Here is a 112,552-nt window from a genome sequence, read left to right on the forward strand (position 1 = left end):
CTCGCCGATCATCTATGCGCTGCCGATCCAGATGCTGGCCTATTTCGCCGCCGTGTTCATGGGCACCGACGTCGACCAGCCGCGCAATCTGGCGAAATCCGTGACGGTGGAATAGGGCGCACTAACAGGCGCTCTTTAAAAACTTCGCAGTTCCAAACGGCCTTCCGGTTCACTAATGTTGCGCTGCAACCCGCGCCCCGGTGAACCATGTCCGATGCTCCCAAGACCTCCGGCATGACCCGGCTGAGGAACTATTTCCTCACGGGCTTCGTCGTCTGCGCGCCGCTGGCGATCACCGCCTATATCGCCTGGTCGTTCATCGGCTGGGTCGATTCCTGGGTAAAGCCCTATATTCCGGCGCGTTACAGCCCCGACACCTATCTGTCGTTTCCGGTTCCGGGGTTCGGGCTGATCGTCGCGCTGATACTGATCACGCTGATCGGTTTCCTCACCGCCAACATTGTCGGCCGCGCCATTGTCGGTTTCGGCGAGCGCCTGCTTGGCCGCATGCCGCTGGTGCGCGGCATCTATGGCTCGCTGAAGCAGATATTCGAGACGGTGCTGTCGAACAAGGGCGACATGTTCCGTCAGGTCGGCCTGGTCGAATATCCGCGCAAGGGCGTGTGGTCGCTGGTGTTCGTCGCCAGCGAAAAGGAAACCGAGATCAACGAGAAGCTCGACCAGGACGGCGATCCGCTGATCGCCGTGTTCATGCCCTGCACACCGAACCCGACGACCGGGTTCCTGATGTATGTGCTGAAGTCGGACATCGTGCTGCTCGACATGACGATCGAGGACGGCGCCAAGCTGATCGTTTCCGCCGGGCTGGTGGCGCCGGAGGTGAAAAGCAAGATGGTGACGCTGAATGGCGAGCCGATAAATGGGACGGTCGCCAATCCGCCGCTGGGGCCTCATCCGGCGCGCAAGAGCCGCACGGCCTCGTCGCGGCCGAACAAATAGAGCAGCAGGCGCAGCGCCTCGCCGCGGTCGGATTGCAGTTCCGGGTCGCGTGACAGGATAAGCCTTGCATCGTCGCGGGCTGCCTCCAGAAGATCGGCATGCGCCTCGATGCGCGCCACCTGGAAGCCCGGTGTGCCGGACTGGCGGGTGCCCAACAACTCGCCTTCACCGCGCAGCTTGAGGTCTTCCTCGGCGATCAAAAAACCGTCCTCGGTCTCGCGCATCACCGACAGCCGGCGCTTTGCGGTCTCGCCGAGCGGGTCCTTGTAGAGCAGCACGCAAGAAGAGGGCTTGTCGCCGCGCCCGACCCGGCCACGCAGCTGGTGCAGCTGTGCGAGGCCGAAACGCTCAGCATGCTCGATGACCATGACGGTGGCGTCGGGCACGTCGACGCCGACCTCGACGACCGTGGTGGCGATCAGGATGCGCGTCTCGCCCTCCTTGAAGGCACGCATCGCCTCGTCCTTCTCGGCGCCCTTCATGCGGCCATGGACAAGGCCGATGCGGTCGCCGAACAGCGGTTTCAGCGAGGCAAAGCGATCCTCGGCCGACATCAGCTTGATCTCTTCGGATTCCTCTACCAGCGGGCAGATCCAGTAGATTTTCTGGCCGCCGGCGACGGCGTCCTGCATGCGGGCGACCAGTTCGTCGAGCCGTTCCAGCGGCAGCGTGACGGTGCGGATCGGCTGTCGGCCGGCCGGCTTTTCCGTCAGCTTCGAGACGTCCATGTCGCCGAAGGCGGTCAACACCAGCGTGCGCGGGATGGGCGTGGCCGTCATCACCAGCATATCTGGCGCGTCGCCCTTGGCGGTGATGGCAAGCCGCTGATGGACTCCGAAACGATGCTGCTCGTCGATGACGGCCAGCACCAGATCGTGGAAGGTGACCGTCTCCTGGAACAGCGCGTGGGTGCCGACGACGATGTCGATCTCACCGCTGGCCAGGCCGGCCAGTGTTTCGGTGCGTTCGCGGCCCTTTTCGCGGCCGGTGAGGATGGCGATGCGCAGCCCGACCTTGGCGGCGAGTGGCGCGATCGTCGCCAGATGCTGGCGCGCGAGGATTTCGGTCGGCGCCATCAGTGCCGCCTGGCCGCCGGCCTCGACGGCGCGCGCCATGGCAAGCAGCGCGACCACCGTCTTGCCCGATCCGACATCGCCCTGCAGCAGCCGCAGCATGCGCTCGGGGTCGGCAAGGTCGGCATTGATTTCGGCCAGCGCGAATTCCTGGCTTGTGGTCAGCGAATAGGGAAGGGCTGCACGCAGTTTCTCAACGATGCGGCCGTCGCCGACCAGGGGACGGCCGGACAGGCGGCGGATCTTTGCCCGCACCAGCGCCAGCGAGACCTGGCCCGCCAGCAACTCGTCATAGGCAAGACGCCGCCAGGCCGCACCCTCGATGGAAACATCGATCGGGTCGGACGGATTGTGAATGCGGGTGAGTGCGTCGGCAAAGGTGGGAAACGTGTGCCGGCGCATGAATGCACCGTCCTGCCACTCCGGCAATTCGGGCAGCCGCGCCAGCGCCTGGCCGATCGCGCGGCGCAGCACCTTGCCGGAGAGCCCGGCGGTGAGCGGGTAGACCGGTTCGACCAGCGGCAGGTTCTCCGCCTCGCTGGCCAGCGCGATATGGTCGGGGTGGACCATGGTCGGGCGGCCGTTGAACCATTCCATGCGGCCCGAGACCACGACATGCTCGCCCACGGGCATTGCCTTTTCGAGATAGGCGGCGTGCGCATGAAAGAAGGTCAGGCCGATCTCGCCGGTATCGTCATGGGCGTAGACCCTGTAGGGCACCGACCGGTTGCCACGCGGCGGCGGCTGGTGGCGGTCGATGCGCACGTCGAGGGTCACGATCTGGCCTTCCGCGGAACCCGCAATACCTGGCCGGCTTCGGCGGTCGATGACGGTGTGCGGCAGCACGAACAGCAGATCGCCCGCGCGGGCCGCGCGATCACCAAGATCAGCCGTCACGACCTTCTCGATCAGCGCGCCGACCTTCGGTCCGACGCCGGCAAGCGAAGTGATCGGAACAAACAGCGGATCGAGGATGGAAGGACGCATGATGTCAGCTTATGTCGCGACGGCCGCAGCGCAAGGCTGACAGCCCCTTCTATCCACGCTATATGCGCCGCAGCAACTGAGGATGCGCCACAATGACCGGAACGAAACGATCAAGCGAGGGGCTGGACGCCCACCGCCGCAAGCTGTTGTTCCGCTCCTGGCATCGCGGCATGCGCGAGATGGATCTCATCCTCGGCACCTTCGCCGACGCCGAGATCGGCGCCTTGACGGCTGAGGAAATCGACCAATATGAGACGCTCCTCGACATTTCCGACACCGAATTCCTGCCGCTGATCACCGGTGAACGCCCGATCCCGGCGGATATCGATTGTCCTGTCCTGCAAAAGATCCTGGCGTCCCGCCGGACCATGACTTTCTGAACACAGGCAATTCCAGGAAAAGTGAAGCGGTTTTCCCACAGGAATTGCAACAAAAAAGACCGTGATTTGATGAGCCTCGTTCCCACCATTGGTCTGCCGAAAGGCCGTGCCGGCCAGTTCGTCGTCGACGGCGTCGCCGACGGCTACGAAGCGTTCGCGCTGGTGCAGGCCGCGCTGGAAATCGCACCCGACAAGCCGGTGCTGTTCGTGGCGCGCGACGGCCAGCGCCTGCCTGTTATCATCGAGGCACTGGCCTTCGCCGCACCCGGCCTGCCGGTGCTGGAGCTGCCAGCCTGGGACTGTCTGCCCTATGACCGCGTCTCGCCCGGTTCGGACGCCGCCGCCAAGCGCCTCGACGCACTAACCGCCATGATCGCGCTGGCGAAGAAGCCGCACCGCGCCGTCATCCTCACCACCGCCAATGCGTTGCTGCAGCGCATTCCGCCGGCCGACCTGGTCGAGGCGCAGACCTTCCATGCCAGGCCTGGCAACCAGATCGACATGAACGCGCTGATCGCGCGGTTGGAAACGTCAGGCTTCGAACGCGTGCCCACCGTGCGCGGCATCGGCGAATTCGCGGTGCGCGGCGGCATTCTCGACCTTTTCGCCCCCGGCTGGACCGAGGCGCTCAGGCTCGATTTCTTCGGCGACACGCTGGAATCGATCCGCGTCTTCGATGCCGCCACGCAGCGCACCACCGGCCAGCGCAAGTCGATGGCGCTGCAGGCGATGAGCGAAGTGGCGCTGACGCCCGAAACCATCAGCCGCTTCCGCCGCTCCTATATCGATGCCTTTGGCGCGCCGCAGCGCGACGACGGGTTGTATGCGGCGGTCAGCGAAGGCAGGCGCTTCGCCGGCATGGAGCATTGGCTGCCGTTCTTCTACGAGAGGCTGGAGACGGTGTTCGACTATCTGCCGGATACGCCTGTCGTTTTCGACCATCTGGCGCATGAAGCGCTGGCCGAGCGCCACACGCTGATCCTCGACCACTATGAAGCGCGCAAAAAGCAGGCCGACGCCGCGTTGAAGGATGCGGTGCCCTACAAGCCGGTGGCGCCGGATCTGCTCTATCTCTCGCCGGAAAACCTGATCGCCTCGCTCGGTCCACGCGAAGCGATCGACTTCACACCCTTCGACGCGCCCGATGCTGGCGCGAAAAAGGTCTATCATGCCGGCTCGCGCCATGGCCGCAGCTTCGTCGAGGAGCGCGCCGATCCGAACGTCAACGTCTTCGACGTTGTCGTCAGGCATATCGCCGACGAGCGCGCCGCACGCCGCCGTGTCGTCATCGCCGGCTGGACAGAAGGCTCGCTCGACCGGCTTGGCCAGATCCTGGCCGAGCATCATCTCGGCAATCTCAAGCAGGTCGAGACCCTGGCCGAAGCCGAACAATTGGAGCCGGGGCAGGCGGCATTGGCCGTGCTGCCGCTCGAATCCGGCTTCGAGACCGAAAAACTGGTCGTCGTTGCCGAACAGGATATTCTGGGCGACCGGCTGATCCGGCATTCCAAGCGCAAAAAGCGTGCCTCCGACTTCATTGCCGAGGCCTCGGCCTTGTCGGCCGGCGATATCGTCGTCCATGCCGACCACGGCATTGGCCGCTTCATTGGCCTGCGCACCATCGAGGCGGTCGGTGCGCCGCATGACTGCCTGGAAATCCACTATGCCGGCGACGACCGGTTGTTCCTGCCGGTGGAAAACATCGAGCTTCTGTCGCGCTATGGCTCAGACTCAGCCGAGGCGGCGCTGGACAAGCTCGGTGGCGGCGCCTGGCAGTCGCGCAAGGCCAAGCTGAAGCGACGCCTGCTCGATATGGCGGGTCAGCTGATCCGTATCGCCGCCGAGCGGCAGATGCGGGCCGCGCCGGCGCTGGTGCCGGCAGAAGGCCTCTATGACGAATTCGCCGCCCGTTTCCCCTATGAGGAGACCGACGACCAGCAGACGGCTATCGATTCGGTCCGCGACGATCTTGGCGCCGGCAAACCGATGGACCGGCTGATCTGCGGCGATGTCGGCTTCGGCAAGACCGAAGTGGCGCTACGCGCCGCCTTCATCGCGGCGATGGAAGGGTTCCAGGTCGCGGTCGTGGTGCCGACGACGCTGTTGTCGCGCCAGCACTTCAAGACCTTTTCCCAACGTTTCTCGGGCCTTCCCATCCGCGTCGCCCAGGCCTCGCGGCTGGTCGGTGCCAAGGAACTGGCGGAGACGAAGAAGGCTTTGTCCGAAGGGCAGGTCGACATCGTTGTCGGCACCCATGCGCTGCTCGGTTCGTCGATCTCGTTCAAGAATCTCGGCCTGCTGATCATCGACGAGGAGCAGCACTTCGGCGTCAAGCACAAGGAACGGCTGAAGGATCTGAAGACCGATGTCCATGTGCTGACACTGTCGGCGACGCCGATCCCGCGCACGCTGCAGCTGGCGCTGACCGGCGTGCGTGAACTGTCGCTGATCGCCACGCCGCCGGTCGACCGCATGGCGGTGCGCACCTTCATCTCGCCCTTCGATCCGCTGGTCATTCGCGAGACGCTGCTGCGCGAGCGCTATCGTGGCGGACACTCCTTCTATGTCGTGCCGCGCATCAGCGATCTCTCCGAAATCCATGATTTCCTGAAGGAATCCGTGCCCGAACTGAAGGTGGCGGTGGCCCACGGCCAGATGCCGCCGGGCGAACTCGACGACATCATGAACGCCTTCTACGACGGTCAGTACGACGTGCTTCTGTCGACCACCATCGTCGAATCCGGCCTCGACATCCCGACCGCCAACACGCTGATCATCCATCGCGCCGACATGTTCGGCCTATCCCAGCTCTACCAGCTGCGCGGCCGCGTCGGGCGCTCCAAGGTGCGCGCCTACGCGCTGTTCACGCTGCCGGCCAACCGCAAGCTCACCGACACGGCCGAGCGTCGTCTGAAGGTGCTGCAATCGCTCGACACGCTGGGCGCCGGCTTCCAGCTCGCCAGCCACGATCTCGATATAAGGGGCGCCGGCAATCTCTTGGGCGAAGAGCAGTCGGGTCATATCAAGGAGGTCGGCTTCGAGCTGTACCAGCAGATGCTGGAGGAGGCGGTGGCCGAGGTGAAGGATTCCGGCGAGGTCCAGGATGGCGGCTGGTCGCCGCAGATCGCGGTCGGCACGGCGGTGATGATCCCGGAAAGCTATGTGCCGGATCTGCAGCTCAGGCTGGCGCTCTACCGCCGTCTCGGCGACCTGGAGAATACCGAGGAGATCGACGCTTTCGGCGCCGAGCTGATCGACCGTTTCGGGCCGCTGCCGGACGAGGTGAAGCATCTGTTGAAGATCGTCTTCATCAAGGCGCTTTGCCGCAAGGCCAATGTCGAGAAGCTCGACGCCGGGCCGAAGGGTGTCGTCATCCATTTCCGCAAGCGCGAGTTCTCCAACCCGGTCGGGCTGGTCAAGTTCATCGGCGAACAGGGCTCGCTGGCCAAGATCCGCCCGGACCACAGCGTCGTCTTTACCCGTGACTGGCCAACCGCCGAGAAGCGGCTGGCGGGCTCGGCGGTGGTCATGACGCAACTGGCGCGGCTGGTCGAAAAGGCGGCCTGAGGTGCATCGATATTCAGGTGATCCGGCCTGCCAATGGCTGATACCTGTGCTTCCCAGTTCTGCTGCGTCGCAGTAGAACTGAGCTCACGGACCCAAATGTCCGCTCCGCTACGGTTCTCAGTATCAGCCATTTTCGGCTCGACCCGACTTGAATCTCAACGCACTCAGCAGCGCTAGCGCATTCGCCAGCGCTGAAATTCCGGTCTAGAATAGGAAATCGGCTTCGTGTATGGAGCCGCCACCCCATAGAGGGCGGGAAATGGCGGGCGAGGATGCTAGCCGGAAAGAGTGTTGGGTGCAGCGATGACGAAATGGTCGCCGAATTCGTGGAGAGCAAAGCCGATCAAGCAGGTTCCTGCCTATCCGGACCTTGCTGCGCTGAAGAGCACCGAAGCCCAGCTCGCCACCTTCCCGCCGCTGGTCTTTGCCGGTGAAGCGCGCAAGCTGAAGAAGCAGCTCGCGGCGGTCGCTGCAGGCGAAGCCTTCCTGCTCCAGGGCGGCGACTGCGCCGAAAGCTTCGCCGAACATGGCGCCGACAACATCCGCGACTTCTTCCGCGTCTTCCTGCAGATGTCGGTCGTGCTGACCTTCGCCGGCGCCCAGCCGGTGGTGAAGGTCGGACGCGTCGCCGGCCAGTTCGCCAAGCCGCGCTCGTCGGACAATGAGACCAAGGGCGAGGTGACGCTGCCAAGCTATCGCGGCGACATCATCAACGGCATCGAATTCGACGCCAAATCGCGTATTCCGGATCCCGCGCGCCAGGAAATGGCCTATCGCCAGTCGGCGGCGACGCTCAACCTTCTGCGCGCCTTCGCCCAGGGCGGCTATGCCAACCTGGAGAATGTGCATAGCTGGATGCTCGGCTTCGTCTCCGACAGCCCGCAGGGCGAGAAATACGAGTCGCTCGCCAACCGCATCACCGAGACGATGGACTTCATGAAGGCCGTGGGCATCACTTCGGAGACCAATTACGCGCTGCGCGAGACCGATTTCTACACCAGCCACGAGGCGCTGCTGCTCGGCTACGAGGAGGCGCTGACCCGCGTCGATTCGACCTCCGGCGACTGGTATGCCACGTCAGGCCACATGATCTGGATCGGTGACCGCACGCGCCAGCCCGATCATGCCCATGTCGAATATTGTCGCGGCATCAAGAACCCGCTCGGCCTGAAATGCGGCCCGTCGTTGACGGCCGACGGCTTGCTGGAACTGATCGACCTGCTCAACCCCGAGAACGAGCCCGGCCGGCTGACGCTGATCGCCCGCTTCGGTTCGGACAAGGTCGCCGATCATCTGCCGAAGCTGGTGCGCGCGGTGCAGAAGGAAGGCCGCAGCGTCGTCTGGTCGTCGGACCCGATGCATGGCAACACGATCGAGGCGGCCGGCTACAAGACGCGGCCGTTCGACCGCATCCTGAAGGAGGTGCAGACCTTCTTCGAGGTGCACCGCGCCGAAGGCACGCATCCGGGCGGCATCCATGTCGAGATGACCGGCAAGAACGTCACCGAATGCACGGGCGGCGCGCGCGCCATCACGGCCGAGGAATTGCAGGACCGCTACCACACCCATTGCGACCCGCGCCTCAATGCCGACCAGGCGATCGAACTGGCCTTCCTGGTGTCGGATCTCCTGAAGAAGAGCCATCCGGTGCAACACAGACAGGCCGTCAACGGCTGACACCGGCCAATTGACCCGACAAAGGAAAGGCGCCTGGGAAATCCGGCGCCTTTTTCGTTTTAACTCACGTTTGGTTCTCGGCCGATGCCAGCGCGGTCGGCTGCTAGAAGACTTCAGTCCTTCTTGTAGAGGAGCCAGTTCTTGCCGGCGCGGCCGGCCATCGTCGAATGCTTGGTGACGCGGTTGCGGCCGCTCACTTTCGAACGGTAGAGCGCCCGGTCGGCCTTGGTGTAGAGATCCTCCGGGCCATCGGCCTCGGATGCCATGCAGATGCCCATCGAGACGGTCACGGTACCGTAATTCATGCCGGTCTGGCTGCTGGTGAACGGCGTCTGCTCGATCAGGGCGCGAATGCGCTCGGCGATCTCGTAAGTGGCGTCTTCGCTGGCGCCCTCGATGATCAGCGCGAACTCCTCGCCACCGGTGCGGGCGACGAACATGTCGCCGCGAATGCTGGTCTGGAAAATCTCGGCGATGATCTGGATGATCTTGTCGCCGACAGGATGGCCGTAGCGGTCGTTGATATCCTTGAACCGATCAATGTCGGCAAGGATCAAGGCATTGAACAGGATACCCTTGTTGCTGGTGTAGATCCGGGTGATTTCCTTGTCGAAGGCGCGGCGGTTCCAGATCTGGGTCAACGGATCCGTATCGGCCAGCCGCTTGTATTCCTCGAGCTTCGACTTGACGCTCTCGAGTTCGGCCGTCTTGTCGCTGAGCGTCGAAGCGATCTGCTTGCCGTGGTCGATCGTCGAATTGGTGGCAACGGCCATGGCGTTGGCGATTTTTTGCAGGAGATCCTGGGAGAGACGGCTGCGGCCGCTCAGGCCGTTCGATGTCTCGTCGAGGATTCTGCCGTATTTTTCGATGTGGCTGCGTTCGCTCCGCAACAGCGCCGCGACCTCCTCGAGTTCCCGGGCGATGACGTCCCGCGCATGCTCGACGATGCCGGGGCCGTGGTTCTGGGCAAAGAAGGCGCGTCCGATCTGATCCAACTCGTCCTGCGTCGGCCGGCTGCTCAACGAGACGACGGCGAGACTGAGCTCGCGATTGGTGCCGCTCAATGCCTCATAGAAGATTTCGTAGTTGCGCGGCAGGCCGAGGACGCCAAGCTGGCGCATGGTCGCGACAACCGTGGCTGCGATGTCGGTGCTGCGTTCGGTCGTGGCGGCTGCCGGCTGCATGTCTGATCCACTCTTCCCCTCGGATCCCGACGCGGAATTTGCGGGTTCCATTGATCGCCGACCCGGGGAGCGCGACCCGATCGTCCAGAACATCTTGCGAAGAGGCGCGTCCCCACCCGCGACCTTCGCTTGGTGTGACCATAGATGCGGCAGCGCTAAAGTTTCCTTAATGCGCACGACTTCCCCAGGTTTTTCTCTACCTGTGGCTGTAGAAGCATAAATTTTGTACCACCGTCGCGGGACAGCACCCCGGGTTGGCGGCTTTGACTCGAGATTCGCGGTTGTGCTGCTGAAAAATAAAACTGAATTTCGAATTTGTCATGCCAATCGATGTCGCATTTGTTTGCGCGCAACCACCGCAAGGCTGGAATCCTGGCAACGAAGCTGGGCTAGATTTCTCCAGGGAGTGCCGAAATGAGCGATAGTCACCAGGGATCATGCCTGTGCGGAGCGGTCCGCTTCCGGACGAGGGGAGCGCTGCGCGGCGTCGTCTACTGTCATTGCTCGCAATGCAGGAAGCAAAGCGGCCATTTCTATGCCGCGACCAATGTCGCCGACGCCGACATCGTGATCGAAGGCACGGAAAGCATCACCTGGTATGAAGCGTCCGCTTTCGCCGGGCGCGGCTTCTGCAAGACATGCGGGTCCGTGCTTTTCTGGAAGCCAAGGGCTCAAGACTATATTTCGGTCATGGCGGGAGCATTCGACAAGCCGACAGGTCTCAAGGGCGACTGCCATATCTTCGTCGGCGACAAGGGCGACTATTATTCGATTGACGACGGGCTGCCGCAGTTTGAAAAGTCGACGCCTTCGATAGCAGTCGCTGAATGAATTTTGGACAAGACGCCTTATTCCCTTGATCGGGCCGTTGCTTTATCTCGTGCCGGTAATTCGGAAAGAGGTTTGGGCATGCAGCGGCTGATCGACGCTTTTTTCAATTCGGTGCGGGCGTTTCGCAAGCTGGCCGCAAGCGAGAAGGCTTTCCAGCAGGAGCTGATGCTGCTGGTGCTCGCTCTGCCCGCGGCGTGGTTCGTTTCGGTCTCCTGGCGCAGTTATGCCTTGCTGATCGGGGCGGTGCTGCTGCTGATCATGGTCGAGGTGCTGAACACCGGCATCGAGGCGGCCTGCGATGCCTTCAGCCGCGAGTTCAATGTCGACATCCAGCTGGCCAAGGATTGCGGTTCGCTGGCGGTGCTGATCTCGGTGGTCATCGTCGCTGGCGTCTGGGGCATCGCGCTCATCGAGCGGATCACCGGCTTTCCGATCTGACCTTCCGGACGACCATGGAAGCCGGGCGGCATCAATGCTCCCGGCGACGCTCCTGCTTGGCGATGTGGCGGGCGACAAGCCAGGCCAGCACGGCCACTGTCAGGCCGATGCCGAGCCCGATGAAAAGCCGCTCGTGGCGCATCAGCGCCTGGCCGACGAAATGCTCGGCGCCCAGCCCGAAGACATAGCCAATGGTGCTGAACAGCACCGCCCAGATCGTCGATGAGATGGCGTTGAGGATGACGAAGCGGGGTGCTGCTACGGTCGACAGGCCCGCCGCGATGCCGCCGACCAGGCGCATGCCGTAGATGTAGCGGTTCGACAGCACGAAGATGTCGGGATGGGTGTTGAGCAGACGGTAGGCGCGGCGGAAGCCGGGCCGCCTTCGCAGCCTGACGACGTGGCGGTTGTCTGCGAAACTTCTGCCCAGGATGAAGAAGAACGTGTCGCCCAGGAAGGCGCCGAGCGCCGCCGCGACAATGGCATGCCACAGCACGAAAACACTCTGGTGGGCGAAGAAACCGCCGAGGATGGCAGCACTTTCCCCTTCGGCGACACAGCCGAGAAAGACGGCAAGCAGCCCATATTGTTCGATGAAATGATGGATCGTTTCGGTCATGGGGCCGACTGCTGCCGCGCCAGCCTGTCGTCGATGCGCTTGACCGCTTCCGCCAGCCGCACGATCTCGTCGCGCATGCCGATGATCTGGCTGTGGCGCAGTTCATCCAACTTTTCGTGCAGCGCCATGATCTCGATCTCGGCCTTCAGATTGACCTCGTAATCGTGGGCGGCGTCGATGCGGTCGCGTTCTGTCTGGCGGTTCTGCGCCATCATGATCACCGGCGCCTGCAAGGCGGCGACCATCGACAGCACCAGATTGAGGAAGATGAACGGGTAGGGGTCGAAGGCATCGCGCGTCAAAAGCCAGACATTGCCTGATGTCCATAGGATCAGGAAGGCGATGAAGCCCAGGATGAAGGACCAGGAGCCGCCGATGCGGGCGATCGTATCGGCAAGGCGGTCGCCAAAGGTCTGGTGGAAGGCGACCGCCTTGTTGGTGTCCCTGGAGATCGTGGTGCGCTCGAGCGTCGATTGCAGCACCCGGCTCTCCAACTGGCTGAGGCCATCCGGCCGTCGCTTGAGCCAGCGGTTCGCCAGATCGTCGATTGTCTTGTTCATGGCCGTCTCCGTCGTCAGTGGAGATAGACGTAGAGGCTGCCGCCTCTCGCGGGAAGTGTTACATTCAAGCCAACAGCGAGGGACCCATGGCCGATTTCCAGAAAATTCGCCTGCGCGCGGCAAAACGCAAGGGCGGCGAGGCGGAGCTGGCAACGCTGCTCGGGCCTGTGCCCGACAATGCCGCGGTCGCCGATATCCCGGACGATCGCATTCTCTCGACCATGGCCGAGCGGATCTTTGCCGCCGGTTTCGTCTGGCGCGTCATCGAGCAGAAATGGCCCGGTTTCGAGGAGGCGTTTCTGCGCTTCGAGCCGAAGCGGCTGTTGTTCCAGCCTGACGATTTCTGGCACGATCTGGCTTCCGACCAGCGCATTGTGCGCAACCCGCAGAAGATCAAATCCGTGCGCGACAACGCCGCCTTTGTCGAACGCGTGTCGAAGGAGCATGGCAGCTTCGGCGAATTCCTGGCCAACTGGCCTGCCGGCGACCAGGTCGGGCTGATGGCCTATCTCGGCAAGCATGGCAGCCGGCTGGGCGGCAATACCGGCCAGTATTTCCTGCGCTGGCTGGGCTGGGACGCCTTCGTCATATCGGCCGACATGGCGCTAGCGCTTCGCGACGCCGGCCTCGACATTGCCGAAAGCCCGACCTCGAAGAAGGACCTCGACAAGATCCAGGCCCAGATCAATCAATGGGTGGCGGACACAGGCCTGCCGCGGCGGCACATTTCGCGCATCCTGGCGATGTCGATCGGCGAGAACCATTCTCCGCAGTCGTTGCGCGAATATATGGGCGACGACTGATCGACGGTCTCAACACGATCGACGATGTCAATCGGTCCGACGCGATTGAGTCAATCGGTCCGGGGTTGGTCCAAGCGAACGCCATTGCGAGGCGAATTTTGCCGCGCTAAGTCAGCAGGCATGACCAAGAAGCCCGACATATTGCGCATCGCGATCGCCCAGCTTAACCCGACCGTTGGCGATGTCGCCGGCAACCTCGCCAAGGCACGCGAGGCGAGGGCGGATGCCGCGCGCCAGGGCGCCGATCTGGTGCTCTACACCGAGCTTTTCCTTGCCGGCTATCCGCCGGAGGATCTGGTGCTGAAGCCGGCCTTCCTGAAGGCCTGCGAAAAGGCGGCACAGGAGTTCGCCGCCGATACATCGGATGGCGGCCCAGGCGTCATCATCGGCACGCCGCTGAAGCGCAAGAGCGGCACTCACAATTCGATCGTCGTCGCCGATGGCGGCAAGATCATCGCCGAACGCTACAAGCTCGACCTGCCGAATTATGGCGAGTTCGACGAGAAGCGCGTGTTCCAGGCCGGACCCGAGATCCAGGGACCTGTCAATTTCCGCGGCGTGCGCATCGGAATTCCGATTTGCGAGGACATCTGGGGCGATGTCGGTATCTGCGAATCGCTGGCGGAAAGCGGGGCGGAAATCCTGCTGGTACCGAACGGCTCGCCTTACTATCGCGCCAAGATCGATGTCCGCCATCAGGTCGTCATTCGCCAGGTCATCGAATGCGGGCTGCCGATCACCTATGCCAATCAGCTTGGCGGCCAGGATGAGCTGATCTTCGACGGCGCGTCGTTTGCCATCGGCGCCGACAAGACATTGGCTTTCCAGATGAGCCAGTTCGAGGAAGCGATCGACGTCATCACATGGAAGCGCGGGGAGGACGGCTGGGTCTGCTCGGAAGGGCCGATGTCGAAGATCCCGGAGCGGGAGGAGGCCGACTATCGCGCCTGCATGCTGGGCCTGCGCGACTACGTCAACAAGAACGGCTTCAAGAACGTGGTGCTCGGCCTGTCCGGCGGCATCGATTCGGCGATTTGTGCCGCCCTTGCCGTCGACGCGCTCGGCGAAGAGCGGCTGCGCGCGGTGATGATGCCCTACCGCTACACTTCGAAGGATTCGCTCAAGGACGCCGAGGATTGCGCCCGCGCGCTCGGCTGCCGCTATGACATCGTGCCGATCTTCGAGCCGGTCGAAGGTTTCCTGCATGCGCTGACGCAGCTCTTCGAAGGCACCAAGGAAGGCATCACCGAGGAAAATTTGCAGAGCCGCGCGCGCGGCACCATCCTGATGGCGATCTCCAACAAGTTCGGCTCGATGGTGGTCACGACAGGCAACAAGAGCGAGATGTCGGTCGGTTATGCCACGCTCTATGGCGACATGAATGGCGGCTTCAATCCGATCAAGGACCTCTACAAGATGCAGGTCTATGCGCTGTCGCGCTGGCGCAACAGCCATGTGCCGCCGGGCGCGCTCGGGCCATCGGGGGAGGTCATCCCGAAGAACATCATCGACAAGGCGCCGTCGGCGGAATTGCGCGAGAACCAGACGGACCAGGATTCGCTGCCGCCCTATCCGGTGCTCGACGACATCCTCGAATGCCTTGTCGAGAACGAGATGGGCGTCGACGACATCGTCGCGCGCGGCCATGACCGGGCGACGGTGACGCGCATCGAGCATCTGCTCTATATCGCCGAATACAAGCGCCGGCAGGCGGCACCGGGGGTGAAGATCACCCGGAAGAATTTCGGCCGCGACCGCCGCTATCCCATCACCAACCGTTTCAGGGATCGCGGGTAAGCGCGTTCGTCCGTTGGGCGAAAATACGCCGTACCGCGGGCGAGGATACAGCATGCCTGACTGTGAGATCAGCTTCGACCTCGCGCGGATCGATTTCCGTGCAACCTCCGACCTGCTGATGGCGAGCTATTGGGGGGCTGGACGCAGCGATGAGTTTCATCGCCGGGCCTTTGCCAATTCGCTCTGCGGGGCCGCCTACATTGATGGCAAGCAGGTCGGTTTCGGCAGGGCGATCACCGACCGCACGGTGTTCGCCTATCTCGCCGACATCATCATCTGGCCTGAGAATCGCGGGCAGGGCATCGGCCAGCGGCTGGTGCAGGCACTCATCGATCATCCCGAGCTCGGCACCGTCTCGCACTGGAGCCTGTCGACCGGTGATGCGCATGGGGTCTACGAGAAGCTGGGCTTCAAGGCATCGACCGACGGCCGATACATGCGCTTGGACCGCGCGCCCCAGTGATTGGAACGCAGCGAAAGCTTCCGCCGCCGTTGTTGCAAAATAATCGCAGTGGTTGGACCAGATACGCTTTTGGGCGGGGCCCGTCTTGGCGATGCATCGGAGCGTCTCTATAAGGACCGCTCCGCGATTCATTTGCGGGAGGTCCGAATGGCAGTATTTAAAATGGTAATGCGAGGCCGCGAAGCCTAGGTCTCATCCGGCGCCGCGCGAAGGTCCGTCCTTCGCATCGGAGCCGGTTTGAGCACAGGCTTATGCCGATGCCGGTCGCCGCCCGATTACGGGCGTGACGCTAGAATATGCCACTCCGCTTCTGGGCAATCATCAGCCCCTTGCGCGGCTTCTTCAATTTTCGACCTTACTGGGATCGGGCTCGTTTGCGCCCGAATGACATCATGGCTCGTTTCAAGATCGATTTGCGCGCGAGCGCCTTTCGCAGCGTTCTTGGTTTCACGTTCACCCATTGGCGGCGCCAGCCCTGGCGGCTTTCGCTGATCATGGGTGGTTTCCTGCTGTCGACGCTGGCCGACGTCCTGACGCCGCTCTATTCCGGCCGGCTGGTCGACGCCGTCGCCAGCAGCGCCGGCGCGGACGCCGTTGCCTGGAATGCCGCGATGACGGCGTTTTCGATATTGATGTCGCTTGCCTTGACAGGGGTCGTGCTGCGCAACCTGGCGTTCATGGGCATCGTCGAACTGACGCTGAAGATGATGGCCGACATCGCCGCCGATGCCTTCCATCGCGTCCAGCGCTTTTCCACCGACTGGCACGCCAACTCGTTTGCCGGCTCGACCGTGCGCAAGGTGACGCGTGGCATGTGGGCGCTCGACCTGCTCAACGACACGATCCTGATCGCGCTCTTGCCGTCGGTGGTCATGCTCGTCGGCTCGACGCTGCTGCTTGGCTGGTTCTGGCCGCTGATGGGCGTGGTCGTTGCCGCCGGCTCGGTGCTGTTCATCATGGTGACGGCGATGCTGTCGCTTGGCTATGTCGCGCCGGCGGCAAGGCTCGCCAACACCTGGGACACGCGTCTTGGCGGCTCGCTTGCCGACGCTGTCAGCTGCAACGCCGTGGTCAAGGGCTTTGGCGCCGAGGAGCGCGAAGAGCGTCGCCTCGCCAGGGTTGTCGCCAAATGGCGGACGCGCACGCGGCGCACCTGGGTGCGCGGCACCATCAACGGCACCACGCAAGGGGCGCTGCTGCTGGTCATGCGCGCCGCGGTGATCGGCCTGTCGCTGCTCTTGTGGTCATGGGGGCAGGCGAGCGCCGGCGACGTTGCCTTCGTGCTGACCTCGTTCTTCGTGCTGCAGGGCTATCTCAGGGACATCGGCACGCATATCCGCAATTTGCAGCGTTCGATCAACGACATGGAGGAACTGGTCGATTTCCAGTCCGAACCGCTCGGCGTCGAGGACCGGCCCGGCGCCAGGCCGATCCGGATCACGCAAGGGTCGATCAGCTTCGACAAGGTCACTTTTCACTACGGCAATCACCGGTCGCCGCTCTATCGCGACTTTTCGGTCGATATCGCGCCGGGTGAACGCGTCGGGCTCGTCGGTCACTCCGGCTCGGGCAAGACGACCTTCGTCAAGCTGATCCAGCGGCTCTACGACGTCAATGCGGGCAAGATCCTGATCGACGGCCAGGACATCTCGCAGGTGGCGCAGGCGTCACTGCGCGGGCAGATCGCGATCGTCCAGCAGGAGCCGATCCTGTTCCATCGCTCGCTGGCCGAGAACATCGCCTATGCCAGGCCGAACGCGACGCAGGAGGAGATCGAGCATGCCGCCAGGCTGGCGAGCGCGCATGACTTCATCACCAGCCTGCCGAAGGGTTATGGCACGCTGGTCGGCGAACGCGGCGTGAAACTGTCGGGCGGCGAGCGGCAGCGCGTCGCGATTGCGCGCGCCTTCCTGGCCGAGGCGCGCATCCTGATCCTCGACGAGGCGACATCGAGCCTCGATTCAGAATCGGAAGTGCTGATCCAGCAGGCGATGGAGCGGCTGATGGTCGGCCGCACCACGCTGGTCATCGCGCACCGGCTGTCGACGGTGCGGGCGCTCGACAGGCTGCTGGTCTTCGATCGCGGCAACATTGTCGAGGAAGGCTCGCATGACGAGCTGATCCGGCTGAAGGGCGGCATCTACCGCCGCCTGTTCGAGCGCCAGGCGCTCGAACTGACCAAGGGGCTGGTCATCTGACCTGAGGGGCCTCCGGCATCGGCCGGAGGCCACCTCCATCAGGCGCTATCAGCTGGAGTGACCTACGCCGCATACTCTTGCGGCATCGCTGCGGTTTAGACGTTTTTTACGATGCCGGGGCACGACACGCCGTTTCTACTGCTGGTTGTCATATATTTACGCAAAAGCAATCCAGGGATAGTAAGCCCGTAGCCTTGGATCAGACTGGTCAGCGCAGGATTTCGACTTCACGATGCATCTTGCTTCCGAAGACACCGGTGTGGAAAGGCTGGCTGCGCCGTCGGTTCCGGCAACTCACCACGGCACGGTTCGGCCACTCGCCGCCGAAGATCTCGAGCGCGTCGCCGCACTCTTCCTGACGAAGTTTCGCCGTCGGCGGCGTGATCTTTTCGATCGCGCTATCGCTGAGGTGGCCGAGTATATGAGGAAGATCTATCTTGAGCCTGCCGGCCCGTCTGGCGCGAGCAACGCTCTTGTCCAGATCAACCCGCAGGGCGACCTGGGCGGCTTCCTCGGCGTCCTGAAAGCCCGCTACGAGATCAACGGCGCGACATTGAATGCCGCGATCATCGGTCCGCTCATGGCCGACACCGGCACCGATCACGGTTCGGCCGGACCGCAATTGCTGCGTGCGGTGCATCAAGGCGAATTCGATCTGCACCTGACCGATTCAGCCAACCGGGTATCCCTGGCCTTCGCGCGCCCGATGAAATACCAGCTCCTGCCGGTGCATTGCCTTGGATGGACCCGCATTTTCCGCCCGGCCGCGGTGGCCTCCGCCGTGGTGCGCAGCAGATGGCCGGCCCTGTCTCGCTTCGTACTCGATCCCAGCGCCAGGGCATTTGATCCGTTTACGAGAAAAAGGTTCGAACCGACTGTCCAGCATTCTTCGTCACATCGCGTCCATCGGCAGCCGATGGATGTTGCGCAATTTGCGGAGCGGTTGCCGGCGCTGATGTCCGATTACTCGCTTCGGCCGCGCTGGCAGGATGCCGAGCTGCCACGGCTGCTTGCGCTGGCGGCCGAGAAACGGGCCGACGGCCCCCTTCATTTCGGCGGGACTTACGACGAAGCCGGTAAAATGCTCGGCTGCTACGCTTTCTACGGTCAGGCTGGCGGCATCGCGAACCTGTTGCAACTCCAGTCCTTTGGGCCTCACTGGGGCGCGACGCTGGATGGCCTGATCGAGGACGCGTGGAATATGGGCTGTGCGGGTATAATCGGGCAGACGCAGAGCAGGTTCATGCCGCAACTCTTCAGCTACAAGAACGTTTTCTTCCGCTATGCCGGGGGGACGATGGTGCGCTCGCGCATCCCCGAGGTCGCGCAAGCGGTCCGCTCCGGCGACATCTTCATCGGTGGGTTGATGGGCGACCGCTGGACCCGCCTCAGTTCCGACGACTTCGGCCGCTGATCGCTTGAACCAGCTGTTCTGATCGGATAAGGGCCATGCGCCTCGCATGGCCCTAGTCTTTTCATCGCGCGCATCATGTTCTATGTGTGCCGACCAGCGCGGGGGTGCATCTTGTCAATCACAAAGGCATCCGGTACGCCCCGCTCATGACAGTTACCGTTCGTTTCGCCCCGTCACCGACCGGCCGCATCCATATCGGCAATGCGCGCACCGCTCTGTTCAACTGGCTGTTTGCCCTGAACAACAAGGGCCGCTTCATCCAGCGCTTCGACGACACCGACATTGGCCGCTCGAAGCAGGAATTCGCCGACGCCATCCTCTATGACCTGCATTGGTTGGGCATTTTCCCGGATGCCACCGAATATCAGTCGCGGCGCTTCGAGATCTATGACGCGGCGGTCGAGCGGCTGAAGGCCGCGGGCGTTCTGTACGCCTGCTACGAAACGCCGGAAGAACTCGATCTCAGGCGCAAGGTGCGCCGCACGCGCGGCCTGCCGCCCGTCTATGGCCGCGAGGCCTTGGCGCTGACACATGAGCAGGTGGCCGAATACCAGACCGATGGCCGCCGGCCGCACTGGCGGTTCCTGCTGCCCAATTTCACTGGGGACCCACTCCAGCCCGAACGCACTGAGGTTCACTGGAACGATCTGGTGCGTGGCGAGGAGAGGGTCGATCTCGCTTCGCTCTCGGATCCGGTCCTGGTGCGGGAGGACGGCACCTATCTCTACACGCTGCCATCCGTCGTCGATGACATCGAGATGGGCGTCAGCCACGTCATCAGGGGTGACGACCATGTCACCAACACCGGCGTGCAGATCGCCCTTTTCAAGGCGCTGGGCGCCGAGCCGCCTGTCTTCGGCCACCACAATCTCTTGACCACCGTTTCGGGCGAGGGGCTGTCGAAGCGCACCGGCGCACTCTCCATCGAAAGCCTGCGCGAGGACGGCATCGAGCCGATGGCCGTCGCGTCGCTTGCCGTGCTGGTCGGCACCTCGGAGAATGTCGCGGCCGCGCATGACCTCACCGAACTCGCCGGCCATTTCGACCCAGCCGCGACCTCAAAATCGTCGGCCAAGTTCGATCCGGACGAACTGTTCGTGCTCAACCGCGCGCTGATGCACCATATGCCGTTCGACGAGGCGCGCGACAGGCTGCTGGTGCTCGGCATCTCCGGCGAACAGGCCGAGCCGTTCTGGCTGGCGGTGCGCGGCAATCTCGACCGGCTCTCCGATGCGGTGGGCTGGTGGCGCATCCTGCGCGAGGGGCCGCAGGATAGACCGGAGTTCTCCGACGACGATCGTGACTTCCTTGGACAGGCCTTCGAAGTCCTGCCCGAAGAGCCCTGGAACGGAACGGTCTGGAAGGACTGGACCGGCAAGATCAGGGAAGCGACAGGGCGCAAGGGCAAGGGGCTGTTCATGCCGCTAAGGCTTGCCCTTACCGGACTGCCTTCGGGGCCGGAGCTTGCAGATTTATTGCCGCTGATGGGTCGGGAAGGAACGTTGGCCCGACGACCCTGACCTTGCGCTGCTCCGGCGGCAGTGCGGATACGGGCGACGTCACCGGCTTGGCGGAAAGCCGTTTGACGGCTTCGCGGTTGAGCCCGCCATCCCTGTTGGCCAGGGTTTCCGGATCGGCGCCCGGATCGGGCTTGGAGGCCGGCACGGGAACCAACGGTGCCGCCTCCGTTTGCGGCAGCGATTGTTGCGGCGGCGGGTTGCCGCCAATGATCTGAAAATTCTGCGCGGCATTGCAGCCGCAGGCCGGCGGCCGCGACATGTTGGACTGCTTGTAGAGATAGGCGGTCGGCAACTCGCTGTAGGGCCTGCCGGTGACCGATGACGTCATCGAGGCCGAATCGTCGTCCATGCCGCGCGAATAGAAGACCTGCATTTCGGTGCCGGGGCAACTCGATTCGCAATTCTTCTGGTCGCGCTCGAAATCGCCGACCGTGGCGGCATTCGACATCGGGAAGAAGTAGCCGTCGCAGGTGCGCACGCAGGTGGTGTGGAACTCGCCGCCTGTGCCTGGAAAGTCCGGAATGCCGGGCAGGTTCAGGACGCCGCGGACATTGCGTTCCTCACCCGGATCGTCCGGCTGGTCAGGCGTGTCGCTGGGCTCGTTGTCGCCGAAAAGCTGCTCGAACAGGTTGGCGTTGCCGTCCTCTTCTCCACGGTCGGCTTCCTGCAGCGGCGCGCGGCGTGGCGCAACCGCATCGTCCCGGCAGCCATTGGCGTCCAGCGCGGCCAGGATGCGGCCACGGTCGCGACGCGAACCGCCGCCACCGGCGAGTTGGGCACGCTTGGCCTGGAGACTGTCGAGATTGGCGTTCATGCGGTCGATGGTGGCGTTGAGCCCGGCGCATCGATTGATGTTGCGGGAAAACAGCGAAAATCCGCAACCGGCGCTGTCCGCCTGTTCGCGGGCCTTGGAGATCTGTTCGCGCTGCCGGTCGATCGCGGCACCGTATTTGCGGATCATCGCCGGACCACCGCCGCCGCCACGCGAAGCCGCGGCAAGATCGGCCTCCAACTGGCGGCAGACACGCGAGGCGGCCTGTGGCTCGGTGATGGCGGCGCCGGCCAGCAGGAGGCCAAGCAGCATGGCAGCATGCGCCCGCTTCAACCCTCCGCTTGTCATCCGCCTCAATCCCGCTGGCTTGTGCCCGCCAAGCTACCCCGTTGCCGGTTAATCGTCTATTTCGGATGGTTGTCAGAACTTGTAGTTCATGCCGATCTTGACCGTGCTGAACTTGTTATCGAACTCGGTGTTGCTGCCGCCGTAATCGATGGTCTGGTCGCGCAGATCGACATAAAGATACTCGACATTTGCCGACCAATGATCGGTAAATGCCTGTTCCAGTCCTGCGCCGAGAGTCCATCCAGTTTTGGTGCCCTTTTCCGAAAAGCTATTGAAAGGCCCGTCAAGGTACCGGTTTTCAACGCTTCCGTAAGCAAGGCCACCGGTCCCATAGATCAAGGTGTTGTTGAACGCATATCCGGCGCTGGCGCGCAGCGTTCCAAACCAGTCCACCTTGGTATCGTATGTATCGCCGCGAACGCCGACATTGATTTCGCCCGAGTGTCCCTTGATGTCCGCGCCAGCAATGTCAGCTTCGACGCCGAGAACCAGGGAATTGATCTGGTAGTTATAGCCGACTTGAACACCACCCAGGAATCCGTCGATGTCGTAGTCCTGGCTTGCCTGAAACGTTGGCGTGTTGGGTGAACTGAAAACCGCGTCGGTCCTGCCGAAACCATAGCCGATCTGCCCGCCGACATAGACGCCTGACCAGTCATGGGCGGTTGCGGGCTCGGCACTGATAGCATCCGCGGCCAGAGCTTGTCCGCCGATCAGCGACAGCAACGCGGATGCGAGCAACAGGCCCTTCATGACGTCCTCGCCGTCAAATCAGATGCGCAACCATATCAGGTCGGCTTCCCCAGCGAAATCCGCTTCCGGCCAACGCTGAATTTCCGCAATCGCAAGTTGCCGGTCCGCAACACCCCGATTTGCAATGGTTGTCACCGGCACATGCGGGTGCTGCCCGCAAGGCCGGGCCGAGCCTGCTGATGCCGGCTTCGGCCTAGTCCAGATTGACGATGGCCTGTGCCTTGTGCGCGGCCTCGACCACGGCCAGCGCCGTCATGTTGACCACACCGCGCGACGTGACCGAGGGCGTCAGTATGTGCGCAGGCTTGTCGGTGCCGAGCAGGATCGGACCGACATGCAGCGCATCCATCATGGCGCGCAGCGCCGTCAGTGTGATGTTGGCCGAATCGAGGTTCGGGAACACCAGCAGATTGGCTTCGCCCTTCAGCCGCGAATGCGGATAGACGCGCTGGCGCAGGTGCTCGGACAAAGCGGAATCGGCATGCATTTCGCCGTCGCACTGCAGTTCCGGCGCGATGCGCGCCAGGATTGCCGCCGCCTGGCGCATCTTGAGCGCGCTTGGTGAATCGCGCGAACCGAAATCCGAATGCGACAGTAGGGCCGCCTTCGGCTCGATGCCGAAGCGCTGGATTTCCTCGGCCGCCAGCACGGTCATCTCGGCGATCTCCTCGGCCGTCGGGTCGACGGAGACGTGCGTGTCGGTGAGGAAGATGATGCCGCGCTGCGAGATGAGCATGGACAGCGTCGACAGGTCATAGTCCTTGATGCCCGCGCGAGGGCCAATGATCAGGGTCACATTGCGCAGATGCCGCTCGAAGCGCCCTTCAAGGCCGCAAACCATGGCGTCGGCGTCGCCGCGCTTCAGCGCCAGCGCCGCGATCACCGTGTTGTCGGTGCGCACCATGGTACGCGCGGCCTCCGTCGTGACACCTCGCCGGCCGGCGAGTTCGATCAAAAGGTCGACATAGTGGCGATAGCGCGGATCGTCCTCAGGGTTGATCAGGCCGAAATCGACGCCCGGCTTGATGCGCAGCCCGTAGCGCTTCAGCCTGACCTCGATGACATGCGGGCGGCCGATCAGGATCGGCTCGGCGATGCCTTCCTCGAGCACCACCTGGGCGGCGCGCAGCACGCGCTCATCCTCGCCGTCGGCATAGATGACGCGCTTGGCGCTCGATGCCTTGGCGGACGAGAATACCGGCTTCATCACCAGGCCGGAGCGGAAGACGAAACGGTTGAGCTTGTCGATATAGGCGGCGAAGTCTGTGATCGGCCGCGTCGCCACACCGGTGTCGCAGGCGGCCTTGGCTACGGCCGGCGCAATGCGCAGGATCAGCCTTGGATCGAAGGGCGAGGGGATCAGGAAATCGGGCCCGAAGATCGGCGTCTCGCCCGAATAGGCGCGCGCAGCGACGTCCGAAGGCTCTTCGCGAGCAAGCGCGGCGATGGCCCGCACCGCAGCCATCTTCATCTCTTCATTGATGGCGCTGGCGCCGCAATCGAGCGCACCGCGGAAGATATAGGGGAAGCACAGGACATTGTTGACCTGATTGGGAAAATCGGAGCGGCCGGTGCAGATCATGGCATCGGGACGCGCCGCGCGCGCCACTTCCGGCATGATCTCGGGATTGGGATTGGCCAGTGCCAGGATCAGCGGTTTTGGCGCCATGTGCTGCAGCAGTTCCGGCTTCAGCACGCCTGCCGCAGAGAGGCCGAGGAAGACATCGGCGCCCGGGATGACATCGGCCAGCGTGCGCGCCTCGGTATCCTTCACATAGGGGTCTTTCCAGCGATCCATCTCTTCGGTGCGGCCCTTGTAGGCGACGCCGAAACGATCGGTGACCCAAATGTTTTCGATGCGCACGCCGAGCGAGACCAAAAGGTTCAGGCAGGCAAGGGCGGCGGCACCGGCGCCGGAGGTGACGACCTTGATGTCCGAGATCGTTTTGCCGGCGAATTCCAGTCCGTTGAGCACGGCGGCAGCGACGATGATGGCGGTGCCATGCTGGTCGTCGTGGAACACCGGTATACCCATGCGGGCTTTCAGCCGCTCCTCGACCTCAAAACACTCCGGCGCCTTGATGTCCTCGAGATTGATGCCACCGAAAGTCGGTTCGAGAGCGGCGACGGTCTCCACCATGCGCTCGATCTCGGGGGCGTCGATCTCGATGTCGAAGACGTCAATACCGGCGAATTTCTTGAACAGGACCGCCTTGCCTTCCATGACCGGCTTGGACGCCAGCGGGCCGATATTGCCGAGGCCGAGCACGGCCGAGCCGTTTGAGACGACGCCGACAAGGTTGGCGCGCGCGGTGTAGTCGGCGGCGGTTGCCGGATTGTCGCGGATCTCCAGGCAGGGGGCCGCCACGCCGGGCGAATAGGCGAGCGCCAGATCGCGCTGGTTGCCGAGCGGCTTGGTGGCCTGGATCTCGAGCTTTCCAGGCGTCGGGTGCTTGTGGAAGTAGAGGGCGGCTTCGTCGAGGTCCGAACGTGCCGTTTTCTTGTTCTCGCCTTCCATGCGGCCGCTCCTTCGAAACCTGTGTCGGGAGTCCTTTTAGCATGCGGCCAAGATTTTTCGCGACGCTAATTGACGCGCCGGCAGCCTTAAGTGGCGACGCGTCAAAAATCACCAGATGTCAAATGCTTACGGTCGTTTCATGCCAGATGAGTCGCGCCGTTTCGCTGGTCTTTCGATCAGAAGGCGCTGACGTAGAGACCGCCATCGACCGGTATATTCTGGCCCGTGAGATAGCCGGCATGGACCGAACAGAGGAAGGCGCAGATCTGGCCGAATTCCTCCGGCGTGCCGAGCCGCTTGGCCGGCACATCGGCGCTGATGCGGGTCTTGCGCGAGGCTGCCGCGGCAGGGTCCTCGACGGTGCCAGCCTCGTGCGGGCCGCGCAGACGGTCGGTGTCGAGCTTGCCGGGCAACAGGCTGTTGATGGTGACGTTGCGGTCGATCACCGTCCGCGCCACGCCGGCGAGGAAGGAGGTCAGGCCCGCGCGCGCGCCCGACGACAGGTCGAGACCTGGAATGGGGACATAGACCGACAGCGAGGTGATGTTGACAATGCGGCCGAAGCCACGCTTCGCCATGCCGTCGAGGACGGCCTGCACCAGCTCGATCGGCGTCACCATGTTCTGGGTCACGCCTTCGAGGATTTTCGCGCGATCGAGTTCGCGGAAATCGCGCAGCGGCGGCCCGCCATTGTTGTTGACCAGGATGTCGGGTTCCGGGCAGGCGGCGAGCAGCGCCTTTTGCACTTCCGGCTTCGAGACGTCGCCGACGACTTCCGTCACCGTCACGCCGTAACGCGCGCGCAGCTCCGCGGCGGTCTTGGCCACCAGTTCGGCGTTGCGGCCGTTGACGACGATATCGCAACCGGCCTCGGCCAGCGCCATGGCGCAGCCTTTTCCGAGCCCCTTGCTCGAAGCGCAAACGATGGCCTTCTTACCGCGGATACCAAGATCCATGACGATTTCTCCTGTGATTTGGCCGGCAAGCTAGTCCTTAGGCTGGACCAATCGCAACCGTCATACGGTTGTTGCATGAATCGGGGCATAGGCTGCGCGAAAGCAAGGGTGAAAATCGCGATGTCAGGCCAAGAGCCCCGCACTTTCCGCAGCATGTTCATTTCCGACGTCCATCTCGGCTCGAAGGCGGCGAAGGCCGAGTTCCTGATCGATTTCCTGCGCTACCACGACGCCGACATCATCTATCTGGTCGGTGACATCGTCGATGGCTGGCGGCTGCGGCGCAGCTGGCACTGGCCGCAAAGCCACAACGACGTCGTGCAAAAATTGCTGCGCAAGGCGCGCAAGGGCGCGTCGATCACCTATATCGCCGGCAATCACGACGAATTCGCCCGCCAGTTCCAGGGCGTGCATTTCGGCGGCATCGTCGTCGCTGACCGCGCCATCCATGAGACGGCCGACGGCAAGCGCCTGCTCGTCATCCATGGCGACCAGTTCGACACCGTCGTCCACAACCAGCGCTGGCTCGCCTATCTCGGCGATCACGCCTATGACGCGGCGATGATCGTCAACCGAGTGGTGACGCGGCTGCGCCAATTGCTCGGCCTGCCTTACTGGTCTTTCTCGTCCTGGGCCAAGGTCAAGGTCAAGAAGGCGGTCAACTTCATCGGCTCGTTCCAGACCGTGCTGACCGAGGAAGCCCGCCGCTCGCATGTCGACGGCGTCATTTGCGGCCACATCCACCACGCCGCGATCGAGAATTTCGATGACGTGCGCTATATCAACACCGGCGACTGGGTGGAAAGCTGTACGGCCGTGGTCGAGCACTTCGATGGCCGCATGGAGATCCTGACCTGGGCGCAGGTGCTGCCGGAGTCGTTTGACGAACCTTTCATCCCGATGCTCATTGAGGATCGGGTCGGGCAGGCGGCCTGACGCGAAGGCCGCTACGAATTTTAAGCGTCAATCGATTGGTCCAGCCGGTTTCGCCCGGTTTTCTGCCATGTTAAGGGATCGATCCACGTCGCCGGCCGATCGAGCGCGGCGTAATTGGATCGATTCATGTCCCTCCCGCCGCTTTCGCCAGAACAGCTCGTCAAGCCGCGCCATTTCGAACTGCGCATGAGCCTGATCTTCGCGACATTGTTCGTGTCGCAAGGCACGCATCTGCCGTATTTCCCGCTCTGGCTCCAGGCGAAGGGTTTCGGCGCCGAACAGATCGCCGTGATCCTTGCCGCACCGATGTTCCTGCGCGTTGTGACGACGCCGATGCTGACGGCGCTTGCCGACCGGGCGAAGGACCGCGCCAACGTCTATATCGCGCTGGTCGCGGCAACGATGATCATCTCGGCCGGCTATTTCCTGCCGGCAACCTATGCGATCGTGCTGGTCGTATCGCTGCTTTTGACGATCGTCTGGACGCCGCATTCGCCAATGGCCGATTCGCTGGCGTTGTCCGGGGTGCGCCGTTTCGGCTCGAACTATACCGCCATGCGCAAATGGGGCTCGATCTCCTATCTCTGCGCCAATGTCGTGGGCGGCTTCATCCTGACGGCGGCCGGCGCCAAAGCCGTGCCGGTGATCATATTCCTGGCGCTTGCCACGGCGCTTGTCGCCGCCCTGTTCGCGCCGCGGATGGGGCGGCCGCGCAAGGCCTCGCCGTTGTCGGCCGCGGAAATCCAGCAAGCGGCGCCGAGCCTGTTCAATGCCTATTTCCTCTATTTCACCTTTGGCGTCGGCATCATCACCGCCAGTCATGCCTTCCTCTACGGCTTCGTTTCCATCTACTGGAAATCGATCGGCATCAGCGATTCCGTCGTCGGCCTGCTGTGGGCCTGGGGCGTGGTATCCGAAGTCTGCATGTTCCTGTTTTTCAACCGTATTTTCGCCTCCGTGTCGGTCGTCAAGGTGATGGTGATCGCCGGTATCGGCTCGATCGTACGCTGGATCATCTTTCCACTGGTATGGCCGCTCGGCCTTGGCATTGCCGGCTTCTTCGCCGTGCAGTCGCTGCATTCGGTGTCTGTCGCCATGGTGCTCATCGGCCTGCAGAGAATGATCGCCGAGACCGTCTCCGAAGAGCGCACGGGGGCGGCGCAAGGCATCGCCTATTTCTTCAACGGCTTCTTCATGGCCGCCGTTACGCTGGCTTCCGGCCCGCTCTATGACCGTCTCCGCGTCGATGGGTTCCTGGTGATGATCCCGATCGCGATCGTCGGCCTGGTGCTGATCGGACTTGCCGCGCGCTCAGCCCCAAAGCGCCCGGTCCGGCGGGGAGACGAGCGAACCCTGGTAGACGAGACCCGGCACACGGTCGCGGGCAAGTAGCAACGGACCGTCAACGTCGACGAAATCGGCGTCCTGGGCAAGCAGCACCGCCGGCGCCATCGCCAGCGACGTGCCGACCATGCAGCCGACCATGACGCCAAAACCCAGTTCGCGGGCGCGGTCGCGCAGCATGAGCGCTGCCGTCAGTCCGCCGGACTTGTCGAGCTTGATGTTGACGGCGTCATAGAGACCGGCCAGGGTTTCCAGGTTCTTCGCCTCATGCACGCTTTCATCGGCGCAGATCGGCACCGGATGGGCGATGTGGCGCAGGATTTCGTCCCGGCCAGCGGGCAGGGGCTGTTCGACCAGCGCAATGCCTTGTTCTGCGGCAAAAGCGAGGTTCGCGACAATGTTGTCGTCGGTCCAGCCCTCATTGGCATCGAGGATGATTCGGCTCTGAGGCGCAGCTTCCGTCACAGCGCGAATCCGCGCCATGTCGTTGTCGCTGCCGATCTTGACCTTCAGCAAAGGCCGGCCTGCATTGGTGCGGGCCTGTGCGGCCATCGCCTCGGGCTCGCCAAGCGACAGCGTGTAGGCGGTCTCCAGCGCACGCAGCGGCGCCGGCCAGATTGCGTTGGCCACCGGCTTGCCGCTGATCTTGGCTTGGAGGTCCCACAGCGCACAGTCGACGGCGTTGCGGGCGGCTCCCGCCAGCATTGCGTCGAGCAAAGCGGTGCGGTCGATGCCATCGACGATCCGCTCGCGCATGGCCTCGATCGCGTCGCGCACACCGTCCATGGTCTCGCCGTAGCGCTTGTAGGGAACGCACTCGCCGCGCCCGCTATGACCATCCTGGCTGATCGTGCAGGTGATGACCTCGGCCTCGGTCTTGGAGCCGCGCGAAATGGTGAAAGTGCCGGCGATCGGAAAACGTTCGGCCTCAACCGAAATGACACGCGCCATATTTTTCTGCTCCGGCTGTGCGAGAAGGGTTGTCGGCAAATCGACAAGGTCGGACCCATCAGGCTAAACAGGACGTCATGTTGACCATCGGCAAGCGCGACGCAAGCGGTAGATCCGCCTCGGAGGCTGACCACCAACCACGCGTGGCGGTCGGCGAGGAGGGTGGCGTACTCGGTTGCGCGTTCTCCGGAATCTGGACGACACGGACCGTGGCGCTGATCGACGCCGACATGCGCAAGATCGAGAAGCGAAGCGGTTTCAAGACTTTGGCGCTCGATCTTTCGAAAATCGAGAAGATCGATACCGCCGGCGCCTGGCTGATCGACCGGCTGGTCAGCGCCTTCGAGAAGAAGAATGTCGAGGTCCGGCTGCAAGGCCAGAGCGAGATCGCTGCCATCCTGCTCGACGCTGTCGGCGAGGCTGTCCGGCGCGAACCCGAATCCGGTCCGGCGCGGCCGCCCAACATCGTCATTCGCGCGCTGGAGGCGGTTGGCCGGCGCGTCTACGAGATGCGCGACGATTTCCTCGCCTCGATGAATATTCTGGGCGCCACCATCCGCGGCGCGCAGATGAAGCTCGGCCGTGGCCATGCCGTCAACCCGGCGGCGATCTTCAACCAGATCGACCGCATGGGCGTCGGCGCCATTCCGGTGGTGGTGCTGATGTCGGCGATCGTCGGCGCCATCGTCGCCCAGCAAGGCGCCTACCAGCTCAGCTATTTCGGCGCCGATATCTTCGTCGTCGACCTCGTCGGCGTGCTGATCCTGCGCGAACTCGGCGTGTTGATGACGGCAATCATGATCGCCGGCCGCTCCGGCAGCGCGATCACCGCCGAGATCGGTTCGATGAAGATGCGCGAGGAGGTCGACGCGCTGAAGGTCATCGGTCTCAATCCGATCGGCGTCCTGGTCTTTCCGCGCCTGGTCGCGCTGGTGATCGCCTTGCCGTGCCTGACGATCATCGCCAATTTTGCCGCACTTGGCGGCGGCATTGTCGCGGCCTGGCTATACTCCGATATTCCGCCCGCCGCATTCATCGACCGCTTGCGTGTCGCCATCGATCTCAGCACGATTTTCGCCGGTCTGATCAAGGCCCCGTTCATGGCCATGATCATCGGCACGATCGCTTCGGTCGAAGGCATGAAGGTCGGCGGCAGCGCCGAATCGCTCGGCCAGCACGTGACGGCCTCCGTGGTGAAGTCGATCTTCGTCGTCATCATCCTCGATGGGCTTTTCGCCATGTTCTACGCAGCGATCGAGTTCTGACACCATGGCGAAGGGCAATGGCATCAAGATGGAGGAAAGGGACGAGAGCGACATCGTCCTCTCGGTGCGTGACGTCACCGTTGCCATCGAGGACAAGCTGATCCTCGACAAGCTTTCGCTCGACATCAAGCGCGGCGAGATCCTGGGTTTCGTCGGTGCTTCGGGCGCCGGCAAGTCCGTGCTGTTGCGCACCATTCTCGGGCTGATGCCCAAGCAGTCGGGAACGATCAAGCTGTTCGGTGTCGACGTCGACAAGGCAAGCGATATCGAGCGGCTGCGCATCGATATGCGGCTTGGCGTGCTGTTCCAGCATGGCGCGCTGTTTTCGGCGCTGACCGTGCAGGAGAATGTGCAGGTGCCGATGCGCGAATATCTCGACCTGCCAAGGAAGCTGATGGACGAGCTGGCGCTGCTCAAGATCGAGCTGGTCGGTCTGCCGCCGGACGCGGCGCAGAAATTCCCGTCCGAACTCTCCGGCGGCATGATCAAGCGGGCGGCGCTTGCGCGCGCGCTGGCGCTCGATCCGGATATCGTCTTTCTCGACGAACCGACGTCCGGCCTCGATCCCATCAGTGCTGCCGAGTTCGACGAACTTGTCGTCAAGCTGCGCGACACCATGGATCTGACCGTCTATATGGTCACGCACGACCTCGACACGCTGTTTACCGCTTGCGACCACGTGGCGGTGCTGGGCAAGAAGAGAGTATTGGTCGAAGGCACCATCGACGACATGCTGAAGAGCGAGGAACCGTGGGTAAAATCCTATTTCCGCGGAAAACGCGCCCGGCAACTTGATCTTGCCGCGCGTGCATAGCCATAAGTGAAGCAATGGAAACCAGAGCCAACTACGTCATTGTCGGCATCTTCACGCTGGTTGCGATCCTGGCGGCGTTCGGCTTCGTCTATTGGACGGCGGCGATCGGTGACAGGGGCGAGACGACGCTGTTGCGTGTGCGTATTCCCGGTTCGGCTTCAGGCCTCGGCCGCGGCAGCTTCGTGCTGTTCAACGGCGTCAAGGTCGGTGACGTCAAGCGCGTCTATATCGACGTCGACAATCCGACTGTCGCCATCGCCGACACCGAGATCGACCGGCTGACACCGATAACCAAGTCGACGCAGGCCGATATCGGGCTTGCCGGCCTCACCGGGCAGGCCAATATCGAGCTCAAGGGCGCCGACCCCAAGGAAGTGAAACTCCTCGATCAGGCCGAGAAGGAAGGCAAGGTCGCCGAGATCGTCGCCAACCCTTCCGCGGTGACCAATCTGCTGCAGACGGCGCAGAACATCTTCAGCCGCGCCGACAAGGTGCTGTCCGAACTCGAGGGCTTCACCAGGGATGTTCGCGGGCCTCTGACGCAGACTGTGCAGAACGTGCAGACATTCTCCGATGCGCTGGCCAGGAATTCCGACGGCATCGACAAGTTCCTGTCCAGCGTCAGCGCGCTGTCCGAAGAACTGAAGGGCGTGTCCGGCAAGCTCGACGGCACGCTGAAGGCGGCGGAAGGCCTGCTCAATGCCGTCGACAGGGACAAGATCAAGAGCATCGTCGCCAATGTCGATACGGTGACCGCGAACCTCAAGCAGACATCGCAACAGCTCGACGGCGTGATCAAGAATGTCGATACGGCGGTCGGATCCGTCAATGATTTCGCCAAGCAGACGCAAGGCACGCTGGCCAAGGTCGACGGCGTGCTCGACGGCGTCGACCCGGCGCAGGTGCGTGCGGCTCTGGCCAACATCCAGAAGGCCAGCGAAAACGCCAACAAGGCCGCCGCCGACATTGCCGTGGTGACCAACAAGTTCGCCAATCGCGCCGACGATATCGACCAGACGATCAAGGATGCCAAGCAATTGGCCCAGCGGCTCAACGATGCCTCGGTGCGTGTCGACGGCATCCTTGCAAGGGTCGACACCTTGCTCGGGTCGGGGCAGGCCGACGGCGTGATGGCCGATGCCCGGGAGACGCTGAAGTCCTTCAAGCAGGTTGCCGATACGCTGAATGCGCGGCTAGGCGTCATCACCGACAATCTGGCGCGCTTCTCGGGTCAGGGCCTGTCGAATGTCGAGGCGCTGGTGCAGGACAGCCGCCGCTCGATCACCCGCATCGAGGAAGCGGTCACGGATCTCAGCCGCAATCCGCAGCGTATCCTTTCGGGTGGCGAGGGCGAGGTTCGGCAATTCGACGGCAGGGTGCGGCGTTGACTTCGACGTCTGCTCGCCCCAAGAACATGATCCGCGGATGCGGGTTGATCTTACGATCCGGGGACAACGGGGATCGCGTGTGAAGTCGGTGTGGGTGAGAACGGGTGGATTGACACCGGCTGCGGCGCTGCTTGCGCTATCGCTTGCCGGCTGTGCGGTATTGGGCGGCAAGCCAGCGCCGCTCGACACATTCGAGCTTTCGGCTCCGTCGGTTGACGCCCATGGCCATAGCCGCAAGCAAATCCTGATCGCTCAGCCGTCGGCGCTCAAGGCGCTGGACAGCCAGAACATCGTCATCAAGCCGTCCGACCGCTCGATCCAGTATCTCAAGGGGGCGCAATGGGCCGACCGCCTGCCGCTGATCGTGCAGGCGCGGCTGGCGGAGACGTTCCAGCGCTCCGGCAGCTTTGCCGGCGTCGGCAAGCCAGGCGAGGGCCTGGCGATCGACTACCAGGTGATCGTCGAGATCCGTTCCTTCGAAGTGAGTGTCGACGGCGGCGAACATGCCGAGGTCGACCTGTTCGTGCGCCTGCTCAACGATCGCAATGGCGAGGTGCGCGCTTCCAAGAGCTTCACCGCGTCCGCACCCGTTTCAGGCAACGGCAATCCTGCCTATATCAAAGCGCTCGACAGCGCGTTCGGCGATGCCGCCAGGCAGATCGTTCGCTGGACCGATTCGGTGATCTGAGCGCAATCCCGCCAGACGCTTCAAACTACAAGCGGTCGAAGGCTTCCGGCCGCAGCTTCCCCGTCGTCATCAGGTGCTGCAGCGTGTAGGTTACCGACAGCGCATCGTCGAGCGCGTCATGTCCCTGCAATGGCGGATGTTCGACGCCATAATAGTCCGCAAGCTTGTTGCTCGGCGTCCGCGCCAGATCCTCGATCGGCATCCCGGCCGCGATCAGCAGCTTGACGGCATTGTCGAACCGGGTGGCGGGAATAGAAGGCTGAATGCCCGCGACATAGCAGCTGATGGCCATCATGTTCAGTTCGTCCTTGCCCCAGGACCACAACCGCGCGCCATCGCAAAAGCGATCGACCCCGGCAAGGGCGTCTCCGAGTGCAACCCCCTCGGTCTCGATGTCGTCAGGCGTGATGCCGGTCAGTTGAGTGAAGAACGGGTCGAGTTCGTATCTCCTGCCAAACCGGTCGATCGGTCTGATATAGGCCTTGTGCGTACCGAGCAGCGGAAAGCCGTCTTCGAGACCGAGCCTGACCGCGCCGATCTGCGCAATGACCGGGTCCGGATCGTGGGCCGCGCACCAAAATCTGCGTTGCGACCCCTCCAGGCAGAGAAACTCGCAGTCGAATATGATTGCCGTCTTCACGGTCGGAACCCTTTTTGGCGAGGGTCAGGCAGCGGTAGTGGTCTTCGCGCTGCCGGGAAATCGGATTATATGCTGCGAGCTTATCCTCGCATCCATTGGCTCGTAGAACCGGTGTGATGGTTCGTCGCGTGACGGAGCCAAGGGCAGGCGGGACTATGGCCCCGCCTATTCAATTGCAGGCTAGTGCAGGCGCCCGCTGGCGTGGGCCAGCATGGTGTAGACCTTGCCGGTGTCGGACGTCAGGTAGGTCTGCGCCATGATGTTGTCGCGGTCGTTGCGCGAGACATCCTTGAGCAGCTTCTCGAAGTCGTCGCAGTAACGGTCGACGGCGGCGCGGAATTCGGCTTCGCCCTGATACTTGCGGCGGATTTCGTCGAATGTCTGCTGGCCCTTCAGCGTGTAGAGCCGGCGCGTGAACACGTCCCGCTCGCCGCGCCGATAGCGGTTCCACAGCTCGATCGAAGCATCGTGATCTATGGCGCGTGCGATGTCGACGGAGAGCGAGTTCAGCGATTCCACGACATGCAGCGGCGAGCGCTGGGCAGGGGCCGCGCGCGGTGCTTCCGCGGGCGTCGAGGGTGCTGCCGCCGGCCTGAGATCCGCCTCGTTCGATGCCGCGGTCAGGAGGTCACGCACCCAGCCGCCCTGCGGCGTGCGGGCGCCGGCGTCAGGACGCTGGCGCGGCTCGGCCGGACGCTCGATGTCGAGCGTGCCGCGCAGTGCCGTGCCGCCCAGCGGCGCCTGTGGCGTGCGAAGCTCCGGCTGCGGAGCCGGCGCGCGGCGCGGTGGTTCGGCGGGACGTGCCGCCGGCGCTTGCGGGGCCGGGCGCAGATTGCGTGGCTCCGAGGTATCGCCGCCGCCGCGACCGGACTTCGCGACGATGTCCGAAAGCTCCTTCAGCGCGTTGATCTGCTCGGAAACGGCGCGGCGGATGGCGGAGGTCGATTCCTTCGCTTCTTCCGGCATCTCGATGACGCCCTTCTTGAGCTCGGCGCGGGTGAGGTCGAGTTCGCTCTTGATCGAGCTCGCGGTGCGCCGCATCTCATCGGTGGCATCGGCGAAGCGCTTGGTTGCCGAATCGACCACGTCGGTGATGGCGTTGCGGATCTTGTCGGCCGACTCCATCGTCTTGCCCTCGGCATTCTGCAGTGTCTGGCCGACGAGGTTTTCGAACGAGCGCATGACCCTTTCGAGATCTTCCGACTTCTTGACCAGGCCGACGGCGAGGTCTTCGAGCGACGACTGCCTTTCCAGCGTGTGCTCGAGGTTGCTCTGGGCCGAGCTCAACAGATCCGAGGCGCTGGCCAGCAGGCGGCTGTGTTCATCGAACTTGGTGGCGATCGAGGCCACTTCGCGCAAGGTCGACGATGACAGTTCCGTCAGCCTTGTGGTGTTCGAATCGACCAGACGCGCCGAGCTGGCAAAGGTCTGCGCCGCCTTTTCGGTTGTCGCCGCGAAGCTCTGCGTGCTGCCGGTCAGGCGTTCGTCGACCTGGCCGAGATTGACCGCGGCCTGCTCGATAAGCTGGCCGAGCTGCGAGCTGGACTTGGTCATGCGGCCGATGAGATCGGCAACGCTGTCGGACAGCGACGAGCGGGCGCCTTCGACCGCCGACAAGGTCTCGGCGGTGCGGTTGGCGAGCGCGTTGACCAGGGCGGCATTTTCGCTGCGCAGCTTCTCGGTGGCGCGCTCGGTGACCTCTTCCATGCTCTTTTGCAGTTCCGAGCCGCCCTGGGCGAAGCGCTCGACCAAGGGCCGCGCGGTTTCGTCGAGGATCTTCGACATTTCGGCCGACCGCGCCGCGAGCATGGTGTTCAGTTCGCGGGTGTTGGCGCCGATCGTCTTGGCGGCATCGTTGGTGCTCTGGCCGATATGCTGGCCAACAGCAGTGAAGGTCTCTGCGATCACATTGGCGCGCGAAACGAGTTGCGCCTCGGCGCTCGACACCTGCTCGTTGAGCCTCTGGCCCATTGTTTCGGTGGTGTGGGCGAGGCGGTTCTCGACGCTGGCGATCTGTTCCTCGACACGGGCGGCCGCGGCCGCCGCGGTCGACGCAAGACGCTCGTCGGCGCCGGCAAGTGCCTGCTCGATTTCGCGGGCGTGCACGGCCAGTTCCTGGCCGGTCTGGCGCGCACGGTCGGCGACCTTCTGCTCGGTGCTGGCGAAAGCGCCGACGATGGTCTGCGCATGCTCACCGATCGTCGAAGAGCTGTCGGCGATGCGCGAGACCAGGCGCTGGTCGGCCTCGTCGAAGATGCGGCCGATTTCCGACGCACGGCTGGACAGCGCGTCCGAGCCTTCGGCGATGCGCGAGACCAGTTGCTGGTCGGCGGCATCGAAGATGCGGCCAAGGTCCGATGCGCGGGCGGCCAGAGCCTCGGCCGATTCGCCGATGCGCATGCCGAGGCGCTGGTCGGCGCTTTCGAAGTTGCGCAGGATGTCGCCGGCGCGGGCGGCCAGCGATTGCGCCGTCTCGACGGCGCGCGCGACCAGTTTCTGGTCGGCCGCGTCGAATGTGCCGGCGATCTCGCTTGCACGCGCCGCCAACTGGTCGGCGGTGTCCTGGGCGCGGGCGGCGAGCTTCTGGTCCGCCTGCTCGAAGGTGCCGGCGATCTCGCCGGCACGGGCGGCCAGCTGATCGGCGGTTTCGTGGGCACGCGCCAGCAGCGAGCTGGAGGTGTCGTCCGCACGGGCGAGCAAGGCGTTGGACGTATCTTCGGCGCGGGCGTGGAGGCGGCGATCGGCTTCCTCGAAGGTGCGGGCGATGTCCTCGGCTCGTGCCAAAAGCGCCGCGGAGGTCTGTTCGGCGCGCTCGGCGATCTTGCGGTCGGCGTCGCTGAAGGCCGCGCCGGCCTGCTCATGCAGCGTGCTGGTCACTTCCAGGACCTTTTCGCGCAAGGCGCCGGCGACGAAGACCGCGCTCTTTTCGAGCACGCTGCGGACATTGTCGACGCCGGTCGAAAGCGCGCGCTCCATGGTTCCGGCGCGTTCCTCGATGACGCCGGTCTGACGGCTGAACGCCTGCTCGATCTTCTCCACGTCGGCGGCAATGGCGGCCGAAATGTCGGTGCTCCTGGCAGCGATCTGGTCGATATGGCCTGACAGCGAGCGGTCGACGTCCTTGCGCGTCTCGGCGAGCTTGCCGAGATCGTCTTCCAGCGCGCGGCTCAGCATGTTGCGGCCTTCGGCCAGCTTGCCGACATGGCCCGCGATGATGCCGTCGATATCGCCGCGGCTTTCACTCAGCTTCTGCAGGTCTGCCTCGAGGGCGCGCTTGAGAATGTCGCGGCCTTCGGCGAGCTTCTCCACCTGGCCGGCGACAAGACCGTCGATGCTCGACCGGCTCTCGGCGAGCTTCGCGAGATCGGCTTCGAGGGCGCGTTTGAGAACATCGCGGCCTTCGGCCAGTTTCTCCACCTGGCCGGCGACCAGGCCGTCGATGCTCGAACGGCTTTCGGCCAGCTTGGCGAGATCGTCCTCGAGCGCCCTGGACAGGGTCGAGCGTTCCTGGACAAGCCTGTCGGCATGGCTGTTGACCAGGCCGCTGACGCTCTCGAGGTCGGTTTCCAGCGCCTTCGACAGCGTCGAGCGGTCCTGGACGAGCCGCTCTGCATGGCTGTTGACCAGGCTGTTGACGCTGTCGAGGTCGGCTTCCAGTGCCTTCGACAGGGTCGAACGATCCTGGACGAGCCGTTCGGAATGACTGTTGACGAGGCTGTTGACGCTTTCGAGATCGGCTTCGAGCGCCCTGGCGAACTGGGTGCGGTCGTCGACCAGCTTCTGCGACTGGTCGGCAACGGTGTTCTTGATGGTGTTGAGGTCGGCTTCGAGGGCGCGCTTTAGAATGTCGCGGCCTTCAGCCAGTTTCTCGACCTGACCTGCGACCAGCCCGTCGATACTGGAGCGGCTGTCGGCCAGCTTGGCGAGGTCGTCTTCGAGAGCCTTCGACAAGGTCGAACGATCCTGAACCAACCTGTTCATGTGGTCGGCGATGACGCTGTTGACGTTCTGCAGGTCGGCTTCCAGGACCCGCGAAAGCTGTCCGCGGTCCTCCGCCAGCCTTTCTGACTGGCTCGATATGACACCCTTGATAGTGTTGAGGTCCGATTCCAGCGCACGCTTGAGAATGTCGCGGCCCTCGGCCAGCTTCTCGACCTGGCCGGCAACGAGGCCGTCGATGCTCGAGCGGCTTTCGGCCAGCTTTGCAAGGTCGGCTTCGAGCGTCTGTGACAGCAGGCTACGGTCACTGGCAAGCCTTCCCGAATGATCGTCGAGCAGGCCCCTGATGCCCGAGAGGTCGTCCTCGAGCGAACGGCCGAGCAGGCTGCGGTCTTCGGCAAGCTTTGTCGAATGCGCCTCGATCAGGCTCTTGATGCCGGCGATATCGTTTTCCAGGGCCTTGGCGAGCACCGCGCGGCCCTCGGCGATCTTCTCGACCTGACCGGCGACCAGTCCGTCAATGCCGGCGCGGCTGTCGGACAATTTGCCGAGATCGGCTTCCAGGGCGCGCGACAGTATGTTGCGGCCCTCGGCGAGCTTTCCGACGTGTCCGGCGACCATTTCATCAATGATCGTACGGGCTTGCACGAGCTTTCCGGAGTCTTCGTTGAGAGCTTGCGAAAGCCGGTTGCGGCCTTCTTCCAGCCTTTCGAGGTGGCTACCGAGCGACGCGTCTATGGCGGCGCGAGATTCGTTGACCTTGCGCAGGTCCTCCTCGAGGGCGCGCGCGATCAGGCTACGGCCTTCGGCCAGCTTCTGCACCTGGTTGGTCACCGCAGCATCGATGCCGTCGCGGCTTTCGGCGAATTTCTCCAGGTCCGCCTGCATGGCGGCGGCCATGCGCTCGCGGCTTTCGGACAGCTTGCGGCTGTGGTTTTCCACGGCTTCCTCAATGCCGACACGGGCGTCGGCGAGCCGCTGGATGTCGCTGTCGAAGGAACGCGAGACGACATGACGCGCCGCTTCCATGCGACCGGCAAAGTCGCTGGCGCGAGCCTCCAGCATGCTCGATGTCGAGGTGACGATGTCGGCCATGTCGGCGCCGATCTGGGTCTTGCCCTGGTCGATCATCGCGGCCAGCGTGTCCTTGCTCTCGGCGAAGGTGTGGGCGATTTCGCGGGCGCGCTCGACCAGCGTCTCGTTGATCTGGCGGGCGCGGGCCTCGAGCGCGGCGTTGAGCTTCTGCGTGCCGGTGTCGAGCGCCTCGGCGCGGGTCTGGAATTCGCTGATCAGCGCCTGGCCGCGTTCGGCCAGCGTGCGCTCGATGCCGTTGAGGCTGGCCTCGAATTCTGAATTGAGGGTGCGCGCGGCGCCGCCGAGCAGCGAAACCATACCGGTGGTGCGATCGTCGAGCAGATCGGTCAGCGACCGGGTCAGGCCGTCCGTCGTATCCGTCAGCTTGGCGATGCGCGTGTCAAGCAGGCTGGCGAACGCCTCGCCGGAGGTCGACAGCTTGTCGGTGATGGTGTCGAGCCGGCCTTCGACCGAATCGAAGATCGACATCGAGCTTTCATTGATGCGGTCGATGAGCGTGTCGCCGGAATTGGTGATTGTCATCGACAGCTTGGTCGACGCATTGAGGATGGAGTCGCGGATGATGTCGCTTGCGGCGCCGATTTCATCCCTGAGCGTCTCATGCGCACCGGAAATCGAGGCGCGGACGCGCTCGGCATGGGTGACGACCGCCTCGCGCTCGCTGCCGAGCCCGTCGACGAGCGAACGGATGCGGGTTTCGTTTTCCGAATAGGAGCGCTCGATCTGGTTGACTTCGCTGTGGACCAGCGTTTCCAGTTCCACGGCGCGGGCCAGCGTGCGTTCGATGCCTTCGCCCATGGCCGCCACCTCGCGGCGAACGGCCTGGCCGATCATCATGACGCGATCCTGCGCCATGTTTTCCGGCTCGGTCAGGCGGAAGGCCACTTCCGTCATCGACTGGGCGGCAATGCGCATGTCCTGGGCGCGGCGAATCATGGCCGCGAAGGCCCAGAACAAGATGATCGGCACGATCGCCGCGACGGCGAGCCCAATCAGCTCGGGACGGGCGAGGAACTGGTCGAGGGTGCGGATCCTCCAGATGCTCGGTCCGAACAGCAGGTTGGCGAGCCCGCCGGCGCCCGCGATCCAGGCGAGCGAGACAAAGGCGACGATCCAGTAGACGGTGTTGGAGGCGCGCCTGTTGAGGCTGTGCAGGAGGGTCTTGTAATCCTTCTGGCGATCGTCATTGGCCGGCGCAAAACCCGTGGGCTGCGTGCCATTGCCATTGCCGTTGCGTGTCTCCACGGGGCGCAGTTCGGCGGGCTTGGCCTTCGGCGCGGAATTCGCGGGCTGATTGGCGATGGGGGCCTGATTGGCGGCAGGTGCCGGCTTCTGGTTGCGTCCCTCGCGTGCCAGCTCGTCGGCGGCCTGGGATATCTGCGCTTCCAGATCTTCCATCGAAGCCGCGATGTCGAGATCACCGCTGCCGATATCGCCGCTGAGGTCAAGATCGAGCGCTTTTTCCAGTTCCCTGGCCACGTCGCTGTCGAGATTTCTCGTCGTCGTCGTCGTTGGTTTCTTTGCCATGCCTTCGCTACCCTGTACTAGCTGCCGCGGGCTTATAATTGTCTTTGTCGTACCCCCGCGCAGGAGGCTGAAAATGGACCCTCGTATCGTAATGACACAGGGGGGTAAAGAAAACATGCATTCCGCGGGATACGTAAAACTTTAAATATAGGGTTAACGGAAGCGTGATTTGAGCGCCGTTTTCGCAACATTTTTCCGGGCCATCCATTAACCCGTTGTCCATTGGATTCGCCTAGTTTTCGGGCGGCCGAAGCAAACGGAGTTCGAGTTCATGCGTGGCGAAAGCGGCATTGCCTTCTCAATGCCCGGAGGCGACGTCTCGGGAACCAGACAGTCCCGACCGGTCGATTTGGCACACCTTGCCCGGCAGACGATGGGCGACCGCGCCCTCGAGCAAGAGGTGCTAGCGCTGTTTGTACAGCAGGCGCTGTCGGTACGCGACAAAATAGTCGATGCAGATCTCAAGGACCGGCTTCTGCTGGCGCATGGGTTGAAGGGGTCCGCTCGCGGCGTCGGCGCCTTTGCCATCGCCGATTGTGCCACCGAGATCGAGCGGCAGCCGGAAGACGGCCAGACCCTCAAGCGGCTCGGCAAACTGATCGACGAAGTGCGCGATTTCATCGCCGCCATCAATCGCTGACCCGGTTTTTGGAAAAACGTCACCGAGCGGCGCTTTCGCGCGGCAGTTGACTTGTCTGCCGGAGTGATTATCTCGGCGGAAACTCCCTTCAGGTGACAAATGACCAAGCTGACCTTCTTCGCCCATGACGGCACACAATTCGACGTGGACGCCGAAAACGGCTCGACGGTCATGGAAAACGCCATCCGCAACGCCGTGCCGGGGATCGAGGCGGAGTGCGGTGGCGCCTGTGCCTGCGCCACCTGCCATGTCTATGTCGACGAAGCGTGGACGGCGGAAGTCGGCGAGCCGGAAGCGATGGAAGAGGACATGCTGGACTTCGCCTACGACGTCCAGCCGAACTCGCGGCTGTCCTGCCAGATCAAGGTGCGCGACGCGCTCGACGGCCTGGTGGTGCGCGTGCCGGAGCGCCAGGGCTGAAAAGCCGATTTTTCCAGCTGCCGCTTGGCAGCGGGCCAGTGGTCATGCAGTCTCACGCCAATCAAGCAACGAGGCAGGGCGCATGACCGCGATCATCAGCACGGACGTTCTCATTGTCGGGGCAGGGCCTGTCGGCCTGTTCGCCGTGTTCGAGCTCGGCCTGTTCGACATGAAATGCCACCTGATCGACATCCTCGACAAACCCGGCGGCCAATGCGCGGAACTCTATCCCGAAAAGCCGATCTACGACATTCCCGGCTGGCCTTCGATCTCGGCGCAAGGGCTGGTCGACAAGCTGCTCGAGCAGATCCATCCCTTCAAGCCTGACTTCACCTATAACCGCATGGTCTCCAGCCTCGAAAAGCTGGAGGATGGCAGCTTTCGCGTCACCACCGACGAGAACGAGGTGTTCGAGGCCAAGGTGGTGGTGATCGCCGCCGGTGGCGGCTCATTCCAACCCAAACGCCCACCGATCCCAGGTATCGAGCCCTATGAGGGCAAGAGTGTCTTCTATTCGGTGCGCCGGATGGAGGATTTTCGCGGCCACGACCTTGTCATCGTGGGCGGCGGCGACTCGGCGCTCGACTGGACGCTCAACCTGCAGCCGGTGGCCAAGAGCGTGACGCTGGTTCACCGGCGCCCTGAATTCCGCGCGGCGCCCGACAGCGTCAACAAGATGTATGCCATGCAGGAGATGAAGCAGCTGGAATTCAAGGTCGGCCAGGTGACCGGCCTGACCGGCGCCGACGGCCAGCTGTCATCGGCCACCATCAAGGGTGGTCCGGATGGCGATATTGAAGTGCCATGCACCCGCATGCTGCCCTTCTTCGGCCTGACGATGAAGCTCGGGCCGATCGCGGAGTGGGGGATCAACCTCCACGAGAACCTGATCCCGGTCGACACCGAGAAGTTCCAGACCTCGGTGCCCGGCATTTTCGCGGTCGGCGACATCAACTGGTATCCGGGCAAGCTGAAGCTGATCCTGTCGGGCTTTCATGAGGTGGCGCTGATGGCGCAGGCCGCAAAGCGTATCGTCAGCCCCGGCGAGCGGATCGTGTTCCAGTACACGACCTCGTCGACCAGCCTGCAGAAGAAGCTCGGCGTAGTGGTGTAAGGAGCGCTTCTATTCCGCGAGGACGGGCGCGGTCGCCTCGTCGCGTCCGCGCAGCGCCTTTTCCGGCATCAGCATCATGGCGACAAGCGCCAGCACCAGGGTGATGCCGGCGGTGATGAAGATCATCACGAACGGCAAGGCTGATGTCAGCTGGATATGTGTCTGCGAGCCCTCGGCGGAGAGTGGCAGGCCATAGCCGAGCGCGACCGCGCCGAGCAGGGCGACGCCCAGCGCGCCACCCAGCGTACGCAGGAAGGTCAGCACGCCGGTCGCGACCCCGAGATGGGTTCGATCGACGGCGTTCTGGACAGAGACGGTCGCGACCGGGAATGTCGTTCCGCTGCCCAGGCCGATCAGGGTGGTCAGGATCTCGACCTCGAGCAGCGAGGCGTGTCCGGCAATGGCACTGAGCACGCCGATGGCGACAATGGCCAAGGTGATGCCGATCATGGCGATACGCTTGTAGTGCACGAAGCGGGGGATCAGGCGGCCGCTTGTAGCGGCGCCGGCGACCGTGCCAAGCAAAAGGCCGAGCATGGCCATTCCCGATTCGCTAACGGAGAGCCCGATCACGGTTTGCAGATAGACCGGCAGATAGACCGAAGCGCCGATATTGGCCGCCTGCAGCAGGAACATCGACAGCGCGCCGGCGAGCACGATCGGGTTGCCCAGCACTTCGAGCGAGATCAACGGTTCGGCGGCCCTCATCAGCCTTATTGCGAACAAGGCCCAGAACACGGCCGAACCGGCCACCAGTCCGAGGATTTCGCGCGAAAACCACGGATAGGTGCTGCCGCCCCAGTTGAGCGCCAGAAGCAGGAGGGCCGTGGCGATAACCAGAAGCACGGCGCCCAACCCGTCGATGCGGTGATGTTTGGCCGCGATTGGCAGCTTCTTCAGCGGCGTGTTGATGATCGCCATGGCCAAAAGCCCAAGCGGAATGTTGATCCAGAAGATCAGCGACCAGTGCAGATGCTCGGCAAAGGTGCCGCCCAGCAGTGGTCCGGCAATGCTGGCGACGGCCCAGGCGCCCGAGACCCAGGCCGCATAACGTGCGCGTTCGCGCGGCGGCACAAGGTCGCCGATCACGGTTTGGGCCAGCGCAAACAGGCCGCCGCCGCCGGCCCCCTGGATCGCACGCCCCATCACCAGCACGAACATGTTGGGGGCCATGGCGCTGACCAGCGATCCGACGAGGAAGATGAGGATCGCGGCGTAAATGGTCGGGCGGCGGCCATAGACGTCTGAAATCTTGCCGTAGAGTGGTGCCACGGCGGTCGCGGTCAGCAGATAGCCGGTGACCATCCAGGGCAGATACTCGGCGTGGCCGAGCGCCCGCGCGATCGTCGGCATGGCGGGTGCGATGATGGTCTGGTCGAGCGCTGCCAAAAGCATGGACAGAAGAACGCCGCCGATGATGGCGTTCTTCTCGCTTTCGGTCAGCGGCGTGGCGGCAGCCGCCATGCGCTGCTTGTCGACAGCCTGGTCCATGATCTTGTCCATGTGCTTTGCGCGCGGTCCGGGTCACCATTGGGCTTGCCTGGTGCGTTCGCCGCGCGATCCGTCGTGGTGCTCGTGCCTTGAGGGTTGTGCCTTGCCAACCCGTGATATGTCGTTCCGTTTAGGCCGATTTCGACTGCCATTCGAGAATTTTCGACGCTGGCACTAGGCTTCGGCTCGGTTGGCTTGCATCGGCGCCATTGCGTGCGTCGACGATATTCAGGGCGATGGCGGCAACTGGCCATTCTCGATGCGCTGGACGCGGTAGCGCATGAGCCGCAGGATACGGCTTTCGAAATTGACGCTTTCGACGCGATCGAACTGCACCTGGGCGCGGTCGTGCCTGGCGAGAATGGCGGCGGTGATCTCGGCCGCCTTGGCCTTGGCCGTACCGCAATCCGTCTGCGGATAGGTCGCCTTCAGCGCGTTTTCCAACTCGCGGCCATAGTTCTTGGCGATCTCGACATGGCGTTCTTCATGGCGCTTGATGTCGGCGGCAAGCGTGTCCCAGAACAGCTTCACGTCTGGATCCGCCTTGCGCGGGCGGCGCCATTCCGGAAGGATCACCTTGACCTTGACGGTCACGGCGGCGTCGGCGATCCGGCAGGAGTCAGCCTGCCTGGCGTAACTGACACGGGTCGTGAAGGCCATCTGGGTGGCGCCGGGGTGGCGCGAGCCCGTGCTTTTGACCTGCGGCCCATGTTTGGAGAGCTGCTTCTCGATGTCTTCGAGCGTGCTGCCGCCGATCGAGAAATAGCTGTATGTCTTCACCAGATTGGCCGCGCCCGCCGGAACAGCGGTCATAGCGAGCAGCAGCGCGCAAAGCAGGGATCGTTTCATCATATTGCCTCTTTACCCACCTTGCTTTACGGCCGTTGCCGGCGCAACGGAATTGATCCTTTGCGGATCACACATCGTTGATAGCCCTTGGTTGATGAGCCCCATGGTTGATGAACAATGACGGCGAGGCGATGGCAGCTGGCGCATGAACGTCATCTCGACCTTGGCGGCAAGGCGGTGGTCGTCGGCATCCTCAACGTCACCCCCGACAGCTTTTCCGACGGCGGCCTGTTCGATGCGCCCGAAGCGGCGCTGACCCAGGCGCGCCGCATGATCGGGGAAGGGGCTCGGATCATCGATGTCGGTGGAGAATCGACCCGGCCGGGTGCCGCCGCGATCTCGGCCAGCGAGGAACAGGCGCGCGTCCTGCCGGTGATCGAGGCGCTGGCGCGCTCCGGTGACGTGCTGATTTCGGTCGACACCTATCGCGCCCAGACCGCGCGACTGGCCGTGGCTGCCGGCGCGCATATCGTCAACGATGTCTGGGGCCTGCAGCGCGAGCCCGACATTGCGCGGGTCGCCGCCGAAACCGGAGCCGGGCTCATCATCATGCATACCGGGCGGGATCGCGAGAAGCTGCCCGACGTGATCGCCGACCAGTTGGCGTTCCTGGAAAAATCGCTGGAGATCGCCCGCCGCAACGGCATTGCGGACGATCGCATCGTGCTTGATCCCGGTTTCGGCTTCGCCAAGGAGACGGCTGAGGAAAATCTCGAGCTGATGGCGCGGTTTTCCGAGCTCCATGCGCTCAGCTTTCCGCTGATGGCGGGCACTTCGCGAAAACGCTTCATCGGTACCGTCACCGGCCGCGACGCGGCCGACCGGGCCGCCGGAACGGCGGCGACCAGCGTCATTCTCAGGCTCAAGGGCGCGCATCTGTTTCGCGTCCACGATGTCGCAATCAACGTGGACGCGCTGGCTATGGCGGATGCTATGCTGGCGCTTGAAAACGACCGATTGGGACGCTGAGCTATGTATGTCATCCGTCTGAAGAACTGCGCCTTCTTTGCCCGGCATGGCGTGCTCGACGAGGAGGAGGCGCTCGGCCAGCGTTTCTATGTCGACGCTGTGCTGTCGGTCGAACCCGGGCGCGCGCTTGTCGACGACGCCATCGAGGAAACCGTCAACTACGGCATCGCCTTCACGGTGATCGAAAAGATCATCACCGGCGAGCGGCGCTTCCTGATCGAGGCCCTGGCCATGGAAGTGGCAAAGGCGCTGACGGAGCGGTTTCCGCAGATCAGGAGGGCCGAAATCACCGTGCGCAAGCCGAACGCACCGGTGCCCGGCGTGCTCGATTATGTCGAGGTGACCGTTGTCTGGCCCGAGTAACACCGTCTACCTCAGCCTCGGCGGCAATCTGGGCGATCCGGCGGCCTCGATGGCGGCGGCGCTGCGCATTCTCGACGCCGATGCGGACACGCGCGTCGCCGCCGTCTCCTCGCTCTACCGCACGCCGCCCTGGGGCAAGCTCGACCAGCCGGATTTCCTCAACGCCGCCGCGGAACTGTCGACCCGGCTCGCGCCGCGGGCGCTGCTTGACCTCTGCCTCGATGCCGAGCGGAAGCTGAAGCGGGTGCGCGAGGAGCGCTGGGGGCCGCGCCTGATCGACATCGACATTCTGGTGTTCGGTGACCGCGTCATCCATGAAACCGGGCTGGAAGTGCCGCATCCGCGCATGCTAGAGCGCGCTTTCGTGCTGGCGCCGCTGGCCGAGATCGCGCCTGATCTTGCCGTCGGCGGGCGAAGCGTGTCGGAACGGCTCAGCGCCGTCGACGCCGCCGGAATCGAGCAGTTGCCGTCCGGGCGGGATTGGTGGCTGGTTTAGGGGGCAAAACTCCGTTGTTTGGCCGCAGCAGATGGCCAAAATGGCTGGAAGCCGATCTCCAGTCAGCCTGGTGTAGGATCAGGTGGTGGGAGGCGAACCTCGGCGCGAGCAATCATCCATTCGACTACTTCAATGGGCACTTCCAGGCTGATGCAAAGTGATCGTCATCTCGCCATCGACATCTGAGAAGAAAATCTCGCCCACTATCTGCTTGTACTGGTCGACAAGTTCCAGATACATGCCATCACGTTGGACATCACTGCCAATCGTGGCTTCATAGTTCCTTCCAGCCAACTCGACCATCTCGTCAATATCCGCGAATGAGGTTCGGCCAGCAATGGTTTGAACGCTTCAGCGTGGCCAGGTGGCGCGCCAAAACCCGATGGTTATCAATCAGCCGGAAAATCCGCCTTCGTCGAGAAACGCCTGCTCCTGCGGTGTCGTCTCGCGGCCAAGCATCCTGTTGCGATGCGGAAACCGGCCGAAGCGCTGGATGATGTCGCGATGCTCCAGCGCGTATTTCAGGTTGAACTCGGCCCTTGCGGAATGCAGTTCGACCGAAATGTCCTGGTCGGCCAGGTTTTCCGCATGTTCGAACGGCAAATACAGGAACACGCGGACTTCCGGTTCCAGCGCCAGGTCATGCCCGGCAGCGACCGCCTTTTCAGCGAAATGCTTCGCCAGCGGATCGGTGGCGTACATATGGCCGGTGCCGCGGAAGCAATTGCGCGGAAACTGGTCGAGCAGGATCATCAGCGCCAGTGACCCTTCGGCATGGTTTGACCAGGCGTCGCATTCACGCCGCGCGGCGGCATAGTGCAGGTCGAGAAAGCGGTCGCGAAAATCGCCATCGAAAGCGTCGTTCTTCTCGAACCAGGCATCCTCGCCGGCGTCGCGCCAGAATTTGGTGACCGACAGGGCGCTGTCCAATTCCATGCGTAATTCCTTGGTTCAATCGGCTGTTTCGGATTTGTGCAGAACACCGGCCGTCTCCTCGTTGAGGGCCTGACCAGGGCGGCGCGGCGTGGAGAGCGGTGTCGGTATCGGCGTGCCGATGTTGCCCCGGAGGAAGCGCTGGCCGGCGCGGATGCCTTCGGCGAGCTGGGTTTCGAAACGTTCGGTGTCGCGGCGCCTGACGTCCTCGATCGTCTCGGCCACGTCTTCGGGATCAACGCCGAGCGATTCCAGCGCCGAGCCGCCGAAAACCAGTGCCGATTCGAAGGTTTCGCGCAGCTGATAGTCGACGCCGGCGCGAATGAGCTGCAGCGCCGTGCCGCGGTCGAAAGCCCGGGCCAGAACGGTGAGCAGCGGAAATTCCGCCTTGATCAACTGGGCAATGCGAACGGCCGCATCGGCCTTGTCGACACAGATCAGCACGGCGCGCGCCCGGCCGGCGCCGGCCGCGTGCAGGATATCCAGCCGGGTGCCGTCGCCATAATAGACCTTGAAGCCGAAATCGGCCGCCGCCTGGATCATCTCGACATCATTGTCGATGATCGACACCTCAATGCCGCGCAGCAGCAGCGGCTGGCTGGCGATCTGGCCGAAGCGGCCGAAACCGATGATCAGCACACTGCCGGTCAGGCCGTCGGCGACATCGATCCCGTCCAGCGACTGCTCGTCGCGCGGTGTGACATAGCGCAAGGCGATGATCGCCAGTGGCGTCAGCACCATGGAAATGATGACGATCGCCGTCAGCGTCGCGTTGGCCTGGTTGTCGATGATGCCGACGGCGGCGGCCGCGGAGTAGAGGACGAAGGCGAATTCGCCGCCCTGCGCCATGAAGACGGCGCGTTCCAGCGCTTCGCGATGGCCGGTCTTGAGGATGCGGGCGACGATGTAGATGCCAAGAGCCTTCATGACCATGTAGGCGACGACATAGACGGCGATCAGCCTCCAGTTCGCTGCCACCACGTGCAGGTCGAGCGACATGCCGACCGCCAGGAAAAACAGGCCGAGCAGGATGCCGCGGAACGGCTCGATGTCGGCTTCCAACTGATGGCGGAAGGTCGATTCGGACAGAAGCACGCCGGCCAGGAACGCGCCCATCGCCATCGACAGGCCGCTGAGCTGCATTGCGAGCGCCGATCCAAGCACGACCAGCAATGCCGCGGCCGTCATCACCTCGCGGGCGCGGGCATCCGCCAGGATGCGGAAGAACGGGTTGAGCAGATAGCGTCCTGCCAGCACCAGCCCGACGATCGCGGCAAGGCCGATGCCGACCTCGGTCAGCCTTTCCGACAGGCTGGTGTCGGCGCCGCCCGGCGCCAGGAACGCGATCAGGGCCAGCAGCGGTACGATGGCCAGATCTTCCAGCAGCAGGATGGAGACGATGCGCTGGCCTTTCGGCGAGGCGATTTCGCCGCGCTCCTCGAGAAGCTGCATGACGATGGCCGTCGAGGTCAGCACGAAACCGGCGCCGGCGACGAAGGATTGCGAGACCGGAAAACCGCCGGCCATTCCCACGCCAGTCAGCAGGACCGCGCAGACCCCGACCTGCAGCGCGCCGAGCCCGAAGATTTCCCGCCGCAGGCCCCAAAGCCGCGACGGCTGCATTTCCAGCCCGATGATGAACAGGAACATGACGACGCCAAGCTCGGCGACGTGGAGGATGGCACCCGATTCGGAAAAGATGCGAAGACCAAAAGGGCCGATCACCACGCCGGCCGCCAGATAGCCCAGGATCGAGCCGAGGCCCATGCGCTTGAAGATCGGAACGGCGACGACGCCAGCGGCAAGCAGCGCCACCACCTGAATGAGATCGCTGCCTGATGCTTCCGCTGCCATGCCTCTTGTCCCTATGTCCGACAGCACTCCTTGCATGCAGTTGGAGCGGGAGGCAAGGGCGGGGGGCCTGCCAGGACGGGGTAGGGTGGCGTTGAAGCGGTTCGCTGGTGGAACAATGGTCCCTGCTTGCCTGTCGGACGATTGGTATATATATCGGTTGGATGACTGACCATTCGTCCTGGCCGTCCCCTGCGCCACGCATTCCGATGGATGCGCTCAGCGAAGTCCTACAAGACTTTCGCTTGAGTGGCGTCAACTATGGCCGCTGCGAACTCCGACATCCATGGAGCATCGCTTTTCCGGAACAACCGCTCCTTCGGTTTCACTTTGTAGGTCAGGGTCCATGCTGGATCCATACCGAAGCGCAAGGCTGGCAGGAGTTGCGCGACGGCGATCTGGTGCTGTTGCCGCGAGGCATCGCACATCGGCTGGCCAGCGCGCCGGACGTTGCAGGCGGCTCGATCGAGGATTGCCAGGTGACCAGGCTGGGGAGCAACGTCTGCGAAGTGGTACGGGAAGGCACGGGTGCGACAAGCACCCTTTTCTGCGGCTCCATGGCCTTGGGCACCTGTGCGCTTAACCCATTGATCGCGTTGATGCCGCCTATCATCAAGGGGTGCGATGTGGCCGGCAATGATCCGGTCGTCGGTCCTTTGCTGGCGGCTATGACCGCGGAGGCCGCGCAACCGCAGATGGGCAGCGCCACCATCTTGTCGCGTATGGCGGACTTGCTGACAGCCCGGCTCATTCGCTGCTGGGTCAATTGCACGGGAGCTTCGACCACCGGTTGGCTCGCTGCCATCCGCGACCCCCATATTGGCCGCGCTCTCGCAGCCATGCACAGAGACCCCGGCCATAACTGGACCCTGGAAAGCCTCGCGGGGCTGGCAGGACAATCGCGCTCGATTTTCGCGGAGCGCTTCAGCGCTGTATTGGGAGAGGGTGCTGCACGCTATCTCGCCCGTCTGCGCATGCAGCTTGCCCGCGAGTTGTTGGGGCAAAACGGCTTGTCGGTGGCCGAGGTTGCTGTCCGTTTGGGCTATGATTCCGAGGCATCCTTCGCTCGCGCGTTCAAGCGCATCACCAATGTCTCGCCGGGCGTTGTGCGTCGCACAATTCCCGGACGAATAGACATGAATTTCGGATTTTGAGATACATATCATCCGAAAAGACTCGTCTATGAAGGTCTCCAAACTTTGGAGATCTTTCCGTGACAGACACAACATTACAGCTTGAAGACGCGGCGATAGACCTTGATGCCGCCGCGCCAGCCACTTGGAGCGCAACCACCTGGTTCGCGGTCGTTTCATTGGCCGCCACCAGCTTTGCTCTGGTGTCAGCCGAATTTCTGCCGGCAGGTCTGTTGACGCCACTGGCGCGCGATCTCGGCATCAGTGAAGGAACGGCCGGGCAGGTCGTCACCGCCACCGCTTCTGTCGGCGCCGTGACGGCCATGCTGAGCAATGTTCTCATCGGCCGATTGAACCGCAAGACGGTGCTGGTCGGCCTCATGGCCCTGGCGGTCGCTTCCAACATTCTTGCGGCGCTTGCGACCGATTTCTGGTTGTTGTTGCTGGGCCGGGCCGGACTGGGAATCGCTCTCAGCGCCTTCTGGGCACTTTCGGTTGCCGTCGTGGCGAGGCTGGTTGGCGCCAATGCGACGGGGCGGGGCATGGCCATCGTCACCCTCGGCGTCTCGCTCGCCACCATTGCCGCACCGTCGATGGGCGCGTTGATCAGCGACTGGCTGGGTTGGCGCAGCGCCATGGCCATGACAGCGGGGTTGGCCTTGCTTGCCATGCTGCTGCAGTTGCTTAGCCTGCCGTCTTTGCCTGCAACGGCAAGCAATAGTCTTGCCGACGTCCTTCGGCTGACAAGGCGGCGTGGCATTCAACTTGGTATGCTTGCTATCCTTTTGCTGATGACCGGGCATTTTGCCGGCTCGGTCTATGTGCGTCCCTTTCTCGAACATGTGACGCTCCTTGCAACCGGGCCAATTGCACTGGCATTGCTCGGATTTGGCATCGCGGCAGTGATCGGCAATATTGCCGGCGGCCGCATAGCCGACGCCAATATCCACGTCGCTCTCGTGGTTACCGCCGCATTGATGGCGTTTGCGGCGCTGGCATTGGTGCTTTGGGGCGTGCACATTGGCGTTGCCTTTGGCTTCGTTACGCTGTGGGGCTTCGCCTTCGGCATGGCGCCGGTGGTGCTGCCGACAAATTTGTCTCGCGCAGCGCCTGATGCGCTGGAAGCGGCGGGCAGCCTGATGGTCGCCTCTTTTCAGGTCGCCATCACCATCGGCGCGGTTGTCGGCGGCTATGCTGTGGACACCTATGGCCCTACAGCGCCTTTGACCGTGACTGCTATCCTTGCCGCATCGACAGCCGTCTTGGCGCTGCTACAGCCGCGCAACTAACTTTGTCGCCTCTGATATACAGTAGCCCGAATCCGGCCCGGACAATATTGCAGGCGCGTTACACAAGTTTACGCAATGCGCGCGTTGCTTGTTGCCACAATCGAAGGCTAAGGACGCTCGGCTTCGGCCATTGGAGGGTGAGCGACGATCAAGTCGCGCCCTTTTGAGGAGATGACTGACATGAAGAAGTTTTTGCTTGTTGCCGTCGGCCTGGCGGTGCTTGCCGGATCGGCCTGCTCGAAGGCGCCGGAATGCACGGCCGAGATCGCGACCAAGAAGGCGCAGGACATGGCCGCCGCGCTGCAGGAAGCGATCACCAAGGATCCGTCCAAGGCGGCTGACCTGACCGCCAAGGTCCAGGCGGTGACGACCAAGTACCAGGGCACCACGACACTCGCCGACGCCTGCAAGGCGTATGACGAGGTGACGGCCGCCATCAAGGGCTAAGCGCCTCTAGACTGGTTCAAGGAGGCGGTGGCGATGGGCTGCCGCCTCATTGCTTTTCGGGATGTGTTTGGGGTGTGGCGCGATAAGCGCTCAGTTCGGCGCGATGGAGCCGACTTCGACCGCGTCGACGCGCTTCAGGCTCATGCCGATCACCGGCACCAGCTGGTCCTGGACCCGCACGGCAACCGTCACGGTCATCGAATTGTCGTCGGGAATGCGGGCCTGCATGACGCCGCGCAACTGATTGCGGTTGATGGTGAAGACCACCTTGCGGGCATCGACGACGTTGCCGCCGATGATATCGAGGCCCGCACCGGCCGAGCCACCCATGAAGGACCCCTTGTAGTCACGGCCCTTGCGCTCGATCTTGGCCGACATCGGCTGGGTGAACATGCCGACCCGGCAGCCGCCATCCAGCGTCATGCCCATCGTGCCGTCCGGTGTCGAGCCGGTGAAGCTGCAGTTGAATTTCGTGCCCTTGTACTTGCCGGCGACGATCTCGCCCGGGCCGACCCATTTGCCTTCGGCCGAGTGGAAGAACTGCTTGTCCGGCTCGGCAGCGGAAGCCTGCGAGGCGAGACCGACGACTGCTGTGATCGCGACGGCCAGGGGCACGACACTGGACAGAATTACGCTTTTCATCGACGACACCCGGCAACAAAGAGGCTGTTTGGAACCCGGTTCGACCATGAAGAAGATTGGTTAATGCTTCGTCACTGCGGGGCCTCGAAACGGCAATCCGCTCATCGTCCGGACGAACAGGGCGCTATTTGCCGGACCCTGTGGTTTCGGTGTCCTTCTTGGCGGCAAACGATGTCAATGCCGAGAGGAAATCGCCGAGTCCTGGGCGCCTGGCGGCGGTGAAGGGCAGGGGACGCGCGGTTTCCATCGCCGCGATGCCGATGCGCGCCGTCATCATGCCATTGACGACGCCTTCGCCAAGCTTGGCCGACAGGCGTGCCGCCAGGCCGTGGCCGACGATCTGCTGGACGAAACTGTCGCCGACAGCAATCGAGCCGGTGACTGCCAGATGCGCCAGCACACTGCGCGCCAGGCGGAAGAACCCCAGCGTTCCCGGGCGTCCGCCATAGAGTTCCGACAGCCGGCGAATGAGGCGTCCGGCCTCGAACACGACATAGGCGACGTCGACGAGCGCGCGTGGGCTGACCGCCGTCACCAGCGAGACGCGTTTGGCGGCTTCGAGAATCATCACCTTGGCCCTGGCGTCGAGAGGCCCGAGGATTTCCGCTTCAGCCAGGCGCACCAGATTGCCGCCGTCAATGATTTCGCCGCGCAGTTCGGCCAAGGCGCGCCGGCCGGCCGCGGTCTCGGGCTTGGCGGCGACGAAAGCCGAAAGCTCGTCGACCACCGATCGTGCCGCCCTGGGGTCGTCGCGGGCGATGGCGTCGAGCGCGCGTTTTTGCAGTTTTTCGACTTCGGCAAGGCGGGCGATCGCCAGGAATTCGCGAATCAGGATCACCACAAGCGCCAACACGGCGATCGCTGCCATGCCTGCGGCCAGCCAGCCCAGCCATTCGGCGCGGGCGAAGAGATCGCGGATCAGCTGGTCGGTCCACAGGCCGACTGCCAGCGAAACCAGGACACCTACGGCGCCGAAGAAGATGCTGCCGAACAACGAGCGTTTCCTCGGGGCGACCGCCGGCGGCGGTTCGGCGGCCACGATGTCGGGTTCGTCGAAGACGTCGACTTCCGCCGGTATGACCAGAGCGACATCGGTCTTCAGCCCGCGGGGTTTGCGCGGGAGCTCGGCCTGGCGCGCCTTTGGCGTGTCTTGCGTTGGCGCGGCTTCCGGCTCAATGCGGAAGGCCGCCGGTTTGCGGGGCGCGGTCATGCCAGATGATCTCCGATCAGGAACTGCAAGGCACGGTCGAGCCTGATATGCGGCAAAGACAGCGTGACGCCTTCGGCCGTGCGTTCGAGTTTTGGCGGGCGGAAACGGACGAAGCGGATTGCCGGGTCCGTTGAATCCTGCCTGTGGTCGGGCCCGGAGACGTCGAACACCGCATCAATTTTCTCCGGTAAGTCACCGGGAAATATGGCGGTTTCGGTCTTTCCGTCGAACGTTTCGCCGTTGATCTTCTCGCCGGCCATCGGCATGCCGATGATGACGGGCAACGTCTCGCGGCCTTGCTTGACCGTGCCTTCGCGGGTCGCACGCACCGCCGCCATGGCGACCACGTCGACGTCGGCGCCGGTAAAGTTCGCCCGCGCCACGGCGCGGTCGGCCAGCCGCCGCACGATCGCCTGCAACCGGTCATGGCTTTCGTGGTGCAGGTGATCGGCCTTGGTCGCGGCGACCAGGATGCGATCGATGCGCCGCGAAAACAGGTCGGTGAGGAAGCTGCCCCGGCCGGGGCGGAAACAGCTCAGGATCTCGGTCACCGCGCGCTCGAGATCTGCCATGGCGCCGGGGCCGGCGTTCAGCGCCTGCATGGCGTCGATCAGGACGATCTGGCGATCGAGACGCGTGATGTGTTCGCGGAAGAACGGTTTAACGACGTACGTCTTGTAGGCCTCGTAGCGCCTTTCCATCATGGCGTGTAGCGATCCCGGGCGCGGACGCCTGTCGAGGCCGGCCAGCGGCGCGAAGGTCAGCGCCGGCGAGCCTTCCAGATCCCCAGGCATCAGGAAACGGCCGGGCGGCAAGGTCGAAAGCGCGCGCTCGTCGAGCTTGCAGGCCTTGAGGTAGGCGGCGAAGCTTTCGGCGAGGCGGCGCGCCGTCATCTCGTCGGCTTCGGCATTCGGGTCGATTTCCGCCGAGATCGCCCGCCAGGCTCGTGACAGGTCCTCGCGCACCGGCAAAGTGGCCATCTCCATGGCCTCGCCTGAAAAATCGGCGAAGGATTTGCCGAGCAGCGGCAGGTCGAGCAGCCATTCGCCGGGATAATCGACGATGTCGACCGACAGTTTGCCTGAAGAGAACATGCGGCTCCAGCCGGAGGCCGATTCATATTCGATGGTCAGCCGCAGTTCCGAAATGGCGCGCGTGGAATCGGGCCAGGCACGGTCGTTGACCGATGCGGCGATATGATCCTCGTACTGGAAGCGCGGCACGGCGTCGTCAGGCTGCTCTTCCAGGAAGGCGCGGGCGATGCGCCCGGATTTCTGCGCCTCGAACAGCGGCAGGCGTCCGCCATGGATCAGATTGTGGACCAGCGCGGAGATGAACACTGTCTTGCCGGCGCGCGAAAGGCCCGTAACACCGAGCCGCAATGACGGAGAAAAAAGCCCGGTGGCGCGTCCCGACAGCGTATCGAGGGCAATTCTTGCCTCGTCGGTGAAGGTGGTCAGCGATGATGCCAAAATGTGATCTCTCGGGCTTGGGTCCGTCCGATATAGGCGTTGGAACCCGGCTTTGAAATGCCGCCGGCGAACTGCCCTAGAGGTCGGCAGGTGTGAGAAACGCTTCGAGATAGCCCGTGTCCTGGCCTGCTTTCGCCAGATTGTCCAGGAAGCGCACGACCGCCAGGCCCGAAGTCGGGAACCCGTGGTTGAGCATGGCACGCGCCGTCTCGTCGCCATCGCCTGAGACGGCCATGGCGAGATCCTCCGTCATTGGATTGTGGCCGATGACCAGCAGTGAACCCGGCCCGCCATGTTCCCGGATGAGGTGGAGATAGCCGGCAGCGTCTTCGCTGTAGAGCGTGTCGAAAAACAACACCTTGCCGGTGTCGGTCTGGCCGGCCAGCCCTTCGAGTGTTTCCTTGGCGCGCCGGGCGTTGGAGCAGAGCGTCAGGTCGGGTACATAGCCACGCGAGCGCATGGCAGATCCGATGATTTCGGCATCGGCGCGGCCGGATGCGTCGAGCGGTCGATCGAAATCGCGCATGCCGGGCAGCGCCCAACCGGCCTTGGCGTGCCGCAACAGATAGAGCCTGCTCACCCAACCTCCGATAATGCCGAAGCCGAAGCCGCAACAGGATTAGCCACAAGAAGGGCGTCGCGCACAATGGCCCCGTGTTCTTGCGCGCAAAGAATCACGCACCGCACGAAGTGGCAACGGCTTGCGGCACTTTCTCCATCGAATCAGCGACATCTCGCTGCAACAGGTGCCGCAAGGGCACTTTAACAATTGCGTGAGTCGGTGGCCGATTGCGCTTGTGCAGGCGTCGGGCGGCGAATATATAAGCGCCAAATTTGGGGCAGTTTGGGTGAGTCGCATGAACGACATCGTTACCGCCGATTACGTACCCTCCGAAGACGAGCCGTTTATGAACGAACGGCAAAAATCCTACTTCCGCCTAAAGCTCGTCACCTGGAAAAATGACATATTGCGCGAAGCGCGCGAAACTCTCGAAATCCTGCAGCAGGAAAACGCCAACCACCCCGATCTCGCCGACCGCGCCTCTTCGGAAACCGACCGCGCCATCGAGCTCAGGGCCCGGGACCGTCAGCGCAAACTCATTTCAAAGATCGATTCGGCGCTGCAGCGCATCGATGAAGGCACATACGGCTATTGCGAGGAAACCGGCGAGCCGATCGCGCTGAAACGACTCGACGCCCGTCCGATAGCCACCTTGTCGATCGAAGCGCAGGAACGGCATGAGCGCCGCGAAAAAGTCTATCGCGACGACTGATGCATTGCTTCCGGGCTGCATCTCAAGGCAGTTGCAGTGAAGCTGTTGTCAAAAATGGCCGGGTTTCCGGCCATTTTTGTTGGTTGCATGGCAAATTCGTTGCAGCAAGCGCAAGCAATCCGGGCCAGATCGCTGGCCGGCCGGCGCTTCAGGCGCCAATCATCTCTTCTGGCTTGAAGAAAGTTCGCCCAAGAGCCGGGTCATTTCATCGTCGAGCGATTGCGGCGCCTTGGTGGCCGGTTTACCAACCGGGCCGACGGAGCGCGGCTGGTCGAGCGAGACCTCCAGGTCCTTCATCAGCGCGTCGTCGATACTGTTCTGCGGTGGCGGTGGCGCGTGCCTGGCGGCATTGGCGTTGGCGGAGCCATAGGCAGGCAGCGGCGTGACGTTGGTCGATTGATAGGGTTGCGCCACCGGTTTCGGTGCGGGGGCCGGGGCCGGTGGTGGCGCTGCCGGGCGCGGGCGGGCAGGCGGCGGCACGGCGGTCACCGGCTGCGGCGCAGGTCGTGCCGGTGCGGGGGCTGGCTGAGGCGGCCGCGGTTTTGCCGCCGGGGCCGCGGTGGCCGGGACAGGCTGCAGGCCGCCATCTCCCGTCAGCGCCGGACGGCGCGGCGCGGCAAGGCGTATGTCGCGTTCGACAACGACGTCGGTCGGGCCGCCGATCAGCAGCAGATGTTCGATGTCGTCGCGGCGCACCAGCACCAGCCGGCGATGGCTGTCGACGGCGGTGGCGTCCATGACGGCCAGCCGCGTCTTGCGGTTCCGGCCACCGGCGACAAACGTGCCGAAAGTCAGGTTGCGCACGAGCCTGATGATGACGAGCACGATGACCAGCAGGATCAGGGCCGCGAAGGTCCACAAGAGTGCCGCCGCATAACCAGGACCCGCCACGCTATCCAGCCACTGCATTGGTTTCCCCTGATCGGTTTTGGCAAGTGACGCGACACTAGACCGTTGCGGCGGGCCACCGCAAGTTGCCTTTCACGCATCGTGAACAGCTTGAAACACGGGCGGGATCATTTTTATCTGACATTTGCCGCCCAGGCCTTTTCCGGACTGGGAGAATGTGATTCAACCGGCTAAAGCGGGTCGCGCTGAAGCGGATTCATGCGACGCGCTTCAGGTCCTTGTTTTCATGCGTGTCGTTTTCCCAAAACCGAAGTCACTTTTGGGCGACATACATTAGGGGCGGGCGTCGGAACATCGGACTTCACGAGCAGGGGGCATATGGCCAAGGAAGCGCGCGGCGATTTCTATCCGGTACCGATCGTCGACCAGAACACGCGACCGGGCGCGGTCACCCGGCTCATTATCTTCATCGTCGTTCTGACGGGGGCCGCGATCGTCTTCGGCCTGTTCCGCGAGCGCCTCGGGGATCCCTTCCTGCTCGGCATGCTTGGCGTGCTGGCAATGATCGGCGTCGGCTTCCTGTTCGCGACCGCGATCGGCTTCGTGCAGGTCACACCGCGCTCGACCGGCGATGAACTGTCCAAGGCCTTCGTCGATTCGATGGCGCAGGGCCTGCTCGTGACCGACACCAAGGGCCGCGTCGTCTACGCCAACCGTGCCTATGCCGACATGACCGGAGCGTCTTCGGCCGCCGACCTCAAAACGGTCGAAGGGCTGCTTTCGGATGTTCCCGAGGCCTCGGTGACGATTTACCGGCTGGCCTCCGGCCTGCGTGACGGGCAGGCGGGCGACGGCGAGTTCCGGCTGGCGCAGTCGATCCGGCCCGGCGCCGAACCGGGCGCCCGCTGGTACAGGGCGCGCGCCCGCACCTTCAACGTTCCTGGCCAGCGCTTGCCGATGCTGGCGTGGCAACTCGCCGACATTTCGCAGGAGCGGGCCGAGCAGGAACGTTTCTTCCTCGATTTGCAGAAGGCCATCGATCACCTCGACCACGCCCCGGCCGGCTTCTTTTCCGCCGACCAGGACGGTCGCGTCACCTACATCAACGCCACGCTCGCGGAATGGCTGGGCATCGATCTTGCCAGTTTCACGCCCGGCGCCGTGACCTTGCCGGATATCGTTGCCGGCGACGGCATGGCTCTGGTGCGCTCCGTCAAGGCCGACCCCGGCACGACGCGCAACGCGGTCATCGATCTCGATTTGACGACGATGACGGGCGAGGCGCTGCCGGTGCGCTTCATGCATCGCGTTTCTGCCAGCCGCGAAGGTATCGGCGGTCCGACGCGCACGATCGTGCTCAACCGCACGCAAGGCGAGGACGCCTCGGCCGATCTGCGCGCCTCGGAAGTGCGCTTCACCCGCTTCTTCAATTCGACGCCGATGGCGATAGCGGGCGTCGATGCCAGCGGACGCATCCTGCGCACCAACGCACCGTTCCTGTCGCTGTTTTCCTCGGTCGTCGACCGGGACGCCGTGGACCGCCGCGTGCGGCTCGACACGGTAATCCACGAGCGCGAGCGTCCGGCCTTTGCCGCGGCATTCGAGAAGGCCCGGCAGCGGCAGGCCGACATCGAGCCGATCGACACCGTGCTGCCCGGCAACGAGGAGCGGCACATCCGTTTCTACGTCAATGCCGTCGCCGACGGCACCGGCGGCGAGGGCGCCGAGGAATCGGCCATCGTCTACGCCGTCGAGACGACCGAGCAGAAGGCCCTCGAAGGGCAGATGGCGCAAAGCCAGAAAATGCAGGCGGTCGGGCAACTCGCGGGCGGCATCGCCCACGACTTCAACAATGTTCTGACCGCCATCATCATGGCGTCGGACCTGCTTTTGACCAATCACCGGCCGTCGGACCCGTCCTTCCCCGACATCATGAACATCAAGCAGAACGCCAATCGGGCGGCTTCGCTGGTCAGGCAGTTGCTGGCCTTCTCACGCAAGCAGACGCTGCGACCGGAAGTGCTGAACCTCACCGACGTGCTCGCCGATCTCAGGATGCTGCTTGCCCGCCTGGTCGGCAACGACATCAAGCTGAAGATCGACCATGGCCGTGACCTGTGGCCGGTCAAGGTCGATATCGGCCAGTTCGAGCAGGTGGTGGTCAATCTGGCCGTCAATGCGCGCGACGCCATGCCCGCCGGCGGCGATCTCACCGTGCGCACCCGCAACGTCACCGCCGAGGAGTGCAAGACCTTCTCCTATCGCGAACTCGCCGCGGCCGACTATGTCGTGGTCGAAGTGGAGGACACCGGCAGCGGCATCGCGCCGGATGTGCTGAAGAAGATCTTCGAGCCGTTCTTCACCACCAAGGAGGTCGGCAAGGGCACGGGCCTCGGCCTGTCCATGGTCTACGGCATCATCAAGCAGACCGGCGGCTTCATTTTCTGCGATTCCGAAGTCGGCAAGGGTTCGACCTTCCGCATCTTCCTGCCGCGTCATATCGCGGAAGCGAAGAAGGCGGCTGAACCCGGTGACGCGCCGAGCGCCGCGCCGGTCAAGCCGGTCGACAGCACCAAGGACCTGTCGGGGTCTGCCACGGTGCTGCTGGTCGAGGACGAGGATGCCGTGCGCATGGGCGGCATGCGGGCGCTGACCTCGCGCGGCTATACGGTGCATGAGGCATCCTCCGGCGTCGAGGCGCTGGAAGTGTTCGAAGCCCTGGGCGGCAAGGTCGACATCGTCGTTTCGGACGTGGTGATGCCGGAAATGGACGGACCGACCCTGCTTGGCGAGTTGCGCAAGCGCCAGCCGGATATCAAGTTCGTGTTCGTGTCCGGCTATGCCGAGGACGCATTCGCGAGGAACTTGCCGGCCGACGCGCATTTCGGCTTCCTGCCGAAGCCGTTCTCGCTCAAGCAACTGGCGACGATCGTCAAGGACATGCTGGAGTCCTAATTTAGCTTTCTCCGATGGTTTACTTGCGCAGCGCCCCGACAACGCCATGATTGCAAGCGAGAGGCAAGGCGGGCTTGGGGGAGCGGCGATTGACGACACACATAGAGGCAGGCAAGGGCGATTACGCCGAAACGGTGCTGTTGCCTGGCGACCCGCAGCGCGCCGAATGGATGGCGAAGACATTTCTGGAAGTGCCACGCTGCGTCAATCGCCGGCGGGGTGCTCTCGGCTTTACCGGCCTTTATCGCGGCCAGCCCGTCAGCATTCAGGCGACGGGTATCGGGGTTTCGTCGTTCCTGATCTATGCCCATGAATTGCTTGACTACTATGGCGTCCGAACATTGATCCGCACCGGGACCTGCGGCGGCCTGAGCGCCGAGGCCAAGCTGCGCAGCCTGGTGATCTCGCAATCGGCACGGCCGGAAAACGCCGAGAACGGCCAGGTCTTTGGCCTTTACGACGCCGATGCCGGCCCGGATCCGGCGTTACTCGCCCGCGCATTGGCCAGAGCAGCCGAACTCGGCATCGACCACCACGCCGGTCTGACAGTCTGCACCGACATATTCTACCATCCCGCAGCGCGCACCCGTTATGCCGAGGCAAGGGCGCTCGGAGCGCTGGCCGTGGACATGGAGACCAGCGCGCTCTACCGTATCGCGGCGCATTTCGGGGCGAGGGCGTTATCGCTGCTGACCGTCGTCGACAATCTGGTTACTGGCGAACAGGCCGACTATTCCGAACGCCAGGCGCTTTTCACCGATATGAGCCGGCTGGCGCTCGAAATCGCCACGGAGGGGCGCTAGGCCGTCTCCCGCCGGCGCGGGACCGCCCGGGTTCCGCGCCTCTTTTTGAGCCTGGCGGTCTCAGGCCCCAACCGGCTGGCCGTCCTTGCGGCGAATGGCGACCACCGATGGCCGCGGCGGCTGGCCGTTCTTGAAATCGGGCCACAGCGACTGTGCCTTGTCGAGCGTTTCGGCATCCTCGGACGGATGCTGGACCGAAAGGAACAGCGTCGTGCCATCCGGCGTGAAGCAAGGGCCGGTCGCTTCCGCGCCATGCGGGCAGGTGAAGAGCAGCTTTGGCAGGCCGCGCGCCGGGCCTTCCGTGTCGACGCCATAGACGCCGTCCGGCAGGTCGAAATCATTGGCGCCGTCGGTCGCCACCCACAGCCGGCCGGCCGGGTCGAAGGTGATGTTGTCGGGGCAGACGAACCAGCCATTGTCCGACGTCTCGGGATGGAAGATGGCGCCGACCTTGGCGTCCTTGGGATTGCCGCAGAGGACGAACAGGTCCCAGGCGTATTTATCGGCGGTGTGGTCGGCCTCGATGCTGCGGCCGCCAGGCGGGATCAGCTCGATAATGTGGCCCCAGAGGTTTTCGGGTCGCGTATTGGCTGGGTTGACCTTGGATTCGTCGCGCTTCTTGTTCTTGGTCATGACAGCGTAGACACGGCCGGTGACCGGATTGGTCTCGATGTCCTCCGGCCGGTCCATCGGGGTCGCGCCAAGCGCGTCGGCGGCAAGGCGCGTCTTCAACAGCACCTCGGCTTGGTCGGCAAAACCGTTCTCCGCCGTGAGCTTGCCCTGGCCGTGGACCAGCGGCAGCCATGTCATGGAGCCGTCGGCGTCGTAACGGGCGACCGAGAGCACGCCATCATCGAGAAGGCCGTTGCCGGAAGCCGGATTCGCCTTGTCGTAGGCCTTGTTCGAGACGTAGCGGTACATGTATTCGAAATAGTCGTCGTCGCCCATATAGACGACGATGCGGCCATCCTTGTTAAGGACGACCGTGGAGGCCTCGTGCGACATGCGGCCAAGGGCCGTGCGTTTCACCGGCTTCGACCTGGGATCATAAGGGTCGATCTCGACCACCCAGTCGAAGCGGTTCGGCTCGTTTGGCTCCTTGTCGATGTTGAAGCGGTCATGGAAGCGGCCACGACCGTAGATGTCGGAGCCATCGAAGCCGTAGCGGTCGAGAATGTCAGCGGTCGGCGCCTTTTTCGGGTCGCCGCCGAACAGGTCGGAAACGCCTTCCTCGCAGGTCAGCACGGTGCCCCAGGGAGTGAAGCCGCCGCTGCAATTGTAACTGGTGCCGAGCACTTTCGTGCCGGTCGCATCGGCTGTGGTCTTCATCAAGGCATGGCCGGCCACCGGTCCGGAAACGGTCATCTCGGTGTTCGCGGTGATGCGGCGGTTGAGCGGGCTGTCCTCGACGGTTTGCCACTTGCCGTCCTTAAGCATGATTTCGACGATCGAGTGGCCCATCGCCGTCAGGCCGAGATCGACCTGTTCCTTGCTCATCGCCTTGCCGGCGCCGTCTTCGGTCATGCTGGGGAACATCACATTGGGCGAGATATATTCGTTGTTGACGCAAAGCAGGCCGTGGTCGGAGTTCACCGAACCCTTGGGCAGCGGCAGGAAGGCGATGTAGTCGCAATTGTAGCCGAAGCGCTTGTCCTGCTCGTCGGCGGCGATCTTGTTGCCGTCGAAATCCCCCAGGCCGGCGACAAGCGGATCGCCCCAGCGGGCGACGATCGTTGTCTCATAGCCTTCGGCGGCGGCGTGGGTCTTGTCGTAGACGCGCTTCAGTTCGGAAAAGCCGAGGGTGGAAAGCGCCGCGGCCGCATGTGTTTCGCCGGCAAACAACGAGCCGACAAAGCTGCCGCCGGCGATCAGGGCGCCGGATGCCAGGCTGCCTTTCAGAAGGGACCGGCGCGAGACGCGCTCGGCGATGATTTCGCGAATGACAGGGGAGGATGAAGACGGGAAATTGGCCATGTGTCTGCCTCTCGATGTGGATGGGTGACGGCGCACCGCTGCCTATCCAGCTTCGGCAACATCCAGATGACATGAGAGGGCGGACACGGCTTGCGGGACGTACGGCCGCGCCGGTCCCTACGGATTGCTTCCCCTTGTGCAGGTCGAGGCGGTGAACGCGCCGTCGGGCTGCTTCATGATGATGTCGAAGGAAGGCGCGTTCTGGCCGTCCAGCGTTGCCTGGGTCATCGACAGCGAATTGCCGCCGGCGGTGTAACCGCCGAGCGGTCCCAGCCAGGAGATCACGCCATTTGCGTCCATCTGATAGTTATAGGCCTGCTGGGCGGTTCCGAAGGTTATCGGGCCTGTGTAAACGTTTCCCTTGATGGTGATGTCGCCGAGGTCGAGGAACATGCCGAGCAGGTAGACTTCGCAGTGATAGGTGCCGTCAGGCATCTTGCCATCGCTGAAGTCGGCGCGTGCGGCGCCGGTCGCCACCACCAGAAACACTGTGCCGATAAAAATGTGTGAAATCAGGGATGCCATGACGTCGCCCGGTTGAGCAACGAGCTTGCCCTATTTTTGCGCTGTGCCGCAACATTTGTCATCCCCGCCTCGCGTGGTGAGGCCAAAATCTAGGCATTTGATGATATTGGGCAAAATTTAGGCAGACGCAGTGTGCGCTGCGCAAATTTCCCTCAACCAATTTTTAACCGGCTCTCCTTTTCTTGTTCAATCTAATATACTAATCATCTGATAATGTTTGATTATTTGCCGATTTTCAGCATCCGGGCAGCGGTTGGCATGGGGGTTGCATTGTATTGTTGCGGTGCAATCAACCAGCTTGGGAGTCTTCCGGTATGAGGAGTAATTTCTCGACAATAACAAAAATGTTTTCGGCGAGCGTGGTTGCCGCCGGCCTGTTGATGTCGGCGCCCGCCAGGGCGGCTGACGATACGATCAAGGTCGGCATTCTCCATTCGCTGTCGGGGACCATGGCGATTTCGGAAACGACGCTGAAGGACGCCATGCTGATGCTTATCGATGAGCAGAACGCCAAGGGCGGCCTGCTCGGCAAAAAACTCGAAGCCGTCGTCGTCGATCCGGCTTCCAACTGGCCGCTGTTCGCCGAAAAGGCGCGCGAGCTGATTTCGAAGGATAAGGTCGCGGCGGTGTTCGGCTGCTGGACCTCGGTGTCGCGCAAGTCGGTGCTGCCGGTGTTCTCCGAACTCGACAACATCCTGTTCTATCCCGTCCAGTATGAGGGCGAGGAAAGCGAGCGCAACGTGTTCTACACGGGTGCCGCGCCGAACCAGCAGGCCATTCCAGCGGTCGACTATCTGATGAGCGAGGATGGCGGCTCGGTGAAGCGCTGGGTGCTGGAAGGCACCGACTACGTCTATCCGCGCACCACCAACAAGATCCTGGAAGCCTATCTGAAGGCGAAGGGCGTCGCGGCCGAAGACATCATGGTCAACTACACGCCGTTCGGCTTCTCCGACTGGCAGACCGAAGTCTCGGCGATCAAGAAGTTCGGCTCGGCCGGCAAGAAGACCGCCGTCGTCTCGACCGTCAACGGCGACGCCAACGTGCCGTTCTACAAGGAACTCGGCAACCAGGGCATCAAGGCCGAGGACATCCCGGTCATGGCCTTCTCGGTCGGCGAGGAAGAGCTGGCCGGTCTCGACACCGCGCCGCTGGTCGGCCATCTCGCCGCCTGGAACTACTTTGAGAGCGTCGACACGCCCGAGAACAAGAAGTTCATCGCCGACTGGCACAAGTTCATCAAGAACGACAAGCGCACCACCAACGACCCGATGGAAGCCCATTATATCGGCTTCAACATGTGGGTGAAGGCGGTCGAAAAGGCCGGCACCACCGATCCCGACAAGGTCATCGATGCCATGGTCGGTGTCTCGGTACCGAACCTGACCGGCGGCTATTCGACGATGATGCCCAACCACCACATCACCAAGCCGGTGCTGATCGGTGAAATCCAGGCAGACGGCCAGTTCGAGACCGTTTCGCGCACGCCGGGCCTGGTGATGGGCGACGAATGGTCCGACTACCTGCCGGACTCCAAGGACCTGATCTCCGATTGGCGCAAGCCTCTGTCGTGCGGCAACTTCAATGTTGCCACAGGCAAGTGCGGCGGCAAGGGAACGAACTGATCCTCCCCGGGCTGACTAGTCAGACCCGGGCTGACCTAGTCAGACCGCGGGCGTCCGGACGGTTTCCTCCACCGTCCGGACGCCCAATTCAACCTCCAAGGGTCGCCTGAAGCCGATGAGTCTGCTCCGCACGATTGGCCTGATGCTGCTGTTCCTGGCGGCGACGCTGTCGTCGTCGGGCGCGGCGGAAGCCGACCTGCGCGCCATCATCGCCAAATTCGCGACGGCCAAGGGCTTTTCGGAGATCGGAATTGTCGTCCATGAACTGGCGGCCGCCGGCGATCCGGCCGTCGAGCGGCCGCTTGCCGCGCTCGCCGACGGCAACCTCTATGTCCGCAAGGCCGATTCCGTGGTCTTCGTCGGCAAGGAAGCCGGCGAAAGCGTCCAGCTTTTCGATCCGCTGAGCAGCGAAGCATCCGGCGAGGCGGCCAAGGACGGCGTCACCAAGATCAAGGTCAACAACACGCTGCGCCGCGTCATCCGCGACGCGCTGGGCACGCTGACGCTTGGCGCCAAGGACCCGACTGTACGTATCGCTGCCGCCGACACCATGTTCAAGACACCCGACGCGGCCAATATCGAACCGCTCGACGCGGCGATCGCCACGGAGACGGTTGCCAGCGTCAAGGCTCTGCTGGAGCAGGCCCGCGCCGCCTCGGTTCTCGTCTCGGACCGCCCAGAAGCCGACAAGCTGGCGGCGGTCGCGCTGATCGGCGCGCGCGGCGACCGTAACGCGGTTTCGCTGCTCACCTCGGTCGAGGCCAACGCCTCGGGAGCGGTGAAGGAAGCCGCGACAGCCGCGATCGCCAACATCAATTCGACATTGGCGCTTTGGGATGCCGGGCAGAACATCTGGTACGGCATTTCGCTGGGCTCGGTGCTACTGCTCGCGGCGATCGGGCTCGCCATCACCTTCGGCGTCATGGGCGTCATCAACATGGCGCATGGCGAGATGGTGATGCTCGGCGCCTACACCACCTTCGTCGTCCAGCAGGTGATCCGCACATCCTTTCCCAGCCTGTTCGACTGGTCGCTGGTGATCGCGCTGCCGCTCGCCTTTCTGGTCGCCGCAATCGTCGGCCTCGCCATCGAACGCGGCGTCATCCGCTTCCTCTACGGACGGCCGCTGGAGACGCTGCTGGCGACCTGGGGTGTGTCGCTGATCCTGCAGCAGGCGGTGCGCTCGATCTTCGGGCCGACCAACCAGGAGGTCGGCAACCCTTCCTGGATGTCGGGTTCGTTCGATATCGGCCAGCTGGCCATCACCTGGAACCGGCTGTGGATCCTGGTCTTCGCGCTCACCGTCTTGGGCGTGCTGCTCTATGTGATGAAGCGGACGCCCTGGGGGCTGCAGATGCGCGCCGTTACCGCCAACCGCCGCATGGCCGCCTCCATGGGTATCAGGACGCCATGGGTCGACGCGCTGACCTTCGCGCTCGGATCCGGCATTGCCGGCATTGCCGGCGTCGCGCTCAGCCAGATCGACAATGTCTCGCCCAATCTCGGCCGCGGCTACATCATCGACAGTTTCATGGTCGTTGTCTTCGGCGGCGTCGGCAATCTCTGGGGTACGCTGGTCGGCGCCTTTTCGCTGGGCATCGTCAACAAGTTCCTAGAGCCTTACGCTGGAGCGGTGCTTGGCAAGATCGTCGTGCTGGTGCTGATCATCCTGTTCATCCAGAAGCGCCCGCGCGGCCTGTTCGCGCTCAAGGGCAGGGCGGTGGAAGCATGATCACGGGACGCTTCTTTGCCGCCGGCGCGGACCGCCGCATCGCCATCACCATCTTCATCCTGCTGGCTGCGGCCATTGTCGTGCCGCTGCTCAATCTGGCGGTGTCGCCGACCAGCGCTTTCTATGTCCCGGCCTATATCGTGGCGCTGACCGGCAAATATCTCTGTTATGCGCTGCTGGCGCTCGCGCTCGACCTGGTCTGGGGCTATTGCGGCATCCTCTCGCTCGGCCACGGCGCCTTCTTCGCGCTCGGCGGCTATGCGATGGGCATGTATCTCATGCGCCAGATCGGCTCGCGCGGTGTCTATGGCAACCCGATCCTGCCCGATTTCATGGTCTTCCTGAACTACAAGGAATTGCCCTGGTTCTGGTATGGCTTCAACCATTTCTGGTTCGCGGCGATCATGGTGCTGGCGGTGCCCGGCCTGCTTGCCTTCGTCTTTGGCTGGTTCGCCTTCCGCAGCCGCGTCACCGGCGTCTATCTCTCCATCATCACCCAGGCGATGACCTATGCGCTGCTGCTCGCCTTCTTCCGCAACGATATGGGTTTCGGCGGCAATAACGGCCTGACCGATTTCAAGGATATTCTGGGCTTCAACGTGCAGGCCGACGCAACGCGTTCGGCGCTGTTCGCCGCCAGCGCGGTGATGCTGGCGCTCGCCGTGTTCATCACCTGGGCGATCGTCGGCTCCAAATACGGCAAGCTCTTGATGGCGGTGCGCGACGCCGAAAGCCGCACGCGCTTCCTTGGCTGGCGGGCGGAGAATGTGAAACTGTTCGCCTTCACCGTCTCGGCCGTCATGGCCGGCATTGCCGGCGCGCTCTATGTGCCGCAGGTCGGCATCATCAATCCCGGCGAGTTCGAACCGTCCAATTCCATCGAGGTGGTGATCTGGGCCGCCGTCGGCGGGCGCGGCACCATCGTTGGGCCGATCATCGGCGCGCTGCTGGTCAATGCCGGCAAATCCTGGTTCACCGGCGTGCTGCCGGAATTGTGGCTGTTCGCGCTCGGCGGCCTGTTCGTCGCCGTCACCTTGCTGTTGCCGAAGGGCATCATCGGCATGTGGGACAGCTGGCGCGGCAATGCGAGGGCGTTGCGCGCGGCCTCCGTCGCTGAAGAGGCCGGCACCAGGGTTGCAGTGGCGTCCGCGACTTCGAAGCCCGCTCGCTCGCCGGCGAGAAATCCGGGCGAATGGTCCTGGTCCGAACCTGAACCGCAGGCGGCGGAGTAAGGACCATGAGCAAGTCGAACACCATCCTCTATCTCGACGGCGTCTGCGTCTCCTTCGATGGTTTTCGCGCCATCAACAATCTGTCGCTGGTGCTCGACAAGGGCGAGATGCGCGCCATCATCGGCCCCAACGGCGCCGGCAAGACGACGATGATGGACATCGTCACCGGCAAGACGCGGCCTGACGAGGGCGAAGTGTTCTTCGACGGCCAGGTGGATCTCACCAGGCATGACGAGGCCGAGATCGCCATGATGGGAATCGGCCGCAAATTCCAGAAACCGACGGTTTTCGAAAGCCACACGATCGAGGACAATCTGATGCTGGCGCTGAAGGGGCCGCGTTCGATCTTCCCGGCGCTGTTCCACCGCCGCTCGGCCGCCGAGGCGCGGCAGATCGACAACATTCTCGGCATCATCCGGCTGGGCGACAAGCGTCACGAACTGGCCGCCAATCTCAGCCACGGCCAGAAACAGTGGCTGGAGATCGGCATGCTGCTCGCGCAGGACCCGAAATTGCTTTTGGTCGACGAGCCGGTCGCGGGCATGACCGACGCGGAAACCGAGGAGACCGCGCGGCTGCTCAAGGACATTGCGCGCGACCATTCGGTCATCGTCGTCGAGCACGACATGCATTTCGTGCGCGAACTCGGCGTCAAGGTCACCTGCCTGCACGAAGGCTCGGTGCTGTCGGAAGGCACGCTCGATTTCGTCTCGGCCGACGAACGTGTCGTCGAAGTCTATCTGGGGAGATGAGCATGGTCTGGCGGGTACAATTCCATCGCTTCGATCTGTCGTTTCTCCGGTTCTGGAGAAGGCGCTGACATGCTCGAAGTTTCCAACGCCACGCTCCATTACGGCGCCGCCCAGGCGCTACGCGGCGTTTCGCTGAAGGCGGGCGCCGGCAAGATCACTTGCGTGCTCGGCCGCAACGGCGTCGGCAAGACCAGTTTGATGAGATCGATCGTCGGCCACCACCGGCTGACGAGCGGAAGCGTTGCCTTCGAGGGGAAGGCGCTCGACCGGAGCGCGGCGTATGACCGCGCCCGGTCGGGCATCGCATTCGTACCGCAGGGCAGGGAGATCTTTCCCCTGCTCACGGTGCACGAAAACCTTGAATCCGGTTTTGCGCCTTTGAGGCGTGCCGACCGCAACGTGCCGGCGCACGTCTTCGAGCTGTTTCCGGTGCTGAAGCAGATGCTTGGCCGCCGTGGCGGCGACCTTTCGGGCGGTCAGCAGCAGCAACTCGCCATCGGCAGGGCGCTGGTGATGCGGCCGAAGCTGCTGGTGCTGGATGAACCCACCGAAGGCATCCAGCCGTCGATCATCAAGGATATCGGCCGGGCCATCCGCTATTTGCGCGACCAGGCTGGTATCGCGGTGCTGCTGGTCGAACAATATCTCGACTTCTGCCGCGAGCTCGCCGACGAGGTCAACATCATGGACCGGGGCCAGATCGTCCATACTGGCCCGGCGGAAGATCTAGACCGGGCTGACGTCCGCAAGTTCCTTACCGTCTAGAATCGGTGCTGGACTTCGGCTGACAATCCAAGTCCCTGCCCAAGTTCCTGGCAAGTCCAATATTTCTTCCATCCAGCGATCTGCATCTCTGGCGCGCCAGAGGCAGCATGCTAGTCTTTCGTTGGCTTCTGTGAGTCGGCCGCTTCCGTATCAGTCTGGTTATCGCAGATCGAGGGCGCGGCGAGGGCCGGGCAAGTTCCACGCAAGCAAGGCTTCCTAGCTTCCCTCCTGCGATCTCTGTCGTTCAAACGCGTTTGGGCACACAGGCTAAGGGACAGCCATGGAACGTTTCGTCGAGGACTACCAGAAGCGGCGGCTTACCGAACGGGTCGACATCATCGCCGCCATCAATATTCTGAGGTCGCAGGGCTGCGAATATGACGACCTGATCGAGGAGATCACCAAGGTCTTCTATGTCGACCTCGATACTTTCAATGAAATCGTGATGGCGGCCTAAAGCGGCGTCGTGCCTGAATGGATTCCCGCGACGCTCAGCTCGCGCGACGGAAGGGAGAAGCGGTGACGCGGTTGCGGCCGCCGCGCTTGGCGTCATAGAGCGCCTTGTCGGCGGCGCTGAGCACTTTGTCGAAGCTGAGCCCCTCTTTGCTGCCAAACGCAAACCCCGCGCTGACCGTGCACCTCAGCGAGCCGGTTTCGGTCTCAATCAGGCGTGTCGCGAAGGCGGTCCGGATGCGCTCTGCCGCGTCCTCGACCGTTTCTGGCAGCGTGCGCTTCAGGACCAGTGCGAATTCCTCGCCGCCCATGCGCGCGGCGATGTCGGTCTGGCGAAGATTGCCGGCAAGTTCCCTTGCAAACACCTTCAGCACCTCGTCGCCGGCCGCGTGGCCGAACTCGTCGTTGATGGCTTTGAAATTGTCGAGGTCGAAGACGACCACAGCGGTAAAGGCGCCGACCGGAACATGGCCATGCATGTCGAACAGTGCGCGCCGGTTGAGCAGGCCGGTCAAGGGGTCGGTGAGAGCATTGCGGCGGTGATGTCTCGCCAGACGCCCCTGGTTTAGCGCAAGCGACAGGGCGCCAATACCCGTCATGCTGGCGATGACGACAATGAGGCTCAGTTCCTCGGCCCAGTTGCTTGGTGCATGGCCGAGAACCAGCTTGCCGTCCCATGCCAGGACCGCCGCGCACAGCATGAAGGAAACGGCGGTCGCCGAGTAGAGCGTCGTGATGCCGATCGTCAGGGCAGGGGCTTCGTCGCGGCCCCGCCAGTATTCGAATGCCGTCGCGAACAGGAGCAAGGCAGCGAACAGGTTCTCGAACATGAAGCCGAGGCCATCATAGCCCACAGCCATGGGTGGCAGCGTCACCGCCAGTGACACACAGCCCAACAGTGCCAGCGGCAGCGGCGAGCCGCCGGTTCTGAACTGGAAGGCCGCACCCAGCATGGTCGAGAAACCGAGCAGCAACAGGGCAAGGGTGGCGATGCCGAGCAAGCGCCCGGGCATGTCGATATAGGCGTCATAGACAAAGATATCGCCGACCACGAACACCAGGCTAATCGCCCATGTCAGCAGGAACCGTTCCGTGCGGGCGGTCAGCCACATGCCGAACAATGTCAGGCTCAGGCAAGCGGCGGAGAAACCGACAGCCAGCAGAAGTGAAGTGTAGTCGAGCGACATGCCCCTCTTTCCCTGCCGGCGACGGCTCCAGCTGTGCGGCTTGGCGTCGCCGCATTCATGCAGCAAGGAAGTGTCGATAAGGTTACGATCGTGGCAAAGATGCCCGGGAATAGACGCTTTGCTACGCGCAAAACGCATAGTTGATGCGCCTATAGCATGTAGCCGAACAACAACGGATGCTTGTCAGTCGGCTACCCGCTTCATCAGCGCCATCGCACCGAACGGTGCGCGCACCTTGCCCTCGGTGATGAAGTAGACGAACACGTCGCGCGGCCGCATCGGCGCGTCGGTGGCGGGATCGGCGCGCCGCAAATCGGCAGGCTGTTTGCCTTCCGCCCAGGTCTTTGCCCGCGCCGCCCATTCATCGAGACCCTTCGGCGTGTAGCAATCGGGGTTGTCGTCCGAGCCGGCCTGCAGCCGTGCGTAGACGAAGTCACCGGTGACGTCGGCGATATCAGGATATTTGGCGTGGTCGGCATAGACGATCGCCGCCTTGTATTTGCGGGCAAGTGCCGCGAATTCCGGCACGATGAAACTGTCGTTGCGGACTTCCAGCGCATGGCGTAGCGCGACACCATCCTGTTTCTCCGGCAGCAGTTTCAAAAAGGCCTCGAAATCGTCCGGATCGAACTTTTTCGTCGGCGCGAACTGCCACAGGATCGGGCCGAGCTTGTCGCCGAGCGCGGCAACGCCGGAGCCGAGGAAGCGCATGATGGATTCGCCGGCCTCGCCCAGCACGCGGCGGTTGGTGACGAAGCGGTTGCCCTTGAGCGAATAGACAAACCCGTCCGGCGCCTCGCTTGCCCATTTGACGAAGGTCGGCTCCTTGAAGCTGGAATAGTAGGTGCCGTTGACCTCGATGCTCGGCACCTGCCGGCTGGCATATTGCAGTTGCTTGGCCTTCGACAATTTGTCCGGATAGAAGGACGTATCCCAGGGCTCGAAGGTCCAGCCGCCCATGCCGGAGCGGATTGTTCCCGATTTGCTCATTGTCGTCCTCCCGAGTGCAGCGTCTGGCCAGATTCAGAAGTCTGGCCGCGTTCAGAAAATCAGGCCGTCGTCGTCTCGTCGACCGGTTTTGCCATGTCGACCAGCACCCACCCTGGCCGATAGGGGTTGGGCCGGCGACCCGTTTCGCGATAGCCGTAAGCGAGATAGAGCGCGATGTTCCGCTCCATTTTCGCATTGGTGTAGAGCCGTATTTCCGGCAGGCCCCATTGGCGCGTCTGCCCGTCTGCGTGTTTCAACAACGCGATACCGAATCCTTTGCCCTGGAAGGCGGGCGATACCGCGACGGAGAAGATCATCGCGTGATCCTCATGCCGCTCCAATGTGAGCACTCCTGCAGCTTCGCCGCCACTCTCCAGCAGCCAGACCTCGCCGTTCGCGATGCGTGGCGCGTAGTCTTCGGTCACCGGGATCGGCGGCGCGTCGAGCATGGCGTTGTAAGGAGCGTAGGCGGAAGCCGTCAGCGAAACGACTGTTTGAATATCACCGGCAAGCGCTCTTCTGATTGTCATCCAAAAGCTCTCCAGGCGCCAGCCGGTCCGTTCATCACTCCGCCGCTTCGCGCTTGCCTCCGGGGCGCCGCTCCAGCAGTTCCTTAAGGAACTGGCCGGTATAGCTGCGCTTCTCGCGCACGATCGCCTCCGGGGTGCCCTGGGCAACCAGTTCGCCGCCGCCGTCGCCGCCTTCGGGGCCGAGGTCGAGCACCCAGTCTGCGGTCTTGATCACTTCGAGATTGTGCTCGATGACCACCACCGTGTTGCCCTGGTCGACCAGTTCGTGCAGCACTTCCAACAGTTTGGCGACGTCGTGGAAATGCAGGCCGGTGGTCGGCTCGTCGAGGATGTAGAGCGTCTTGCCGGTTGCCTTGCGCGACAGTTCCTTGGCAAGTTTGATGCGCTGGGCTTCGCCGCCGGACAGCGTCGTCGCCTGCTGGCCGATATGGATGTAGCCGAGGCCGACTTGCTTCAGCGTATCGAGCTTGTCGCGCACGCCGGGCACGGCGGCGAAGAAGTCGACGCCTTCCTCGACGGTCATGTCGAGCACGTCCGCGATCGACTTGCCCTTGAACAGGACGTCGAGCGTCTCTCGGTTATAGCGCTTGCCGTGGCAGACGTCGCAGGTGACGTAGACGTCGGGCAAAAAGTGCATCTCGATCTTGATGACGCCGTCGCCCTGGCAGGCCTCGCAGCGGCCGCCCTTGACGTTAAACGAGAAGCGGCCCGGCTGGTAGCCGCGTGCCTTGGCCTCGGGCAGGCCGGCAAACCAGTCACGGATCGGCGTGAAGGCACCAGTGTAGGTCGCGGGGTTCGAACGCGGGGTCCGTCCAATGGGAGACTGGTCGATGTCGATGACCTTGTCGAGGAATTCGAGGCCCTCGATGCGGTCATGCTCGGCTGGATGTTCGCGCGACCCCATGATGCGGCGCGAGGCCGCCTTGAACAGCGTCTCGATGAGGAAGGTTGACTTGCCGCCGCCCGACACGCCGGTGACGGCGGTGAAAGTGCCGAGCGGGATTTCGGCGGTGACGTTCTTCAAATTGTTGCCACGCGCGCCGACGATCTTCAGGCGCCGGTTCTTTTTCGCCTCACGCCGGACCCCGGGGGTGGCGACTTCGAGCGCGCCCGACAGGTATTTGCCGGTGATCGAATTGGGATTGGCCATCACCTGCTGCGGCGTGCCCTGAGCGATGATCTCGCCGCCATGGATGCCGGCGGCCGGACCCATGTCGACGACATAGTCGGCATGCAGGATGGCGTCCTCGTCATGCTCGACGACGATCACCGTGTTGCCGATGTCGCGAAGGTGCTTGAGCGTATCGAGGAGGCGCGTGTTGTCGCGCTGATGCAGGCCGATCGACGGCTCGTCCAGTACGTAAAGCACGCCGGTGAGCCCCGAGCCGATCTGCGACGCCAGCCGGATGCGCTGGCTCTCGCCGCCCGACAGCGTGCCGGAATTGCGCGACAGCGTCAGATAGTCGAGCCCGACATCGTTGAGAAACCGCAGGCGCTCGCGGATTTCCTTCAGCACTCTGACCGCGATCTCGTTCTGCTTGTCGTTGAGCTGGGCGGGCAGGTCGGTGAACCATTTGTCGGCGCTGCGGATCGACTGTTCCGTAACTTCGCCAATGTGCTTGCCGCCGATCTTTACGGCCAGCGCTTCCGGCTTGAGCCGATAGCCTTTGCAGACCGGGCAGGGCGTCGCCGACATGAAGCGCTCGATCTCCTCGCGCATCCAGGCGGATTCGGTTTCCTTCCAGCGCCGTTCGAGATTGGGAATGACGCCTTCGAAGGTCTTGGTCGTCTTGTAGGAGCGCAGCCCGTCATCATACTGGAATGTGACTTCGCGCTCGCCGGTGCCGCGCAGGATCGCGTCCTGCGCTTCGGCGCTCAAATCCTTGAACTTGTCGCCGAGCTTGAAGTTGTAGGCTTTGCCCAGGGCCTCGAGCGTCTGCACGTAGTAGGGCGAGGTCGACTTCGCCCATGGGCTGACGGCGCCGTCGCGCAGCGACACGTTCTCGTCTGGCACGACGAGATTGGGGTCGATGGCGCGCTGGCTGCCGAGACCGTCGCAGGTCGGGCAGGCGCCGAACGGGTTGTTGAACGAGAACAGCCGCGGCTCGATCTCGGGAATGGTGAAGCCGGACACCGGGCAAGCGAATTTTTCCGAGAACAGGATGCGCTCATGCGTCTCGTTCTTCGACTTGTTGACCGAATCCTCGCCGGTCTGGCTGGAATCGAGCGGCCTGTCGGCGAACTCGGCCACCGCCAGCCCCTCGGCGAGCTTCAGCGCTGTCTCGATGGAGTCGGCAAGACGCGTGGCCAGATCGCCGCGCACGACGATGCGGTCGACGACGACGTCGATGTCGTGCTTGTACTTCTTGTCCAGCGCCGGAACATCCGCGATCTCGTAGAAGACACCGTCGACCTTGACGCGCTGGAAACCTTTCTTCTGCAGCTCCAGCAATTCCTTGCGGTACTCGCCCTTGCGGCCACGCACGATCGGCGCCAGCAGGAACAGGCGCGTGCCTTCCTCCAGCGCCAGCACCCGGTCGACCATCTGGCTGACCGTCTGGCTCTCGATCGGCAGGCCGGTGGCCGGCGAATAGGGAACGCCGACGCGCGCGAACAGCAGGCGCATATAGTCGTAAATCTCGGTGACGGTGCCGACCGTCGAGCGCGGGTTTTTCGATGTGGTCTTCTGCTCGATCGAGATGGCAGGCGACAGGCCGTCGATCTGGTCGACGTCGGGCTTCTGCATCATTTCGAGGAATTGCCTGGCGTAAGCCGACAGGCTCTCGACATAGCGACGCTGGCCTTCGGCGTAGATGGTGTCGAAGGCGAGCGACGATTTGCCGGAACCGGACAGGCCAGTCATGACGATCAAGCTGTCACGCGGCAGGTCGAGATCGACATTCTTCAGATTGTGTTCGCGCGCCCCGCGAATGGAAAGGAATTTATGGTCGGCCATCGCCGGTCGCCGCCTCAGATCTGGAATTGGTGGGATTGGCGGGATTTTCCCGGCCATCCCCTATGTAGGTGTTTTTGCCGCCACGTCGAGAGACGCCACAATTCCCGACAGAAGTCGTTTAACCGCCTTTCGCGGAAAGGGGCAAGCAGAAAGAACAAAGGCCGAACACGCTCCTGACAAAGCTGTGTAGAAAACTGACCTGCACGTAACCTCCCTGCGATCACATTTTTCCGTAACCGGCTATTGAAGGTTGACGTGGCCGGCTCACGGGAGCAGTCTTCTGAGGTCAGCGAAGTCGGCCGTCTTTCGATGGCCTCGCCGCCCCAAGGCGCCTGCGAGACGCCGCAGGTATTTGCGATTTGTGCTTCGCGACGACAATGTCGCAACGGACACAGGAGCGGAGCATGACGCCACCGGACAGTCCCCAAGGGCTCCACGTCTCGTTGGAGCCGCGGCAGGCATAAGTGCCAGGGTTTAGCGTTTGCGCCACCCGACAAACCGTGACTTGCCGTATCCCCAAAAATCAGAGACTGCTAGTCGGATCGTCGGCTGACGCCGCGTAGCATCCGAAATCAAACGCCGGCAGCACACTCCCGGCAAAATATGGATTTCAGATCCAGAAAGCCCCGTCCATTTGCCTTAGGGCATGGCGGGGCTATTCGTTTAAGGAGATGGCTGAACCTCCAGTCGAGTCGAGGGCTGCTCACCTCGGGGGCTTGAACCCGCCCGTGGCCATATCGACCGTGATGGTGCCGGAAATCCTGACATCGGTATCGCCGATCTTGAACGTGCCGTTCCCATTGCTGGCGAACGCATCGTCGGGTTCCGGCTGGGGAGCCGGCTTGGCGATGCGATAGTCGCCGCTGACGCCGGGCAGGGCGCCTTTCTGCGCCGGCGCCGAACTGTCGTCGGCGAGCGCCATGCTGCTCGCAAGGCTGGCGAAAGTGAGCACCGCGGCGGCGGCGACGCGATGCGTGGGCGAATGCGTGTCGATCATCCTAGGATTATAAGGGCGAGCCGCCTCCGGAACCAGACTGGTGTCGTCAAATCTTCCACAACCGCCAGGAATTCGATCTGGCTCGGGCTTACGCCGCCTTTTTGCGCGTGTCGAAGACATGGTCGACAATGCCCCAGGCCTGGGCCTCGCGAGCGGTCATGAAATGGTCGCGGTCGAGCGTGCGTTCGACCTCTTCATAGCTGCGGCCGCAATGCTGGGCATAGAGTTCGGCCATGCGCTGTTTGGTCTTGCCGATCCGTTCGGCATGGCGCTGGATATCGGAAGCCTGGCCCTGGAAGCCGCCCAGCGGCTGATGCAGCAGGATGGTGGCGTTCGGCAGCGCGATGCGGCGCCCTGGCGTGCCCGCCATCAGCAGGAACGATCCCATCGATGCGGCAAACCCCATGCACACGGTCGATACCGGGCAGCTGACATATTGCATCGTGTCGTAGATGGCGAAGCCGCTGGTCACCACGCCGCCCGGCGAGTTGATGTAGAGCGAGATCTCCTTGTCGGGATTGTCCGATTCCAACGACAGGAGCTGCGCGCAGACCAGCGCCGAGACGTCGTCATTGATCTCGCCATTGATGAAGATGATGCGCTCGCGCAGCAGCCGCGAGAAAATGTCGAAGGCGCGTTCGCCGCGGCTCGATTGCTCGATCACCATCGGCACCAGGCTGGCAATACCGCTCATTTTTCGTCTCCGATTTCCGTGTTCAGGCTGCGAGCAGCAAGGTGTTCGGTATGTTCGCGGCGACAGGCTTTGCGCGCCCGTGCAGTCCAAGCGAAAGCCGGCAGCCGGCGCCCGCCATGGCGACAGCAGGCATCGCTTTCCCAGCAAAACCGTCATGGACGATGCGCAGATGCGTGCCGCCGGAAACGGTGCGGGCGAGTGTGAAGGTGACGACACTGTCGAGCGGATCCCCGGCGTCGCCCTGCTGCTCCCGCCAGGAATAGCGCAGCAGGCGCTCCGGCTCGGCGTCGAGGATTTCGCACTCGATCGCAGCTTCAGTCCCAGCGAAGGCAAAACGATTGCCGATTTCCGGCCTGATGTCGTTCGGCATCATCCAGGCGGCGAGCAGTTCGGGCACGGTCAGCGCCCGCCACACTTTTTCCGGCGGTTCGGCCAGATCGCATTCGAACTCGATCACGTCCGGGGCGGCGGCGCTCTGGTTTCCGGCTTTCCTTGATCCCACGCTCGTCATTGATCCATGTCCTTCAAAACCGTCTTCAGCCTTTCGATGCGCTCCGGCCAGAAGGTCCGGTAGCGGTCGATCCAGGAGAGCAGGGGGGCAAGTCCCTGCGGATCGGCACGGTAATAGGCGTTGCGGCCGGCCCGCCGCTCGACCACCAGGCCGGCGCCACGCAGCACCGCCAGATGCTGCGACACCGCCGGCTGCGATACCGTCAGGCCGCTGCGCAATTCCGAGACGCTCATCTCAGCTGCGGCGAGCCGCTCGAAGACGGCGCGGCGGGTCGGGTCAGCCAAAGCGCGGAAAATCTCTGCCTCGATCATGACGGAAGCATAAGTCGATACTTATTGATTTGGCAAGAGCTGTTTTGAAACCCATATGATGGGCTCGGGCATTGTTGCGATTCCTTGACAATCAGCAGCAGTGCATATAGGAACGAAAAGGGAACAAAAACCTTGTGGGAAAAGCCAGCCTTAGCAGGCGGCTGACGTGCGCAGCCTGTAAGGTGCTGCGACAAAAATTTGTTTCGGATGAGCGCGGAGAAAAATCATGGCGGGTAGCGTCAATAAGGTCATTCTGGTCGGCAATCTCGGCGCGGACCCTGAAATCCGCCGCCTGAACTCGGGCGAGCCGGTCGTCAACATCCGTATCGCCACCTCGGAAAGCTGGCGCGACAAGAATTCCGGCGAGCGCAAGGAAAAGACGGAGTGGCACAATGTCGTCATCTTCAATGAGGGCATTGCCAAGGTGGCCGAGCAGTATCTGAAGAAGGGCATGAAGGTCTATGTCGAGGGTCAGTTGCAGACCCGCAAATGGCAAGACCAGACCGGCGCCGACAAGTATACGACGGAGGTCGTGCTGCAGAGATTCCGCGGCGAGCTGCAGATGCTCGACGGGCGCCAGGGTGAGGGCGGCCAGGTCGGTGGCTATTCCGGTGGCGGCAGCAGCCGCGGTTCCGATTTCGGCCAGTCCGGCCCGAACGAAAGCTTCAACCGTGGCGGCGGCGCTCCCAGGGGCGGCGGTGGCGGCGGTTCGTCGCGCGAACTGGATGACGAGATCCCGTTCTGATCGAAAGCAATACCAAGCGGCTGATGTCGTGTGATCGATACGCCCCGAGGGTCCTGCATGGACTTTCGGGGTTTTGCATTGTTGATTTGGCCTGACAGTAGGCGCGATCAGGGACTGAAAGGACAAGGCGGTGAAGGCACGGATAAAATGGGTCGAGGAGCGCACCTTCGTCGGCGAGTCCGGCAGCGGCCACAAACTGGTGCTGGGAACGGCATCCGGCCCTGAAGGCAAGACGCCAGGCCCGAGCCCGATGGAGCTGGTGCTGATCGGCACTGGCGGCTGCTCGGCCTATGATGTCGTGCATATCCTGGAAAAGGGCCGCGAGGCGGTAGAGGATTGCGTGGTTGAACTCGACGCCGACCGGGCCGAGACCGACCCAAAGGTGTTCACCCGCATCCATATGCATTTCATCGTCAAGGGCAGGGCGCTGTCTTCCGACAAGGTTCAGCGGGCGATCAATCTTTCGATCGAAAAATACTGTTCGGCCTCCGCAATGATGGCCAAGACGGCCACGATCACGCATGATTTTGAAGTGATCGATACGGCGGCGAAGTGAAGGGCAGTAGGCAGTAGGCAGTAGGCAGTAGGGACTGCCGTTCACCCCACCATCAATGCCTTGATGCCGTCGGCGACGAACTGCACGGCCAGCGCAGCCAGGATGACGCCGAGCAGGCGGGTCAGGATCGAGCGGCCGGTCTGGCCGAGGATGCGGTCGATGCGTTCCGACAGCACGAACACCAGATAGGTGATGGCGAGGCAGACGAAGATGATGCCGACAAGCGCTGCCTGCGCGGCAAAGCCCTGAAACGAGCCGGAAAGCAGCACCGTCGCCGAAATCGCGCCGGGACCGGCGATCAGAGGGATCGCCAGCGGGAAGGCGGCGATGTTGTGGATCATGTCCTTGGTGATGGCGACGTCGCCGATCTTCTCCTTGCGGTCCTGGCGCCGCTCGAAGACCATTTCAAAGGCGATGAAGAACAGCAAAAACCCGCCGGCGACCCGGAAGGCCGGCAGCGTGATGCCGAACACCGACAAGATCGAGGCGCCGGCCACCGCGAAAAGCGCCATCACCAGGAAGCCGATGACCGAGGCGCGGACCGACACCTGCTGGCGCTCCTCGCGGTTCATGCCGCGCGTCACGGCGAGGAACAGCGGCGCTAGCCCCGGCGGATCGATGGTCACGAGAATGGTGACGAAGGCATTGAACAGGCTGTCGAAACTCGGCATCGCTGACCCCTCCCGCCGGGCCGAGCCCGCTCCGCATTGGTAGAGCAAAGCCCGGTCGGTGGGAACTGCCTTGGCTGCGAAACTGCGGAGCTTGGCCGGGTTAGCCGGCAGCTCCGAAATAGGCCTCGAGGCGATAGCCGTCCGGGTCGCCGAGGCAAACAGCTTCATCCGGTGCCGGCCAATCGGCGACAATAACGTTGCGGCGGTAGGCCGTGGAATCAAGTCGGGACGGCAACAGTCGCTGGCGCAACTATCTGCTGCGCCATGGCTCGTCCCTTTGTCTGGAACGGCGCTTCGATGAGGCGGCACGCGATCTCGGCGATGGCGGCCGTGAGAAGGAGCCCCCCCGACAGAATAACTACGGAATGCGCCGAGTCACGGATGGCTTCCGCACTGCCGGCGTAGCGGGCACAGCCCTCTTTGACCAGCCTGAAGGCTATGGAATGCAAAAGGTAGATGGCGTAGGAACGCTTGCCGATCCAAAGCAGCAGACGTTGGTTTTCCGCGTTTCGGAACAGGTAGCCTCGATCATAAGAGGCGATCCAGACCAGAAGGCCAGCCAGCAGAGCTATCAAGCCGACGTAGAACGAAACGATCAGTCCGCCTGAAAGAAAGCAAATGGCGGTGATGGTGAGCGCCACGAAAAGAAGACCGATGTGGCGATGGCGAAAGATGGTTGGAGCCAGTCGCCAATAGTCGGCATGCTGGGAAAACAGCGCGATCAGGACGCCCCACGAGATGGCATCAGTCCGCGTGATCCAAAGCCATGAGGTGTTGGGCCGGTAAAGCGGAAACTGGATGACGATGAGGAGAGCACAGATCGCTGCAAGCCATCTACGCGAGACGATGAACACCAGCGGAAGGGCGATATAGAACTGTTCTTCCAAGGACAGCGACCAAAAATGAAGGTTGATGCCGCATGTCGTCCAGCCGGCTGAGAAGCATTGGAAAAAGTGCCAGTTCTGGCCGTAGATCACAACGGCCACAGCGTCGTAGAAATTGTTCTGCGGGCTGCCGAAGAAGCCGAACCCGTTCCAGGTAGCGGCCAACGCAATCGAGAGAGCCAAAGTCATCCAGGACAGCGGGACGAGACGAAAGAAACGCCGGATCCAAAACGACTTCAGGGCGACGAGGGGCGTTTCAGACCGGATATGACGCAGCAGCGTGGCGGTGACCACAAATCCCGATATCGCGAAGAAGATATCCACGCCCGCCCAAAAATTAGCTACCCTGAATACAGGCCACCAATACGCCGATTCCCAAGACAGTATGAAGGGAACGTGCGCGGTGATCACCATGAGGATGGAGATTGCGCGCAGAATTTCAATTTCGGCGTTCTTGGCCATTGGAAAAACCCCGCCTTCGGCGACCCTATATCCTCGCCCGTCGCCGGTTCAATACGCGCGTCGGCTCAGCAGTTTCTTTTACACAATTGGGCCGGCCAAGCCAGCGTGCCACTTCTGAAGGACTCGAGCAGGAGATCTGCCCGCCGGCGGAAGAGGCTTGGCGTCACGGACACCGATCGAGATGTCGTTTTCTCCATCGTTACAAGCAGTTGCTGGTTTAGGCTGCTGCAACGCGCCGTGCCAGGAACTCGACCTCCAGCCGCCATGTCGCGCCATTGTCGTGCGAGCGCTCGCCGAGCCAGCGGAAAGAGCTTTCGGTGATCCGCGAAAAGCTCCAGCGCACCGATCTGCCGGTACCATCGGCGCCGACCTGCACGATCCTGTCGCCCTCGGCCCGGCCGAGCTGGCGGCTGAAATACTGGTTGCGCGGATCGCTCCAGAAAATGTGCCAGGCATCCGCGCCGGGATCATAGACGCGCAACGTCGTGCCGTAGAACGTCCACTTGCCGAGGGAAGACTGGGAACCGGTGTTCCGTGCGGGCAGGATCCAGACGTCCTGGATCGCGCGCCCTTCCAGCACCCAGCCGAAATGCACCTCGCCACGCCCGGTCAGCACGGTGCCGTCCTCGAGGTGGCGCGAGGCGTCGAAAGTCCAGGCGCCGACGAAGCGGCCGTAAAGGTCCAGTTTTTCGGCAAGCCCGTCGATCGGGCCGGGACTGTGCAAGGCTTCGGCAAAAGGGTCGAACATGGGCTGCGGTCTCTTTCTGTCAGGAGACCGCGAGGAGTAGGCGCTGACGGGGTTCTGGGCTTGGGAAAAATTGCTATATTTCGGCCATGACAGCGACGACCCGCACTCTGGCGTCCGGACCCGGCTGGCACGTGGCGGATGTGATCTGCACGGCAGGAGCCGGCGACCGGCCGTTCGAGGAAGCCCATCAGGATTTCTGTGTTGCAGCGGTCACCAGCGGCACGTTCCGCTACCGCGCGCAGCAGGGCACGGCCATGCTGGCGCCGGGCGCGCTGCTGCTCGGCAATTCCGGCACCTGCTATGAATGCGGACACGAACATGGCAGCGGCGACCGCTGTCTGTCGTTCCATTTCAAGCCTGCCTATATGGAACGGATCGTCGCCGGTGTGCCGGGCGCAAGCACGCTTACCTTCGAAGCGCCGCGCCTGCCGCCCTTGTCGGGCCTGGCGCCTTTGCTGGCCGAGGCGGAGGCCGCGCGCGAAATGGCCGACAAGGGTGCTTTCGAGGAACTTTCCCTGCGCATTGCCGCCGCGGCTGTGGCCACGATTTCCGGCGCCACATCCGCCAGGCGCGGACCAAGCGGCCGCGACCAGAAACGCGTGGCGGAAGCTGTGCGGCGGATCGAACTGGATGCCGACGGGCCGGTTTCGCTGTCGGCACTGGCGGACGAGACGGCGACCAGCCCGTATCATTTCCTGCGCATTTTCCGGCAGGTCGCCGGCATGACGCCGTATCAGTTCCTGCTCAAGACCCGGCTGCACCGGGCCGCGGTGCGGCTGCGCCTGTCGAATGATGTGATCTCGGAGATCGCCTTCGACGCTGGCTTCAACGATCTGTCGACGTTCAATCGCCGGTTCCGGCGCGTCATGGGCGAGACGCCAGGCGACTATCGCGCCAGCCGATCAGGCCGCACCGTCATGTACGCGCCTCGGCGGAGACAGGCTCAGTCGGAGGTCGGGCCGCACCAGCCCGGCAGGTAGTCCGCGTCCTTGCCCTTGGCCAGGCTGAGTGCCTCTTTCATCGCCGTGTCGAAGTTCCTCGCAATCGCATTTCGGTCGATGCGCCGACGAAGGAAATCCGCCCAGATGAATTCGCTGAACGGCGTCGTGTCCTTGGCAAAGCCGCCGATCCGGCGCAATTCGCCGGCCATGCTTCGGTAAGGATCATCGATCAGCTCGCCGATTGTCTTCGGGATTGCCGAGTAATCGCGGCGCCGGCCGTTCTCATCGAATGGATGCATCCAGCCTCTGTTATCGAGCACGAAAAGAAACGCGTCCTTGTCGAGCGCGGACAGGTCGCTGATCACGGTCACAAGCACGTCCTTCACGCCCTCCTCGAGCAGGGCGCGAGCGAGATGATGGTGATCGGTTACGTAGTTGCGATTCTTGGGGCCTAGTACGACCGGGACCATGTGTTTGCCGAGAAACGCGCCGGTCTTCTTCTTGGCGTCCTGTTCTCGGATCATCTGGCGCTTCAACGCAACTTCTCTCATGCCGACCGTTATCTGCGTCGGCCTCAGTTCGTCGACGGGAACCGGCGTGACAATGGGTTCTCGCGGGTCGATCATGGCACTCCATCCTGTTCTTGCTGCTGCTGTTTGCCCGGACCAAGTGATTTGGGACCAAGTGATTTGATCGCCGCGTCGACGCTGTGGAATATGCGATGCGTACCGACCATTTCAGCGATGCCGAACCGCGCCAGCGCCGCCTGGGCGCGCAGCGATTCCATGCGCGCGATGGCAAAGGTCGCGCCCGCCTTGCGGCAATGGGTGATGGTGTCGATCAGGGCTTGCGCGGCGGTATAGTCGATTTCGACGATGTTGCTGGCCTCCAGCACCACCAGTTTCACGCTCTCGCGCCTGGCGTCGACAAGATCGACAAAGCCGCGCTTGAAGCCGTCGGCATTGACGAAGGACAGCGGCGCCTGGAATGCCGCGACCAGCACGCCGGGGAGCCGATCGCCGGCAGCTTGCTCGCCGGGCGGCCACCACACCGAAGTGCCCGGCACTTGTTCCAGTTCGATCAATTGTGCGCGCGTCGCGCTCCATATCCCATGAAGCAGCGACAGGCCGATGCCCACCGCCACGCCGGTCTCGATCGGCAACACGACGATGGCCGCCATGGTGATCAGGATCAACAGGAATTCGACCGGCGCCTGCCGGTAGACGCTGGCGAAAACCTTCCAGCGCAATATATGCTGGGCAACGAACATCAAGACACCGGCAAGGGCGGCCTGCGGAACGTTGGCGAGCAGGCTGCCGCCGAAGGCGCCGAGCGCCAGCACGATGGCCGCGGCAATGAGGCTGGACAGTTGCGAGCGGCCACCTGATTGGGAGACGATGGCCGTGCGCGGCGGGCTGGCATTGACGGCAAAGGCACCGAACAGGCCCGACGCAACGCTGCCGGCGCCGACGCCGACGAAATCGCGATTGACGTCAGGGGCGCCCTGCTGCGGCATGAAGGAACGCGAGGTCGCCGCCGTCTGCACCATGACGACGATCGCGATCAGCAGCGCCAGCGGAACCAGCGCCTGCACATCGTCAAGGCTGGCAAGCGGCAGACCCGGGCGGGGCAGGCCATTGGGCAAGGCGCCGAGCACCTCGACGCCACGATCCTTGAGCCCGAAGACGGCGACCACAAGCGTGGCGAGCACCATGCCGATCAAGGCGCCGGGAATGCGGGCGCTGATGCGCTCGGCGCCAAGCACGATCGCGAACACGCCAAGGCCAAGGCCGAGGCTCCAGGGATTGGTGAGATGGAGATGGCCGGCGATCTCGCCGACACGCCGCAAGGTTTCTCCGCTCTCGGCAGGCAGGCCGAGCAGACCGGGCATCTGCGAAACGATGATATGGACCGCGATGCCCGCCAGAAAGCCTGTCGTGACCGGCACCGACAGGAGATCGGCGATCCAGCCGAGGCGGAAGATGCCGCTGAGCGTCACGATCAGGCCGACCATCAGCGCCAGCATGGCCGCCAGCGCCAGATAATGCGGGGAGCCTGACGTGGTGAGCAGCGCCAGACTGCCGGCGAACAGCGGCGTGATGGTCGAATCCGCGCCAACCGAGAGGTGACGATTGGCACCGAACAGGGCAAACGCCACCGAACCGGCAACAAAGGCGAAAAACCCGATCCCGGGAGCAAAGCCGCCGAGTCGGGCCGTTGCCATCTGCTCGGGGATGGCGATCGCGGCCAATGTCAGGCCGGCGATCAGATCACCGTTGAGATCTCGGAGCTGCCAGCCGCTCAGCGCCTGCACAGGCAGCCACCGGCGCCAACTCATGGCGCTTGCCGCTTTCGCTTGGGGGGATTGGTCCATTGCCGGCTTTTGCCTTGTGGCGGCGAAAAGCGTGGTGGCCATATCGTCGCAATCAGCGGTATCCTTTTGAAATTACCACCAAAAATGACACTGGAAAAGTGCCGCGAACATTGGAGTTTCAGCCTTGCTTCCTATATAAGCGGTCAGTGATTCCTGATTAGATTGTGATCCGATTTGACCGACCAAAAGACACCGCGCGGCGCCGACGGCGGCCCCACCGGCATCGAGCCGATCTCCATCATCGAGGAGATGCAGAGCTCCTATCTTTCTTACGCCATGAGCGTGATCGTCAGCCGTGCGCTGCCCGATGTGCGCGACGGCCTGAAGCCCGTGCATCGCCGCATTCTCTATGCGGCGCATGAAAGCGGCTACCACTGGAACCGCAAATATGTGAAGTCGGCCCGCCCGGTCGCCGACGTGATGGGTAAATACCATCCGCATGGCGACGCCTCGATCTATGACGCCTTGGTGCGCATGGCGCAGGACTGGTCGCTGCGCGTGCCGCTGATCGACGGGCAGGGCAATTTCGGCTCGATCGATGGCGACCCGCCGGCGGCGATGCGCTACACCGAATCGCGGCTGACCAAAGTCGCGCATGAACTCCTGGAGGACATCGACAAGGACACGGTCGATTTCCAGGACACGTATGATGCCTCCGACACCGAACCGAAGGTTCTGCCGGCGCGCTTTCCCAATCTGCTGGTCAACGGCTCCGGCGGCATCGCCGTCGGCATGGCCACCAACATACCGCCGCACAATCTGAGCGAAGTCTGCAACGGCGCCATTGCCGTCATCGACAATCCGGCGATCGACTTGCCGGCGCTGATGGAGATCATTCCGGGCCCGGATTTCCCGACCGGCGGCATCGTGCTTGGCCGCTCCGGCATCTACAGCGCCTATTCGACCGGCCGTGGCTCGATCGTCATGCGCGGCAAGGTCAACATCGAACAGCGCGGCAATGACCGTGAATCGATCATCATCACCGAGGTTCCTTATCAGGTGAATAAGGCCTCGATGATCGAGAAGATGGCCGAACTGGTGCGCGACAAGCGCATCGAAGGCATTTCCGACATCCGCGACGAAAGCGACCGGCAGGGCTATCGCGTCGTCATCGAGCTGAAGCGCGACGCCGTCGCCGACGTCATCCTCAACCAGCTTTACCGATTTACGCCGCTGCAGACCTCTTTCGGCGCCAACATGGTGGCGCTGAATGGCGGCAAGCCGGAACTGCTGACCCTGACCGACATGCTGAAGGCGTTCGTTTCCTTCCGCGAAGAGGTCATCACAAGGCGGACGAAATTCCTGCTGCGCAAGGCGCGCGACCGCGCTCATGTGTTGGTCGGTCTTGCCATCGCCGTCGCCAACATCGACGAGGTCATCAAGCTGATCCGGACCGCACCGGATCCGCAGACGGCGCGCGAGCAGTTGATGGAGCGGCGCTGGCCGGCGGGTGATGTCGAATCGCTGATCCTTTTGATCGACGATCCGTGCCATCGCATCAACGAGGATGGCACCTACAATCTGTCCGAGGAACAGGCCCGCGCCATCCTCGAACTGCGCCTGCAGCGCCTGACCGCGCTTGGCCGTGACGAGATCGCCGACGAGTTGAACACGATCGGCGCAGAAATCGTTGATTATCTGGACATTCTGTCGTCCCGGGCGCGTGTCCAGCAGATCGTCAAGGACGAGCTTGCCGCCGTGCGCGACGAGTTCGGCACGCCACGCCGCACCGAACTCACCGACGGCGGCGCGGACATGGAAGACGAGGACCTGATCCAGCGCGAGGACATGGTCGTGACGGTGAGCCATTCCGGCTACATCAAGCGCGTGCCGCTTTCGCTCTACCGGGCGCAGCGCCGCGGCGGCAAGGGCCGCTCCGGCATGTCGACCAAGGAAGAGGATTTTGTCACAAGGCTGTTCGTGGCCAACACGCACACCCCGGTGCTGTTCTTTTCCTCGCGCGGCATCGTCTACAAGGAAAAGGTCTGGCGGCTGCCGATCGGCAACCCGCAGTCACGCGGCAAGGCGTTGATCAACATGCTGCCGCTCGAGCAGGGCGAGCGCATCACCACCATCATGCCGCTGCCCGAGGACGAGACCAGCTGGGGCGAGCTCGACGTGATGTTCGCCACCACGCGCGGCACCGTGCGCCGCAACAAGCTGTCCGATTTCGTCCAGGTCAACCGCAATGGCAAGATCGCCATGAAGCTGGAGGAGGAAGGCGACGAGATCCTCGGCGTCGAGACCTGCACCGACAATGACGACGTGCTTCTGACCGCCAGCTCCGGCCAGTGCATCCGCTTCTCGGTCGGCGATGTGCGCGTCTTCCAGAGCCGCAATTCGGTCGGCGTGCGCGGCATCACCATGGCCGAGACCGACCGCATCATCTCGATGTCGGTGATCGAGAATGTGGACGCGTCGCCGGCAGAGCGTGCCGCTTACCTCAAGCGGGCAGCGGCCGAGCGCCGCCTTGCCGCTGGCGCCAGCGGCGAGGAGGAAGAGATTGCGCTGACCAATGAGGAGATCGGCGAGGAGGCAGAGCTTTCAGACGAACGCTACGAGTTCCTCAAGGCGCATGAGCGGTATGTGCTGACGGTGACGGAATATGGCTACGGCAAGCGTTCGTCGTCCTACGATTTCCGCCTGACCGGCCGCGGCGGCAAGGGCATCCGCGCCACCGACGTATCGAAGACGGCTGAAATCGGCAGGCTGGTGGCGACCTTCCCGGTCGACAATGACGACCAGATCATGCTGGTGTCGGATGGCGGCACAGTCATCCGGGTGCCGGTCAACGGCATCCGTTTCGCCAGCCGCGCCACCAAGGGCGTGACCATCTTCAATACGGCCGAGGGTGAGAAGGTGGTTTCGGTCGAGCGAATTTCCGAGCCGCAATCGGACGAGGAAAGCGAAGAGACCATCGAGGGCGGTACGGAGTCTGCTCCCGAGACGGACGCTGGTCCGGATAGCGCTGAGTAAGTCCTGACCCCGGTTTTGACATAGCAACGCCGGCCCATCGGCCGGCGCGGCAACACGTCCAGAAACTGACTTAGTAGTGACGATACGGCTTGCGGAGGCCGAAGCCTTCGAATCGCCTGGTAGTTGCCTTGACGCGGATGCGTTGTGCCTCCTGATGCAGCCCGAATACGGTGGCGATCAGCATGGCGACTGTCATTGCGGTGGCGAGCATGTAGATCAGCATTTGCGTGTTCTCCTGCGCCTTACAACGGATAGATGGGATTTTGGTTTCATCTTATTAAGGTGCAACCTAGTGAACGCTGCGTGAAGGCTTCGTGATCAGCGTGTTCATCTGTCGTTCATGTGCCGGAAAAGGTTCACGGCCTTCGCGCCGATCGGATTTGCCTTTGCGAGAGAGGCTCGCTAGAAGCACCTGCCATGACTGAACGCACCGCCCTTTACGCCGGCTCCTTCGACCCGCTGACCAACGGCCATCTCGATGTGCTGAAAGCGTCGCTGGCGGTGGCCGACATCGTCTATGCCGCGATCGGCATTCATCCGGGCAAGAAGCCATTGTTTTCCTTCGAGGAGCGGGTGCAACTCATCGAAGCCGCCACGAAAGCCGAATTCGGCCGCGATGGCGCTCGCATCAAGGTCGTTGCCTTCGACGGGCTGGTGATCGATGCCGCCAGGAAGCAGGGCGCCTCGATCATGATCCGCGGCCTGCGCGACGGCACCGATCTCGATTACGAAATGCAGATGGCCGGCATGAACGAAACCATGGCGCCTGAGCTGCAGACGGTCTTTTTGCCCGCCAGCCCGTCCGTGCGCACCATTACCGCCACACTTGTGCGCCAGATAGCCTCGATGGGCGGCGACATCCGCCCCTTCGTGCCGGCGGCTGTTGCTGGCGCGCTCAACGCCAAATTCGCGAAATAGGCCCGGAGAAAATCCTCATGCAGCTCAAAAGGCTCGCCTCGTTCCTCGTCGTGCTTGCCGGTCTTGTGACCGCATCGGTCTCGGCCCATGCCGCCGACCCGGAAAACACCATGATCATCACGCTGAAGGACGGCGACGTCACCATCGCGCTGCGGCCCGACCTGGCGCCCAAGCATGTCGCGCAGATCAAGAAGCTCGTGCGTGACCATGCTTACGACGATGTCGCTTTCCACCGCGTCATCGACGGCTTCATGGCGCAGACCGGCGACGTCAAGTTCGGCAACATGAAGAAGGGCTTCAACTCCCAGGCCGTCGGCACCGGCGGTTCGAACCTGCCTGACCTGCCGGCCGAATTCTCGCAGACCGAGCACTATAAGCGCGGCGTGGTCGGCATGGCCCGCTCGCAGGATCCGAACTCCGCCAATTCGCAGTTCTTCATCATGTTCGCGCCGGCACCGCCGCTCGACGGCCAGTACACCATTGTCGGCAATGTCGTCAGCGGCATGGAACTGGTGGACCACATCAAGAAGGGTGACGAGGCGGACAACGGTACAGTTTCCGACCCCGACCGGATGATCAAGGTGCGCATCGCCGCCGACAAGTAATTCTGTATTATCAAAAGGATATCTGACATGGCCGAAATCAAGGACCGCGAGAACGCGCTCATCATGGAAACGACCAAAGGTAAGGTCGTCATCGAACTTTTCCCCGATCTGGCCCCCGGCCATGTCGCCCGCATCAAGGAACTGGCCAGGGAAGGCGCCTATGACGGCGTGGTCTTCCACCGCGTCATCGATGGCTTCATGGCGCAGACCGGCGACGTGAGGTTCGGCAATTCCTCGAAGCCCACCTTCGCGCCGTCGCGCGCGGGCATGGGCGGCTCGGACAAGCCGGACCTGAAGGCTGAGTTCTCCAACGCCAACCACGGCCGCGGCACCTGCTCGATGGCCCGTTCACAGAACCCGAACTCGGCCAATTCGCAGTTCTTCATCTGCTTCGACGATGCCGCCTTCCTCAACCGCCAGTACACGGTCTGGGGCCAGGTCATCGAAGGCATGGACAATGTCGACAAGATCAAGCGCGGCGAGCCGGTCGTCGATCCCGACAAGATCGTGTCGCTGAAGGTCGCGGCCGACGTCAAGTAAGGCGAAACGACAATGATGGGCGCCGTCTGGTCGCTTCTCGGCATCCTGTCCGGCGCCTTCATTGCCATTCAGGCACCGATCAATTCGCAGCTGGCGCGCGGCCTGGGTCTCCCGGTCGCGGCGGCTGCGTTTTCGTTCCTGTCCGGCGCGATCGTGCTCGGCATCATCGCCGTTACGGTGGTGAAGCTGCAAGGCATTTCGCTCGACTGGAAGGCGCCGGCGCCCTGGCTGTTCGTTGCCGGCGGCATGCTCGGCGGCTTCTATGTCACGCTCTCGACAGTCCTGACGCCGCGCATCGGCGCCGCTGCGCTGATGGCATTCCTGGTGGCCGGCCAGTTGCTCGCCGGCATGCTCATCGATCGCGTCGGTTTCCTCGGCGTCGCGGTGCGTGAAATCTCGCTCGGCCGCGTCGCCGGCGCGGTGATGCTCTTGGCCGGAGCGCTGCTTATCCGGCTCTACTGATGCGCGTCGATCTCTTTGACTTCGATCTGCCGGAGGAGCGCATCGCGCTTCGCCCGGCGGAGCCGCGCGACAGCGCCAAAATGCTCGTGGTCAAACCGGGCGAGGCGCTCGATGACCGCACAGTCGGCGACCTGCCATCCCTGCTCAGAGCCGGCGACGTGCTGGTGTTCAACGATACCAAGGTCATTCCGGCGCAGCTCAAAGGCATAAGGCGGCGCGGCGAGGCACAGGCGCAAGTCGAGGCCACGCTGCATATGCGCGTGGCGCCGGATCGCTGGCTCGCCTTCATGCGGCCCGGCAAGCGCATCGCCACCGGCGACCGCATCCATTTCGGCCATGACGGCAATTCCTGCTTCCTCGGCCAGCTCGATGCCACGGTGATCGAGAAGGGCGAGGGCGGCGAGGTCTTGCTTGGCTTCGACCTGTCCGGGCCTTTCCTGGACGAGGCGCTGCGCGCCGTCGGCCACATTCCGCTGCCACCTTATATCGCCTCGAAGCGCGACGACGACGAGCGCGACCGCTCGGACTACCAGACGATTTATGCAAGGGAGGAAGGGGCGGTTGCCGCGCCCACCGCCGGCCTGCATTTCACGCCGGAGCTTTTTGCGGCTCTCGATGCCAAAGGGGTCGAGCGTCGCTTCGTGACGTTGCATGTCGGCGCCGGCACGTTCCTGCCGGTCAAGGCGGACGACACCGCCGACCACAAGATGCATGCCGAGATCGGTTCGGTTAGCGCGGCAACAGCCGAGGCGCTGAACGCGGCCAAGGCGAGGGGCGGGCGCATCATTGCCGTCGGCACGACCTCGCTGCGGCTGCTGGAGAGCGCGGCGCGCGAGGACGGCACGGTGCCCGCGTGGTCGGGGCCGACGGACATCTTCATTACACCCGGCTATCGCTTTCGCACCGCCGACATGCTGATGACCAATTTCCACCTGCCGCGTTCGACGCTGTTCATGCTGGTTTCGGCCTTCAGCGGCCTCACCACGATGCGCGCCGCCTATGCGCATGCCATTGCGAACCGCTACAGGTTCTACTCCTATGGAGACGCAAGCCTGCTGTATCGAGCGGAGATGAGCGATGGACGATGACCTGCAAGCCCTTGATCGCGGTGCCCTGATCGCCGAGGTGAAGAAACTGCGCGCCGGCATTCGCGCCCATCGCGACACGTCAGGCCATGATCTCTGCTGGCATCACCCCGATTTGTGGGACCTGCTGCCGGAAAAGACCGAGCCGTCGATCGCCGTGCCGCCGTGGCCCAAATTCATGCGCGGCTGCATCCAATACCGCCAGTCGCTCGACAGGCAGGCGCCTGATGCGCCCATCCATGACAAGGAATTCAATGGCTAGGCCGTTCAGCTTCAAGGTCCTTGCCACCGACGGCAAGGCGCGGCGCGGTGTTATCGACATGCCGCGCGGCGAAATCCGTACGCCTGCTTTCATGCCGGTCGGCACCGGCGGCACCGTCAAGACCATGTATATGGACCAGGTGCGCGGCGTCGGCTCCGATATCATCCTGGGCAACACCTATCACCTGATGCTGCGGCCCGGTGCCGAGCGTGTCGCGCGGCTTGGCGGATTGCATGAATTCGCCCGCTGGCCGCATCCGATCCTGACCGACAGCGGCGGTTTCCAGGTGATGTCGCTGTCGAAGCTCAGGAAGCTGACCGAAAAGGGCGTGACCTTCCGCTCGCATATCGATGGCGCGCCTTACGAAATGTCGCCGGAGCGGTCGATCGAGATCCAGGGCCTGCTCGATTCGGATATCCAGATGCAGCTTGACGAATGCACGGCGCTGCCGGCCGAGCTCAAGGTGATCGAGCGTGCCATGGAACTGTCGCTGCGCTGGGCCGAGCGCTGCAAGACGGCGTTTGGCGATCAGCCGGGCAAGGCGATGTTCGGCATCGTGCAGGGCGGCGACAACGCAGCGCTGAGGGTGCGCTCGGCGCAGGCGCTGAGCGCTATGAAGCTGAAGGGATATGCGGTCGGCGGCCTGGCGGTCGGCGAGCCGCAAGCGGTGATGCTCGAAATGCTCGACATCACCTGTCCCGAACTGCCAGCGGACAAGCCGCGTTATCTCATGGGAGTGGGCACGCCTGACGACATCCTGAAGTCGGTGGCGCGCGGCATCGATATGTTTGACTGCGTGATGCCGACGCGGGCCGGCCGGCACGGCCTGGCCTACACCAGGCGCGGCAAGGTCAATCTGCGCAACGCCCGCCATGCCGACGATCCGCGCCCACTCGACGATGAAAGCGATTGTCCCGCGGCGCGGGATTATTCGCGCGCCTATCTGCACCACCTGGTGCGCTCGCAGGAGGCGCTGGGCGCGATGCTGCTCACCTGGAATAATCTGTCCTACTATCAAAAGCTGATGCAGGACATCCGCGCCGCGATCGAGACCGGCAGCTTCGAGGCGCGTGGGGCCGAGATCACAGAGGGCTGGGCGAGGGGTGATATACCCGTCCTGTAGAACCTCAGGTGCTCAGCGAGTTGGATGCGCGCAGGCTGCAGCCGGTGATCTGGAACGTGCCGTCGGGCTGCTGCTGCAGCGTATAGACCGCCTCATAGTCCTTGCCGTCAGGGCCGACGATCAGCACCTGCTGGATAATCGAGCCCGGACCCGTCTGCTCGACCTTGCCGAAGGCATAGGATTGTGGCTTGCGCACTGGCGGGTAGCCATTGGTCACCATGTTCATGAAAGCGTCGACGGTCGGGAACACCTGTTTCACGTTCGGGGCGGCGAAGCTGTAGGCCTTGGCGCCGTCATCGGCCAGCAGGGCCTTCAACTGACCATCGATGACGGCCTGGCCTGCCTTGATTTCGGCATCGCCGGCGAATGCCGAGGATAGGAAGACGAATGGAATGACTGCGAATGCGAAAAAAGCGCGGCGCATGGCCTGTCTCCGTTGTCCCTCGGAATTGTTCCCTCAAAAATGATGTCCGAAGACGCATGATAACATACGCTTGGCGGTACATCCCGGTTTCACCGATTGCGAATATTCGCCATCTGAATGTCATGGCTGTTGCGGAACTGCGCGAGGACGTGGCCAAGGCCCGTGCCGGCTAAGTGCGGATTCCAGTGCTTGAAAGGCCGCCTCCAGTCTGCCAGAAGGGCCGCTTGGACTTGGACGTTTAGCGGGACGAAGCCATGAAGGCGTTTTTCGTGCAGATCAAATGCGAGTTGGGCAAATCCTATGAGGTTGCCAGCGCGCTTGCCGATGCCGAGATCGCCTCGGAGATCTATTCCACCGCCGGCAATTACGACCTGCTCGCCAAATTCTATGTCGATGACGAGGAAGACGTCGGTCATTTCGTCAACGAGAAGGTGCAGATTCTCCCCGGCATCAAGGACACCTTTACGGTCGTCACCTTCCGCGCCTTCTAGCGAGGCAAGGCGTCTGCCCGGGCACGAGGCAAAGCCTGATCAAGGTCATATTTCGGCTGCCTCAATTTTAGGCAGCCACAACATACTGACCGTCCGGACCTCCCAAATCACCGATTGCACTTGATTTTCTTCGGCGACGCCAGTGAAATGGCGTCACAGGGGAGTATGCGATTGGCAGCGTTCGACGAAATGCTTCCGGAAGTTTCCGGATTGAGAAGACCGTATTCGGCTTATGATCGCTGGCTGAAGGAGCAGGATCCAGCCAGGCTTACCGAGAAGATGCAGGACGCCGAACGCGTCTTCCGCAAGACCGGCATCACCTTCGCCGTCTATGGCGAGCAGGAAGCCTCCGAACGGCTGATCCCCTTCGACATCGTCCCGCGCATCATTTCCGGCAATGAGTGGCGACGCCTGACGCAAGGCATCGAGCAGCGCGTACAGGCGCTGAACGCCTTCCTCGACGACATCTACCACCGCCAGGAAATCCTGCGCGCCGGCCGCGTTCCCCGGGACCTGATCGCCAAGAACGAAGCCTTCCTGCCGGAGATGATCGGGGTGCGGCCGCCGGCCGGCGTCTACACCCATATTATCGGCGTCGATATCGTGCGCATCAACGAGGACGAATTCTACGTTTTGGAGGACAATGCGCGCACCCCGTCCGGCGTCTCCTACATGCTGGAGAACCGCGAGACGATGATGCAGCTGTTCCCTGAGCTGTTCCAGAAGATCAAGGTGCGGCCGGTGGAGAATTACCCGCAACTGCTGCGCCAGTCGCTGGCCGCGGTGCGTCCGCAAAGTACCAACGGCGCGCCGACCATCGCCGTGCTGACGCCCGGCAGCTTCAATTCCGCCTATTTCGAGCACGCCTTCCTTGCCGACCAGATGGGCGTGCAACTGGTCGAGGGCCAGGATCTGCGCGTCATCGACGGCCATGTGGCGATGCGCACGACCGAAGGCTACAAGCAGATCGACGTGCTCTACCGCCGCGTCGACGATTCCTTCCTCGACCCGCTGACCTTCCGGCCGGATTCGGCGCTTGGCATACCCGGCATCATGGATGTCTACCGCGCCGGCAACATCACCATCGCCAATGCGCCGGGCACCGGCATCGCCGACGACAAGGCGATTTATTCCTACATGCCCGAGATCGTCGAATTCTACACCGGCCGCAAGGCGATCCTCGGCAACATCCCGACCTGGCGCTGTTCGGAACCGGACAGCCTGAAATACGTGCTCGAGCACATCCAAGAGCTGGTGATCAAGGAAGTGCACGGCTCCGGCGGCTACGGCATGCTGGTCGGACCGGCGGCGACCAAGAAAGAGTGCGAGGCCTTCGCCAAGAAACTGGCCGCGAAGCCTTCGAACTATATTGCTCAACCGACACTGGCGCTGTCGACCTGCCCGATCCTGACCGACAAGGGACTGGCGCCGCGCCATGTCGACCTCAGGCCCTACGTGCTGGTCTCCGACCGCATCCAGATCGTGCCCGGCGGGCTGACGCGCGTGGCGTTGAAGGAAGGCTCTCTGGTCGTGAACTCGTCGCAGGGCGGCGGAACGAAAGATACTTGGGTGCTGGATGATTGAGTGAATAGGGAAATAGGCGGTAGGCAGTAGGCAGTAGGCAGTAGTGAAAGTAGAGGGGATAGGAAATGCCATATTCGATTGAGATTCAAAGACTTACTATTCCCTACTCGCTATTCCCTACTCACTAGCCCGAAGGGCCATATCATGCTTTTGGGCCGCACCGCTAACGGGCTCTACTGGATGAACCGCTATATCGAGCGGGCCGAAAACATGGCGCGGCTGGTCGATGCCGGCTTGCGCATGGCGTTGACCCGCACGCAAAGCGCGTCGGAGGAATGGAATTCGGTGCTGCTTAGCGCCGGCTCCGACGTCGCCTTCAAGCAGAAATATTCGGACTATACGGCCGCCGATGTCGCTGATTTTCTTTTGCGCGACACCTCGAACCCGTCGAGCACCATGTCGTCGATCGAGACGGCCCGCAACAATGCCCGCATGGTGCGCACCGCGCTGACGCGCGAGACCTGGGAAAGCATCAACGAAGCCTGGATGTCGCTGAAGCGGATGCTGGCGAGGCCGATCGACGAGCGCGACCTGCCAAGCGTGCTCGATGCCATCAAGCGCGAGACGGCGCTGATCCGCGGCTCGTTCTACGGCACCATGCTGCGCAACGAGATTTTCGACTTCTCGCAGCTCGGCACCTATGTCGAGCGCGCCGACAACACGGCGCGCATCCTCGACGTGAAATATTACGTGCTGCTGCCGTCGATCTCCTGGGTTGGTTCGACCCTCGACAATTATCAGTGGGAATCGATCCTGCGCTCGGTATCGGCGCACCGCTCCTACCGATGGGTCTATGACGCCGACTACAAGCCGACCAACATCGCCGATTACCTGATCCTCAACGTCCGCATGCCGCGTTCATTGACCTTCTGCTACCGCTTCCTGTCCGAGCATCTGAAATTCCTCGGCGACGATTATGGCGAACGCCATGCCTGCCACGCGACGGCGGAAAAAACGCAAGCCATGCTGAGGGCAGGGTCGATCAAGGATATATTCGACGCGGGTCTGCATGAGTTCCTTGCCGGGTTCATTCGCGACAACACCCGGCTCGGCGACGAGATCGCGCAGGATTACCGGTTTTATTGAGCATGATCCCGAAAAGTGGCAACTGGTTTTCGGATAAGATCATGCACGCAAACGGAAGATAGCCATGCGGCTCAAGATCACCCACCGGACCGAATACCGCTACGACGCGCCGGTGCAATATCTGCTGCAGCGGCTGCGGCTGCTTCCCGTCAGCGGGCAGACCCAGACGGTGCTGTCCTGGGCGCTGAAGGTGGAAGGCGCGCGCGAGGAAGTGCGGTTTACCGACCACTACGGCAACGACACAAGACTGCTGAGCGTCGAAGGTGATCACGATTTCATTACGGTCGAGGCGACAGGCGAAGTCGTGACGCGCGACACGTCGGGCGTTAGTGGGGCGCATCAGGGCTTTGCGCCGCTATGGCTGTTCGCGCAGGAAACGCCCTTGACCACCATCGGTGGCGGGATCCGTAAGCTAGCCGATGCGGTCGGCACGGGCACCGACATCGAAAGGCTGCACCGGCTGATGGCCATGATCGGCGAGCGCGTCGCCTACACGCCGGGCACCACCAATGCGGCCACACCGGCCGAAGAGGCGCTGGCGTTGAAAACCGGGGTTTGCCAGGACCATAGCCATATCTTTGCCGCCGCCGCGCGCGCCATGGGATTTCCGTCGCGCTACATCAGCGGCTATCTGATGATGGATGCCGTCGAGCAGGCGGCAAGCCATGCCTGGGCCGAAGCCCATGTTCCGGGTCTCGGCTGGGTTGCCTTCGACCCCGCCAACGGCATTTCTCCCGACGAACGTTATGTGAAGGTGGCGACGGGCCGTGACTACCGCGACGCCTCGCCGGTGTCGGGAATTCGACTGGGACAGGCGGAAGAACGGCTTGCGGTCACCGTCACGGTAGAGCAGTAATCCCGCAAGGATTAGTGCCAGAAGAGATTCCATGACCTATTGCGTCGGCCTGAAGATCGATCGCGGGCTCGTGTTCATGTCGGACACGCGCACCAATGCCGGCATGGATTCGATCTCGACCTTCAAGAAGATGCATGTCTGGGAACAGCCGGGTGAGCGCGTCATCGTCTTGATGTCGGCCGGCAATCTGGCGACGACGCAGGCCGTGGTCAGCCTGCTCGACGAACGCACCAAGGCGGTGACCGACCGCCACGAGAAACTGCTCGAGACGCCATCCATGTACCAGACGGTGCGCCTGGTGGGCGACACGGTGAAAGAGGTGATCGCGCAATCCTCTCCCGCCGGCGAGAAGGCCGATTCCTATTTCAACGCCTCCTTCATCCTCGGCGGCCAGATCTTGGGCAGTCCGCCGCGGCTGTTCATGATCTATCCCGAGGGCAATTTCATCGAATCGACCGACGACACGCCGTTCTTCCAGATCGGCGAGACCAAATACGGCAAGCCGATCATCATCCGCGCCTATGAGCGCACGATGAGCCTGGCCGAGACCGTGAAGCTGCTTCTGGTGTCGTTCGATTCGACACTCAAGTCGAACCTGTCGGTCGGTTTGCCGCTCGACCTGCTGTTCCTGGAGAAGGACGCCTTCAAGGTCGGCCTGAAGAAGCGGATCGGCCAGGACGACCAGTATTATCGCACCATCTCCGATGGCTGGTCGAAGGCGCTGAAGAGCGCCTTTGCCAGCCTGCCGGATTTTCCGGGGTAGGGCGCTTGCCGTAGCTGCCGGCGCTTGCATATATTTCACATGTTAATTATTGATGGAATTTGAGAGCCGGGCGAGGCACGCGCCGGCATCGCGATCATGTCGGGAGAGCAGGATGAACAATGATGAGTTCCGGCAGTGGTCGCGGCGTGCCGCCGACTGGGGCGCCGAGTATCGCAATTCATTGCGCGAGCGGCCGGTGCGGCCGCTGGTCGAGCCGGGCGACATTTTCAGGAGCATTGAGGCCTCGCCGCCCGAAGACGCCGAACCGATGGACAGGATCTTCGCCGACTTCGAAAAGAACATCGTGCCGGGCATGACGCACTGGCAGCACCCGCGCTTCTTCGCCTATTTCCCAGCCAATGCGGCGCCGGTTTCGGTGGTGGCCGAGTATCTCGTCTCCGCAATGGCCGCGCAATGCATGCTTTGGCAGACCTCGCCTGCGGCGACCGAACTCGAGACCCGCACCGTCGACTGGATGCGTCAGGCACTTGGCCTTTCCGAGGGATTTTCCGGGGTCATCCAGGATTCGGCCTCGTCGGCGACACTCAATGCGGTGCTGACCATGCGCGAGCGCGCGCTGGACTGGCAAGGCAACAAAAAGGGGCTGGCCGGGCAGGCGCGGCTGCGTATCTATTCCTCGGATCAGGTGCACACGTCGATCGATCGGGCGATCTGGGTTTCGGGCATCGGCGAGGACAATCTGGTGCGCATTCCGGTCTCCGGCCGCTTTCGCGCCATGGACACCGCCGCCCTGGAAGCAGCCATCGTGGCCGACCGCGAAGCCGGCCTGCTGCCGGCGGGCATCATCGCTTGCGTCGGCGGCACCAGCACGGGCGGCACGGACGACATCGCGGCGGTCGCGGAGATCGCCAACCGGCATGGGCTCTACCTTCATGTCGATGCGGCCTGGGCCGGATCGGCGATGATCTGCCCGGAGTACCGGCATTTCTGGACCGGCGTCGAAGGCGCCGATTCGATCGTTTTCAACCCGCACAAATGGCTGGGCGCGCAGTTCGATTGTTCGATCCAGTTCCTGCGCGACCCTGAAAGCCATGTCCGGACGCTGGCCATCAAGCCGGACTATCTCAGGACTCACGGCCATGACGGCATCATCAACTATTCCGAATGGTCGGTGCCGCTCGGCCGGCGTTTTCGTGCCCTGAAGCTGTGGTTCCTGTTGCGGGCTCATGGGCTGGAAAACCTGCGCGCCATGATCCGCAACCATGTCGCCTGGAGCGAAGGCCTTGCCGCGCGGCTGGCAAGGGAGCCGGATTTCGAGATCGTCAGCCAACCGATGCTGTCGCTGTTTTCATTCCGCCACAGGGCGCCCTCAAGCGCCGATGCCGACGAGCACAATCTGCGGCTGGTCAATGCGATCAACGACGATGGCCGCATCTACCTGACGCAAACGAGGGTCGATGGGCGGGTCGCGATCCGCTTCCAGGTCGGCCAGTTCGAGGCGACCGCGAGCGATGTCGATTCGGCTTTTGCCGTCATCACCGAAATCGCGCGCGGCATGGCCTGACCGGCCAATACTGGATTGCGCTGGAGTTTGCCTTTGCAATCAGGTGATTTCCGTTAGCCGGCTTATGCCTTTTCATTGTTTTCGTTTTCGGCTATAGACAAGAAAAACGAAAACGGGAGGCCGCCCATGTATCTGTCGCCACGCCATGCTGAGATCATCCAGATGGCCAAGGACCATGGCCGCGTGCTGGTCGACGATCTGGCCACGCATTTCAACGTGACGCCGCAGACCATTCGCAAGGACCTCAACGATCTCTGCGACCAGCGGCTGCTTTCGCGCATCCATGGCGGCGCACTGTTCCCGTCCGGTATCGAGAACATGGAGTATGAGGCCCGGCGCAAGATCGCGGCGGACGAGAAGGAAGCGATCGGCCGCGCGGCGGCGAGGCTGATCCCTGATAACGCCTCGCTGTTCATCAACATCGGCACCACGACGGAAGCGGTCAGCAAGTCGTTGCTAGACCATAACGGCCTGATGGTTATCACCAATAACATCAATGTTGCCAATAGGATGCGTATATATCCTTCGATCGAGGTGGTGATTGCCGGCGGGGTGGTACGCGGTTCGGATGGCGGCGTCGTCGGTGAAGCGGCGGTCGATTTCATCAGGCAGTTCAAGGTCGACTACGCCGTTATCGGCGCCTCGGCCATCGATCATGACGGCGCCTTGCTCGACTTCGATTTTCGCGAGGTGAAGGTGGCGCAGGCGATCATTGCCAATGCCAGGCATGTGATTCTGGTCTCCGACCAGACCAAGTTCGAGCGCACGGCGCCTGTGCGCATCGGTCACCTCTCGCAGGTCAACACCTTCATCACCGACCGCTGCGACATTCCCTCGGTGCGCAAGATCTGCCAGGAGGCCGAGGTTCAGCTGATCGAGACGTCGCTTGGGTGAGGCTCTCTCAGGATCATCTCACGGACCTGTGATATTTCGTTTGACATTCGTTATGAGTTCGAAATAATTCCGCCACGGTTTCGCAAAAGACCAAAAATGGTGCAATGCGAAATCGTGGAGGAGTTAAGTGGACACGTCTTCAGTCCGGGACATTTTCGTCATAGGCGGCGGTATCAACGGTTGCGGCATAGCGCGCGATGCCGTTGGACGGGGGTTTTCGGTTTTTCTCGCCGAGATGAACGACCTCGCCAGCGGAACCTCCTCCGGTTCGACCAAGCTGATCCATGGCGGCCTGCGTTATCTCGAATTCTACGAGTTCCGCCTAGTGCGCGAGGCTCTGATGGAGCGCGAAGTTCTGTGGAAGAACGCGCCGCACATCATCTGGCCGATGCGCTTCGTGCTGCCCTATGCCAAGGGCCTGCGTCCGGCGTGGCTGATCCGGCTCGGCCTGTTCCTGTACGACCACATTGGCGGGCGCAAATTGTTGCCGGCGACCAGGACGCTCGACATGGCGAGCGATCCGGCCGGCAAGCCTCTGAAGCCATTGTTCAAAAAGGCGTTCGAATATTCCGACGGCTGGGTCAACGATGCACGGCTGGTGGCGCTCAACGCACGCGATGCCGCCGACCGCGGTGCAACGATCCGGACCCGCACGAAGGTCGTCGGCGCGCGCCGTGAAAACGGCCTTTGGACAATCAAGATCGAGAATCTGCAGAACGGCGAGACCGAAGAGATCAAGGCGCGGCTGCTGGTCAATGCGGCCGGACCGTGGGTCGATCACGTGCTCTCCGGTGTCGTCGGCCTTAACGATGTGCACAATGTCCGCCTGGTGCAGGGCAGCCATATCGTCATCGCCAAGAAGTTCGACGATCCGCGCGCCTATTTCTTCCAGAACAAGGATGGCCGCATCATCTTCGCCATCCCTTACGAGGACGAGTTCACGCTGATCGGCACTACCGACCAAGATTACCCCGGCGATCCGCACGATGTGAAGATCAGCGACACCGAGATCGATTATCTCTGCGCCGCGGCCAGCGAATATTTCGCACAACCCGTCAAGCGCTCCGACATCGTCTGGACCTATTCGGCCGTGCGGCCGCTCTATGACGACGGCGCCTCCAAGGCACAGGAAGCGACGCGCGATTATGTGCTGAAGGCCGATGGCGGCGAGGGTGCCGCTCCGATCATCAATGCCTTTGGCGGCAAGATCACCACCTACCGCCGGCTGTCGGAATCGATGCTGGAGAAGATCGAAGGTTTTCTCGGCAAGCGCGGCAAGCCGTGGACATCGGACGCGCCGCTGCCGGGCGGCGATTTCCCGGCGACCGGTTTCGACGCGCAAGTGGCGAAGCTGAAGACAGCCTATCCCTTCCTCGACGCGCGCCTCGCCCGACGGCTGACGCGGCTTTACGGGACGCGTGCTCAGCGTTTGCTTGGCCTTGCCAAGTCGAATGCCGAACTCGGCCGCAATTTCGGCGGCGATCTCTATGAGGCCGAAGTGCGCTATCTTGTTGAAAACGAATGGGCTCTTACAGCGGAAGACGTGCTGTGGCGCCGCACCAAGCGCGGCCTGCATCTCAGCCGCGAACACGTCGCGGCACTCGATGAATTCATGCGCGGCATACGTCGTCGGCACGTCGCGGCCGCCGAATGAAGAGGTCTTGAGCTGATGCGGAAAGCCTGGGAGGAGGCGTCATGCTTGAATTGAGGAACGTCACCAAGACGGTCGGTGCGGTCGAGCACATACGCGACGTGTCGCTGACGCTTCAGCACGGCTCGCTCAATGTTCTGCTCGGGCCGACGCTTTCCGGCAAGACCAGCCTGATGCGGCTGATGGCCGGTCTCGATGTGCCGACTTCCGGCTCGGTCTGGTTCGACGGCCATGACGTCACCGGCATGCCGGTGCAGAAGCGCAAGATCGCCATGGTCTACCAGCAGTTCATCAACTATCCGGCGATGACCGTCTATGAGAACATCGCCTCGCCGCTCAGGGTGGCGGGCGTCGAACAAGGCAAGATCGACAGTCAGGTGCGCGAGGCCGCGGCACTCCTAAAGCTGACGCCCTATCTCGACCGCACGCCGCTCAACCTTTCCGGCGGCCAGCAGCAGCGCACCGCGCTGGCGCGCGCCATCGTCAAGAATGCCAGCCTGGTGCTGCTCGACGAGCCGCTCGCCAATCTCGACTACAAATTGCGCGAGGAGTTGCGCGCCGAATTGCCGAGGATCTTTGCCGCCGCCGGCACCATCTTCGTCTACGCCACGACCGAACCGCACGAGGCGCTGCTGCTCGGCGGCAATACGGCAACGCTGTCGGAAGGCCGTATCACGCAGTTCGGGCCGACCATCGACGTGTTCCGCAAGCCGGTCGACCTGGTGACGGCCAGGACCTTCGCCGATCCGCCGCTCAACACCATCGTGCTAGCCAAGAAGGGCGCCGACTTCCTGCTCGAAGGCGGGGTGAAGCTGCCGGTACCGCCCGAACTCGTCGGCATCGCCGATGGCAACTACACGATCGGCTTCCAGCCGCACCATCTTTCGCTCGAACGGCCCAATGCCGGCGCCGTGCCGGTGCGGGCAAAGGTGACCATCACCGAGATCACCGGGTCGGAGAGTTTCATCCATCTCGATTTCGCCGATGTGCGCTGGGTCATGCTGACCCACGGCATCAGGGATTTCGAGACCGACGAAGCGGTCGAGGTGTTCATCGACCCGCGTCACATCATGGTCTTCGACGAGCATGGCCGCGCCGTGACCGCGCCGAAGCTGGCGGCTTGAGGAGGGCGATATGGCGCGCATCGACGTCAACCATGTCAGGCATTCCTATCTGCCGAACCCGCGGACGGATGCCGATTTTGCGCTCAGGGAAGTGCACCACACATTCGAGGATGGCGGCGCCTATGCGCTGCTCGGGCCATCCGGCTGCGGCAAGACCACGCTGCTCAACATTATTTCGGGACTGCTGCACCCCTCGCACGGCCAGTTGCTGTTCAACGGCAGGGACGTGACCAATCTGTCGACGCAGGAACGCAACATCGCGCAGGTGTTCCAGTTTCCGGTTATCTACGACACCATGACCGTCTACGACAATCTGGCCTTCCCGCTGCGCAATCGCGGCGTGCCGGAGGCCGATGTCGACCGCAAGGTGCGCGAGACGCTGGAGATGATCGATCTCGCGTCCTGGGCGAAAAGGAAGGCGAGGGGCCTGACCGCCGACCAGAAACAGAAGATCTCGCTCGGCCGCGGGCTGGTGCGCTCCGATGTCAACGCCATCCTGTTCGACGAGCCGCTGACCGTCATCGACCCACACATGAAATGGGTGCTCCGCTCGCAGTTGAAGCAGCTTCACCGCCGCTTCGGATACACCATGGTCTACGTCACCCACGACCAGACCGAGGCGCTGACCTTCGCCGACCAGGTCGTGGTCATGTATGATGGCGGCATCGTGCAGATCGGCACGCCGACCGAACTGTTCGAGCGACCGCGCCACACCTTCGTCGGTTATTTCATCGGCTCGCCGGGCATGAACGTCATGCCGGTGGCGATCGACGGCAAGACGGCGACGCTCGGCTCGCAGCGGATCGAATTGCCGGGCGCACCCAAAACCTCCGGCGGCGCCGTCGAACTCGGCATCCGTCCCGAATATGTGCGGCTCGGCCGGGACGGCATGGCCGTTTCGATCAGCAAGGTCGAGGATCTCGGCCGCCACAAGGTGGTGCGCGCCAAGCTGGAAGGCAGGGATATTGCTGCCGTCATCGGCGAGGACGAGACCGTGCCAGCCGAGCCGAAGGTGCGGTTCGATCCGGCCGGCATCAACATCTATGCCGATTCCTGGCGTGTCGAGATGGGGGCCTAGATGGACAAGACCTGGAACAACAAGGCCTGGTTCCTCGTGCTGCCGGTGCTGGTGCTGGTAGCCTTCACCGCCGTCATCCCGCTGATGACGGTCGTCAACTATTCGGTGCAGGACACGTTCGGCAACAATGTCTTCACCTGGGCCGGAACCGAATGGTTCGAGGATCTGCTGTCGTCCAGCCGCTTCTGGGAAGCGATGGTCCGCAACCTGATCTTTTCCTTCATCATCCTGGCGATCCAGGTGCCGCTCGGCATCTTCATCGCGCTCAACATGCCGAGGAAGGGCTGGGGCGTGCCGGTGTGCCTGGTGCTGATGTCATTGCCGCTGCTGATCCCGTGGAACGTCGTCGGGACCATCTGGCAGGTGTTCGGACGCAACGACATCGGGCTGCTGGGCTACTATGTCAACGCGCTCGGCATCGACTTCAACTACGTCCAGCATGCGTTCGACGCCTGGGTCATCATCATCATCATGGATGTATGGCACTGGACCAGCCTCGTCGTGCTGCTCTGCTATGCCGGCCTGGTTTCCATCCCCGATGCCTTCTACCAGGCGGCCAAGATCGATGGGGCCTCGCGCTGGGCGGTGTTTCGCTACATCCAGCTGCCGAAGATGCAGCGCGTGCTTTTGATCGCCGTGCTGCTGCGCTTCATGGACAGTTTCATGATCTACACCGAACCTTTCGTCGTCACCGGCGGCGGGCCGGGCAACTCGACGACCTTCCTGTCGATCGACCTCGTGAAGACGGCGCTCGGCCAGTTCGACCTTGGCCCGGCGGCCGCCATGTCGCTGGTCTACTTCCTCATCATCCTGTTGTTGTCATGGGTGTTCTACACCGTGATGACCAACTACGACGCGGAGCGCTGAAATGGCTGGCGCCAATGAACGAACCGAGCGCAATGCGATAAACGGGACCGCCTCGGAAGGTCTCGCCAGTACGCTGTCGCAGAGCGATCTCGACAGGCGGATGCGCCGTCGCGGCGAGGAATCGCGCTGGTGGTGGATCGTGCCGACGCTCTACATCATCGTGCTTTTGCTGCCGATCTACTGGCTCATCAACATGAGCTTCAAGACCAATGCCGAGATCGTCAACTCGCTGACGCTCTACCCGCACGCACCGACAATCGCCAACTACGTCACCATCTTCACCGAGAAGGCCTGGTACTCCGGCTACATCAACTCGATCACCTATGTGGTTATGAACATGGTGATTTCGGTATCGGTGGCGCTGCCGGCGGCCTATGCCTTCTCGCGCTACCGCTTCCTTGGCGACAAACATCTGTTCTTCTGGCTGCTGACCAATCGCATGGCGCCGCCGGCGGTGTTCGCACTGCCGTTCTTCCAACTCTACTCGGCCTTCGGGCTGATCGACACGCATATCGCGGTGGCGCTGGCGCATTGCCTGTTCAACGTTCCGCTGGCGGTTTGGATTCTCGAGGGCTTCATGTCGGGCGTGCCGAAGGAAATCGACGAGACCGCCTATATTGACGGCTATTCCTTCCCGCGCTTCTTCGTAAAGATCTTCATGCCGCTGATCGCGAGCGGCATCGGTGTCGCCTGCTTCTTCTGCTTCATGTTCTCGTGGGTCGAGTTGCTGATCGCACGCACGCTGACCACCACCGACGCCAAGCCAATCGCCGCCACCATGACGCGCACCGTTTCGGCCGCAGGCATGGATTGGGGCCTGCTCGCCGCTGCCGGTGTTTTGACGCTGATCCCGGGCGCGCTCGTCATCTGGTTCGTCCGAAATTATATCGCCAAGGGCTTTGCCCTGGGGAGGGTATGATCATGAATTTTGACCTCTCCTGGATGGCGTGGACGTGGCCGACGGCGGCCTTCTTCGCGACCATTCTGCTGTTGCTGTGCGGCATGGCGGCGTGGGAATACGCCTCGCCGGGCGGCAATCCGCGCGTCGGCATCCTGCGCTTCGAGACGACGCGCGGCGATCGTCTTTTCCTGTCGCTGCTTGGCAGCGCCTATATCCATCTCGCTTGGCTGGGTCTCGTTGGATCCAACCTGTGGTGGGCTCTCGCTCTCTCCGTGGTCTACGCCGTCGGCGTGTTCCGCTACGTATAGAGGGGGAAACTGTTGGAGCGGCAGCGTGCCGGCCACCGCTCCAGATCGCACTTGAAACCTGAAACAGTGGAGGAAACGCATGCGACGGCAATTTTTAACATCAACAACAGCCCTTGTCCTGTTGCTCGGCGCGGGCAATGCCTACGCCGGGATGGATGAGGCAAAAGCCTTTCTGGACAAAGAGATAGGCGGCGTATCGACGCTTTCGCGCGCCGACCAGGAAAAGCAAATGCAGTGGTTCGTCGACGCTGCCAAGCCCTTCGCCGGCATGGACATCAAAGTCGTGTCGGAAACCTTGACCACCCACCAGTACGAGTCTCAAGTGCTGGCGCCGGCCTTTACCGCCATCACCGGCATCAAGGTCACGCATGACGTCATCCAGGAAGGCGACGTCGTCGAGAAGATCCAGACCCAGATGCAGACCGGCCAGAACATCTATGACGGCTGGGTCAACGATTCCGATCTGATCGGCACCCACTGGCGTTACCAGCAGGTGCGCAATTTGACCGACTGGATGGCGGGCGAAGGCAAGGACGTTACCGATCCGATGCTCGACGTTGACGACTTCATCGGCACGAAGTTCACCACCGCGCCGGATAAGAAGCTCTACCAATTGCCCGACCAGCAGTTCGCGAACCTCTACTGGTTCCGTTACGACTGGTTCAACGATGAGAAGAACAAGGCCGACTTCAAGGCCAAGTACGGCTACGATCTCGGCGTGCCGGTCAACTGGTCGGCCTATGAGGACATCGCCGAATTCTTCACCGGCCGCGACGTCAACGGCAAGAAGGTCTATGGCCACATGGACTACGGCAAGAAGGATCCGTCGCTCGGCTGGCGGTTCACGGACGCCTGGCTGTCGATGGCCGGCAATGGCGACAAGGGCCTGCCGAACGGTGTGCCGGTCGACGAATGGGGCATCAAGGTCGATGCGAATTCGCGGCCTGTCGGCTCGTGCACCGCGCGCGGCGGCGACACCAATGGACCGGCATCGGTCTATGCCATCCAGAAGTATCTTGATTGGCTGAAAGCCTATGCGCCGCCGGAAGCCCAGGGCATGACCTTCTCCGAATCCGGCCCCGTGCCGTCGCAAGGCAGTGTTGCCCAGCAGATCTTCTGGTACACCGCGTTCACCGCCGACATGGTCAAGCCCGGCCTGCCGGTCATGAACGAGGACGGCACGCCGAAGTGGCGTATGGCGCCGTCTCCGCACGGCTCCTACTGGAAGGACGGCATGAAGCTCGGCTATCAGGATGTCGGTTCCTGGACCCTGATGAAGTCGACGCCGACCGACCGCGCCAAGGCCGCCTGGCTTTATGCCCAGTTCGTGACCTCGAAGACCGTCGATGTGAAGAAGAGCCAGGTTGGCCTGACCTTCATTCGCGACTCCACCATCCATGACAAGAGCTTCACCGAACGTGCGCCGAAGCTCGGCGGTCTGATCGAGTTCTATCGTTCGCCGGCCCGTGTGCAGTGGACGCCGACCGGTACCAACGTGCCGGACTATCCGAAGCTGGCGCAGCTCTGGTGGCAGAACATCGGCGACGCGTCGTCTGGTGCCAAGACACCGCAGGAAGCCATGGATTCGCTCTGCGCCGATCAGGAAAAAGTCATGGCGCGTATCGAGAAATCCGGTGTCCAGGGCGACATCGGACCGAAGATGGCCGAAGAGCATGACCTTGCCTACTGGAACGCCGACGCGGTCAAGGGCGGCAATCTGGCGCCTCAGCTGAAGCTAGAGAAGGAGAAGGACAAGCCGATCACCATCAACTACGACGAACTGGTGAAGAGCTGGCAGAAGTAGGACTGTCCTATGCGGGCGCTCGCGCCCGTGTGAACTTGGGGGAGGCGGCATGTTGCCGTCTCCCCTGTTTGTGTGAAGGCGGAGGACGCAATGAGCGGTTTTGTGCTGGCAATCGACCAGGGAACGACATCGACCAGGGCGATCCTGTTCGACGGCCAGATGAAAGTCGCCGGCAGCGGCCAGAAGGAATTCACCCAGCACTACCCGGCCTCCGGCTGGGTCGAGCATGACCCGGAAGAGATCTGGGGCAGCATCGTGACGACCGTGAGGGCGTCGCTGAAGGCCGCTGGTCGCGAGGCTTCGGACGTCGCCGCTATAGGCATCACCAACCAGCGCGAGACCGTCGTCGTCTGGGACAGAGCGACGGGTAAGCCGATTCACAACGCCATCGTCTGGCAGGATCGGCGCACCACGCCGCTGTGCCAGAAACTGAAGAAGCAGGGGCTGGAGAAGAAATTCACGCGCAAGACCGGCTTGCTGCTCGATCCCTATTTCTCGGGCACCAAGATCGCCTGGATACTCGACAAGGTGAAGGGCGCCAGGAAACGCGCCGAGAAGGGCGAATTGCTGGCCGGCACCATCGACAGTTTTCTGATCTGGCGGCTGACCGGCGGCAAGGTCCACGCCACCGACGCCACCAACGCTTCGCGCACGCTGGTCTACAACATCGCGGAAAACGCTTGGGACGACGAGCTTCTGGCCATTCTCAACGTCCCGGTAAAAATGCTGCCTGAGGTCAAGGACTGCGCCGATGACTATGGAATGACCGAGAAAACCCTGTTTGGTGCCGAGATAAAAATCCTCGGCGTTGCCGGCGACCAGCATGCCGCGACCATCGGCCAGGCTTGCTTCGAGCCGGGCATGATGAAATCCACCTATGGCACCGGCTGTTTTGCGTTGCTCAACACCGGCAGCGATCTGGTGCGTTCAAAGAACCGGCTCTTGACCACCATTGCCTATCGGCTGAACGGCAAGACGACCTATGCGCTGGAAGGTTCGATCTTCATCGCCGGCGCCGCCGTGCAATGGTTGCGCGACGGCATCAAGGTGATCGGCAAGGCCGAGCAGAGCGGCAAACTGGCTGATGAAGCCGACCCGACGCAGAATGTCTATCTGGTGCCGGCCTTTGTCGGTCTCGGCGCGCCGCATTGGGACGCCGAGGCGCGTGGCGCGATTTTCGGGCTGACACGCAATTCCGGTCCTGCGGAGTTCGCACGCGCCGCCCTGGAAGCCGTCGCCTATCAGACCCGAGACCTGCTCGACGCCATGCGCAAGGACTGGAAGGGCACTTCGGCCAAGACGGTGCTGAGGGTCGATGGCGGCATGGTGGCGTCGGACTGGACCATGCAACGGCTGGCCGACATTCTCGACGCCCCCGTCGATCGTCCGACCATCCTCGAGACGACGGCGCTGGGTGCGGCCTGGCTTGCCGGCTCGAAGGCTGGTGTCTGGCCCAAGGCAAAGGAATTCGCCAAGAGCTGGGCGCTCGAGCGGCGGTTCAAGCCGGAGATGGATATCTCCACGCGATCCGCCAAGCTGGCAGGCTGGCGCGATGCTGTGCGCAGGACGCTGAGCGCATAAGGAAGACCCGCGCTATCTCCAGCGCGGGCTTGTACTCAGCTATCGATACCTCAGTAAGGCGAACGGCACTCCTGACGCGGTCCGTAGTTCGGCTGGAATGTGTTGTCCGAAGCACGATAGCTGCGATAGCGGTCGTAGCACCACTGCACATGCGCATTGCCTTCGTGGACGCGGTTGTTCTCGCTGTTGACGATGGCGCCCGTAATCAGCGCGCCAGTCGCGAAAGCTGCCAGCGGGAACCAGTAGTCGCCGTGGCGGCGATAGCCGCGACGGTATTCACGATAGCCGCGATGGCCATTCCAATAGCCGTCGCCGTTCCGTGCAAAGTTGCGATTGCCGTTGAAATTGCGGTTGAACTGGCGGTTCTTCATCCACGGCTTGTAATCGACCGTCTGCACATCACTCGAAGTCGATGCCGCCTGAGGCACCAACATTTGCGCCGCATTGGCGGGCACGGCAGTCGCGGCAAACGAAGCCGACAGGGTGGCCGCCAGTATACCCAATACGATCTTGTTCATGGTCTTCTCCTTCGAAAGGGTGCTTGACGTCCCTTGTGGCGAGACAACGGGCGGTATGGGGTAAGGTTCCTGGCTAAATCCCAACTTGCTGATTTGTAATGTTTCTCCGGCCTCGCATCAGTGCCGACGAGAGGTGGTGCCGTCGCTTCGCCAGGGGCGTTGTGCCGTTGATCGAAGCGGGCAGGGTGCCTCGGCGGAAATGCTTGAGAAGTCTGGCTTGCGGATGCTCTTTTTCCGGTTGACCGGTCGAGGCACTCTCCCTATGTTCCGCGCAATTTCGAGGGCCGCCCTTTCGCGCCCGCGGGAGCGCGTAGCTCAGCCGGTAGAGCAACTGACTTTTAATCAGTAGGTCATGGGTTCGAATCCCATCGCGCTCACCATTGTTTCATGCGCAGGCAATCATCGAGACCCCTTGGCTAGGCCCGGGAAGGCGGACGTTGGACTTTCCGCGACGCGTGAGTCCGGTCGCTTTCCGACATCAGTTGCCGCGCGACCGGCTGCACATTTTCCTTGTAGGTGATGCATCTGTCGTAAACCTTGTTCGCCACGCGCTCCTGGCCAAATCGTTCCCAGTCCGGCGTCCAGGGCGCATCCCAGTCAAAGTGCTGCGAGATGAGAAGTTCCCGGTCGAAGCACTGCGGATCCCGGTCCAGAATCTGGCGGGCTTCATCCGCCAAAGGCGTGTAGGCTTTGACCGCAGCCATCTTTCTGGCGCGCGCAGCCGCATCCAGTTGGATTTCCACCTCGACAAGCCCGGGCACATTAGGCACCGCGGCGGAACAAAGCTGCTTGCGAGCCGGTCTTGAGCTTTGCGGCAGCCGGTTGAGCGCATTGCCGAATGCATAGGCCAGATCGTGCATCGGATTGTAGCCATCGACGGCGTCCGAGACGATCTGCACGTCCTGC

General features: G+C 62.9%; 102 protein-coding genes and 1 tRNA gene (1 of these 103 cut by a window edge). 63 read left to right on the forward strand and 40 right to left on the reverse strand.

The annotated features are described in order from the left end of the window. Window positions 1–207 precede the first annotated feature (207 nt). On the forward strand, window positions 208–960 hold the full coding sequence (locus ACWGS8_RS12670) for a DUF502 domain-containing protein (RefSeq protein ID WP_454581284.1): 753 nt from the start codon (window positions 208–210) through the stop codon (window positions 958–960). Here ACWGS8_RS12670 and recG read toward each other — a convergent pair. Continuing rightward, the gene (recG, locus tag ACWGS8_RS12675; protein WP_454581285.1) at window positions 912–3,020 is read right to left on the reverse strand and encodes an ATP-dependent DNA helicase RecG; all 2,109 of its coding nucleotides are present in this window, start codon (window positions 3,018–3,020) and stop codon (window positions 912–914) included. The genes ACWGS8_RS12670 and recG overlap by 49 nt on opposite strands. Window positions 3,021–3,112: 92 nt before the next feature. Between recG and ACWGS8_RS12680 the strand changes: the two genes are divergently transcribed. The 3 genes from ACWGS8_RS12680 (at window position 3,113) to ACWGS8_RS12690 (ending at window position 8,644) form a co-directional block, all read left to right on the forward strand. Then, the gene (locus ACWGS8_RS12680; RefSeq protein WP_454581286.1) at window positions 3,113–3,400 is read left to right on the forward strand and encodes a succinate dehydrogenase assembly factor 2; all 288 of its coding nucleotides are present in this window, start codon (window positions 3,113–3,115) and stop codon (window positions 3,398–3,400) included. Between the two features lie 69 nt (window positions 3,401–3,469). Continuing rightward, window positions 3,470–6,967 (forward strand): transcription-repair coupling factor, encoded by a 3,498-nt coding sequence (mfd, locus tag ACWGS8_RS12685; protein ID WP_454581287.1) that lies wholly within the window; start codon window positions 3,470–3,472, stop codon window positions 6,965–6,967. 303 nt (window positions 6,968–7,270) lie between these two features. After that, window positions 7,271–8,644 carry a class II 3-deoxy-7-phosphoheptulonate synthase gene (locus ACWGS8_RS12690; RefSeq protein WP_454581288.1) on the forward strand — a complete coding sequence of 458 codons (1,374 nt, stop codon included), beginning with the start codon at window positions 7,271–7,273 and terminating at the stop codon, window positions 8,642–8,644. 113 nt (window positions 8,645–8,757) lie between these two features. Here ACWGS8_RS12690 and ACWGS8_RS12695 read toward each other — a convergent pair whose 3' ends face one another. Beyond that, the gene (locus tag ACWGS8_RS12695) at window positions 8,758–9,828 is read right to left on the reverse strand and encodes a diguanylate cyclase (RefSeq protein ID WP_454581289.1); all 1,071 of its coding nucleotides are present in this window, start codon (window positions 9,826–9,828) and stop codon (window positions 8,758–8,760) included. Window positions 9,829–10,242: 414 nt separating this feature from the next. Between ACWGS8_RS12695 and ACWGS8_RS12700 the strand changes: the two genes are divergently transcribed. Then, a complete protein-coding gene (locus tag ACWGS8_RS12700; protein WP_032933467.1) occupies window positions 10,243–10,659 on the forward strand; it encodes a GFA family protein in 417 nt (138 codons plus the stop codon). A 78-nt stretch (window positions 10,660–10,737) separates the two neighbouring features. Beyond that, a complete protein-coding gene (locus tag ACWGS8_RS12705) occupies window positions 10,738–11,097 on the forward strand; it encodes a diacylglycerol kinase (RefSeq protein ID WP_454581290.1) in 360 nt (119 codons plus the stop codon). A gap of 31 nt (window positions 11,098–11,128) precedes the next feature. Here ACWGS8_RS12705 and ACWGS8_RS12710 read toward each other — a convergent pair whose 3' ends face one another. Continuing rightward, window positions 11,129–11,716 carry a DedA family protein gene (locus tag ACWGS8_RS12710; RefSeq protein ID WP_454581291.1) on the reverse strand — a complete coding sequence of 196 codons (588 nt, stop codon included), beginning with the start codon at window positions 11,714–11,716 and terminating at the stop codon, window positions 11,129–11,131. Further along, the gene (locus ACWGS8_RS12715) at window positions 11,713–12,276 is read right to left on the reverse strand and encodes a DUF1003 domain-containing protein (protein WP_454581292.1); all 564 of its coding nucleotides are present in this window, start codon (window positions 12,274–12,276) and stop codon (window positions 11,713–11,715) included. The genes ACWGS8_RS12710 and ACWGS8_RS12715 overlap by 4 nt, the downstream gene beginning before the upstream one ends. 86 nt (window positions 12,277–12,362) lie before the next feature. Here ACWGS8_RS12715 and ACWGS8_RS12720 point away from each other — a divergent pair, with 86 nt between their 5' ends. The 6 genes from ACWGS8_RS12720 (at window position 12,363) to ACWGS8_RS12745 (ending at window position 20,471) form a co-directional block, all read left to right on the forward strand. After that, complete coding sequence (locus tag ACWGS8_RS12720) at window positions 12,363–13,079, forward strand: DNA-3-methyladenine glycosylase I (protein ID WP_454581293.1); 717 nt, start codon at window positions 12,363–12,365, stop codon at window positions 13,077–13,079. A gap of 120 nt (window positions 13,080–13,199) precedes the next feature. Next, window positions 13,200–14,876: an NAD+ synthase gene (locus ACWGS8_RS12725; RefSeq protein ID WP_454581294.1), complete on the forward strand. Its 1,677-nt coding sequence runs from the start codon at window positions 13,200–13,202 to the stop codon at window positions 14,874–14,876. 52 nt (window positions 14,877–14,928) lie between these two features. Continuing rightward, window positions 14,929–15,339 (forward strand): GNAT family N-acetyltransferase, encoded by a 411-nt coding sequence (locus tag ACWGS8_RS12730; protein ID WP_454581295.1) that lies wholly within the window; start codon window positions 14,929–14,931, stop codon window positions 15,337–15,339. A gap of 392 nt (window positions 15,340–15,731) precedes the next feature. Beyond that, complete coding sequence (locus ACWGS8_RS12735) at window positions 15,732–17,537, forward strand: ABC transporter ATP-binding protein (protein WP_454581296.1); 1,806 nt, start codon at window positions 15,732–15,734, stop codon at window positions 17,535–17,537. A gap of 232 nt (window positions 17,538–17,769) precedes the next feature. Beyond that, a complete protein-coding gene (locus ACWGS8_RS12740) occupies window positions 17,770–18,951 on the forward strand; it encodes a hypothetical protein (protein WP_454581297.1) in 1,182 nt (393 codons plus the stop codon). Between the two features lie 146 nt (window positions 18,952–19,097). Further along, window positions 19,098–20,471, forward strand: coding sequence for a glutamate--tRNA ligase (locus ACWGS8_RS12745; protein ID WP_454581298.1), 1,374 nt, complete (start codon window positions 19,098–19,100; stop codon window positions 20,469–20,471). Here ACWGS8_RS12745 and ACWGS8_RS12750 read toward each other — a convergent pair. The 4 genes from ACWGS8_RS12750 to ACWGS8_RS12765 form a co-directional block, all read right to left on the reverse strand. Continuing rightward, the gene (locus ACWGS8_RS12750) at window positions 20,389–21,591 is read right to left on the reverse strand and encodes a DUF2865 domain-containing protein (RefSeq protein ID WP_454581299.1); all 1,203 of its coding nucleotides are present in this window, start codon (window positions 21,589–21,591) and stop codon (window positions 20,389–20,391) included. The two genes, ACWGS8_RS12745 and ACWGS8_RS12750, sit on opposite strands and share 83 nt — an antisense overlap. 72 nt (window positions 21,592–21,663) lie before the next feature. Continuing rightward, complete coding sequence (locus ACWGS8_RS12755; protein WP_454581300.1) at window positions 21,664–22,344, reverse strand: outer membrane protein; 681 nt, start codon at window positions 22,342–22,344, stop codon at window positions 21,664–21,666. Window positions 22,345–22,537: 193 nt separating this feature from the next. Continuing rightward, window positions 22,538–24,862 (reverse strand): NADP-dependent malic enzyme, encoded by a 2,325-nt coding sequence (locus tag ACWGS8_RS12760; RefSeq protein WP_454581301.1) that lies wholly within the window; start codon window positions 24,860–24,862, stop codon window positions 22,538–22,540. Window positions 24,863–25,038: 176 nt separating this feature from the next. Beyond that, window positions 25,039–25,818 (reverse strand): SDR family oxidoreductase, encoded by a 780-nt coding sequence (locus ACWGS8_RS12765; RefSeq protein WP_454581302.1) that lies wholly within the window; start codon window positions 25,816–25,818, stop codon window positions 25,039–25,041. Window positions 25,819–25,938: 120 nt separating this feature from the next. Between ACWGS8_RS12765 and ACWGS8_RS12770 the strand changes: the two genes are divergently transcribed. Together ACWGS8_RS12770 and ACWGS8_RS12775 are read left to right on the forward strand one after the other, a co-directional pair. Next, window positions 25,939–26,754 (forward strand): UDP-2,3-diacylglucosamine diphosphatase, encoded by an 816-nt coding sequence (locus ACWGS8_RS12770; protein ID WP_244730335.1) that lies wholly within the window; start codon window positions 25,939–25,941, stop codon window positions 26,752–26,754. A gap of 126 nt (window positions 26,755–26,880) precedes the next feature. After that, window positions 26,881–28,146 carry an MFS transporter gene (locus ACWGS8_RS12775; RefSeq protein ID WP_454581303.1) on the forward strand — a complete coding sequence of 422 codons (1,266 nt, stop codon included), beginning with the start codon at window positions 26,881–26,883 and terminating at the stop codon, window positions 28,144–28,146. Here ACWGS8_RS12775 and dgcA read toward each other — a convergent pair. Further along, window positions 28,066–29,049, reverse strand: a complete 984-nt coding sequence (gene dgcA / locus ACWGS8_RS12780) for an N-acetyl-D-Glu racemase DgcA (RefSeq protein ID WP_454581304.1) — start codon at window positions 29,047–29,049, stop codon at window positions 28,066–28,068. The genes ACWGS8_RS12775 and dgcA overlap by 81 nt on opposite strands. A gap of 77 nt (window positions 29,050–29,126) precedes the next feature. Here dgcA and ACWGS8_RS12785 point away from each other — a divergent pair, with 77 nt between their 5' ends. Genes ACWGS8_RS12785 through ACWGS8_RS12800 form a run of 4 tightly spaced genes read left to right on the forward strand, consistent with a single transcriptional unit; the run spans window position 29,127 to window position 33,204 of the window. Next, the gene (locus ACWGS8_RS12785) at window positions 29,127–30,314 is read left to right on the forward strand and encodes an MlaE family lipid ABC transporter permease subunit (protein WP_454581305.1); all 1,188 of its coding nucleotides are present in this window, start codon (window positions 29,127–29,129) and stop codon (window positions 30,312–30,314) included. Between the two features lie 4 nt (window positions 30,315–30,318). After that, window positions 30,319–31,128 carry an ABC transporter ATP-binding protein gene (locus ACWGS8_RS12790; protein WP_454581306.1) on the forward strand — a complete coding sequence of 270 codons (810 nt, stop codon included), beginning with the start codon at window positions 30,319–30,321 and terminating at the stop codon, window positions 31,126–31,128. 14 nt (window positions 31,129–31,142) lie between these two features. Next, entirely contained in the window at window positions 31,143–32,516 is a 1,374-nt protein-coding gene (locus ACWGS8_RS12795; protein ID WP_454581307.1) for an MlaD family protein, read from the forward strand. 37 nt (window positions 32,517–32,553) lie between these two features. Further along, window positions 32,554–33,204: an ABC-type transport auxiliary lipoprotein family protein gene (locus ACWGS8_RS12800; protein ID WP_454581308.1), complete on the forward strand. Its 651-nt coding sequence runs from the start codon at window positions 32,554–32,556 to the stop codon at window positions 33,202–33,204. A 25-nt stretch (window positions 33,205–33,229) separates the two neighbouring features. Here ACWGS8_RS12800 and ACWGS8_RS12805 read toward each other — a convergent pair whose 3' ends face one another. Further along, window positions 33,230–33,844, reverse strand: a complete 615-nt coding sequence (locus ACWGS8_RS12805) for a 3'-5' exonuclease (protein ID WP_454581309.1) — start codon at window positions 33,842–33,844, stop codon at window positions 33,230–33,232. A gap of 180 nt (window positions 33,845–34,024) precedes the next feature. Continuing rightward, window positions 34,025–40,405: a kinesin gene (locus ACWGS8_RS12810; protein ID WP_454581310.1), complete on the reverse strand. Its 6,381-nt coding sequence runs from the start codon at window positions 40,403–40,405 to the stop codon at window positions 34,025–34,027. Between the two features lie 271 nt (window positions 40,406–40,676). Between ACWGS8_RS12810 and ACWGS8_RS12815 the strand changes: the two genes are divergently transcribed. From ACWGS8_RS12815 to ACWGS8_RS12825, 3 genes are all read left to right on the forward strand, one after another. Beyond that, complete coding sequence (locus ACWGS8_RS12815) at window positions 40,677–41,045, forward strand: Hpt domain-containing protein (protein ID WP_032930394.1); 369 nt, start codon at window positions 40,677–40,679, stop codon at window positions 41,043–41,045. A 99-nt stretch (window positions 41,046–41,144) separates the two neighbouring features. Continuing rightward, complete coding sequence (locus ACWGS8_RS12820; protein ID WP_202354237.1) at window positions 41,145–41,465, forward strand: 2Fe-2S iron-sulfur cluster-binding protein; 321 nt, start codon at window positions 41,145–41,147, stop codon at window positions 41,463–41,465. A gap of 82 nt (window positions 41,466–41,547) precedes the next feature. Continuing rightward, on the forward strand, window positions 41,548–42,579 hold the full coding sequence (locus tag ACWGS8_RS12825; RefSeq protein WP_454581311.1) for an NAD(P)/FAD-dependent oxidoreductase: 1,032 nt from the start codon (window positions 41,548–41,550) through the stop codon (window positions 42,577–42,579). 9 nt (window positions 42,580–42,588) lie between these two features. On the opposite strand, the gene ACWGS8_RS12830 is transcribed toward ACWGS8_RS12825, so the two are convergent. Continuing rightward, window positions 42,589–44,070, reverse strand: a complete 1,482-nt coding sequence (locus ACWGS8_RS12830) for an MDR family MFS transporter (protein ID WP_454581753.1) — start codon at window positions 44,068–44,070, stop codon at window positions 42,589–42,591. Between the two features lie 228 nt (window positions 44,071–44,298). After that, a complete protein-coding gene (locus ACWGS8_RS12835; RefSeq protein WP_454581312.1) occupies window positions 44,299–44,922 on the reverse strand; it encodes a DUF922 domain-containing Zn-dependent protease in 624 nt (207 codons plus the stop codon). Window positions 44,923–45,036: 114 nt separating this feature from the next. Here ACWGS8_RS12835 and folP point away from each other — a divergent pair, with 114 nt between their 5' ends. From folP to folK, 3 genes are read left to right on the forward strand one after another with little or no spacing between them, the layout of a single operon-like run. Then, window positions 45,037–45,888, forward strand: a complete 852-nt coding sequence (folP, locus tag ACWGS8_RS12840; protein ID WP_454581313.1) for a dihydropteroate synthase — start codon at window positions 45,037–45,039, stop codon at window positions 45,886–45,888. Between the two features lie 3 nt (window positions 45,889–45,891). Beyond that, window positions 45,892–46,251: a dihydroneopterin aldolase gene (gene folB / locus ACWGS8_RS12845; RefSeq protein WP_010909658.1), complete on the forward strand. Its 360-nt coding sequence runs from the start codon at window positions 45,892–45,894 to the stop codon at window positions 46,249–46,251. Next, window positions 46,235–46,747: a 2-amino-4-hydroxy-6-hydroxymethyldihydropteridine diphosphokinase gene (gene folK / locus ACWGS8_RS12850; protein WP_454581314.1), complete on the forward strand. Its 513-nt coding sequence runs from the start codon at window positions 46,235–46,237 to the stop codon at window positions 46,745–46,747. Before folB ends, folK begins: the two co-directional genes overlap by 17 nt. Window positions 46,748–46,876: 129 nt before the next feature. Here the strand turns inward: folK and ACWGS8_RS12855 are convergent, their stop codons facing one another. The 3 genes from ACWGS8_RS12855 to ACWGS8_RS12865 form a co-directional block, all read right to left on the reverse strand. Next, window positions 46,877–47,050: a hypothetical protein gene (locus tag ACWGS8_RS12855; protein WP_454581315.1), complete on the reverse strand. Its 174-nt coding sequence runs from the start codon at window positions 47,048–47,050 to the stop codon at window positions 46,877–46,879. Between the two features lie 90 nt (window positions 47,051–47,140). Further along, window positions 47,141–47,683, reverse strand: coding sequence for a DUF924 family protein (locus ACWGS8_RS12860; RefSeq protein WP_454581316.1), 543 nt, complete (start codon window positions 47,681–47,683; stop codon window positions 47,141–47,143). A 15-nt stretch (window positions 47,684–47,698) separates the two neighbouring features. Then, window positions 47,699–49,534, reverse strand: a complete 1,836-nt coding sequence (locus tag ACWGS8_RS12865; RefSeq protein ID WP_454581317.1) for a monovalent cation:proton antiporter-2 (CPA2) family protein — start codon at window positions 49,532–49,534, stop codon at window positions 47,699–47,701. 161 nt (window positions 49,535–49,695) lie between these two features. Between ACWGS8_RS12865 and ACWGS8_RS12870 the strand changes: the two genes are divergently transcribed. From ACWGS8_RS12870 to ACWGS8_RS12880, 3 genes are all read left to right on the forward strand, one after another. Continuing rightward, a complete protein-coding gene (locus ACWGS8_RS12870; RefSeq protein WP_454581754.1) occupies window positions 49,696–50,685 on the forward strand; it encodes an AraC family transcriptional regulator in 990 nt (329 codons plus the stop codon). Between the two features lie 59 nt (window positions 50,686–50,744). Next, window positions 50,745–51,953, forward strand: a complete 1,209-nt coding sequence (locus ACWGS8_RS12875; protein WP_454581318.1) for an MFS transporter — start codon at window positions 50,745–50,747, stop codon at window positions 51,951–51,953. A gap of 180 nt (window positions 51,954–52,133) precedes the next feature. Further along, the gene (locus ACWGS8_RS12880) at window positions 52,134–52,400 is read left to right on the forward strand and encodes a hypothetical protein (RefSeq protein ID WP_019858327.1); all 267 of its coding nucleotides are present in this window, start codon (window positions 52,134–52,136) and stop codon (window positions 52,398–52,400) included. A 90-nt stretch (window positions 52,401–52,490) separates the two neighbouring features. On the opposite strand, the gene ACWGS8_RS12885 is transcribed toward ACWGS8_RS12880, so the two are convergent. The 4 genes from ACWGS8_RS12885 to ACWGS8_RS12900 all read right to left on the reverse strand — a co-directional run bounded on the left by ACWGS8_RS12885 (window position 52,491) and on the right by ACWGS8_RS12900 (window position 56,304). Next, window positions 52,491–53,042 carry a hypothetical protein gene (locus ACWGS8_RS12885; RefSeq protein WP_454581319.1) on the reverse strand — a complete coding sequence of 184 codons (552 nt, stop codon included), beginning with the start codon at window positions 53,040–53,042 and terminating at the stop codon, window positions 52,491–52,493. A 124-nt stretch (window positions 53,043–53,166) separates the two neighbouring features. Continuing rightward, window positions 53,167–54,252 (reverse strand): YcjF family protein, encoded by a 1,086-nt coding sequence (locus tag ACWGS8_RS12890; RefSeq protein WP_454581320.1) that lies wholly within the window; start codon window positions 54,250–54,252, stop codon window positions 53,167–53,169. Next, entirely contained in the window at window positions 54,249–55,724 is a 1,476-nt protein-coding gene (locus ACWGS8_RS12895; protein ID WP_454581321.1) for a YcjX family protein, read from the reverse strand. Before ACWGS8_RS12895 ends, ACWGS8_RS12890 begins: the two co-directional genes overlap by 4 nt. A 76-nt stretch (window positions 55,725–55,800) precedes the next feature. Then, on the reverse strand, window positions 55,801–56,304 hold the full coding sequence (locus ACWGS8_RS12900) for a SixA phosphatase family protein (RefSeq protein ID WP_454581322.1): 504 nt from the start codon (window positions 56,302–56,304) through the stop codon (window positions 55,801–55,803). Window positions 56,305–56,581: 277 nt separating this feature from the next. Here ACWGS8_RS12900 and dksA point away from each other — a divergent pair, with 277 nt between their 5' ends. Further along, a complete protein-coding gene (dksA, locus tag ACWGS8_RS12905) occupies window positions 56,582–56,998 on the forward strand; it encodes an RNA polymerase-binding protein DksA (protein WP_006202025.1) in 417 nt (138 codons plus the stop codon). A gap of 159 nt (window positions 56,999–57,157) precedes the next feature. Here dksA and ACWGS8_RS12910 read toward each other — a convergent pair whose 3' ends face one another. Beyond that, window positions 57,158–57,907 carry a hypothetical protein gene (locus tag ACWGS8_RS12910; RefSeq protein ID WP_454581323.1) on the reverse strand — a complete coding sequence of 250 codons (750 nt, stop codon included), beginning with the start codon at window positions 57,905–57,907 and terminating at the stop codon, window positions 57,158–57,160. Between the two features lie 318 nt (window positions 57,908–58,225). Here ACWGS8_RS12910 and cckA point away from each other — a divergent pair, with 318 nt between their 5' ends. Both cckA and ACWGS8_RS12920 read left to right on the forward strand, forming a co-directional pair. Next, window positions 58,226–60,802, forward strand: a complete 2,577-nt coding sequence (gene cckA, locus ACWGS8_RS12915) for a cell cycle histidine kinase CckA (protein ID WP_454581324.1) — start codon at window positions 58,226–58,228, stop codon at window positions 60,800–60,802. Window positions 60,803–60,891: 89 nt separating this feature from the next. Beyond that, window positions 60,892–61,605 carry a purine-nucleoside phosphorylase gene (locus tag ACWGS8_RS12920; protein ID WP_454581325.1) on the forward strand — a complete coding sequence of 238 codons (714 nt, stop codon included), beginning with the start codon at window positions 60,892–60,894 and terminating at the stop codon, window positions 61,603–61,605. A gap of 60 nt (window positions 61,606–61,665) precedes the next feature. Here ACWGS8_RS12920 and ACWGS8_RS12925 read toward each other — a convergent pair whose 3' ends face one another. Further along, complete coding sequence (locus tag ACWGS8_RS12925) at window positions 61,666–63,579, reverse strand: PhoX family protein (protein ID WP_454581326.1); 1,914 nt, start codon at window positions 63,577–63,579, stop codon at window positions 61,666–61,668. A 117-nt stretch (window positions 63,580–63,696) separates the two neighbouring features. Further along, window positions 63,697–64,104 (reverse strand): hypothetical protein, encoded by a 408-nt coding sequence (locus ACWGS8_RS12930; RefSeq protein ID WP_454581327.1) that lies wholly within the window; start codon window positions 64,102–64,104, stop codon window positions 63,697–63,699. A gap of 314 nt (window positions 64,105–64,418) precedes the next feature. Between ACWGS8_RS12930 and urtA the strand changes: the two genes are divergently transcribed. From urtA to ACWGS8_RS12960, 6 genes are all read left to right on the forward strand, one after another. Further along, window positions 64,419–65,729 (forward strand): urea ABC transporter substrate-binding protein, encoded by a 1,311-nt coding sequence (urtA, locus tag ACWGS8_RS12935; RefSeq protein ID WP_454581328.1) that lies wholly within the window; start codon window positions 64,419–64,421, stop codon window positions 65,727–65,729. Window positions 65,730–65,844: 115 nt separating this feature from the next. After that, window positions 65,845–67,461 (forward strand): urea ABC transporter permease subunit UrtB, encoded by a 1,617-nt coding sequence (gene urtB / locus ACWGS8_RS12940; RefSeq protein ID WP_454581329.1) that lies wholly within the window; start codon window positions 65,845–65,847, stop codon window positions 67,459–67,461. Then, complete coding sequence (urtC, locus tag ACWGS8_RS12945; RefSeq protein WP_454581330.1) at window positions 67,458–68,693, forward strand: urea ABC transporter permease subunit UrtC; 1,236 nt, start codon at window positions 67,458–67,460, stop codon at window positions 68,691–68,693. Before urtB ends, urtC begins: the two co-directional genes overlap by 4 nt. Before the next feature lie 5 nt (window positions 68,694–68,698). Further along, complete coding sequence (gene urtD / locus ACWGS8_RS12950) at window positions 68,699–69,445, forward strand: urea ABC transporter ATP-binding protein UrtD (protein ID WP_454581331.1); 747 nt, start codon at window positions 68,699–68,701, stop codon at window positions 69,443–69,445. A 69-nt stretch (window positions 69,446–69,514) separates the two neighbouring features. After that, a complete protein-coding gene (gene urtE, locus ACWGS8_RS12955; RefSeq protein WP_454581332.1) occupies window positions 69,515–70,210 on the forward strand; it encodes an urea ABC transporter ATP-binding subunit UrtE in 696 nt (231 codons plus the stop codon). 280 nt (window positions 70,211–70,490) lie between these two features. Continuing rightward, window positions 70,491–70,667: a hypothetical protein gene (locus ACWGS8_RS12960; RefSeq protein WP_019858306.1), complete on the forward strand. Its 177-nt coding sequence runs from the start codon at window positions 70,491–70,493 to the stop codon at window positions 70,665–70,667. Between the two features lie 34 nt (window positions 70,668–70,701). Here ACWGS8_RS12960 and ACWGS8_RS12965 read toward each other — a convergent pair whose 3' ends face one another. The 8 genes from ACWGS8_RS12965 to ACWGS8_RS13000 form a co-directional block, all read right to left on the reverse strand. Continuing rightward, window positions 70,702–71,850 (reverse strand): GGDEF domain-containing protein, encoded by a 1,149-nt coding sequence (locus ACWGS8_RS12965; RefSeq protein ID WP_454581333.1) that lies wholly within the window; start codon window positions 71,848–71,850, stop codon window positions 70,702–70,704. A 183-nt stretch (window positions 71,851–72,033) separates the two neighbouring features. Further along, entirely contained in the window at window positions 72,034–72,840 is an 807-nt protein-coding gene (locus ACWGS8_RS12970; RefSeq protein ID WP_454581334.1) for a DUF72 domain-containing protein, read from the reverse strand. Window positions 72,841–72,899: 59 nt separating this feature from the next. Beyond that, the gene (locus ACWGS8_RS12975) at window positions 72,900–73,370 is read right to left on the reverse strand and encodes a GNAT family N-acetyltransferase (protein ID WP_454581335.1); all 471 of its coding nucleotides are present in this window, start codon (window positions 73,368–73,370) and stop codon (window positions 72,900–72,902) included. 34 nt (window positions 73,371–73,404) lie between these two features. Next, window positions 73,405–76,326 (reverse strand): excinuclease ABC subunit UvrA, encoded by a 2,922-nt coding sequence (gene uvrA, locus ACWGS8_RS12980; protein WP_454581336.1) that lies wholly within the window; start codon window positions 76,324–76,326, stop codon window positions 73,405–73,407. A 703-nt stretch (window positions 76,327–77,029) separates the two neighbouring features. Further along, window positions 77,030–77,323, reverse strand: coding sequence for a hypothetical protein (locus ACWGS8_RS12985; protein WP_454581337.1), 294 nt, complete (start codon window positions 77,321–77,323; stop codon window positions 77,030–77,032). A gap of 88 nt (window positions 77,324–77,411) precedes the next feature. After that, complete coding sequence (locus ACWGS8_RS12990) at window positions 77,412–78,017, reverse strand: ATP-dependent Clp protease proteolytic subunit (RefSeq protein ID WP_454581338.1); 606 nt, start codon at window positions 78,015–78,017, stop codon at window positions 77,412–77,414. Between the two features lie 22 nt (window positions 78,018–78,039). Beyond that, complete coding sequence (locus tag ACWGS8_RS12995; RefSeq protein WP_454581339.1) at window positions 78,040–78,528, reverse strand: SRPBCC family protein; 489 nt, start codon at window positions 78,526–78,528, stop codon at window positions 78,040–78,042. Continuing rightward, window positions 78,525–78,839: an ArsR/SmtB family transcription factor gene (locus tag ACWGS8_RS13000; RefSeq protein WP_454581340.1), complete on the reverse strand. Its 315-nt coding sequence runs from the start codon at window positions 78,837–78,839 to the stop codon at window positions 78,525–78,527. Before ACWGS8_RS13000 ends, ACWGS8_RS12995 begins: the two co-directional genes overlap by 4 nt. Window positions 78,840–79,065: 226 nt before the next feature. Here ACWGS8_RS13000 and ACWGS8_RS13005 point away from each other — a divergent pair, with 226 nt between their 5' ends. Both ACWGS8_RS13005 and ACWGS8_RS13010 read left to right on the forward strand, forming a co-directional pair. Next, complete coding sequence (locus ACWGS8_RS13005; protein ID WP_010909627.1) at window positions 79,066–79,584, forward strand: single-stranded DNA-binding protein; 519 nt, start codon at window positions 79,066–79,068, stop codon at window positions 79,582–79,584. Window positions 79,585–79,714: 130 nt separating this feature from the next. Next, window positions 79,715–80,140: an OsmC family protein gene (locus ACWGS8_RS13010; RefSeq protein ID WP_284268878.1), complete on the forward strand. Its 426-nt coding sequence runs from the start codon at window positions 79,715–79,717 to the stop codon at window positions 80,138–80,140. A gap of 41 nt (window positions 80,141–80,181) precedes the next feature. On the opposite strand, the gene ACWGS8_RS13015 is transcribed toward ACWGS8_RS13010, so the two are convergent. The 3 genes from ACWGS8_RS13015 to ACWGS8_RS13025 form a co-directional block, all read right to left on the reverse strand. After that, a complete protein-coding gene (locus ACWGS8_RS13015) occupies window positions 80,182–80,811 on the reverse strand; it encodes a MarC family protein (RefSeq protein WP_140773427.1) in 630 nt (209 codons plus the stop codon). Between the two features lie 218 nt (window positions 80,812–81,029). Further along, window positions 81,030–82,157, reverse strand: a complete 1,128-nt coding sequence (locus ACWGS8_RS13020) for an acyltransferase family protein (RefSeq protein WP_454581341.1) — start codon at window positions 82,155–82,157, stop codon at window positions 81,030–81,032. A gap of 217 nt (window positions 82,158–82,374) precedes the next feature. Next, the gene (locus ACWGS8_RS13025) at window positions 82,375–82,905 is read right to left on the reverse strand and encodes a hypothetical protein (RefSeq protein WP_454581342.1); all 531 of its coding nucleotides are present in this window, start codon (window positions 82,903–82,905) and stop codon (window positions 82,375–82,377) included. 86 nt (window positions 82,906–82,991) lie between these two features. Here ACWGS8_RS13025 and ACWGS8_RS13030 point away from each other — a divergent pair, with 86 nt between their 5' ends. Then, window positions 82,992–83,885, forward strand: coding sequence for a helix-turn-helix transcriptional regulator (locus ACWGS8_RS13030; RefSeq protein WP_454581343.1), 894 nt, complete (start codon window positions 82,992–82,994; stop codon window positions 83,883–83,885). Here the strand turns inward: ACWGS8_RS13030 and ACWGS8_RS13035 are convergent. Together ACWGS8_RS13035 and ACWGS8_RS13040 are read right to left on the reverse strand one after the other, a co-directional pair. Beyond that, window positions 83,849–84,472: a ParB-like protein gene (locus tag ACWGS8_RS13035; protein WP_454581344.1), complete on the reverse strand. Its 624-nt coding sequence runs from the start codon at window positions 84,470–84,472 to the stop codon at window positions 83,849–83,851. The two genes, ACWGS8_RS13030 and ACWGS8_RS13035, sit on opposite strands and share 37 nt — an antisense overlap. Beyond that, entirely contained in the window at window positions 84,469–86,184 is a 1,716-nt protein-coding gene (locus ACWGS8_RS13040) for a SulP family inorganic anion transporter (protein WP_454581345.1), read from the reverse strand. Before ACWGS8_RS13040 ends, ACWGS8_RS13035 begins: the two co-directional genes overlap by 4 nt. 210 nt (window positions 86,185–86,394) lie before the next feature. Between ACWGS8_RS13040 and gyrA the strand changes: the two genes are divergently transcribed. Next, the gene (gyrA, locus tag ACWGS8_RS13045; protein ID WP_454581346.1) at window positions 86,395–89,196 is read left to right on the forward strand and encodes a DNA gyrase subunit A; all 2,802 of its coding nucleotides are present in this window, start codon (window positions 86,395–86,397) and stop codon (window positions 89,194–89,196) included. Window positions 89,197–89,266: 70 nt separating this feature from the next. Here gyrA and ACWGS8_RS13050 read toward each other — a convergent pair whose 3' ends face one another. After that, the gene (locus ACWGS8_RS13050) at window positions 89,267–89,419 is read right to left on the reverse strand and encodes a hypothetical protein (RefSeq protein ID WP_454581347.1); all 153 of its coding nucleotides are present in this window, start codon (window positions 89,417–89,419) and stop codon (window positions 89,267–89,269) included. A gap of 194 nt (window positions 89,420–89,613) precedes the next feature. Here ACWGS8_RS13050 and coaD point away from each other — a divergent pair, with 194 nt between their 5' ends. The 7 genes from coaD (at window position 89,614) to tgt (ending at window position 94,191) form a co-directional block, all read left to right on the forward strand. Further along, window positions 89,614–90,114 (forward strand): pantetheine-phosphate adenylyltransferase, encoded by a 501-nt coding sequence (gene coaD / locus ACWGS8_RS13055; protein ID WP_199644278.1) that lies wholly within the window; start codon window positions 89,614–89,616, stop codon window positions 90,112–90,114. A 110-nt stretch (window positions 90,115–90,224) separates the two neighbouring features. After that, window positions 90,225–90,719, forward strand: a complete 495-nt coding sequence (locus ACWGS8_RS13060; protein WP_454581755.1) for a peptidylprolyl isomerase — start codon at window positions 90,225–90,227, stop codon at window positions 90,717–90,719. 27 nt (window positions 90,720–90,746) lie between these two features. Further along, on the forward strand, window positions 90,747–91,259 hold the full coding sequence (locus ACWGS8_RS13065) for a peptidylprolyl isomerase (protein WP_454581348.1): 513 nt from the start codon (window positions 90,747–90,749) through the stop codon (window positions 91,257–91,259). Window positions 91,260–91,271: 12 nt separating this feature from the next. Continuing rightward, window positions 91,272–91,721, forward strand: a complete 450-nt coding sequence (locus ACWGS8_RS13070; RefSeq protein ID WP_454581349.1) for a DMT family transporter — start codon at window positions 91,272–91,274, stop codon at window positions 91,719–91,721. Continuing rightward, a complete protein-coding gene (gene queA / locus ACWGS8_RS13075; protein WP_454581350.1) occupies window positions 91,721–92,809 on the forward strand; it encodes a tRNA preQ1(34) S-adenosylmethionine ribosyltransferase-isomerase QueA in 1,089 nt (362 codons plus the stop codon). The genes ACWGS8_RS13070 and queA overlap by 1 nt, the downstream gene beginning before the upstream one ends. Next, entirely contained in the window at window positions 92,799–93,068 is a 270-nt protein-coding gene (locus tag ACWGS8_RS13080; RefSeq protein WP_454581351.1) for a hypothetical protein, read from the forward strand. The genes queA and ACWGS8_RS13080 overlap by 11 nt, the downstream gene beginning before the upstream one ends. Further along, on the forward strand, window positions 93,061–94,191 hold the full coding sequence (gene tgt / locus ACWGS8_RS13085; RefSeq protein WP_454581352.1) for a tRNA guanosine(34) transglycosylase Tgt: 1,131 nt from the start codon (window positions 93,061–93,063) through the stop codon (window positions 94,189–94,191). Before ACWGS8_RS13080 ends, tgt begins: the two co-directional genes overlap by 8 nt. Before the next feature lie 4 nt (window positions 94,192–94,195). Here tgt and ACWGS8_RS13090 read toward each other — a convergent pair whose 3' ends face one another. After that, window positions 94,196–94,615 (reverse strand): DUF4864 domain-containing protein, encoded by a 420-nt coding sequence (locus ACWGS8_RS13090; RefSeq protein ID WP_454581353.1) that lies wholly within the window; start codon window positions 94,613–94,615, stop codon window positions 94,196–94,198. A gap of 254 nt (window positions 94,616–94,869) precedes the next feature. On the opposite strand from ACWGS8_RS13090, the gene ACWGS8_RS13095 reads away from it, so the two are divergent. The 15 genes from ACWGS8_RS13095 to glpK all read left to right on the forward strand — a co-directional run bounded on the left by ACWGS8_RS13095 (window position 94,870) and on the right by glpK (window position 111,128). Further along, entirely contained in the window at window positions 94,870–95,106 is a 237-nt protein-coding gene (locus tag ACWGS8_RS13095; protein ID WP_010909609.1) for an Lrp/AsnC family transcriptional regulator, read from the forward strand. 171 nt (window positions 95,107–95,277) lie between these two features. Beyond that, a complete protein-coding gene (locus ACWGS8_RS13100; protein WP_454581354.1) occupies window positions 95,278–96,690 on the forward strand; it encodes a circularly permuted type 2 ATP-grasp protein in 1,413 nt (470 codons plus the stop codon). 144 nt (window positions 96,691–96,834) lie between these two features. Beyond that, window positions 96,835–97,776 carry an alpha-E domain-containing protein gene (locus tag ACWGS8_RS13105; protein ID WP_038646939.1) on the forward strand — a complete coding sequence of 314 codons (942 nt, stop codon included), beginning with the start codon at window positions 96,835–96,837 and terminating at the stop codon, window positions 97,774–97,776. 64 nt (window positions 97,777–97,840) lie between these two features. Continuing rightward, window positions 97,841–98,632, forward strand: coding sequence for a transglutaminase family protein (locus ACWGS8_RS13110; protein ID WP_454581355.1), 792 nt, complete (start codon window positions 97,841–97,843; stop codon window positions 98,630–98,632). Between the two features lie 31 nt (window positions 98,633–98,663). Continuing rightward, window positions 98,664–99,395: a peptidase gene (locus ACWGS8_RS13115; RefSeq protein ID WP_454581356.1), complete on the forward strand. Its 732-nt coding sequence runs from the start codon at window positions 98,664–98,666 to the stop codon at window positions 99,393–99,395. A gap of 112 nt (window positions 99,396–99,507) precedes the next feature. Further along, window positions 99,508–100,920, forward strand: coding sequence for a pyridoxal phosphate-dependent decarboxylase family protein (locus ACWGS8_RS13120; RefSeq protein WP_454581357.1), 1,413 nt, complete (start codon window positions 99,508–99,510; stop codon window positions 100,918–100,920). Between the two features lie 126 nt (window positions 100,921–101,046). Further along, entirely contained in the window at window positions 101,047–101,814 is a 768-nt protein-coding gene (locus ACWGS8_RS13125; RefSeq protein WP_454581358.1) for a DeoR/GlpR family DNA-binding transcription regulator, read from the forward strand. 127 nt (window positions 101,815–101,941) lie between these two features. Continuing rightward, window positions 101,942–103,468 carry a glycerol-3-phosphate dehydrogenase gene (gene glpD / locus ACWGS8_RS13130; protein ID WP_454581359.1) on the forward strand — a complete coding sequence of 509 codons (1,527 nt, stop codon included), beginning with the start codon at window positions 101,942–101,944 and terminating at the stop codon, window positions 103,466–103,468. Window positions 103,469–103,509: 41 nt separating this feature from the next. After that, on the forward strand, window positions 103,510–104,589 hold the full coding sequence (locus tag ACWGS8_RS13135; protein ID WP_454581360.1) for an ABC transporter ATP-binding protein: 1,080 nt from the start codon (window positions 103,510–103,512) through the stop codon (window positions 104,587–104,589). Between the two features lie 10 nt (window positions 104,590–104,599). Continuing rightward, window positions 104,600–105,667 carry an ABC transporter ATP-binding protein gene (locus ACWGS8_RS13140; protein WP_454581361.1) on the forward strand — a complete coding sequence of 356 codons (1,068 nt, stop codon included), beginning with the start codon at window positions 104,600–104,602 and terminating at the stop codon, window positions 105,665–105,667. Next, entirely contained in the window at window positions 105,668–106,534 is an 867-nt protein-coding gene (locus tag ACWGS8_RS13145) for a carbohydrate ABC transporter permease (RefSeq protein WP_454581362.1), read from the forward strand. Window position 106,535: 1 nt separating this feature from the next. Next, window positions 106,536–107,453, forward strand: coding sequence for a carbohydrate ABC transporter permease (locus ACWGS8_RS13150; protein ID WP_454581363.1), 918 nt, complete (start codon window positions 106,536–106,538; stop codon window positions 107,451–107,453). A 2-nt stretch (window positions 107,454–107,455) separates the two neighbouring features. Next, entirely contained in the window at window positions 107,456–107,743 is a 288-nt protein-coding gene (locus ACWGS8_RS13155; protein ID WP_454581364.1) for a DUF2160 domain-containing protein, read from the forward strand. Window positions 107,744–107,822: 79 nt separating this feature from the next. Then, the gene (locus ACWGS8_RS13160) at window positions 107,823–109,547 is read left to right on the forward strand and encodes an ABC transporter substrate-binding protein (protein ID WP_454581365.1); all 1,725 of its coding nucleotides are present in this window, start codon (window positions 107,823–107,825) and stop codon (window positions 109,545–109,547) included. 90 nt (window positions 109,548–109,637) lie between these two features. Further along, window positions 109,638–111,128, forward strand: coding sequence for a glycerol kinase GlpK (glpK, locus tag ACWGS8_RS13165; protein ID WP_454581366.1), 1,491 nt, complete (start codon window positions 109,638–109,640; stop codon window positions 111,126–111,128). Between the two features lie 50 nt (window positions 111,129–111,178). Here the strand turns inward: glpK and ACWGS8_RS13170 are convergent, their stop codons facing one another. Next, window positions 111,179–111,646, reverse strand: a complete 468-nt coding sequence (locus ACWGS8_RS13170) for a BA14K family protein (protein ID WP_454581367.1) — start codon at window positions 111,644–111,646, stop codon at window positions 111,179–111,181. 304 nt (window positions 111,647–111,950) lie between these two features. On the opposite strand from ACWGS8_RS13170, the gene ACWGS8_RS13175 reads away from it, so the two are divergent. Then, window positions 111,951–112,026 (forward strand) — tRNA-Lys (locus ACWGS8_RS13175). A 36-nt stretch (window positions 112,027–112,062) separates the two neighbouring features. Here ACWGS8_RS13175 and ACWGS8_RS13180 read toward each other — a convergent pair. Then, a protein-coding gene (locus ACWGS8_RS13180) for a hypothetical protein (protein WP_454581368.1) crosses the window boundary here: on the reverse strand, window positions 112,063–112,552 show its 3' portion. Its footprint extends 347 nt past the window's final position; the window shows 490 of its 837 coding nt (coding positions 348–837); its start codon lies off the right edge, out of view — the gene reads right to left on this strand; the stop codon is at window positions 112,063–112,065.

This window comes from Mesorhizobium sp. 43Arga (assembly GCF_053714255.1).

What these genes read in the sequence shown, in the direction of transcription:
- ACWGS8_RS12670 (WP_454581284.1), top strand. Translation starts at nt 208, where the DNA reads ATGTCCGATGCTCCCAAGACCTCCGGCATGACCCGGCTGAGGAACTAT.
- recG (WP_454581285.1), bottom strand. Translation starts at nt 3,020, where the DNA reads ATGCGTCCTTCCATCCTCGATCCGCTGTTTGTTCCGATCACTTCGCTT.
- ACWGS8_RS12680 (WP_454581286.1), top strand. Translation starts at nt 3,113, where the DNA reads ATGACCGGAACGAAACGATCAAGCGAGGGGCTGGACGCCCACCGCCGC.
- mfd (WP_454581287.1), top strand. Translation starts at nt 3,470, where the DNA reads ATGAGCCTCGTTCCCACCATTGGTCTGCCGAAAGGCCGTGCCGGCCAG.
- ACWGS8_RS12690 (WP_454581288.1), top strand. Translation starts at nt 7,271, where the DNA reads ATGACGAAATGGTCGCCGAATTCGTGGAGAGCAAAGCCGATCAAGCAG.
- ACWGS8_RS12695 (WP_454581289.1), bottom strand. Translation starts at nt 9,828, where the DNA reads ATGCAGCCGGCAGCCGCCACGACCGAACGCAGCACCGACATCGCAGCC.
- ACWGS8_RS12700 (WP_032933467.1), top strand. Translation starts at nt 10,243, where the DNA reads ATGAGCGATAGTCACCAGGGATCATGCCTGTGCGGAGCGGTCCGCTTC.
- ACWGS8_RS12705 (WP_454581290.1), top strand. Translation starts at nt 10,738, where the DNA reads ATGCAGCGGCTGATCGACGCTTTTTTCAATTCGGTGCGGGCGTTTCGC.
- ACWGS8_RS12710 (WP_454581291.1), bottom strand. Translation starts at nt 11,716, where the DNA reads ATGACCGAAACGATCCATCATTTCATCGAACAATATGGGCTGCTTGCC.
- ACWGS8_RS12715 (WP_454581292.1), bottom strand. Translation starts at nt 12,276, where the DNA reads ATGAACAAGACAATCGACGATCTGGCGAACCGCTGGCTCAAGCGACGG.
- ACWGS8_RS12720 (WP_454581293.1), top strand. Translation starts at nt 12,363, where the DNA reads ATGGCCGATTTCCAGAAAATTCGCCTGCGCGCGGCAAAACGCAAGGGC.
- ACWGS8_RS12725 (WP_454581294.1), top strand. Translation starts at nt 13,200, where the DNA reads ATGACCAAGAAGCCCGACATATTGCGCATCGCGATCGCCCAGCTTAAC.
- ACWGS8_RS12730 (WP_454581295.1), top strand. Translation starts at nt 14,929, where the DNA reads ATGCCTGACTGTGAGATCAGCTTCGACCTCGCGCGGATCGATTTCCGT.
- ACWGS8_RS12735 (WP_454581296.1), top strand. Translation starts at nt 15,732, where the DNA reads ATGGCTCGTTTCAAGATCGATTTGCGCGCGAGCGCCTTTCGCAGCGTT.
- ACWGS8_RS12740 (WP_454581297.1), top strand. Translation starts at nt 17,770, where the DNA reads ATGCATCTTGCTTCCGAAGACACCGGTGTGGAAAGGCTGGCTGCGCCG.
- ACWGS8_RS12745 (WP_454581298.1), top strand. Translation starts at nt 19,098, where the DNA reads ATGACAGTTACCGTTCGTTTCGCCCCGTCACCGACCGGCCGCATCCAT.
- ACWGS8_RS12750 (WP_454581299.1), bottom strand. Translation starts at nt 21,591, where the DNA reads ATGACAAGCGGAGGGTTGAAGCGGGCGCATGCTGCCATGCTGCTTGGC.
- ACWGS8_RS12755 (WP_454581300.1), bottom strand. Translation starts at nt 22,344, where the DNA reads ATGAAGGGCCTGTTGCTCGCATCCGCGTTGCTGTCGCTGATCGGCGGA.
- ACWGS8_RS12760 (WP_454581301.1), bottom strand. Translation starts at nt 24,862, where the DNA reads ATGGAAGGCGAGAACAAGAAAACGGCACGTTCGGACCTCGACGAAGCC.
- ACWGS8_RS12765 (WP_454581302.1), bottom strand. Translation starts at nt 25,818, where the DNA reads ATGGATCTTGGTATCCGCGGTAAGAAGGCCATCGTTTGCGCTTCGAGC.
- ACWGS8_RS12770 (WP_244730335.1), top strand. Translation starts at nt 25,939, where the DNA reads ATGTCAGGCCAAGAGCCCCGCACTTTCCGCAGCATGTTCATTTCCGAC.
- ACWGS8_RS12775 (WP_454581303.1), top strand. Translation starts at nt 26,881, where the DNA reads ATGTCCCTCCCGCCGCTTTCGCCAGAACAGCTCGTCAAGCCGCGCCAT.
- dgcA (WP_454581304.1), bottom strand. Translation starts at nt 29,049, where the DNA reads ATGGCGCGTGTCATTTCGGTTGAGGCCGAACGTTTTCCGATCGCCGGC.
- ACWGS8_RS12785 (WP_454581305.1), top strand. Translation starts at nt 29,127, where the DNA reads ATGTTGACCATCGGCAAGCGCGACGCAAGCGGTAGATCCGCCTCGGAG.
- ACWGS8_RS12790 (WP_454581306.1), top strand. Translation starts at nt 30,319, where the DNA reads ATGGCGAAGGGCAATGGCATCAAGATGGAGGAAAGGGACGAGAGCGAC.
- ACWGS8_RS12795 (WP_454581307.1), top strand. Translation starts at nt 31,143, where the DNA reads ATGGAAACCAGAGCCAACTACGTCATTGTCGGCATCTTCACGCTGGTT.
- ACWGS8_RS12800 (WP_454581308.1), top strand. Translation starts at nt 32,554, where the DNA reads ATGCGGGTTGATCTTACGATCCGGGGACAACGGGGATCGCGTGTGAAG.
- ACWGS8_RS12810 (WP_454581310.1), bottom strand. Translation starts at nt 40,405, where the DNA reads ATGGCAAAGAAACCAACGACGACGACGACGAGAAATCTCGACAGCGAC.
- ACWGS8_RS12815 (WP_032930394.1), top strand. Translation starts at nt 40,677, where the DNA reads ATGCGTGGCGAAAGCGGCATTGCCTTCTCAATGCCCGGAGGCGACGTC.
- ACWGS8_RS12820 (WP_202354237.1), top strand. Translation starts at nt 41,145, where the DNA reads ATGACCAAGCTGACCTTCTTCGCCCATGACGGCACACAATTCGACGTG.
- ACWGS8_RS12825 (WP_454581311.1), top strand. Translation starts at nt 41,548, where the DNA reads ATGACCGCGATCATCAGCACGGACGTTCTCATTGTCGGGGCAGGGCCT.
- ACWGS8_RS12830 (WP_454581753.1), bottom strand. Translation starts at nt 44,070, where the DNA reads ATGGACCAGGCTGTCGACAAGCAGCGCATGGCGGCTGCCGCCACGCCG.
- ACWGS8_RS12835 (WP_454581312.1), bottom strand. Translation starts at nt 44,922, where the DNA reads ATGATGAAACGATCCCTGCTTTGCGCGCTGCTGCTCGCTATGACCGCT.
- folP (WP_454581313.1), top strand. Translation starts at nt 45,037, where the DNA reads ATGACGGCGAGGCGATGGCAGCTGGCGCATGAACGTCATCTCGACCTT.
- folB (WP_010909658.1), top strand. Translation starts at nt 45,892, where the DNA reads ATGTATGTCATCCGTCTGAAGAACTGCGCCTTCTTTGCCCGGCATGGC.
- ACWGS8_RS12855 (WP_454581315.1), bottom strand. Translation starts at nt 47,050, where the DNA reads ATGGTCGAGTTGGCTGGAAGGAACTATGAAGCCACGATTGGCAGTGAT.
- ACWGS8_RS12860 (WP_454581316.1), bottom strand. Translation starts at nt 47,683, where the DNA reads ATGGAATTGGACAGCGCCCTGTCGGTCACCAAATTCTGGCGCGACGCC.
- ACWGS8_RS12865 (WP_454581317.1), bottom strand. Translation starts at nt 49,534, where the DNA reads ATGGCAGCGGAAGCATCAGGCAGCGATCTCATTCAGGTGGTGGCGCTG.
- ACWGS8_RS12870 (WP_454581754.1), top strand. Translation starts at nt 49,696, where the DNA reads ATGACTGACCATTCGTCCTGGCCGTCCCCTGCGCCACGCATTCCGATG.
- ACWGS8_RS12880 (WP_019858327.1), top strand. Translation starts at nt 52,134, where the DNA reads ATGAAGAAGTTTTTGCTTGTTGCCGTCGGCCTGGCGGTGCTTGCCGGA.
- ACWGS8_RS12885 (WP_454581319.1), bottom strand. Translation starts at nt 53,042, where the DNA reads ATGAAAAGCGTAATTCTGTCCAGTGTCGTGCCCCTGGCCGTCGCGATC.
- ACWGS8_RS12890 (WP_454581320.1), bottom strand. Translation starts at nt 54,252, where the DNA reads ATGACCGCGCCCCGCAAACCGGCGGCCTTCCGCATTGAGCCGGAAGCC.
- dksA (WP_006202025.1), top strand. Translation starts at nt 56,582, where the DNA reads ATGAACGACATCGTTACCGCCGATTACGTACCCTCCGAAGACGAGCCG.
- ACWGS8_RS12910 (WP_454581323.1), bottom strand. Translation starts at nt 57,907, where the DNA reads ATGCAGTGGCTGGATAGCGTGGCGGGTCCTGGTTATGCGGCGGCACTC.
- cckA (WP_454581324.1), top strand. Translation starts at nt 58,226, where the DNA reads ATGGCCAAGGAAGCGCGCGGCGATTTCTATCCGGTACCGATCGTCGAC.
- ACWGS8_RS12925 (WP_454581326.1), bottom strand. Translation starts at nt 63,579, where the DNA reads ATGGCCAATTTCCCGTCTTCATCCTCCCCTGTCATTCGCGAAATCATC.
- ACWGS8_RS12930 (WP_454581327.1), bottom strand. Translation starts at nt 64,104, where the DNA reads ATGGCATCCCTGATTTCACACATTTTTATCGGCACAGTGTTTCTGGTG.
- urtA (WP_454581328.1), top strand. Translation starts at nt 64,419, where the DNA reads ATGAGGAGTAATTTCTCGACAATAACAAAAATGTTTTCGGCGAGCGTG.
- urtB (WP_454581329.1), top strand. Translation starts at nt 65,845, where the DNA reads ATGAGTCTGCTCCGCACGATTGGCCTGATGCTGCTGTTCCTGGCGGCG.
- urtC (WP_454581330.1), top strand. Translation starts at nt 67,458, where the DNA reads ATGATCACGGGACGCTTCTTTGCCGCCGGCGCGGACCGCCGCATCGCC.
- urtD (WP_454581331.1), top strand. Translation starts at nt 68,699, where the DNA reads ATGAGCAAGTCGAACACCATCCTCTATCTCGACGGCGTCTGCGTCTCC.
- urtE (WP_454581332.1), top strand. Translation starts at nt 69,515, where the DNA reads ATGCTCGAAGTTTCCAACGCCACGCTCCATTACGGCGCCGCCCAGGCG.
- ACWGS8_RS12960 (WP_019858306.1), top strand. Translation starts at nt 70,491, where the DNA reads ATGGAACGTTTCGTCGAGGACTACCAGAAGCGGCGGCTTACCGAACGG.
- ACWGS8_RS12965 (WP_454581333.1), bottom strand. Translation starts at nt 71,850, where the DNA reads ATGTCGCTCGACTACACTTCACTTCTGCTGGCTGTCGGTTTCTCCGCC.
- ACWGS8_RS12970 (WP_454581334.1), bottom strand. Translation starts at nt 72,840, where the DNA reads ATGAGCAAATCGGGAACAATCCGCTCCGGCATGGGCGGCTGGACCTTC.
- ACWGS8_RS12975 (WP_454581335.1), bottom strand. Translation starts at nt 73,370, where the DNA reads ATGACAATCAGAAGAGCGCTTGCCGGTGATATTCAAACAGTCGTTTCG.
- uvrA (WP_454581336.1), bottom strand. Translation starts at nt 76,326, where the DNA reads ATGGCCGACCATAAATTCCTTTCCATTCGCGGGGCGCGCGAACACAAT.
- ACWGS8_RS12985 (WP_454581337.1), bottom strand. Translation starts at nt 77,323, where the DNA reads ATGATCGACACGCATTCGCCCACGCATCGCGTCGCCGCCGCCGCGGTG.
- ACWGS8_RS12990 (WP_454581338.1), bottom strand. Translation starts at nt 78,017, where the DNA reads ATGAGCGGTATTGCCAGCCTGGTGCCGATGGTGATCGAGCAATCGAGC.
- ACWGS8_RS12995 (WP_454581339.1), bottom strand. Translation starts at nt 78,528, where the DNA reads ATGACGAGCGTGGGATCAAGGAAAGCCGGAAACCAGAGCGCCGCCGCC.
- ACWGS8_RS13000 (WP_454581340.1), bottom strand. Translation starts at nt 78,839, where the DNA reads ATGATCGAGGCAGAGATTTTCCGCGCTTTGGCTGACCCGACCCGCCGC.
- ACWGS8_RS13005 (WP_010909627.1), top strand. Translation starts at nt 79,066, where the DNA reads ATGGCGGGTAGCGTCAATAAGGTCATTCTGGTCGGCAATCTCGGCGCG.
- ACWGS8_RS13015 (WP_140773427.1), bottom strand. Translation starts at nt 80,811, where the DNA reads ATGCCGAGTTTCGACAGCCTGTTCAATGCCTTCGTCACCATTCTCGTG.
- ACWGS8_RS13020 (WP_454581341.1), bottom strand. Translation starts at nt 82,157, where the DNA reads ATGGCCAAGAACGCCGAAATTGAAATTCTGCGCGCAATCTCCATCCTC.
- ACWGS8_RS13025 (WP_454581342.1), bottom strand. Translation starts at nt 82,905, where the DNA reads ATGTTCGACCCTTTTGCCGAAGCCTTGCACAGTCCCGGCCCGATCGAC.
- ACWGS8_RS13030 (WP_454581343.1), top strand. Translation starts at nt 82,992, where the DNA reads ATGACAGCGACGACCCGCACTCTGGCGTCCGGACCCGGCTGGCACGTG.
- ACWGS8_RS13035 (WP_454581344.1), bottom strand. Translation starts at nt 84,472, where the DNA reads ATGATCGACCCGCGAGAACCCATTGTCACGCCGGTTCCCGTCGACGAA.
- ACWGS8_RS13040 (WP_454581345.1), bottom strand. Translation starts at nt 86,184, where the DNA reads ATGAGTTGGCGCCGGTGGCTGCCTGTGCAGGCGCTGAGCGGCTGGCAG.
- ACWGS8_RS13050 (WP_454581347.1), bottom strand. Translation starts at nt 89,419, where the DNA reads ATGCTGATCTACATGCTCGCCACCGCAATGACAGTCGCCATGCTGATC.
- coaD (WP_199644278.1), top strand. Translation starts at nt 89,614, where the DNA reads ATGACTGAACGCACCGCCCTTTACGCCGGCTCCTTCGACCCGCTGACC.
- ACWGS8_RS13060 (WP_454581755.1), top strand. Translation starts at nt 90,225, where the DNA reads ATGATCATCACGCTGAAGGACGGCGACGTCACCATCGCGCTGCGGCCC.
- ACWGS8_RS13065 (WP_454581348.1), top strand. Translation starts at nt 90,747, where the DNA reads ATGGCCGAAATCAAGGACCGCGAGAACGCGCTCATCATGGAAACGACC.
- ACWGS8_RS13070 (WP_454581349.1), top strand. Translation starts at nt 91,272, where the DNA reads ATGATGGGCGCCGTCTGGTCGCTTCTCGGCATCCTGTCCGGCGCCTTC.
- queA (WP_454581350.1), top strand. Translation starts at nt 91,721, where the DNA reads ATGCGCGTCGATCTCTTTGACTTCGATCTGCCGGAGGAGCGCATCGCG.
- ACWGS8_RS13080 (WP_454581351.1), top strand. Translation starts at nt 92,799, where the DNA reads ATGGACGATGACCTGCAAGCCCTTGATCGCGGTGCCCTGATCGCCGAG.
- tgt (WP_454581352.1), top strand. Translation starts at nt 93,061, where the DNA reads ATGGCTAGGCCGTTCAGCTTCAAGGTCCTTGCCACCGACGGCAAGGCG.
- ACWGS8_RS13090 (WP_454581353.1), bottom strand. Translation starts at nt 94,615, where the DNA reads ATGCGCCGCGCTTTTTTCGCATTCGCAGTCATTCCATTCGTCTTCCTA.
- ACWGS8_RS13095 (WP_010909609.1), top strand. Translation starts at nt 94,870, where the DNA reads ATGAAGGCGTTTTTCGTGCAGATCAAATGCGAGTTGGGCAAATCCTAT.
- ACWGS8_RS13105 (WP_038646939.1), top strand. Translation starts at nt 96,835, where the DNA reads ATGCTTTTGGGCCGCACCGCTAACGGGCTCTACTGGATGAACCGCTAT.
- ACWGS8_RS13110 (WP_454581355.1), top strand. Translation starts at nt 97,841, where the DNA reads ATGCGGCTCAAGATCACCCACCGGACCGAATACCGCTACGACGCGCCG.
- ACWGS8_RS13115 (WP_454581356.1), top strand. Translation starts at nt 98,664, where the DNA reads ATGACCTATTGCGTCGGCCTGAAGATCGATCGCGGGCTCGTGTTCATG.
- ACWGS8_RS13120 (WP_454581357.1), top strand. Translation starts at nt 99,508, where the DNA reads ATGAACAATGATGAGTTCCGGCAGTGGTCGCGGCGTGCCGCCGACTGG.
- ACWGS8_RS13125 (WP_454581358.1), top strand. Translation starts at nt 101,047, where the DNA reads ATGTATCTGTCGCCACGCCATGCTGAGATCATCCAGATGGCCAAGGAC.
- ACWGS8_RS13135 (WP_454581360.1), top strand. Translation starts at nt 103,510, where the DNA reads ATGCTTGAATTGAGGAACGTCACCAAGACGGTCGGTGCGGTCGAGCAC.
- ACWGS8_RS13140 (WP_454581361.1), top strand. Translation starts at nt 104,600, where the DNA reads ATGGCGCGCATCGACGTCAACCATGTCAGGCATTCCTATCTGCCGAAC.
- ACWGS8_RS13145 (WP_454581362.1), top strand. Translation starts at nt 105,668, where the DNA reads ATGGACAAGACCTGGAACAACAAGGCCTGGTTCCTCGTGCTGCCGGTG.
- ACWGS8_RS13150 (WP_454581363.1), top strand. Translation starts at nt 106,536, where the DNA reads ATGGCTGGCGCCAATGAACGAACCGAGCGCAATGCGATAAACGGGACC.
- ACWGS8_RS13155 (WP_454581364.1), top strand. Translation starts at nt 107,456, where the DNA reads ATGAATTTTGACCTCTCCTGGATGGCGTGGACGTGGCCGACGGCGGCC.
- ACWGS8_RS13160 (WP_454581365.1), top strand. Translation starts at nt 107,823, where the DNA reads ATGCGACGGCAATTTTTAACATCAACAACAGCCCTTGTCCTGTTGCTC.
- glpK (WP_454581366.1), top strand. Translation starts at nt 109,638, where the DNA reads ATGAGCGGTTTTGTGCTGGCAATCGACCAGGGAACGACATCGACCAGG.
- ACWGS8_RS13170 (WP_454581367.1), bottom strand. Translation starts at nt 111,646, where the DNA reads ATGAACAAGATCGTATTGGGTATACTGGCGGCCACCCTGTCGGCTTCG.